General features: G+C 37.8%; 109 protein-coding genes and 2 tRNA genes (2 of these 111 running past the window's edge). 60 read left to right on the forward strand and 51 right to left on the reverse strand.

Annotated features, from left to right (window positions below):
- On the forward strand, positions 1–252 hold the 3' portion of the coding sequence (locus HHL20_RS12390) for a glutamine synthetase III family protein (RefSeq protein ID WP_169231500.1). It extends 1,944 nt beyond the left edge of the window; the window shows 252 of its 2,196 coding nt (coding positions 1,945–2,196); the start codon falls outside the window, past its left edge; it ends in the stop codon at positions 250–252.
- Positions 253–656: 404 nt separating this feature from the next.
- A complete protein-coding gene (locus tag HHL20_RS12395; protein WP_169231501.1) occupies positions 657–1,370 on the forward strand; it encodes a C40 family peptidase in 714 nt (237 codons plus the stop codon).
- Positions 1,371–1,541: 171 nt separating this feature from the next.
- Here HHL20_RS12395 and HHL20_RS12400 read toward each other — a convergent pair whose 3' ends face one another.
- The 6 genes from HHL20_RS12400 to HHL20_RS12425 all read right to left on the reverse strand — a co-directional run bounded on the left by HHL20_RS12400 (position 1,542) and on the right by HHL20_RS12425 (position 7,886).
- Positions 1,542–2,117 (reverse strand): pentapeptide repeat-containing protein, encoded by a 576-nt coding sequence (locus HHL20_RS12400; RefSeq protein WP_169231502.1) that lies wholly within the window; start codon positions 2,115–2,117, stop codon positions 1,542–1,544.
- Between the two features lie 99 nt (positions 2,118–2,216).
- Entirely contained in the window at positions 2,217–3,446 is a 1,230-nt protein-coding gene (gene rodA / locus HHL20_RS12405; RefSeq protein ID WP_169231503.1) for a rod shape-determining protein RodA, read from the reverse strand.
- Positions 3,443–5,482, reverse strand: coding sequence for a peptidoglycan D,D-transpeptidase FtsI family protein (locus HHL20_RS12410; RefSeq protein WP_169231504.1), 2,040 nt, complete (start codon positions 5,480–5,482; stop codon positions 3,443–3,445). The genes rodA and HHL20_RS12410 overlap by 4 nt, the downstream gene beginning before the upstream one ends.
- The gene (locus HHL20_RS12415) at positions 5,479–5,985 is read right to left on the reverse strand and encodes a rod shape-determining protein MreD (RefSeq protein WP_072883757.1); all 507 of its coding nucleotides are present in this window, start codon (positions 5,983–5,985) and stop codon (positions 5,479–5,481) included. Before HHL20_RS12415 ends, HHL20_RS12410 begins: the two co-directional genes overlap by 4 nt.
- A complete protein-coding gene (gene mreC / locus HHL20_RS12420; RefSeq protein WP_169231505.1) occupies positions 5,978–6,832 on the reverse strand; it encodes a rod shape-determining protein MreC in 855 nt (284 codons plus the stop codon). Before mreC ends, HHL20_RS12415 begins: the two co-directional genes overlap by 8 nt.
- Before the next feature lie 28 nt (positions 6,833–6,860).
- A complete protein-coding gene (locus HHL20_RS12425) occupies positions 6,861–7,886 on the reverse strand; it encodes a rod shape-determining protein (RefSeq protein WP_027381028.1) in 1,026 nt (341 codons plus the stop codon).
- 421 nt (positions 7,887–8,307) lie between these two features.
- Here HHL20_RS12425 and hemA point away from each other — a divergent pair, with 421 nt between their 5' ends.
- From hemA to hemE, 4 genes are read left to right on the forward strand one after another with little or no spacing between them, the layout of a single operon-like run.
- On the forward strand, positions 8,308–9,582 hold the full coding sequence (hemA, locus tag HHL20_RS12430; RefSeq protein WP_169231506.1) for a glutamyl-tRNA reductase: 1,275 nt from the start codon (positions 8,308–8,310) through the stop codon (positions 9,580–9,582).
- Positions 9,569–10,480 carry a hydroxymethylbilane synthase gene (hemC, locus tag HHL20_RS12435; protein ID WP_169231507.1) on the forward strand — a complete coding sequence of 304 codons (912 nt, stop codon included), beginning with the start codon at positions 9,569–9,571 and terminating at the stop codon, positions 10,478–10,480. Before hemA ends, hemC begins: the two co-directional genes overlap by 14 nt.
- 40 nt (positions 10,481–10,520) lie before the next feature.
- Positions 10,521–11,204 (forward strand): uroporphyrinogen-III synthase, encoded by a 684-nt coding sequence (locus HHL20_RS12440; RefSeq protein WP_169231508.1) that lies wholly within the window; start codon positions 10,521–10,523, stop codon positions 11,202–11,204.
- Between the two features lie 39 nt (positions 11,205–11,243).
- A complete protein-coding gene (gene hemE, locus HHL20_RS12445; protein ID WP_169231509.1) occupies positions 11,244–12,281 on the forward strand; it encodes a uroporphyrinogen decarboxylase in 1,038 nt (345 codons plus the stop codon).
- 123 nt (positions 12,282–12,404) lie between these two features.
- On the opposite strand, the gene HHL20_RS12450 is transcribed toward hemE, so the two are convergent.
- From HHL20_RS12450 to porD, 6 genes are all read right to left on the reverse strand, one after another.
- Complete coding sequence (locus HHL20_RS12450) at positions 12,405–13,037, reverse strand: NAD(P)H-dependent oxidoreductase (protein WP_169231510.1); 633 nt, start codon at positions 13,035–13,037, stop codon at positions 12,405–12,407.
- Between the two features lie 87 nt (positions 13,038–13,124).
- A complete protein-coding gene (locus HHL20_RS12455; RefSeq protein ID WP_169231511.1) occupies positions 13,125–13,859 on the reverse strand; it encodes an ABC transporter ATP-binding protein in 735 nt (244 codons plus the stop codon).
- Between the two features lies 1 nt (position 13,860).
- Positions 13,861–15,327 (reverse strand): DUF5687 family protein, encoded by a 1,467-nt coding sequence (locus tag HHL20_RS12460; RefSeq protein WP_169231512.1) that lies wholly within the window; start codon positions 15,325–15,327, stop codon positions 13,861–13,863.
- A gap of 103 nt (positions 15,328–15,430) precedes the next feature.
- The gene (locus tag HHL20_RS19565; RefSeq protein WP_228463188.1) at positions 15,431–15,583 is read right to left on the reverse strand and encodes a hypothetical protein; all 153 of its coding nucleotides are present in this window, start codon (positions 15,581–15,583) and stop codon (positions 15,431–15,433) included.
- A 184-nt stretch (positions 15,584–15,767) separates the two neighbouring features.
- Entirely contained in the window at positions 15,768–17,417 is a 1,650-nt protein-coding gene (locus HHL20_RS12465) for a DNA repair protein RecN (RefSeq protein WP_169231513.1), read from the reverse strand.
- A gap of 65 nt (positions 17,418–17,482) precedes the next feature.
- Positions 17,483–18,391 carry a type IX secretion system protein PorD gene (gene porD / locus HHL20_RS12470; protein ID WP_169231514.1) on the reverse strand — a complete coding sequence of 303 codons (909 nt, stop codon included), beginning with the start codon at positions 18,389–18,391 and terminating at the stop codon, positions 17,483–17,485.
- 226 nt (positions 18,392–18,617) lie between these two features.
- Here porD and HHL20_RS12475 point away from each other — a divergent pair, with 226 nt between their 5' ends.
- From HHL20_RS12475 to HHL20_RS12485, 3 genes are all read left to right on the forward strand, one after another.
- Positions 18,618–19,151 (forward strand): carboxymuconolactone decarboxylase family protein, encoded by a 534-nt coding sequence (locus HHL20_RS12475; RefSeq protein ID WP_169231515.1) that lies wholly within the window; start codon positions 18,618–18,620, stop codon positions 19,149–19,151.
- Positions 19,152–19,218: 67 nt separating this feature from the next.
- Positions 19,219–19,635, forward strand: coding sequence for a nuclear transport factor 2 family protein (locus tag HHL20_RS12480; protein WP_169231516.1), 417 nt, complete (start codon positions 19,219–19,221; stop codon positions 19,633–19,635).
- A 12-nt stretch (positions 19,636–19,647) separates the two neighbouring features.
- The gene (locus HHL20_RS12485; protein ID WP_169231517.1) at positions 19,648–20,532 is read left to right on the forward strand and encodes a helix-turn-helix domain-containing protein; all 885 of its coding nucleotides are present in this window, start codon (positions 19,648–19,650) and stop codon (positions 20,530–20,532) included.
- Between the two features lie 60 nt (positions 20,533–20,592).
- Here the strand turns inward: HHL20_RS12485 and coaBC are convergent, their stop codons facing one another.
- The 4 genes from coaBC to HHL20_RS12505 all read right to left on the reverse strand — a co-directional run bounded on the left by coaBC (position 20,593) and on the right by HHL20_RS12505 (position 24,011).
- Complete coding sequence (gene coaBC / locus HHL20_RS12490; RefSeq protein WP_169231518.1) at positions 20,593–21,798, reverse strand: bifunctional phosphopantothenoylcysteine decarboxylase/phosphopantothenate--cysteine ligase CoaBC; 1,206 nt, start codon at positions 21,796–21,798, stop codon at positions 20,593–20,595.
- A 119-nt stretch (positions 21,799–21,917) separates the two neighbouring features.
- Entirely contained in the window at positions 21,918–22,241 is a 324-nt protein-coding gene (locus tag HHL20_RS12495) for a DNA-directed RNA polymerase subunit omega (protein WP_027378789.1), read from the reverse strand.
- 41 nt (positions 22,242–22,282) lie between these two features.
- Positions 22,283–23,278, reverse strand: coding sequence for an outer membrane protein assembly factor BamD (locus HHL20_RS12500; protein WP_169231519.1), 996 nt, complete (start codon positions 23,276–23,278; stop codon positions 22,283–22,285).
- A 103-nt stretch (positions 23,279–23,381) separates the two neighbouring features.
- Positions 23,382–24,011, reverse strand: coding sequence for a TetR/AcrR family transcriptional regulator (locus tag HHL20_RS12505; protein ID WP_169231520.1), 630 nt, complete (start codon positions 24,009–24,011; stop codon positions 23,382–23,384).
- A 98-nt stretch (positions 24,012–24,109) separates the two neighbouring features.
- Here HHL20_RS12505 and HHL20_RS12510 point away from each other — a divergent pair, with 98 nt between their 5' ends.
- The 3 genes from HHL20_RS12510 to rnpA all read left to right on the forward strand — a co-directional run bounded on the left by HHL20_RS12510 (position 24,110) and on the right by rnpA (position 25,958).
- Complete coding sequence (locus tag HHL20_RS12510; protein ID WP_169231521.1) at positions 24,110–24,736, forward strand: TatD family hydrolase; 627 nt, start codon at positions 24,110–24,112, stop codon at positions 24,734–24,736.
- The gene (locus HHL20_RS12515; protein ID WP_169231522.1) at positions 24,729–25,454 is read left to right on the forward strand and encodes a tRNA threonylcarbamoyladenosine dehydratase; all 726 of its coding nucleotides are present in this window, start codon (positions 24,729–24,731) and stop codon (positions 25,452–25,454) included. The genes HHL20_RS12510 and HHL20_RS12515 overlap by 8 nt, the downstream gene beginning before the upstream one ends.
- A gap of 126 nt (positions 25,455–25,580) precedes the next feature.
- On the forward strand, positions 25,581–25,958 hold the full coding sequence (gene rnpA, locus HHL20_RS12520) for a ribonuclease P protein component (RefSeq protein ID WP_169231523.1): 378 nt from the start codon (positions 25,581–25,583) through the stop codon (positions 25,956–25,958).
- A gap of 65 nt (positions 25,959–26,023) precedes the next feature.
- Here the strand turns inward: rnpA and HHL20_RS12525 are convergent, their stop codons facing one another.
- The 15 genes from HHL20_RS12525 to HHL20_RS12595 form a co-directional block, all read right to left on the reverse strand.
- Positions 26,024–26,209: a hypothetical protein gene (locus HHL20_RS12525; RefSeq protein ID WP_169231524.1), complete on the reverse strand. Its 186-nt coding sequence runs from the start codon at positions 26,207–26,209 to the stop codon at positions 26,024–26,026.
- Between the two features lie 4 nt (positions 26,210–26,213).
- On the reverse strand, positions 26,214–28,358 hold the full coding sequence (locus HHL20_RS12530) for a hypothetical protein (protein WP_169231525.1): 2,145 nt from the start codon (positions 28,356–28,358) through the stop codon (positions 26,214–26,216).
- Between the two features lies 1 nt (position 28,359).
- Complete coding sequence (locus tag HHL20_RS12535; protein WP_169231526.1) at positions 28,360–28,908, reverse strand: LptE family protein; 549 nt, start codon at positions 28,906–28,908, stop codon at positions 28,360–28,362.
- Entirely contained in the window at positions 28,898–29,587 is a 690-nt protein-coding gene (locus HHL20_RS12540) for a hypothetical protein (RefSeq protein WP_169231527.1), read from the reverse strand. The genes HHL20_RS12535 and HHL20_RS12540 overlap by 11 nt, the downstream gene beginning before the upstream one ends.
- Before the next feature lie 2 nt (positions 29,588–29,589).
- A complete protein-coding gene (locus HHL20_RS12545; protein ID WP_169231528.1) occupies positions 29,590–30,882 on the reverse strand; it encodes a sigma-54 interaction domain-containing protein in 1,293 nt (430 codons plus the stop codon).
- A gap of 73 nt (positions 30,883–30,955) precedes the next feature.
- Positions 30,956–31,387 carry a hypothetical protein gene (locus HHL20_RS12550; protein WP_169231529.1) on the reverse strand — a complete coding sequence of 144 codons (432 nt, stop codon included), beginning with the start codon at positions 31,385–31,387 and terminating at the stop codon, positions 30,956–30,958.
- Positions 31,388–31,396: 9 nt separating this feature from the next.
- Entirely contained in the window at positions 31,397–31,648 is a 252-nt protein-coding gene (locus HHL20_RS12555) for a DUF1016 N-terminal domain-containing protein (RefSeq protein WP_169231530.1), read from the reverse strand.
- Between the two features lie 120 nt (positions 31,649–31,768).
- On the reverse strand, positions 31,769–33,205 hold the full coding sequence (gene miaB, locus HHL20_RS12560) for a tRNA (N6-isopentenyl adenosine(37)-C2)-methylthiotransferase MiaB (protein WP_169231531.1): 1,437 nt from the start codon (positions 33,203–33,205) through the stop codon (positions 31,769–31,771).
- A gap of 127 nt (positions 33,206–33,332) precedes the next feature.
- Positions 33,333–34,109: a hypothetical protein gene (locus HHL20_RS12565; RefSeq protein ID WP_228463189.1), complete on the reverse strand. Its 777-nt coding sequence runs from the start codon at positions 34,107–34,109 to the stop codon at positions 33,333–33,335.
- Complete coding sequence (locus tag HHL20_RS12570) at positions 34,102–34,518, reverse strand: energy transducer TonB (protein ID WP_169231533.1); 417 nt, start codon at positions 34,516–34,518, stop codon at positions 34,102–34,104. Before HHL20_RS12570 ends, HHL20_RS12565 begins: the two co-directional genes overlap by 8 nt.
- A gap of 14 nt (positions 34,519–34,532) precedes the next feature.
- Positions 34,533–35,030: an energy transducer TonB gene (locus tag HHL20_RS12575; protein ID WP_228463190.1), complete on the reverse strand. Its 498-nt coding sequence runs from the start codon at positions 35,028–35,030 to the stop codon at positions 34,533–34,535.
- A 72-nt stretch (positions 35,031–35,102) separates the two neighbouring features.
- On the reverse strand, positions 35,103–36,836 hold the full coding sequence (locus HHL20_RS12580; protein ID WP_169231534.1) for a thiamine pyrophosphate-dependent enzyme: 1,734 nt from the start codon (positions 36,834–36,836) through the stop codon (positions 35,103–35,105).
- 161 nt (positions 36,837–36,997) lie between these two features.
- The gene (gene lysA, locus HHL20_RS12585) at positions 36,998–38,197 is read right to left on the reverse strand and encodes a diaminopimelate decarboxylase (RefSeq protein WP_185194816.1); all 1,200 of its coding nucleotides are present in this window, start codon (positions 38,195–38,197) and stop codon (positions 36,998–37,000) included.
- 304 nt (positions 38,198–38,501) lie between these two features.
- A complete protein-coding gene (locus HHL20_RS12590; protein ID WP_169231535.1) occupies positions 38,502–39,725 on the reverse strand; it encodes a 3'-5' exonuclease in 1,224 nt (407 codons plus the stop codon).
- A gap of 186 nt (positions 39,726–39,911) precedes the next feature.
- The gene (locus HHL20_RS12595; protein WP_169231536.1) at positions 39,912–41,438 is read right to left on the reverse strand and encodes a helicase HerA-like domain-containing protein; all 1,527 of its coding nucleotides are present in this window, start codon (positions 41,436–41,438) and stop codon (positions 39,912–39,914) included.
- A 264-nt stretch (positions 41,439–41,702) separates the two neighbouring features.
- On the opposite strand from HHL20_RS12595, the gene HHL20_RS12600 reads away from it, so the two are divergent.
- The 3 genes from HHL20_RS12600 to HHL20_RS12610 are packed head-to-tail and all read left to right on the forward strand — an operon-like array spanning position 41,703 to position 43,822.
- Entirely contained in the window at positions 41,703–43,112 is a 1,410-nt protein-coding gene (locus HHL20_RS12600; protein ID WP_169231537.1) for an MBL fold metallo-hydrolase, read from the forward strand.
- 2 nt (positions 43,113–43,114) lie between these two features.
- Complete coding sequence (locus HHL20_RS12605) at positions 43,115–43,489, forward strand: rhodanese-like domain-containing protein (RefSeq protein WP_169231538.1); 375 nt, start codon at positions 43,115–43,117, stop codon at positions 43,487–43,489.
- 33 nt (positions 43,490–43,522) lie between these two features.
- On the forward strand, positions 43,523–43,822 hold the full coding sequence (locus HHL20_RS12610) for a thioredoxin family protein (protein ID WP_169231539.1): 300 nt from the start codon (positions 43,523–43,525) through the stop codon (positions 43,820–43,822).
- Between the two features lie 46 nt (positions 43,823–43,868).
- Here the strand turns inward: HHL20_RS12610 and HHL20_RS12615 are convergent, their stop codons facing one another.
- Positions 43,869–44,621 (reverse strand): nitrilase family protein, encoded by a 753-nt coding sequence (locus tag HHL20_RS12615; protein WP_169231540.1) that lies wholly within the window; start codon positions 44,619–44,621, stop codon positions 43,869–43,871.
- A 101-nt stretch (positions 44,622–44,722) separates the two neighbouring features.
- Between HHL20_RS12615 and HHL20_RS12620 the strand changes: the two genes are divergently transcribed.
- The 5 genes from HHL20_RS12620 to HHL20_RS12640 all read left to right on the forward strand — a co-directional run bounded on the left by HHL20_RS12620 (position 44,723) and on the right by HHL20_RS12640 (position 49,909).
- Positions 44,723–45,163 carry a DUF6646 family protein gene (locus tag HHL20_RS12620; RefSeq protein ID WP_169231541.1) on the forward strand — a complete coding sequence of 147 codons (441 nt, stop codon included), beginning with the start codon at positions 44,723–44,725 and terminating at the stop codon, positions 45,161–45,163.
- Positions 45,164–45,265: 102 nt separating this feature from the next.
- On the forward strand, positions 45,266–46,747 hold the full coding sequence (rseP, locus tag HHL20_RS12625; protein WP_169231542.1) for an RIP metalloprotease RseP: 1,482 nt from the start codon (positions 45,266–45,268) through the stop codon (positions 46,745–46,747).
- Between the two features lie 69 nt (positions 46,748–46,816).
- A tRNA-Asn gene (locus tag HHL20_RS12630) sits at positions 46,817–46,890 on the forward strand.
- A 206-nt stretch (positions 46,891–47,096) separates the two neighbouring features.
- Positions 47,097–47,170 (forward strand) — tRNA-Asn (locus tag HHL20_RS12635).
- 210 nt (positions 47,171–47,380) lie between these two features.
- The gene (locus HHL20_RS12640; RefSeq protein ID WP_169231543.1) at positions 47,381–49,909 is read left to right on the forward strand and encodes a DUF5686 family protein; all 2,529 of its coding nucleotides are present in this window, start codon (positions 47,381–47,383) and stop codon (positions 49,907–49,909) included.
- Between the two features lie 42 nt (positions 49,910–49,951).
- On the opposite strand, the gene HHL20_RS19475 is transcribed toward HHL20_RS12640, so the two are convergent.
- From HHL20_RS19475 to rplU, 3 genes are all read right to left on the reverse strand, one after another.
- On the reverse strand, positions 49,952–50,137 hold the full coding sequence (locus HHL20_RS19475) for a bacteriocin-like protein (protein ID WP_185194817.1): 186 nt from the start codon (positions 50,135–50,137) through the stop codon (positions 49,952–49,954).
- A gap of 125 nt (positions 50,138–50,262) precedes the next feature.
- A complete protein-coding gene (gene rpmA / locus HHL20_RS12650; protein ID WP_029298240.1) occupies positions 50,263–50,520 on the reverse strand; it encodes a 50S ribosomal protein L27 in 258 nt (85 codons plus the stop codon).
- A 28-nt stretch (positions 50,521–50,548) separates the two neighbouring features.
- On the reverse strand, positions 50,549–50,938 hold the full coding sequence (gene rplU, locus HHL20_RS12655) for a 50S ribosomal protein L21 (protein ID WP_169231544.1): 390 nt from the start codon (positions 50,936–50,938) through the stop codon (positions 50,549–50,551).
- Between the two features lie 178 nt (positions 50,939–51,116).
- Here rplU and HHL20_RS12660 point away from each other — a divergent pair, with 178 nt between their 5' ends.
- On the forward strand, positions 51,117–52,007 hold the full coding sequence (locus tag HHL20_RS12660) for a neutral zinc metallopeptidase (protein WP_169231545.1): 891 nt from the start codon (positions 51,117–51,119) through the stop codon (positions 52,005–52,007).
- Positions 52,008–52,114: 107 nt separating this feature from the next.
- The gene (locus HHL20_RS12665) at positions 52,115–53,206 is read left to right on the forward strand and encodes an acyltransferase family protein (RefSeq protein ID WP_169231546.1); all 1,092 of its coding nucleotides are present in this window, start codon (positions 52,115–52,117) and stop codon (positions 53,204–53,206) included.
- Positions 53,207–53,225: 19 nt separating this feature from the next.
- Here the strand turns inward: HHL20_RS12665 and HHL20_RS12670 are convergent, their stop codons facing one another.
- Positions 53,226–53,459 carry a hypothetical protein gene (locus tag HHL20_RS12670; protein WP_169231547.1) on the reverse strand — a complete coding sequence of 78 codons (234 nt, stop codon included), beginning with the start codon at positions 53,457–53,459 and terminating at the stop codon, positions 53,226–53,228.
- 157 nt (positions 53,460–53,616) lie between these two features.
- Here HHL20_RS12670 and miaE point away from each other — a divergent pair, with 157 nt between their 5' ends.
- From miaE to HHL20_RS12690, 4 genes are all read left to right on the forward strand, one after another.
- Complete coding sequence (gene miaE / locus HHL20_RS12675; RefSeq protein WP_169231548.1) at positions 53,617–54,198, forward strand: tRNA-(ms[2]io[6]A)-hydroxylase; 582 nt, start codon at positions 53,617–53,619, stop codon at positions 54,196–54,198.
- A 12-nt stretch (positions 54,199–54,210) separates the two neighbouring features.
- Positions 54,211–54,828, forward strand: a complete 618-nt coding sequence (locus tag HHL20_RS12680) for a DUF502 domain-containing protein (protein ID WP_169231549.1) — start codon at positions 54,211–54,213, stop codon at positions 54,826–54,828.
- An 83-nt stretch (positions 54,829–54,911) separates the two neighbouring features.
- Complete coding sequence (locus HHL20_RS12685; protein ID WP_169231550.1) at positions 54,912–56,288, forward strand: tryptophanase; 1,377 nt, start codon at positions 54,912–54,914, stop codon at positions 56,286–56,288.
- 209 nt (positions 56,289–56,497) lie between these two features.
- Positions 56,498–58,933 carry a TonB-dependent receptor plug domain-containing protein gene (locus tag HHL20_RS12690; protein ID WP_169231551.1) on the forward strand — a complete coding sequence of 812 codons (2,436 nt, stop codon included), beginning with the start codon at positions 56,498–56,500 and terminating at the stop codon, positions 58,931–58,933.
- A 55-nt stretch (positions 58,934–58,988) separates the two neighbouring features.
- Here HHL20_RS12690 and HHL20_RS12695 read toward each other — a convergent pair whose 3' ends face one another.
- Complete coding sequence (locus HHL20_RS12695; RefSeq protein WP_169231552.1) at positions 58,989–60,209, reverse strand: PQQ-dependent sugar dehydrogenase; 1,221 nt, start codon at positions 60,207–60,209, stop codon at positions 58,989–58,991.
- A 109-nt stretch (positions 60,210–60,318) separates the two neighbouring features.
- Between HHL20_RS12695 and HHL20_RS12700 the strand changes: the two genes are divergently transcribed.
- The 4 genes from HHL20_RS12700 to HHL20_RS12715 all read left to right on the forward strand — a co-directional run bounded on the left by HHL20_RS12700 (position 60,319) and on the right by HHL20_RS12715 (position 64,695).
- On the forward strand, positions 60,319–60,693 hold the full coding sequence (locus tag HHL20_RS12700) for a BlaI/MecI/CopY family transcriptional regulator (RefSeq protein WP_169231553.1): 375 nt from the start codon (positions 60,319–60,321) through the stop codon (positions 60,691–60,693).
- Positions 60,690–62,117 carry a M56 family metallopeptidase gene (locus HHL20_RS12705; protein ID WP_169231554.1) on the forward strand — a complete coding sequence of 476 codons (1,428 nt, stop codon included), beginning with the start codon at positions 60,690–60,692 and terminating at the stop codon, positions 62,115–62,117. Before HHL20_RS12700 ends, HHL20_RS12705 begins: the two co-directional genes overlap by 4 nt.
- Positions 62,118–62,262: 145 nt before the next feature.
- Complete coding sequence (gene uvrB, locus HHL20_RS12710; protein WP_169231555.1) at positions 62,263–64,254, forward strand: excinuclease ABC subunit UvrB; 1,992 nt, start codon at positions 62,263–62,265, stop codon at positions 64,252–64,254.
- A gap of 66 nt (positions 64,255–64,320) precedes the next feature.
- Positions 64,321–64,695, forward strand: coding sequence for a VOC family protein (locus HHL20_RS12715; protein ID WP_169231556.1), 375 nt, complete (start codon positions 64,321–64,323; stop codon positions 64,693–64,695).
- Between the two features lie 49 nt (positions 64,696–64,744).
- Here HHL20_RS12715 and HHL20_RS12720 read toward each other — a convergent pair whose 3' ends face one another.
- The 4 genes from HHL20_RS12720 to HHL20_RS12735 form a co-directional block, all read right to left on the reverse strand.
- Positions 64,745–64,999 carry a DUF3820 family protein gene (locus tag HHL20_RS12720; RefSeq protein WP_169231972.1) on the reverse strand — a complete coding sequence of 85 codons (255 nt, stop codon included), beginning with the start codon at positions 64,997–64,999 and terminating at the stop codon, positions 64,745–64,747.
- Positions 65,000–65,012: 13 nt separating this feature from the next.
- Positions 65,013–66,098: an AI-2E family transporter gene (locus HHL20_RS12725; protein WP_169231557.1), complete on the reverse strand. Its 1,086-nt coding sequence runs from the start codon at positions 66,096–66,098 to the stop codon at positions 65,013–65,015.
- Positions 66,098–66,847: a beta-carotene 15,15'-monooxygenase gene (locus HHL20_RS12730; RefSeq protein WP_169231558.1), complete on the reverse strand. Its 750-nt coding sequence runs from the start codon at positions 66,845–66,847 to the stop codon at positions 66,098–66,100. The genes HHL20_RS12725 and HHL20_RS12730 overlap by 1 nt, the downstream gene beginning before the upstream one ends.
- A gap of 74 nt (positions 66,848–66,921) precedes the next feature.
- Positions 66,922–67,644, reverse strand: a complete 723-nt coding sequence (locus HHL20_RS12735) for a hypothetical protein (protein WP_169231559.1) — start codon at positions 67,642–67,644, stop codon at positions 66,922–66,924.
- A gap of 47 nt (positions 67,645–67,691) precedes the next feature.
- On the opposite strand from HHL20_RS12735, the gene HHL20_RS12740 reads away from it, so the two are divergent.
- Positions 67,692–68,669, forward strand: a complete 978-nt coding sequence (locus tag HHL20_RS12740) for an aminodeoxychorismate synthase component I (RefSeq protein WP_169231560.1) — start codon at positions 67,692–67,694, stop codon at positions 68,667–68,669.
- Positions 68,653–69,279, forward strand: a complete 627-nt coding sequence (locus tag HHL20_RS12745) for an aminotransferase class IV (protein ID WP_169231561.1) — start codon at positions 68,653–68,655, stop codon at positions 69,277–69,279. The genes HHL20_RS12740 and HHL20_RS12745 overlap by 17 nt, the downstream gene beginning before the upstream one ends.
- Here the strand turns inward: HHL20_RS12745 and menD are convergent.
- On the reverse strand, positions 69,276–70,952 hold the full coding sequence (menD, locus tag HHL20_RS12750; RefSeq protein WP_169231562.1) for a 2-succinyl-5-enolpyruvyl-6-hydroxy-3-cyclohexene-1-carboxylic-acid synthase: 1,677 nt from the start codon (positions 70,950–70,952) through the stop codon (positions 69,276–69,278). The genes HHL20_RS12745 and menD overlap by 4 nt on opposite strands.
- 85 nt (positions 70,953–71,037) lie before the next feature.
- On the opposite strand from menD, the gene HHL20_RS12755 reads away from it, so the two are divergent.
- Complete coding sequence (locus HHL20_RS12755; protein ID WP_169231563.1) at positions 71,038–71,988, forward strand: isopenicillin N synthase family dioxygenase; 951 nt, start codon at positions 71,038–71,040, stop codon at positions 71,986–71,988.
- Positions 71,989–72,139: 151 nt separating this feature from the next.
- The gene (locus tag HHL20_RS12760; RefSeq protein WP_169231564.1) at positions 72,140–72,298 is read left to right on the forward strand and encodes a bacteriocin-like protein; all 159 of its coding nucleotides are present in this window, start codon (positions 72,140–72,142) and stop codon (positions 72,296–72,298) included.
- 59 nt (positions 72,299–72,357) lie between these two features.
- Here the strand turns inward: HHL20_RS12760 and HHL20_RS12765 are convergent, their stop codons facing one another.
- Both HHL20_RS12765 and HHL20_RS12770 read right to left on the reverse strand, forming a co-directional pair.
- Positions 72,358–73,404, reverse strand: a complete 1,047-nt coding sequence (locus HHL20_RS12765) for a PA0069 family radical SAM protein (RefSeq protein WP_169231565.1) — start codon at positions 73,402–73,404, stop codon at positions 72,358–72,360.
- Positions 73,405–73,525: 121 nt separating this feature from the next.
- Positions 73,526–73,720 (reverse strand): hypothetical protein, encoded by a 195-nt coding sequence (locus HHL20_RS12770; RefSeq protein WP_169231566.1) that lies wholly within the window; start codon positions 73,718–73,720, stop codon positions 73,526–73,528.
- A 150-nt stretch (positions 73,721–73,870) separates the two neighbouring features.
- On the opposite strand from HHL20_RS12770, the gene HHL20_RS12775 reads away from it, so the two are divergent.
- Positions 73,871–74,221, forward strand: coding sequence for a hypothetical protein (locus tag HHL20_RS12775; protein WP_169231567.1), 351 nt, complete (start codon positions 73,871–73,873; stop codon positions 74,219–74,221).
- Positions 74,222–74,238: 17 nt separating this feature from the next.
- Here the strand turns inward: HHL20_RS12775 and HHL20_RS12780 are convergent, their stop codons facing one another.
- Positions 74,239–76,920, reverse strand: coding sequence for a hypothetical protein (locus tag HHL20_RS12780; RefSeq protein ID WP_169231568.1), 2,682 nt, complete (start codon positions 76,918–76,920; stop codon positions 74,239–74,241).
- A gap of 26 nt (positions 76,921–76,946) precedes the next feature.
- Positions 76,947–77,744 carry a DUF2797 domain-containing protein gene (locus HHL20_RS12785; RefSeq protein WP_169231569.1) on the reverse strand — a complete coding sequence of 266 codons (798 nt, stop codon included), beginning with the start codon at positions 77,742–77,744 and terminating at the stop codon, positions 76,947–76,949.
- Between the two features lie 86 nt (positions 77,745–77,830).
- On the opposite strand from HHL20_RS12785, the gene HHL20_RS12790 reads away from it, so the two are divergent.
- From HHL20_RS12790 to msrA, 9 genes are all read left to right on the forward strand, one after another.
- Positions 77,831–78,853, forward strand: coding sequence for a GDP-mannose 4,6-dehydratase (locus tag HHL20_RS12790; RefSeq protein WP_169231570.1), 1,023 nt, complete (start codon positions 77,831–77,833; stop codon positions 78,851–78,853).
- A 140-nt stretch (positions 78,854–78,993) separates the two neighbouring features.
- The gene (locus HHL20_RS12795; protein ID WP_002662059.1) at positions 78,994–79,215 is read left to right on the forward strand and encodes a DUF2795 domain-containing protein; all 222 of its coding nucleotides are present in this window, start codon (positions 78,994–78,996) and stop codon (positions 79,213–79,215) included.
- Positions 79,216–79,343: 128 nt separating this feature from the next.
- A complete protein-coding gene (secA, locus tag HHL20_RS12800; RefSeq protein ID WP_169231571.1) occupies positions 79,344–82,415 on the forward strand; it encodes a preprotein translocase subunit SecA in 3,072 nt (1,023 codons plus the stop codon).
- A gap of 151 nt (positions 82,416–82,566) precedes the next feature.
- A complete protein-coding gene (locus tag HHL20_RS12805; RefSeq protein ID WP_169231572.1) occupies positions 82,567–84,717 on the forward strand; it encodes a TonB-dependent siderophore receptor in 2,151 nt (716 codons plus the stop codon).
- A gap of 48 nt (positions 84,718–84,765) precedes the next feature.
- Complete coding sequence (locus tag HHL20_RS12810) at positions 84,766–85,974, forward strand: PepSY-associated TM helix domain-containing protein (protein ID WP_169231573.1); 1,209 nt, start codon at positions 84,766–84,768, stop codon at positions 85,972–85,974.
- Entirely contained in the window at positions 85,971–88,088 is a 2,118-nt protein-coding gene (locus tag HHL20_RS12815) for a TonB-dependent receptor (RefSeq protein WP_169231574.1), read from the forward strand. Before HHL20_RS12810 ends, HHL20_RS12815 begins: the two co-directional genes overlap by 4 nt.
- 166 nt (positions 88,089–88,254) lie before the next feature.
- Positions 88,255–89,466 carry a PepSY-associated TM helix domain-containing protein gene (locus HHL20_RS12820; protein WP_169231575.1) on the forward strand — a complete coding sequence of 404 codons (1,212 nt, stop codon included), beginning with the start codon at positions 88,255–88,257 and terminating at the stop codon, positions 89,464–89,466.
- Positions 89,467–89,553: 87 nt separating this feature from the next.
- Complete coding sequence (locus HHL20_RS12825; RefSeq protein WP_169231576.1) at positions 89,554–90,522, forward strand: ROK family protein; 969 nt, start codon at positions 89,554–89,556, stop codon at positions 90,520–90,522.
- 472 nt (positions 90,523–90,994) lie between these two features.
- Positions 90,995–91,549, forward strand: coding sequence for a peptide-methionine (S)-S-oxide reductase MsrA (gene msrA, locus HHL20_RS12830; RefSeq protein ID WP_169231577.1), 555 nt, complete (start codon positions 90,995–90,997; stop codon positions 91,547–91,549).
- A gap of 101 nt (positions 91,550–91,650) precedes the next feature.
- Here msrA and HHL20_RS12835 read toward each other — a convergent pair whose 3' ends face one another.
- Positions 91,651–93,417: a RagB/SusD family nutrient uptake outer membrane protein gene (locus tag HHL20_RS12835; protein ID WP_169231578.1), complete on the reverse strand. Its 1,767-nt coding sequence runs from the start codon at positions 93,415–93,417 to the stop codon at positions 91,651–91,653.
- A 15-nt stretch (positions 93,418–93,432) separates the two neighbouring features.
- Complete coding sequence (locus HHL20_RS12840) at positions 93,433–96,477, reverse strand: SusC/RagA family TonB-linked outer membrane protein (RefSeq protein ID WP_169231579.1); 3,045 nt, start codon at positions 96,475–96,477, stop codon at positions 93,433–93,435.
- A 330-nt stretch (positions 96,478–96,807) separates the two neighbouring features.
- On the opposite strand from HHL20_RS12840, the gene HHL20_RS12845 reads away from it, so the two are divergent.
- Entirely contained in the window at positions 96,808–97,875 is a 1,068-nt protein-coding gene (locus HHL20_RS12845; protein ID WP_169231580.1) for a phosphatidylinositol-specific phospholipase C1-like protein, read from the forward strand.
- Positions 97,876–97,918: 43 nt separating this feature from the next.
- Here the strand turns inward: HHL20_RS12845 and HHL20_RS12850 are convergent, their stop codons facing one another.
- The 3 genes from HHL20_RS12850 to HHL20_RS12860 form a co-directional block, all read right to left on the reverse strand.
- The gene (locus tag HHL20_RS12850; RefSeq protein WP_169231581.1) at positions 97,919–98,389 is read right to left on the reverse strand and encodes a GNAT family N-acetyltransferase; all 471 of its coding nucleotides are present in this window, start codon (positions 98,387–98,389) and stop codon (positions 97,919–97,921) included.
- Entirely contained in the window at positions 98,382–99,005 is a 624-nt protein-coding gene (gene yihA, locus HHL20_RS12855; protein WP_169231582.1) for a ribosome biogenesis GTP-binding protein YihA/YsxC, read from the reverse strand. Before yihA ends, HHL20_RS12850 begins: the two co-directional genes overlap by 8 nt.
- Before the next feature lie 63 nt (positions 99,006–99,068).
- Positions 99,069–99,830 (reverse strand): alpha/beta fold hydrolase, encoded by a 762-nt coding sequence (locus HHL20_RS12860; RefSeq protein WP_169231583.1) that lies wholly within the window; start codon positions 99,828–99,830, stop codon positions 99,069–99,071.
- Between the two features lie 272 nt (positions 99,831–100,102).
- On the opposite strand from HHL20_RS12860, the gene mraZ reads away from it, so the two are divergent.
- From mraZ to ftsA, 15 genes are all read left to right on the forward strand, one after another.
- Positions 100,103–100,561, forward strand: a complete 459-nt coding sequence (mraZ, locus tag HHL20_RS12865; protein WP_169231584.1) for a division/cell wall cluster transcriptional repressor MraZ — start codon at positions 100,103–100,105, stop codon at positions 100,559–100,561.
- A 44-nt stretch (positions 100,562–100,605) separates the two neighbouring features.
- The gene (gene rsmH, locus HHL20_RS12870; protein ID WP_169231585.1) at positions 100,606–101,499 is read left to right on the forward strand and encodes a 16S rRNA (cytosine(1402)-N(4))-methyltransferase RsmH; all 894 of its coding nucleotides are present in this window, start codon (positions 100,606–100,608) and stop codon (positions 101,497–101,499) included.
- 147 nt (positions 101,500–101,646) lie between these two features.
- Positions 101,647–102,012, forward strand: a complete 366-nt coding sequence (locus tag HHL20_RS12875) for an FtsL-like putative cell division protein (protein ID WP_169231586.1) — start codon at positions 101,647–101,649, stop codon at positions 102,010–102,012.
- Positions 101,996–103,987 carry a penicillin-binding transpeptidase domain-containing protein gene (locus HHL20_RS12880; protein WP_169231587.1) on the forward strand — a complete coding sequence of 664 codons (1,992 nt, stop codon included), beginning with the start codon at positions 101,996–101,998 and terminating at the stop codon, positions 103,985–103,987. The genes HHL20_RS12875 and HHL20_RS12880 overlap by 17 nt, the downstream gene beginning before the upstream one ends.
- A 66-nt stretch (positions 103,988–104,053) precedes the next feature.
- Positions 104,054–105,514 (forward strand): UDP-N-acetylmuramoyl-L-alanyl-D-glutamate--2,6-diaminopimelate ligase, encoded by a 1,461-nt coding sequence (locus HHL20_RS12885; RefSeq protein WP_169231588.1) that lies wholly within the window; start codon positions 104,054–104,056, stop codon positions 105,512–105,514.
- Between the two features lie 27 nt (positions 105,515–105,541).
- Entirely contained in the window at positions 105,542–105,910 is a 369-nt protein-coding gene (locus HHL20_RS12890) for a four helix bundle protein (RefSeq protein ID WP_228463191.1), read from the forward strand.
- Positions 105,911–105,958: 48 nt separating this feature from the next.
- On the forward strand, positions 105,959–107,200 hold the full coding sequence (gene mraY, locus HHL20_RS12895; protein ID WP_169231589.1) for a phospho-N-acetylmuramoyl-pentapeptide-transferase: 1,242 nt from the start codon (positions 105,959–105,961) through the stop codon (positions 107,198–107,200).
- Positions 107,201–107,279: 79 nt separating this feature from the next.
- On the forward strand, positions 107,280–108,620 hold the full coding sequence (murD, locus tag HHL20_RS12900) for a UDP-N-acetylmuramoyl-L-alanine--D-glutamate ligase (protein WP_169231590.1): 1,341 nt from the start codon (positions 107,280–107,282) through the stop codon (positions 108,618–108,620).
- Positions 108,621–108,637: 17 nt separating this feature from the next.
- Positions 108,638–109,876 (forward strand): FtsW/RodA/SpoVE family cell cycle protein, encoded by a 1,239-nt coding sequence (locus tag HHL20_RS12905; protein ID WP_169231591.1) that lies wholly within the window; start codon positions 108,638–108,640, stop codon positions 109,874–109,876.
- Between the two features lie 78 nt (positions 109,877–109,954).
- The gene (gene murG, locus HHL20_RS12910; RefSeq protein WP_169231592.1) at positions 109,955–111,076 is read left to right on the forward strand and encodes an undecaprenyldiphospho-muramoylpentapeptide beta-N-acetylglucosaminyltransferase; all 1,122 of its coding nucleotides are present in this window, start codon (positions 109,955–109,957) and stop codon (positions 111,074–111,076) included.
- A gap of 148 nt (positions 111,077–111,224) precedes the next feature.
- The gene (locus tag HHL20_RS12915; protein ID WP_169231593.1) at positions 111,225–111,518 is read left to right on the forward strand and encodes a GIY-YIG nuclease family protein; all 294 of its coding nucleotides are present in this window, start codon (positions 111,225–111,227) and stop codon (positions 111,516–111,518) included.
- 139 nt (positions 111,519–111,657) lie between these two features.
- Positions 111,658–113,013 carry a UDP-N-acetylmuramate--L-alanine ligase gene (gene murC, locus HHL20_RS12920; RefSeq protein ID WP_169231594.1) on the forward strand — a complete coding sequence of 452 codons (1,356 nt, stop codon included), beginning with the start codon at positions 111,658–111,660 and terminating at the stop codon, positions 113,011–113,013.
- A 116-nt stretch (positions 113,014–113,129) separates the two neighbouring features.
- Complete coding sequence (locus HHL20_RS12925; protein WP_169231595.1) at positions 113,130–113,507, forward strand: GxxExxY protein; 378 nt, start codon at positions 113,130–113,132, stop codon at positions 113,505–113,507.
- A 149-nt stretch (positions 113,508–113,656) separates the two neighbouring features.
- Positions 113,657–114,613, forward strand: coding sequence for a cell division protein FtsQ/DivIB (locus HHL20_RS12930; RefSeq protein ID WP_169231596.1), 957 nt, complete (start codon positions 113,657–113,659; stop codon positions 114,611–114,613).
- A 23-nt stretch (positions 114,614–114,636) separates the two neighbouring features.
- A protein-coding gene (ftsA, locus tag HHL20_RS12935) for a cell division protein FtsA (RefSeq protein ID WP_169231597.1) crosses the window boundary here: on the forward strand, positions 114,637–115,343 show its 5' portion. Its footprint extends 682 nt past the window's final position; 707 of the gene's 1,389 nt are visible here — the first part of the coding sequence; its start codon is at positions 114,637–114,639; its stop codon lies beyond the right edge, outside the window.

Genomic DNA, 115,343 nt, shown 5'->3' on the forward strand with positions numbered 1-115,343 from the left:
AAGGAACAAATGAGTTTGATTACGAGCATTTCTGAAAATGTATCTGCGATCAAGCTTGGCGTTGAAGATCTTATCAAAGCAAGAGAAGAGGCAAAAGCCGTTTCCGAAAGCCAGAAGCAGGCGGAAGATTACTGCAATAAAGTAAAGCCGTTATTCGACATTATCAGAGAGGCATCAGATGCTCTTGAAATGATGGTGGATGATGAGCTTTGGCCAATGACAAAATATAGAGAAATGTTATTTACAAAGTAACATCTGTAAAGTTCCATATTAGTTAAACTCTCCGGTTTTCCGGAGAGTTTTTTATTATACAAGATCCGCGGTTCAACAGATTATAATATAATGACTTATAAGCCTAAATTGTTTAAATTTTAACTTCTTCATCGTTGGCTAAAATTAGAATTATTCTGTAAATACCACAGATTTTTAAGTACATACAGATATACTTTGTTAAAGAATCTTAATAAAAAAAACCGCGAACACACCTAAAACAGGCCGCTGCGGTTTATTTTTCTTTAACATACTTTAATAATATGTTAAAATGTGTTAAAAAGAGAACCTGATAATATTCATATCCAAGTCCTTTTGTAGGGAATACATATTTTTGTAATGCTTTTGAAAAATACTAATCCCTTTAACACGGTAATCAAATATATATGAAGAAAAGAGTTTTGTTTTATTTAGTTGCTTTAGTTTCTACAGTATCGTTACAATCGTGTGTTACCAACTACGTAGTTTCAAAACCAGCAACTTACGCTAAAGAATACAAAACAGATGCCAAACTAGCTTCTATCGATACTCAAAAGATGGAGCAGGATAAGCAGCAATTAATCAATTCATTTCTTGCAGAAAAGGCAGCTTCTTTAGCCAACACTAAAAATTCAATTAAAAATTCTGAGATTGCTAAGGCAATCATGCACAATAAGACCATTGACAACATTTTAACAGAGGCACAGACTTACCTTGGGACTCCTTACCGATACGGAGGGATGACCAGAAACGGAATAGACTGTTCAGCGTTTGTTCTTTCGGTTTTCGGGGCTGCAGCTGGTCTTAGCTTACCAAGAGTAGCCGCTTCTCAATCTCAGGAAGGAGAAAAAGTAGAAAAGGAAAACCTTCAGAAAGGAGACCTGATTTTCTTTTCTCACGGAAGAAGAATTTCTCACGTAGGTATTGTAGAAAGTGTATCTGAAGACGGTGAAGTGAAATTCATTCATGCCGCAACTTCTAAAGGAGTAATGGTCTCTTCGCTAAACGACTCTTACTGGGGTCCTAAGTACAGATTCGGAAAAAGAATCATCAATGAGAACGGAGAAGCTATCAACAATCTGGCAGCAACAACTCCCGCATCAAACGGAACAAGTTTTTAATTTTAAATAATTGATTTAAATAATGAAACCATCAAAATTTTGATGGTTTTTTTATTGCTGTTTGTTTAATTGATGGTAAATCTTTTTACTACCCGGGCTTTGCTTTTCAAAATCCATCCTTCAAAGAATGGAATTACTTTCCTAATACTAACCGGATGCAACTTATATGAACTATCCGTTTCTATCAATTTCTATATCGAATTGATGCAGGAGCCCATGAATTTCAGAAAGTGAAAATTTCGCTTTTTTAAGCCTGTTTTGGGAGGGATCTATTGAGTAATTGACGGATGTACTAAAGTCCGCCTTTTCAAGGTTTGTATTGTCAAATACAGCGCCGGACAGATCACAGTTATTAAATACTGCAAATGAGAGATCAGCATCAGAGAAATCGACTTCAATCAGTTTTGAATCTTTAAATAATGTCTTTTTAATGTTTGTTTTGTAGAAAACAGAATTATTCAGATAACATCCGTCAAACCTAAATGACCTTCCGAATTCGTTGCATTCATTAAAGTGGAGCCCGAACATTTTACATTCTTTAAAGATAACTTCCCAGAAAGCAGTGGAAAAAAGTTTTGTCATGCTCAGATTACAGCCTACAAATTCACAGTCATTAAAACTGAAACCGGAAAGATCAGCATATTCAAAATTACAATTCCGGAAGATGCAATTCTCATATTCGCCTTTTTGAATTTGGGAAAAATCTGCATTTTCAAAAGTCTGATCCAGAATATATACTTCCCTCATAAGATTAGTGATTTAAATTAAAATTATCTTCCAATGTTTTTGCCGATTAAACAGATTAATGCGTAAATAAAAAACTGATCGTAAACCTTTAATTCACGCTTAGACGAGACTATTCTTATCCGAATAATTTAATTTAAAGAAAATAAAAGTCATCATCGAGAAGGCAAGTAAAGAACTTCCTCCGTAACTGAAGTAAGGCAAAGGAATTCCTACAGTCGGAAACAGCCCCATAACCATCCCTAAATTGATGGTAAAGTGCATCAGCAGGATAGAAGCAAAGCAATATCCGAAAACGCGGTTAAAGCCCGATTTCTGCTGTTCTGCCAGATAATAGATTCTTCCGATGTAAACCATATAACAAAGAATCAGAATGACACTTCCTGCAAATCCCCATTCTTCACCAACGGTACAAAAAATATAATCGGTTTCCTGCTCCGGGACGAATTTCCCCTGCGTAACGGAACCTTCACGGTATCCTTTCCCCCAAAGACCTCCTGAACCTATCGCTGTTTTCGAATACAGCAAATTGTAACCGGATGTATCTCTGAATGCTTTTTCACCTTTATAAAGAACCTCAATCCTTTCTCTCTGGTGTTTTGGAAGCTTTTCTAAAATATAAGGTGAACCGAAAGCCAGTCCGCAAAGTAATACAACAGAGCCTACAATACCTGAAATGGAAATTACATTCCAGGACATTTTATAGTAATTCATAGCAATCCACCCTCCTATAATGGCAACTATGGTAATCGCAACCCAGATGGGATCCACAGCCAATGAGATCAGGAAAACTCCGGCAAACAAAAATCCGATCCCGAATAATAATCCACTCAGCCCTTCGCGATACAATGCGATGAAAAAAGCAATAAAAACCAACATGGAACCCACATCGGGGATAGCCAGTACAACTACTGCAGGAATTCCGATAATGGCTAATGTCGTCCAAAGCGACTTCTTATTATTCAGGTTAAATTCAGGTCCGGAAACATAATTAGCAAGCATCAGTGCTGTCCCGATTTTGGCAAACTCCACCGGCTGCATGGTAAAGCTTCCGAATTTATACCAGTTTTTTTGTCCGAGAATTTCTTTACCAAACGGGAAAAGACCTATTAACAGCAAAACCCCGCCGATGTAAATGATTCCTGACATATTTTCGAAGAATTTACTTCTTCCAACAAAAATCACCAGCCCCACAAAAAGAGAAATACAGAAGAAAACCAATTGCTTTTCTCCTAATTTCTGATCTACACTGTAAATGTTTGCAATGGCAAAAGCGCAAAGCAGAAAATACAGTCCGAGACCTAATTTATCTATTCCTTCTGCCCATTTCATTGCTTAGCCGGTTTTGTATTGTTAAGATTTTTGGTTTCTTCGTCTATTTTCTTCTGCAGTTTTGCCTTCTGTTCTTTAATGAATTTCAGACTGTCCTGTATCCTTTTTTGTTTTACAGAATCCAGAGCGGGATCTTTATAGAGACCTTTACGTTTCAGATCGGCAATCCACTGTCTTTTATATTCAGGCATAAAGCTGGAAGTGACCATTTTTTTATAAAGATGTTCTCTTTTCAGATCTCCCGTGATATATTTTTCTGCAATTACCGTAGCGGCAGGCCCTGCCCATGTTGCCCCGAACCCGGCATGCTCCATGACGGCAGCTACAACAATTTTAGGTTTATCTGCAGGCGCAATCAATACAAAAATGGAATTATCTTTTCCCTGCGGAACCTGAGCCGTACCTGTTTTTGCCAACTGCGTAAAATCGTTGGACTTCAATCCGTGAGCCGTACCTCTTAAAACTACAGCTTCCATCCCCCTCAGCACGGGATCGAAATGTCTTTTATCTACCAGCGTCTGATGCTTCTTTTTGAACCTCGGGTCTGGATTGGGTTTACCGTCAATTGCTTTTACGATATGTGGTGTATAATACCATCCTTTATTGGCAATCGCGGCTACATAATTTGCCAATTGAAGCGGTGTAACAAGTACATCTCCCTGACCCATTCCGTTAAAAATAGCTCCAGTAGCCAACGGATCCCAGTTTTTATAATCTTTTTTAGAACCGCTTGCTTTCAAAATGCTTTGCATTCTCTTTTCATAAAATTCGCCTGTAGGAATTCTTCCTTTTGCTCCTACAGCAAAGTCATTATTCAGAAATTCCCCCACTCCGAAGCTGCTCATGATCTTTTTCCATTCGTCTACCCCTTTTGAAGGATTTCCCGGATATTTATTAATAATCGCTAAATACGCATATGAAAAATAACAGTTGCTGGAAACCTGAATTGCAGGAACCAAAGGATCAGCTCCTCCGTGGCCTTTAATTCTTAAACCTCTATAGCTAAAGCCACCACCACACGGGAAGATGGTATTTTCATCCATTACTCCCATTTGCATGGCAGACAAAGCAGTCAGAAGCTTAAAGGTAGATCCCGGCGGATATGCTGCCTGCAAAGACCTATCGAACGTTGGTTTGTTTTCGTAAATGGTATCTTTAGATAAGGCGTATAAATTTCTGGATTTATCAGGTCCGGTAAAAAGATTAGGATCAATATCTGGTCCTGTAGCAGCCACAAGAACTTCACCGTTATTGGGATCAATAGCAACAATAGCTCCGTGTTTATTCACCAGCATTTCTTCCGCCATTCTCTGGAGATCATAATCTATGGTAAGGGTGATATCTTTTCCCGTCACAACATCTTTATCCAAAGATCCGTTTTTATAGGGTCCTACATTGCGCAGCTTTATATCTTTCTGAATGTATTTCATCCCTTTGATCCCGCGCAATTGTTTTTCATACGCCTTTTCGATTCCTGCTTTACCGATGAAATCTCCAGGCAGATAGTAAGCAGAATCTTTTTTGATTTCTCTTTCATTGACCTCACTGGTATAGCCTAAAAGATTTCCTGAAGTTGAAACTTCATACTGACGCTGCGGCCTTGAAACAATGCTGAATGCCGGATATTTGAATATAATTTCCTGAACCCTTGCAATATCTTCCCTGCTGAGGTTCTTCATAAAGGTCATGGGCGTCAGCTTGGAATAGTATTTTTCTTTTTTAATAGCGTCAATGGTTCTGATAAAATCATTTTTGGAAATTTTCATCAGGTTGCAGAAAGCAATCGTATCAAAATCCGGCCTCATCAACGCCTGGGTAAATGAAACTTCATAGGCAGGCTGGTTTCCCACCATAATCTTCCCGTTTCTGTCGAAAATAACTCCCCGCTGCGGAATAACATATTCTATTTTAATGGAAGTATTCGCTGCGTTGAGCGCATACCGGTCGGTAAAAAGCTGTAAATAAGCCAGTCTCGCTATAAAAATTACAGCGACCACTAGAAGAACGGAAAAGATTTTTAAATAACGTGTGTTCAAACTTTTTGTTTGATTTTAAATATTAATGCGTAAATAACTATAAATATAAACGAAATTACACTAGTTACCAATACATTAAATAATATTTCAAAAAATCTGCTCAGCTTAAAGAATTCTATATACTGTACTAAAAGCTGATGTAGAAAGATACTTGTGAATAAAAACAGCAAAAACTGCGCCCATTGAAGGGACTGAAATGAGAAGAAGTCGGTAGAAGTATCTGTAGATGTTCTGAAGATCAAGGTTCTGAAATAAGCAATTAGAGTTGTAGCAAAGGCATTGATTCCCCATGAATAGAGGAATGCATCAACTGACAAACCGATCAGAAAACTTAATGCCAAAAACTGAAATTTATTTCTAAAAAAAGGATAAAACATAACGAATACAGGATAAAGCACCGGCGTGTATTTCCCGAAAATGGTAATCCTGTTCAATACAAAAATTTGTAATGCAACCAGAAAAATCATGATTAATATGTCCGTAAATAAAGTCCTGCTAATCATCTTCCTTTTTTATTACAGATTGCATTGTATCCTGAATTTTTTGTACTTCGGCTTTTTTAAGGTTTTTAACGACATAGACTTTGCTTAGAGCACCCATCTTTTCGCTAAGCTCAACGGAAATATCCCAAAATCCTGTTTTATTATCAACCGAATATCCGGCAACAGTACCGATCATTACGCCTTTTGGAAAGATTGCCGATTTTCCGTCAGTTACCACCGTATCACCAATTTTTAGTGCTACATACTTCGGAATATCAGCGAGATGCATTACTCTGGAATTATCTCCATTCCAGGTAAGCGTCCCAAAATATCCTGAATTTTTCAGGGCAGCATTGAGCCTGATTTTATTTACACTCAACACCGACTGTACCAAAGCATAGCTGTCTGTAGAGTTGATCACAATTCCTGCGATGCCTTTAGGCGCCATAACGCCCATCTGTGGAAATACGCCGTCTCTTCTTCCGCGGTTGATGGTAAAATAATTGTTTCTTCTGTTGATACTGTTAAAAACGATTTCACCATCTACAAATGTATAGATCTGTCCGCCTCCCAGCGTATCATGAACTTTCCTGAACTGAGGATTTTTAGCGCCCTGTTTTCCGTAAAGCTCCATCATCAAAGCCTTATTTTGTGTTACAAGGTCTTCGTTGATCTGTTTGAGCTTCAGATAAGAAACTCCTTCATCAATATATCCGGAAACCCAGGAATTCAGTGCAGCAGACTGTCCTGCGATCCAGGATTTCTGCATGGCATTTTTAGAGAATATCAGAATAAGAGCAATAATTTGCAGAAATATAAAGAAAACAAAAAGTGCATTCTTCGAAAATAATCTCAGCAAAAATCCCATTCAGATATATGTCGTAAAAAAGTTAGAATTATTTTATTAAGAAATTGAATTTATCCATATTCTTAAGTGCGATACCTGTTCCGCGAACTACAGCTCTCAACGGATCTTCTGCTACAAATACAGGAAGACCTGTCTTTTTGTGCAATCTGTCTGCCAGTCCTCTTAATAAAGCACCTCCTCCGGCTAAATAAATACCGGTTTTATAAATATCTGCTGCCAGTTCCGGCGGCGTTAAAGAAAGAGTTTCCATTACGGCATCTTCGATTCTGATGATCGATTTATCCAATGCTCGGGCAATTTCTTTGTAACCCACCATAATTTCTTTAGGCTTTCCTGTGATAAGGTCTCTACCCTGTACCGGAATATCTTCGATATCCACATCAAGATCCTCAACGGCAGAACCTACTTCAATTTTAATTCTTTCCGCAGTTCTTTCTCCGATGTAAAGGTTATGGTGTGTTCTTAAATAATAAGCAATGTCATTGGTAAATACGTCACCTGCAATTTTTACGGATTTGTCGCAGACGATACCACCCAAAGCAACTACTGCAATTTCCGTAGTACCACCACCTATGTCGATGATCATATTCCCTTCCGGTTTCTGAACGTCAATTCCTACTCCTATTGCCGCAGCCATTGGTTCGTAAATCAGACGTACTTCTTTTGCGTTTACTTTTTGTGCTGAATCTCTTACCGCTCTTTTTTCAACCTCTGTAATTCCCGAGGGAATACAGATTACGATTCTTAGTGCAGGCTGAATAAATTTACCTTTAATTCCGGGAATTTTTTTGATAAATTCTTTGATCATATGTTCAGAAGCGTGAAAATCGGCAATTACCCCATCTTTCAAAGGACGGATTGTTTTGATATCCTCGTGAGTTTTACCCTGCATATGTTTCGCCTGTTCACCGACAGCAATCGGTCTTCCTGTTGAGCGCTCAATAGCAACAATCGAAGGCTGATCTATAACAATTTTATTATTATGGATGATAAGGGTGTTGGCGGTACCCAGGTCTATCGCAATCTCTTGCGTAAACATATCGAATAAACTCATACTTTTACTTCTGATTTTTTAAAGAGTTACAAAGATATAAATTTAAGACGTCTGGAGAAATTTAACGGGCAGATAATTTGGTTAAAATTTTATTAAAATTTATAATCACTTATTAACTTTTACTTTAAGCATTTACAGAGTGTAATTTAAACCAGATTTAAGATAAACACAGGCTGGATAAAGGATTATGTGAGACAGATTATTTATAATATTGCACATGCATGGGAAATCCGCCGGCTAAATGCTAATTTTCTTTAACATTAAAATAATGTTTATGTTTAATTTTTAATTTAGGAAGCACATTATTCTTCATCCATTTAAAAATATTATTTAGAATAATCCCAAAATAGTTTTTTACGATAATTATCATATACATTTTCAGAAAGTGATTTATCAAAATTTACGTAAATTTGCCCCGCTTATGTTACAGTATTCCAACATACATCAGACGTCTAATTTTGCCGTACTTTCCATTAGTTATGAAAAGGCTGATGTAGAAACGAGAGGCAAATTTGCGTTTTTTGATGAAAACATTAAAAATTTCGTCACCCGGATTCATAATGAAAATTTAGGGGATGCTTTTGTTGTTTCTACCTGTAACAGAACCGAAATCTACACTACCTCTCCTAATTATCTGTTAGTTGCCGAAGAATATTGTAAAACAATCGGGGTAAACCTGATGGATTTCCTGCAGTTCGCCAACATTCTTACAAAAGAGGAAGCACTGGCCCATCTTTTCAGGGTTGCAGCCGGTCTGGAAAGCCAGATTATCGGTGATTTTGAAATCATCGGCCAGATTAAAAAAGCCTACAGCAGGTTCCGTAAAGAAAGACAGAATTCTAACCCTTACCTGGAGAGAGCCATTAATGCTGCCATTCAGATTTCGAAAAGAATCAAAAATGAAACCGGAATTTCCAATGGTGCGGCCTCAGTATCCTACGCAGCGGTTCATTACATCCTCAACAATCAGAAGAGACTTACCGAAAAGAATATACTTCTTTTGGGCGTTGGAGAAATAGGACAGAATACGGTTGAGAACCTTGTAAAACATGTGTATCAGCCTAAAATAAAAATTGCCAACAGAACACAGGAAACCGCTGAAAAAATTTCCGAAAAATATCATATCCCTCATATTGATTATACTGAATTTGATCAGGAGCTAAAGCAAACAGACATTCTGATTGTAGCAACCGGGGCAAGACATCCTATTGTCAATAAATCTCATTTCCCTAACGGTAAGGAAACGCTGGTCATTGATCTTTCAATTCCGAACAATGTGGATAAAAATGTGACCGAGAACAAAAATGTCACATTGATTGATGTTGATGAGCTTTCAAAGCAGATTCAACAGACGATCCAGCAGAGAGAAAAAGAAATTCCGAAGGCCGAAAAAATCATTAAGGAACTGATGAAAGACTTCCTTGAGTGGGAAAAAAAGAGAAAACTCGCACCCAATATCCATCATTTCAAAGCTGTTCTCAAGAACATGGAACGCAATGAAATGCATAATTTTTACAAGAAAAATAAATACATAAACATCACGGATATGGAACTTTCTGACAAAATGATCCAGAAAATCACCAACCGTTTTGCAAAATATATCATCGACAATCCGTTAAAAGCCGAAGAAATTAGTAAATTAATGCACGAAATATTAGTTGAACAACCAAACAACGAATTCAATGAAAAGCATTAGAATCGGAACCAGAAATTCCGCATTGGCACTTTGGCAGGCAAGAGAAGTTGCGAGACATCTTCAGAACAACAATTATTTAACGGAAATCGTACCTATTGTATCTTCGGGGGATAAAAATCTCACGCAGCCACTTTATTCCCTGGGCATTACAGGTGTTTTTACCAGAGACCTGGATGTTGCATTATTGAACGATGAGATTGATATTGCCGTCCATTCTTTAAAGGACGTACCTACAAATCTTCCTCAAAACCTTGAGATTGTTTCTTATCTTGAAAGGGATTTCCCTCAGGATGTCCTGATCCGGAAAGAATCTGCAAAAAATAAAGAACTCCATGAACTTAAACTCGCAACAAGCAGTTTGAGAAGAAGAGCTTTTTGGTTAAAAAATTTCCCACAGGCTGAATTTTCTGATATCCGCGGAAATATACAAACCCGGCTTCAAAAACTCGAAGAAGGTGATTTCGACGCAACCATTTTATCTTTGGCCGGAATTAAGAGAATGAAAATGGACATTGATTATGAAATGATTCCATTTTTAATTCCTGCTCCTTCGCAAGGAGTTATTGCGGTTGCGGGACATTCAGACAAAGCAGAAATCAACGGAATTGTAAGACAATTTACCAATCATACCAATACTCAGATCTGTGTAGAAATGGAAAGGAATTTCCTCAACACCCTGGAAGGAGGCTGTACCGCACCTATCGGAGCCTTTGCTGAGATTTTTGATGATCAGATTCGTTTTAAAGCAGCACTCTGCTCTTTAGACGGTAAAAACTGTATTGCTACTGACGAAAACTTCATCTATAACGAAGAAGAAAATTTCGGGAAAAAGTTTGCCAAAGTTGTTCTTGAGAACGGAGGAAAAGAACTTATGGCAGAAATTAAAACTCAGATTTAAAATTTCATCCTCAGCTTCTTCCAACTTCAGGCCTCAAAACATGAAAATCTTATTTACCAAAAATATAGACCGCACGATTATATCCAGAGAACTGGGAGATGATATTGTGGCTGACTGTATCGAGGTAATAAGGACGGTTCCTCTGCAGGTAAAGCCTTTTGACCTGAAAGATTATTCTCTCATTTTCACCAGTGTAAACGGCGTGGATTCCTTTTTTAAAAACGGATTTAAACCAAATGAAGATTTTACGGCAAAAAATTACAATAAGATCTACTGTGTCGGAGAAAAAACAAAAAAAGAACTGAGAAAGCACGGATTCGGAACTTTTAAAGTCCTGAAAAATGCCAATACGCTATCAAAATTCATTACCGGAAAATGCCAGCACGAACGTTTTATTCATTTCTGTGGAAATCTGGCCATAAGTGTGCTGGACAACGAGCTTCCGCTGCAAAATATTAAATACAAAAAAGTTGTCGTTTACAATACCGAAGAAATTAATCCGGTGATAACTGAAAAATATCATGCTGCCGTTTTTTTTAGTCCGAGCGGAGTTCGTAGTTTTGCAGATCAGAATTCGCTGGAAGGCATGACCCTGATATCGATTGGAGAGACTACTTCCCGCGAGCTCAGAAAACATACTTCAGCCTCAGTATTAACGTCTGAAGGAAATACCCTTCTATCTGTTTTTAAGCTGATACGAAAAGAAATTTTAAACAAAGACTGATATACAATTGTTCATTGGTGACAATACTATTAATAGATTATGATTAAAAACGACCTATATTTAAAAGCGCTTCGCGGAGAGACCGTAGAAAGACCTCCCGTATGGATGATGAGGCAGGCAGGAAGATATTTGCCGGAATTCATTGCCCTCCGTGACAAGTATGATTTCTTTACAAGATGTCAGACTCCCGAGCTGGCTTCTGAAATCACCGTGCAGCCTATCCGAAGATTTCCGCTGGATGCAGCCATTTTGTTTTCGGATATTTTGGTGGTTCCGCAGGCAATGGGAATCGATTTCAAAATGAAAGAATCGGTAGGTCCGTGGCTTGATACCCCGATCAGAACTATGGAACAGGTTCAGAATGTTGCCGTTCCCGATGTCAATGATACGTTAGGTTACGTTTTTGATGCTATTGAATTGACTTTACAGAAATTAGAGAATGAAATTCCGTTGATCGGTTTCGCAGGCTCTCCCTGGACCATTCTCTGCTACTGCGTGGAAGGAAAAGGAAGCAAGGCTTTTGATATTGCCAAATCTTTCTGCTTTACACAACCCGAAGCGGCACATTTGCTACTGCAAAAAATTACCGATACTACGATTGCTTACCTGAAAAGAAAGGTTGAGAAAGGCGTTTCTGCGGTTCAGGTGTTTGATTCTTGGGGAGGAATGCTTTCTCCGGCAGATTATCAGGAATTTTCATGGAAATATATCAACCAGATCGTTGAAGCATTAAGTCCGCTGACGCATGTTGTCGTTTTCGGAAAAGGATGTTGGTTTGCATTGGAAGACATGGTTCAATCTCCGGTTTCCGCCTTGGGTGTTGACTGGACAATTAAGCCTGAGTTTGCCAGAACGTTAACCAATCATACGATGACGCTTCAGGGGAATTTTGATCCCGCAAGGCTGCATTCGACACCGGAAACGATCAAAAAAATGGTAACGGAGATGATCAACCGTTTCGGAAAAGACCGATACATAGCGAATTTAGGACACGGAATTTTACCAAATATTCCTGTTGAAAATGCAGAAGCGTTTATCAGAGCGGTGGTGGATTGGAAACCAAATGCTGAGTTTTAAACTCCCACAGATTCTCACCGATTAACACAGATTTTTACAGTGTTATTCCAGAGAAATTAAATAATAAATAAACACCCTTTCAGCAATTGAAAGGGTGTTTTTTATGAGTAAAATAATCAATACTTAGTTGATCTCTGTAATGAAATCTTCTTTCGGTTTTCTTATTTTGGTAAGGTTTACCAGCCAGTCGTTCGAAGGATCTCTATATCCCAAAGGCAGTAAAAGAACGCTTTTTAATCCTTTTTCCTGTAAGTTTAAAACTTTATCTACCTCTTCCGGAACAAAACCTTCCATTGGGGTAGAATCTACTTCTTCAAATGCTGCCGCGATAATTGCTGCACCAAACCCGATATAAGCCTGTTTTGCGGCATGCGTAAAGTTTTCTTCAGCAGGTCTTTGCGGATACATTCCCAACAGCATTTGTCTGTAATTTTCCCACCCTTCGTTTTCAAAACCTCTGATTTCATTCGTAAGATCAAACATCCTGTTGATTCTGTCTTCCGTATAATTATCCCAGGCTGCAAAAACCAACAGATGCGAGCAGTCCGTAATCTGCGGCTGATTCCAGGCATGAGGTTTTATCTGTTCCTTGATTTCCTGGTTGGTAATGACAATAATTTCGAAAGGCTGAAGACCGCTTGATGTAGGCGCTAATCTTGCGGCTTCCAATATTTTATCCACTTTTTCCTGTGGCACTTTCTGACCGTTCATTGCTTTGGTAGCATATCTCCAGTTCAGTTTTTCTATTAATTCCATAAAATTAAATTTTAACGGAACAAATTTAAATGATGTACCACAAATTTCGATAAACGTTTTTTAAATCTGATGTATTGCTAATATCTATTAAACCGGATTATTTACAATCTCAGCAGAGCTTGAAATCTGATCTGCAAAATAGCGTTCAAGATCTTTAAGGGTTTCAGGATTGGTCTGAATATCTTTTACCAGCTGTCCTTTATTGACCACAACAATTCGGTTACATACTTCCGTTGTGTGTGAAAGATCATGGCTGGAGATCAGGAACGTCACGCCCTCTTGTTTCGAGAGTTCTTTAATCAGGTTTTTAAGCTTGATCTGGGTAGAAGGATCTAGGTTGGCAAAAGGCTCATCGAGGATAATGATCTCCGGATTTCCGATAATGGCGCCCACGATGCCTACTTTTTTCTGGTTTCCCTTAGAAAGGTCGCGTACATATTTACCGGAATTTAAAATTTCTCCACTGAAAAGATCATGAAACTGTTTTAAAAATTCATCAACGGAAGCCTTGTTCTGTCCTCTTAATTCGCCGATAAAATAAAAATACTCTTCCGGGGTAAGATAACCGATAAGGAAAGAATCGTCTACAAAAGCGGAAACTTTATTTTTCCATGCTTCGGATTCATCTACCTTGATTCCGTCGATACTTACATAGCCTGTCGTAGCCTGGATAAGATCCAGCATTAGACTGAACAGTGTCGTTTTTCCCGCACCGTTGTTTCCTACCAAGCCGAAAGTTTCACCATTCGGGATTTCAAGATGTTCTATATTTAAAACGGTTGCTTTACCGTATGTTTTCGTTAAATTATTAATTGTGATCATATTAGTCTTTATTTTTGAATGCTTCTAATGTACTGTATTTTTCTACCTTGTAATGTTTTACGATAATATCGAATATTTTTTCTCTAAGTAAAAATCCGATCAGCCCCAAAAAAGCTACGCTTATGACTCCGGCCTCAATTCCCAGAGAATATTTTACAATTGCAAATACTGCCATCGGCAAAAGCATCTTAGGAATCAGCAGCAGCAAAGATTTCATGTTGAAACTGTTCTTCTGCCCGAATCTTTTCTCTTTTGCATTCAGGTCGATCTGCATTTTATTGAAAGCTCCCGACCAGAGGGTGAACTGAGAATTTACCCCGATATTATAAATTCCTGCTGCAAAAAAAGTGAGGTACATTTCCCAGCCAAAATAAGCATAGCAGATCGCAAGAATCATTGAGAAGCCTGTCACGATATTCATCAGCCACCATTTTGCTTTCAGATATTCTTTGTAAGGCACATTTAGGGTCATCATCAGAGGATAATAAGAACTGTCGAAAGCAGGAACCCGCTGACCGAACATAAACTGGAAGCCTCCCGTTACAAATAACCCCATAAACATCATCATAGCCGGTGTTTTATAAATAGGAGACGAGAACATCAGAAGCCCATAGAAAAGAAACAAAATACTGCCCCATAAGATGCCTTTGGTAACTTTGTTTCGCTTCAGCAATTTAATATCATTATTGATAAACGTCCCAATGGCGCCATATTTATTCAGGAACATGATATTCTCTGTTTTTCCGACCTCTTTTTTGGCCTCCAAGCCTTCATCCAGATAAAATATCTGTCGGATATGACTGAAGCAGATTTTCCATAAAGCAGAAAACAATACAACGGAAATTACTATAAAATAAGGTCTTTCGTAAAAATTAAAGAAAAACTTTTCAGAATAATCCAGAACAGGAACAATATTATAATAAGCTAATGCTGCCACTCCTGTAAAAATACAGCCGACAACAATGGCAACGATCTCTATATCATTGAAAAGAATGTTGATAAAGTTATTCAGATAGAATAGCAGGGAAATTCCTACGAGCCAAGCCACGACACCTGATGCATTATATCCATTGAACAATGCAATAATGGCAAAGGTGATCAGAAACAGGGAATTCAGCCAGCTGAAAGCAGACAGAAAAGTCTTTCCAACCATATAATTAACCAATGTTTTTTTGGAAATATTAAGGGTAAGAAAAGGCTTGATGTTTTGGGTAGGTAATTCCTGCCAGATGTATTTCACAATAAGATCTACCGCCCAGGCTGCAATCATAAATCTTGAAACAACTTGTACGGGATTTTGGTGCATCTCTTCCTGAATGTAGAAGAATGCGCCAAATGCTCCTCCCACCAGACATGCCATAAAGTAAAGAATCCCAATAAAGCGAAGAATTTTCATCGCCAGATTAACCCCTAAAGAACTGCCTCGAAAAAAACTTTTGAATTCTAATTTCAGGAATTTTACAAACATAGTTATCTTTTATTACATTAGTTTGTATAAAGATGCAATTGTTACAATTTTTAACTTTTAATCAGGATGTATTTTACAGTAATCAAAATAAACCTGCTTAGAATCACCCGACACCTACGGAAGTTCCAAACAGTCTGCGTAGGTCTTCAGCAGTTCTCCGTTTGTTTAAAACATTTTGCGGGGAACCAACGGAGGTCTCCGGAAGTCTCCCGCAAGTTGCAGGAAACCAAAGAACATCTCCGGAAGTCTCAAACATGCTGTTGGTAAGCTCAGGAGATTTTAGCTATATAAAAAGAGATACAGGTTATCATTCTTTAGGAGTTAAACGTATGATTAGAAATGTTAATACTATATTTAGATCCTTTCAGGATGACAAACTAAATTTAAAAAAAGACCTCTGAAAAATTCGGAAGTCTTTATATGTTTTAAATTAATTCAATTTAGCCTATTAATTCTTTAGCCTGCGCCAACGCTGCTTCTGTGATTTTACTTCCGGAAAGAAGCTGCGCTATTTCATTGAGCTTTTCCTCATCACTTAAAGGAACGATGGTGGATTGCGTTCTTCCGGCAACATCCTGCTTTACCACTTTATAATTGTTGTTTCCTTTTGCAGCAACCTGAGCGAGGTGAGAAATCACGATCAGCTGCATATCGGCAGACATTTCGCGCATCAGGTTTCCGATCTCTTCCGCTACTTTTCCGGAAACTCCGGTATCGATCTCATCTAAAATTAAGGTCGGAAGCTCATCACTCTCGGCAATAATTTTCTTTACAGCCAGCATCACCCTCGATCTTTCACCACCGGAAATGGCGGTCTGAATAGGTTTTAAAGGAAATCCGGAATTGGCCTGAAACAACAGCTGAATATTTTCTTTCCCAAATTGATTGAAATCTGCAGCATTCTGCAATTCAATATCCACTCTGGCTTTCTCAAGGCCTAATTTTTTAAGTAAAGCTTCTGCTTTCTTAATGAAGACAGGAATATGTTTTTTTCTGTTTTTTGATAATGTGCCGGATAATGCCTGAAGTGATTTTTCTTTTTTAGCAATATTGGCCTGAATTTCTTCAATCTGGAATTCCAGCTCAGAAGCTCCCTGCTGTTCTCCCGAAAGCTGATCTCTGATTTCTTTTAACCCCGAAACATCAGCAACATTATGCTTTACAAAAAGGTTGTTGATCCTGTTATTCAATTCGATTAACAGAAACAGATTTTCTGGATTGACTTCAATATTTTCCGCCTCATTTTCCAGTTCAGAAATGATGTCTTTCAGTTCCACAAAAGAAGCTTCCAGTCTTTCATCAAGCTCTGCAAAGCCCGCGGATACTTCTGCAATTCTGGAGAGTTTGTTCTTAGCTTCATTAAAAAATGAAAAAATCCCTACCTCTTCCTGATGAAACCTCGACAGTACCTGAGCCAGATTATCAGAGATCATTTCAGCATTTTCCTGGGTGGAAAGTTGGTTCTGAAGCTCTTCATAATCTATATCATCCAGATGGAGCTCTTCCAGCTCATTGAGAAGAAATGTTTTATAATCGCTTTCCTTATTGGCTTCCGAAAGCTGTGTCTGAAGTTTCTTAAGCTGTATTTTAAGACTTTGAAAATCTGAAAATTGATTCTGATAATCATGGATGATCTGCCTGTTTTCAGAAAGCCCGTCGATGATTTTAAACTGATATTCTGCCGTAAAAAGATTGGATGTTTCAAACTGCGAATGAATATCAATCAGTTGAGAAGACAGTTCTTTTAAAATATCAAGAGTAACCGGAACATCATTAATAAATGCCCGTGATTTTCCTGAAGGTAAGATTTCCCTTCGGATGATGGTCTGATGTTCATAATCCAGATCGTTTTCAATAAAGAATTTTTTAAACTGATTATTTAAAGAAAACTCGGTTTCAACGATGCTTTTTTCTTCTGCTTTTGAGATTGATTTTACATCTGCCCTTTCTCCAAGGATCAGTCGCAAAGCACCCAAAATAATAGATTTCCCGGCACCGGTTTCCCCGGTGATTACCTGCAGACCGTTATGTAATGACACTTCAAGGGTGTCAATAAGGGCAAAATTTTTAATGTATATTCTCGAAAGCATTGATAATAGCGATTATTTTAGCTATTGCAAATATAGAACATTAGATTTCAGGATTCAAGTGAAGATTACTGTTTCCACTTGTTCCAACGGGACTCTGTACTTTTAGGGGAAAGAATGATCAATTCATTTTTCAGATCTGCCAGAACGATCCCTCCGTTGTTCCCGGAATTGAAAATATTGAAAATTTCATCGGCCTTCGTATCCATAAAAAGATTAAAGAAATAGGCCTGCTGAAAAGAATTTTCATACTGTTTCAACTGCATTAGGGCATCAAAAATCACTTTCTTTGCAGCAGTCTGATCCTGGTTAAAAAGATTATCCAGTCCTGCTCTATGGTAAGAATAGATCGTTGCCCGCACCTGGCTCCAGTTCGGGCTCATGATTTCTTTGATCAAAACAGAACGGCTTCTCGGTTCGTTAATCTGCTTCCATCCGTCATACGTATTTTGAGATTCTCCGTTCTGGGCAATCTGCTGTGCTTTCTGAAACCATTGGGTTCCTGCCATCGACTGAAAGCTGTCTGCATCAACACCCAAAATTACGTAAACATAGAAACTGATGACATCAATAAGATTTTTCCCCGAAAACTGTCTTTCATTGAAAATAAGGTTTTCATTCTCTATATAATCAAAAGAAAAACGCTGATCCTGAAGGTTGAGAAGCGGTGATTCATACGTTGTATTATATACAGGGCGAACCGCCTGTACAACGATATTTCCTCTGAAACGGTTTCCGTCTCTTTCGCTAATGACGATTGCAAAATTTGATTTTATTTTCTCGAAATTCTGGAGTCTTTTCCCGGTCCAGCTTGTGTTATTGATAAAATCCCGGAGACTTTTCTCCAATGCTTTGTAAGCCGACTGGTTACTTCCTCCCAGCTGTTGGGCATTTACCTGTACGGTAGCCAGCAGCTCCTGAGAAAAACTAAGATTATACAAAAAGAGAAGTAAAAATATGCTTATAATTTTTTTCATTTTTATAGTAAAGATTGAGAACGGAAATTTATTAAAATTATTCTTATCAAACGATAAAAATATCCGGAATTGAGTGCCGGATATTGGCATTTTATACTAAAAACAGAAATCCTAAGGTCTAAAGAGAAAATTGTCCATCAACTTGCGTAAATAATCCATTTTAAAGTTCCCTCCGCTGTAGCAATTTTGTACTGTCAATAATGACACAACATAAAACATAAAAAAAATGACACATTTTCAAGTTCCGGCAAGAGATGAAGTATCTGCGGAAAATCAAGAGATTTTTGATAATCTTAAAAAAAATTTAGGCATGGTTCCTAACCTGTATGCGGTAATGGCATCATCTGAAACCGCACTAAAAAACTATCTTGCTTTTCAGAATGCCAAAACCTCCCTTTCAAACAAAGAAAAACAGGCTGTAAATTTAATAGTAAGCCAGGTAAATGATTGTCACTACTGTCAGTCGGCACATACGCTGTTAGGTACCCTGGCCGGATTCACAGAAGAGCAGACTATTGAAATCAGAAAAGGAAATGTTTCTTTTGATCATCAACTGAATACCCTGGTTACTCTTGCAAAAGAAATAACCCTTAAAAGAGGATTTGCCTCAGACGAGACTGTCGACGCTTTTATCAATGCCGGTTACACAAAAGCACATGTGGTGGAGCTTGTATTATTGATTGCAGAAAAAACAGCAATGAACTATCTGCATGCGGTCACAAAAGTAGAAATCGATTTTCCGCCGGCTAAAGTTATTTAAATTTCAACTCTAAAAATGATGCTGTCATTTTATCATATTGCAGCATCATTTTTATAACAAAAAAAGAATGGAAGAAAAAAAATTACCTCTGCCGCCGTTTACAATGGAAACTGCTTTACAAAAAGTTCAGATGACCGAAGATGCATGGAATACAAGAGATCCCGAAAAAGTCTGCCTGGCTTATACGGAAAATACCGAATGGAGAAACCGAACTGATTTCATTAACGGAAGAGAGGAAGTAAAGCAGTTTTTAAAAAAGAAATGGGAAAAAGAGCTGGAATATAAGCTCAAAAAGGAACTATGGGGTTTCAGAGAAAACCGAATGGCTGTACGGTTTGAATATGAATGGCGCGACAAGACCGGGCAATGGTTTCGCAGCTATGGAAATGAGCTTTGGGAATTTGATGAGAACGGATATATGCAAAAGAGATTTGCAAGCATCAATGATCTTCCGATTAAAGAAACAGAGCGTATATTAAAATAATATATTTGTGATATGGAAAATCAAATGGTGCATACTCTTATCAATCCCCAGAACGGAAATCTGGCGTTCAAAATTTTTTCATTTGAAGATGGTTGTTATTTTGATCATATTCAACGCAATAATTATTATTCTCTGATATGGTTTCATCAGGGAAATGGCATTGTAAGAGCTGATTTTTCCGAACATGAATTTGCTGCCGGAAGCCTTTTTGCCTTTTCGCCGTATCAACCTTTTATGATAAGTTCAGGGAAACAGATCAGTGGTATTGCATTACAGTTTCATCCGGATTTTTTCTGCATTCACAAACATCAGACAGAGGTTGCCTGCAACGGGATATTGTTCAATAACATTTACAATCCGCCATTTGTAACTATTGATGAAGGTACTTCTTTAAAACTCAGCATGCTTCTGGAGCAGATGAAATCCGAAATACAAAATCCGGCGTTAGCTCAATATGAGCTATTAATTTCTTACCTGAAAATATTTTTAATTGCTTTATGCCGGCTAAAGACAGAACAGGAACCGGGTGCTTTCCGGGCTACAGCAGATCTGAAAGAGCCATTTATTCTTCAAAGCCTTAAAGAGGCCATTGAAAGGGATTTTAAGACGAAACATTCGGCCAGTGATTATGCGGAATCTTTAAATATTTCTGTTAAAGCTTTAGCTAAAATTACAAAGGGGTATTTCAACAGAACACTTACGGAACTGATTTCAGAAAGAATAATTATTGAAGCCAAAAGAGAGCTTTATCTCAGCAACAAAGCAGTAAAAGAAATTGCATTTGAACTGGGTTATCAGGATGAATATTATTTCAGCAGATTCTTCAAAGCTAACGTGAGCATTTCTCCTCAGATGTACAGGGAAACCGTAGGTTTTGGCCGCAGCATGTTTAATTAACCAAATTGTTACTTTTCATGAACCGCAAAAACTTTAAATAAAATAAATAACTTAAACTGATTATTTATTTAAAAGCTGATCTTCGATACAGTTCAGAATATCCTTAGCGACCTCATCTTTAGATTTCAGATCAAATTCTTTCTTTTCGGTCCTTGTAAATATTTTTATCTTATTGGTATCATTCTTAAATCCTGCTCCTTCATCACGAAGAGAATTCAGGACGATCATATCAAGATTTTTCTTTTCAAATTTTGCTTTGGCATTTTCTTCTTCATTTTGAGTTTCCAATGCGAAACCGACCAAAAACTGATGCGTTTTTTTCTCACCCATCGTTTTAAGAATATCCGGATTTTTAATCAGTTCGATCGTTAAATTATCGTCATTCTTTTTAATTTTTTCCTTCGCTACCTCTTTGGGAGCATAGTCGGCAACAGCTGCGCTCGCAATTCCGACATCTGCGGAATCATAAAATTCAAAAACTTTTGCCAGCATTTCTTTTGCGGAAATTACTTTATGCAGCTCAATGTTTTTGTGAACTGCTTGCTCAGCACTTGGTCCCGAAATCAAAATAACTCTCGCACCTCTTTTGGAAGCTTCTTCTGCAAGAGAGAAACCCATTTTACCTGAAGAATGATTCCCGATGAATCTTACGGGATCAATCGCTTCGTAAGTAGGTCCCGCTGTAATTAAAACGGTTTTGCCTTCCAGCGTTTTCTTTATCTCCGAATTAAAAAAATCTTCAATGATCCTGCTAATGGTTGAAGGTTCCGACATTCTTCCCTGTCCGCTCAGTCCGCTTGCCAGTTCCCCGGTCTCAGCAGGAATAATAACATGTCCGAAGCTTTCCGCGAGCTCAAGGTTTCTTCTGGTTGAAGGATGTGCATACATATCGAGATCCATTGCAGGAGCGATAAAAACAGGACATTTTGCGGACATATAGGTTGCTATCACCAGATTATCACACATTCCGTGAACCATTTTGGAAAGGGTATTTGCCGTACATGGAGCCATAATCATCACATCCGCCCACAATGCCATCTCTACATGACTGTTCCACGTTCCGTTATCGCTGTAAAAATCTGAGTATACCGGTTTTTTGGAGAGTGTGGAAATACTGAGCTTTGTCACGAAATGTTCTGCGTCAGGTGTCATGATGACCTGTACTTCCGCACCTTTTTTAATAAAATCCCTGATCAGAAAGTGAATTTTGTATGCTGCAATTCCTCCAGAAACCGCAATGAGAATTTTTTTCCCGGAAAGACTCATTCCATTTAATTTTAAGAATACTAAATTACTTATTTTTTCTTAGAAAGCTGTTTCAACAACAAAGGTCATAAAGAAAAGATTTCCTTTATGACCCTTATTTATTAAAAATACATTGATTCTTATTTTCTTTCTTCAGTTTTTCTGAAGTAAATATCTTCGTTCAGCCACTCTTCGATAGCAATAGAAGTTGGTTTCGGAAGCTTTTCGTAATGCTTTGAGATTTCGATCTGCTCTCTGTTTTCGAAAACTTCTTCTAATGTAGAATTGTGAACAGCAAACTCATCAAGCTTATTGTGCAGCTCCGTACGGATTTCAGCATTGATCTGCTCTGCTCTTTTTCCCATGATAACAATCGCTTCGTAGATTGAGCCTACTTTGTCTTCAATCTTATCCTTATCGTAAGTAATGGTATTTACTTCTGCTTTTGTATCTTTTACACTCATTTTGAGAATATTATTTTTATTTAAGTTCGCAAATTTACGAATTATCTTTGAATTTTGAAAGTCGCTGCCGGCGGAGGGGTATTAATCGCTGCACTGTCCCTCTGGATCTGCATTGCTTTCTTCTCTGCCTCTACCTGATCTTTCATCTGCTGCTCAGTTTTTGTCTTTTCATCGTTCTGAGCCTGCAGTTTTTTCTGTCTTTCGGTTAATGCAGCAATTCTTGCTTCGGTCTGCTTTTTAACAACTACGAAATCTTTCTTTTCTTTTTCAAGCTTTTCCCGGATGTCCAATGCTGTTTTGGCAAGCTCCGTATTCGGCATTTCTTTTTCGATCTGTCTGGAGAAGGCCAATGCGCTTTCTATACGCTCGTCTTTCAGGTCATAAACCGATTTTGTAGCCAGTTCATATCGTGATTTTATGATGTAATCATAAATCTGCGGACGAAGTTTAGTGCTTGGGAAATCTTCAAGAACGTTCTCCAATGCTACGTTTGCTGCTTTGTATTCTCCCATTTTGAAGTACTGTCTTGCGTTTTCATACGCTTTGAATTCAAGCTTGTAAGACAATTCATCAATCAGGGTATTGATATTTTTAGATCGTTCCGAATTCGGATAGTTGTTAAGGAAATCCTGCAATTCTGTGATGGCAGACTGTGTGGTAGACTGATCCAGGTTGTAATCCATAGATCCCTCATAATAGCACAAAGCGGCCATATAAGCGGCTTCTTCTGCTCTCGGATCTTTCGGGAAATTCACCGCAAAGTTTTTAAACTGGTTTCCTGCTAATCTGAAATTCTTATCGTAGTAGTTGGCATAGGCCGTATTAAACGCCACATTCGGGAAATCATCCGTTCCTGCAACTAAGTTGGCAAGCCTGTCATAGAGAGCCAATGCATTTTTCCATTTCTTTTTAGCAAAATTGTCATTGGCGGTTTTCAGGATGAGGTTTTTATCCGCACTTTTCATTGCTCTTTCCTGCTTGCTTACGCACGATGAAAGTACAGCTACAGCAAAAAGACCTAAAATATATTTTTTCATATAAAAAATTCAACAGTTTTCGGATTATACAGCCGATTTACTAATTTGCAAAAATATAACTTTTTTGTCAATAGATTTTTTTTTATGATTATTTAACGTAATTTTAGTCTGCTGCGTATCCCAAAATGGCAAAAACACTCATTAAGAGATTCATTCTTACTTTTTTCTCAGCTTCTTTGAAATAGGTTTCTTCACTTTTGCTGGGAACATAGAGTTCATAAAAATTCCGGTTCCGGATAACAAATAAAGTAGACCCGATAATGGTTGTGAGAATATCTTCAGGTTTCGGAGTAAAGGTAAATACTCCTGAAGTCACTCCTTTTTTGATGACTTCATCCAGTTTTTTAACAAACAGCTGGTAAAAATCCATTAATTCGTCTTTGAGGTTTTCCGTATGCCGCAGTTCCTGAGTTACAAACCCGTGAAAGTAATTGTACTTAAATAATTGTGCAACAATATATTTAATGATTTCTTTCATCTGCATTTCAGGCTTACCTTCTTTAATGGTATCTGCAAATTCGGAAAAGTTTTCTCTGGTCTTCAGTACCCTGTACTGATAGAGATAAGACATCATTTTTTCTTTAGATCCGAAATAATAGGAAATCATAGCAACATTGATATTTGCTTTGGAACAGATGTCTCTTACCGATGTGCCTTCGTAGCCTTTTTTTGCAATGAGCTCTTCGGCGATGTCTAAAATGTGTATTTGTTTTTCTGTAAATTTTTTCTTCATGCAATGTACTTTGAGTAAAGTTAAGAAATTTTTAACAGATTTATAAACGTTCGTTTAAGGAATTTAGCACAACTTCTAAATTAATAGTATTTTTGAATATGGATTTTTTTGATTTTCATCACCATAAGAAGAATACTGCCTTTGGAATTTACAACCTGGATATGAATGATATTCCCCCGGGCGTCTCCTATTCCGTCGGAATTCATCCTAAAGCAATTGATATACACCTTATAGAAAAGCAGTTTCAGTGGCTCGAAGAGAGTATTACCGAAAGATGTATTGCCATCGGAGAATGCGGACTGGACTCTTTCGCTGATACGGATCAGAAAATTCAGGAAGATGTTTTTCTAAGACAGATCAGGATTTCCAATGAGGTTAAAAAGCCTTTGATCATTCATTGTGTACGAAAATTTTATGAAGTGATTTCTTTTAAAAAATATGTAGAACAGCCGATGATTATTCATGGTTTTAATAAAAAAGAACGCATCGCGGAAGACCTGCTGAAAAATAATTTTTACCTGAGTTTTGGAAAAGCAGTTTTGTATAATTTATCTTTGCAAAATACTTTGAAAATTGCTCCTTTAGACAAAATATTTTTAGAAACCGACAATGATAATTTTAAGATCGGGGATCTGTATCTTAAAGCTGCAGAAATAAAGGGTATTTCTCCGGAGAATTTACATGAACAAATTTTAGAAAATTTAGAGACAATAAAAAATGGATAAATACTGGTTGGAAAGAACAGAGCTTCTGATCAAGGAGGAAGGTCTGGAAAAGCTGACGAAGGCGAATGTGCTGGTAGTAGGTTTAGGCGGTGTCGGTTCTTTCGCCGCGGAATTTATAGCAAGAGCCGGCGTCGGCAACATGACGATTGTAGATGGTGATACGGTAGATATTACCAACATCAACAGGCAGCTTCCCGCTCTGCATTCAACCGTAGGAAAGCACAAGGTGGAAGTCGTTGCAGAAAGGCTTTTAGACATCAATCCTAGGCTGAATTTAACCAAAATCAACGAATTCCTCAACCCGGAAAGAATGGGCCAGATTCTCGACGAAGGAAAGTTTGACTATATCCTCGACTGCATCGACAGCGTAACGCCCAAACTGACCTTGCTAATTGCTGCGAGAAGAAGAAAAATAAAAGTGGTAAGTTCGATGGGAGCCGGCGGAAAAACCGATCCCAGTAAAGTTATGGTGCGGGATATCAGCAAAACCCACAACTGCTACCTTGCAAAACAGGTACGGAAAAGACTGAAAAAGGAGAAAATCAATAAAGGAATCCGCTGTGTTTTTTCAAATGAAATTCAGAATGAGGAAAGTTTAAAAATGACCGACGGAAGCAATTATAAGAGATCTTTTTACGGAACCATCAGCTATATCCCCGCGATTTTCGGGTTGTATGCAGCTGCAGAAGTAATTAATCATCTGATTAAAAAGGATTAATTTTTACATATCTAAAAAGCAAGACTGTTGCAGTACTGTACTAGTTATCAATAAACAATACAATGCCGGAAATGTCTGAGTTGATCACTCTAATAAAAAATTATCCCTTATATTTACAATCTGTACATGACGAACTTTACCTATCCCAGAGCTGAAAAACTCAAAAAAAACACCGAGATCTCTTTGCTTTTTGAAAAAGGAAAATGGAAGAGTAATGGGAATCTGAGGATTATTATTCTGAAAGACAAGCCTGCCGCTCCTGTTGAAAACACAAAGTTTGCAGTTTCAGTTTCCAAGAAATACTTCAAAAAAGCGGTGCACAGAAACCGTATCAAAAGGCTTCTCAGGGAATGCTACCGTCTGAATAAGAATCTTTTTAAAGAGAGTTTCGGGGAGAAAACAATGGCTATGCTTTTCTGGGTATCCCCTGAATTGCCGGAAAAGTTTCAGGATGTTGAGAAGCAGTTTATTGCACTCTGCCAGTCGATAAAAAAAAGTTCCTGAACGACAATCAAATATAAATTACCAGCATAAATAAAGCGGGGCAGAAATTTCCGCCCCGCTTTATTTTATTTTTTTGTGTAATCTCCCAGAATAATTCCCAAAGGTCCTATCACAGGAAAAAGAATGAGCGCCAGATAAGGCAAAAGTCCAGATTTGTTTTTAAAAAGTTTCGCTACAGCCGTAATATATAATGCTGCGATGATCATAAAAACAGCTATTATCTGAAAGCCGTTTATTGAAAGTAAATTCATAAGTTTATCCTTTGGTTCTGAAGTCTTTTATTTCCTGAATCCTGTTTTCGTAATATTCTTTCTTTTCAGGCGTCTTTTTAATTAAAATCTCAAATGCTTTAATTGCTTTTGTATAAAGCTTTTGTTCAAAGTAAAGAGTGGCCAGGGTTTCTGTCATTAAATGAGAGATATCGTCTCCCTTTTCTTTTACGATGAAACTGCTTTCTTCTTTCAGCTGACTGATCTTCGGATTATTTTCAATAAATGCCTCTATAACCTTTTTCTTAATTTCAGTTTTCTCTTTTGGCGCTTCTTCCGATCTGTCGATCTTCAGCCAGCTTTGCCAGGTGTTGATGAATCCCGGGATATTGCTGTCAAGGCTATCGGATTTTTTATTTTCAGCGGTATTTTCAACAGAAGGTGTCACCTCATTTTTTTGCTTGATATCTTCCTTTGGCTGTTCTGTATTGTTCTCCTGCTGTTTTTCGGGTTTGGGAATCGTCCATCCGGATCCGAAGAATGACACGTTCATTACCGGCACTTCTTTACTTTCCCCAACCTCCGGGACAGACTCTTCTTTCCGTACATTTTCGGATTGGTCTTCAATTGATTCTGTTATTTGTTCTTCTTCAGATTCAGAGATTGCCTCATCAGAAATATTTGGTTCAGGCTTTACTTCTACGGCTTCTTTGTATACGACTTCCGTCGCTGTTTCTGCCGGAATTTGGGGTATTGACGGGCTTGCTTCAGATGATTTACTCAATAGTGAATCAGGAAGATTGGATTCGAATGACATTGGTTTCCAGGCAGCATTCACTTCCGGTGAGTCTTCAGTGACAGTTTCTGAACTATTTTCTGAAATCTCTTCTACCGCTTTTTCTGATGCTTCAGGTTCAACATTCTTTTCAGCGATAGATTCACCAGTTACCTGCTCAGATTTTGGCTCTTCAGGCTTAATCTCAAAACTTTGTGTTGCTGAAAAGCTGATATCGTGTCCTTCATTTTCGGGCTCTTCTTCTTTTTTAGATGTTTCGGAAGCCGCTTTTTCTTTCATCTTTTTCTCAACCTCTTCTATCAGCCTGCGCATTTCATCTTCATGCTTACTGAAATTCGACTGGGAAATTTCCGTCACTTTTTCTTCTGTGTGATTAGGCTGTATTTTTACTTCAGGAAGGAAAGATTCCATGCCGTGAAAGCTTAATTCAGCATCATCATGAAGGGGCTTTTCTTCTTCCGATGATGAAATCCTGTCTTCATTAATAATAGTTTCCGGGGTGAAATCTGCAGTTTCTTCTGTTTTGTTTAAAGAAGAATTGTCATCTTCATCAGTTTCTTCATTTTTGATCTCATAAGTCTCTTCAGTCTCATTTGCAGACACTTCAATCTCAGGAAGGAAAGACTCAGTCTCCTGAAAGCTTAATGCGGAGATATCCAGTATTTCTTCTTTTTCAGATTCTGAAGTTATTTTTTCTTCTTCAATAATGGTTTCCGGCGTAAAATTATCAGTCTCAACAATTTCAGGGTCTTTTTTGTGACTATTGTCTGTATCTTCTTCCTGTACTTCTTCTTTTTTATCCAGCTTTTGGGTGATGATAGATCCTGATTCTAATGTAGCTTCCAAATCGATAACTTCCACATTTTCATCTTCAAGAAAATTTTCTTCCCCTTCGAATAAAATTCTGTTTCGCTCTCCTTTTACGAAAACTTCCTTTACTTCAGGTTTCGGCGCAGGAGGTATACCAAAACTGCTTTCAGCTTCGGGTAGTGTTTCTGCTTCTGCTTCAACACTTTCAGGTTTTTCTTCTACAGATGTTTCCTCTTCTCTTTTTAGAGGAAAAACGGAAGCTTTCGACCGTAATAGAAGCTGGAGCGGATTTTCTGTCGGAATGATTTTCTCTTTTACCATCTCCACAGGAACTTCAGCTTTGGGTTTCTGCTGGATTTTACCGTTAATCAGCTGATAAAGTATTTTTTTATCCGTCGTATATGCCGCTGTTGTAGACAGTACTTTCTGATAATTTTCTTTATCATACAGATGAACTCCATACAGGTATAATGCTCTGATATTTTGAATATAGGGAAAAGAATTAATTTCCTCTTTCAGAAGATGGAGATCTTCTGACTGAATGGTTTTCGGGGTCTTTAATAATTCTAAAACTCTATGATTCATCTTACCAGTTCGCTACAATGTCGTTAAATATTTTATTAATAATCCTGTCGGTTGCAATTTTCACCTGAGAGCTTTCAATATCAGACTGGGATAAATTGCTGTTGAAAACCGCTTCATCAGAATAGGTTCTGTCGAAGCTCAGCTCAGGGTGAATTTTGTTTTCATAATGTACCTTCACCGTAATAGTAAGCTTATTCTGGGATTCCTGAACAGTACCCCCCGTATTTGTAGGGACGGTATTCGAGCTGATGGTTGTGGGGGTAATGGAATAATCCGTAATTTCCCCTTCCACCAGAATATCCGGGTTTTCTTTGGTCCCTTTCAACGTTGTTCTCTGTAAAAACCGGTTTTGAATATCCGTAGAGAACTGTTGTGACAGCGTAGGATTTACCAATGGTGCGTTATTCGGGAATTCATTGATCTGAATGGTTTTCTCATCTTTAAGCGATGAACCCGAGAAAGTGTAACATGAGTTCAGCATTGATAAACACAACAGTAAAAGCCAGAATCTTGACTGCCCGAATTTTATATTTTTAATTTTAAAGTTCATTTTTAATTCCAATTTCCTGAATTTCGTCATTTGTAATCTGCTTCAATGCATCTTCATAGGCAAAATAATGAGATGCATATGCAAAAGGTATTGTAAAAATCAATCCGATAAAGCAGGCAATAATTCCCAACTGAGATAAAAATCCTACAGCCAGTGAATACAAAAAGATTGACAACAGATTTCCTTTAGTCATTACAGAAGATATTTTCCATGCTTCTTTAATGTCTATAATTCTTCCAAGAGAAATTAATGCCGGCATATAAAACCCTTTTAGACAAACAATCAAAATAGCTATATACACGAAAATCATATAAATTATAAAGATTACCGGAAGACCTGCAGAAGGATCTCTGTCTGCCATCATCGGCACCATGAAGAGCATTGGAATATAGATAGCCATTACTCCGGCGAATAAAACCAGCTGTATCAAAAAGTAAGGTGTAAAATCATCGAAATTGAAAATATCTCCTGCGCTTACATTTTTACCCGCTCTTAAATCACGGCAATATTTATAAAAATTCCCTACTGCCAAAAGTCCGCAAAAAGGAATGATCGACATGATCATAGCAAGCAGAAAAGCTCCCAGCAAACTTCCAAAATTTGCTTTATAAAACTCGTATCCGTTGCTGATGTAATCTCCTAATTTGAAATTGACAGGTTTTGCATTAATTCTAATCATGATTATTCTTCTAAATTATATTGTTTTATTTTTCTGTACAGGGTTCTCTGGGAAATTCCCAGTTCATCTGCCGCCTTATTTCTTCTGCCTTTGTGCTTTTCTAATGCTTTAATTATTAAGTCCTTTTCATTATTCTGAAGCGATAATGATTCCGGTTTATGTTCCTCAATTTCTATATCTTCCACATCTTCATAGCTGTCTTCCTGTCCCGATATGATTGTAGGATTCTGAATAACCGGCGTGTCATTATTTTTATTTTCAAAGAACAATAATGAATTCGGGGCAACATTCTGCTGGCTTTCAGGGGTATAAATCCTGTTGATCAGATTTTTTTCATGGCTGCTCAGATCCGAAGTCCCGCGGTTTTTTATCAGTTCCGAAGTTAAGGATTTTAAATCATTAATATCGTTTCTCATATCAAAGAGAATTTTATACATGATTTCCCTTTCACTGCTGAAATCGCTTTGCTTTTGAGTATTAGGCGTATTTACCACCATCGGAAGATGTGATTCCATCGGGATATACTCTGCCAGTTTCTCCGGGGTTACATGTCTGTTTCTTTCTACAACCGTCATTTGCTCAACAAGATTTCGAAGCTGACGCACATTTCCGGGAAACGTATAGTTTTCGATATAATGCACCGCACCAGGCTCCAGTTCCAGTTCCGGCATTCTGTATTTCTCGGCAAAATCGATGGCAAATTTCCTGAACAATAAATGAATGTCTCCTTTTCTTTCTCTCAAAGGCGGCATATCAATTTGCACTGTATTTAAGCGGTAATAGAGATCTTCCCGGAATCTTCCGTCCTGGATGGCCTTCATCATATTAACGTTGGTGGCCGCTACAATTCTCACATTGGTCTTCTGAACCTGTGAAGATCCCACCTTCATGAATTCCCCGCTTTCCAGCACCCGTAACAGGCGAACCTGCGTCTGCAAAGGTAATTCTCCTACTTCATCAAGAAAAATGGTTCCGCCGTCTGCCACCTCGAAATATCCTTTTCTGGTTGCTGTTGCGCCGGTAAATGCCCCTTTTTCGTGTCCGAATAATTCCGAATCAATGGTTCCCTCGGGAATTGCTCCGCAGTTTACGACAATATAAGGCTGGTGTTTTCTTTTGGATTCTGAATGGATGATTTTTGGGATAAATTCTTTCCCGACACCACTTTCTCCGATGACAAGGACCGAGATGTCTGTTGGTGCTACCTGAATGGCTTTTTCCAAAGCGCGGTTTAAAGCCGGAAAGTTCCCGATAATTCCGAAACGGTTTTTTATATTTTGAAGCTCGTTGCTCATATGTAAAGTTTTAGATTATTTTTTTACAGTTTTTGCTGTAAGGTTTAGTTAAATGTTCGATTCTGTCTGAATATTAACCAATTGCACTTAAATAATCTTTATTTCTGACTTTTGAAACTTTAGTTTTAAAATATAAAATTTTAGCAAAAAATACTTGTTTGCTGTTTTTCTCGAAATTTTTAAGGAGCAGTTGATGTTTTTGCTTTTCGGCAATATTTGCTCCGTATTTATTTTTAAAACATGATTTTTGATCCTGATCGGGAAATCTTTTTCCAATAAGGTCAACCGCGTTTTCCCGGTGTCCGATTACGAAATTTCGGATGGATTTTTTATGAGCACAGAATTTTTCTGAGGCTTCATGATCCTGTTCTAAAATATGACTGTATAGCTTATAGAATTGCTGACAGTCGGTATTTTCTACAGAACCATTGCTTACCTGCGCCGAAATATTGGTACAGATGATTACCAACAATACACTTAGGCAATACTTATGAAGCTTTTCCATTGTCTGAGTTTAAAATGTTAATAAAATCCTGTTTTCGATTTCATAGAATTTTTCTGTCAAATGTAATGACAAATCTTTCAGAACAGCTTTTCCATATTCTGCTCTATTTTCTCCATTTTGTTCATCCTCCACAATCATTCTTCCTATTTCGTAATAGGAAAGTACGATAGTTTGATTTACTGCTACAGCAACTTTTTTTCTTGCATTATCGAGTAATGAAGAAATATTTTGTAAAAGCTGTGTATTTTGTAAATCTTTCATTTTGAAAAAATATATCTAAATTTTATTTTATCACTGAATTTCACGCAGCCCGACTTTAGTGACTAGAAAAAGGAAGTCCTTCGACAAGCTCAGGATAGACTCCAAACCTGCCCAAATAATCTACTTCACGGTTTCCCCTAAAAGTGTGCCCTGTGTATTATCAAAAACAAAAACGTCCACAATGTCACCAATTTTCTGTCCTTCCAGTTTATCAAAAACGCAAACAGCATTCTGGGAATTTCTTCCTTTCCATTGGTTTTCATTCTTTTTGGAAGTTCCTTCGATTAAGATCTGATGGGTTCTTCCTACATAAGATTTCATTCTGTTTCTGGACAATTCTCCCTGTAAAGCAATAACTTCAGCCAAACGTCTCTGTTTAACATCAGCCGGAATATTGTCCTCCATTTTCTTGTGAGCAGGCGTTCCAGGCCTTTCTGAATAGGCAAACATATAACCGTAGTCATACTCTACTTCTCTCATTAAGCTTAATGTATCCTGGTGGTCTTCCTCTGTTTCATTGCAGAAACCAACGATCATATCCTGAGAAAAAGCGACTTCCGGAACGATTTCTTTGGCTTTTTTAATTAAATCTAAATATTCTTCGCGGGTATGCTGTCTGTTCATTGCCAAAAGCATATTATTGCTTCCGCTCTGAACTGGTAAATGCACATATTTACAGATATTGTCGTGCTTCGCCATCATTCTAAATACGTCCAGACTCATATCTTGAGGATTTGAGGTTGAAAAACGGATTCTCATCTGAGGAACTGCTTTTGCTACTAAATCCAGCAATTGCGCAAAATTAACAGCAGTTGCTTTCTGCATTTCAGATGCTTTGATAAAATCTTTTTTCGGGCCGCCCCCGTACCAAAGATAGGAGTCTACATTCTGCCCTAAAAGTGTTATTTCTTTATATCCGTTTTCCCACAGGCTTCGGCATTCTTCTAAAATTGAATGCGGATCGCGGCTTCTTTCGCGACCTCTGGTGAACGGAACAACACAAAATGTGCACATATTATCACAACCCCTGGTAATGGTAACATAAGCCGTAACACCGTTCCCTCCGAGACGGACAGGATTGATGTCTGCATACGTTTCTTCTTTGGAAAGAATTACATTAATGGCGTCTCTTCCATCTTCGGTTTCTTTCAAAAGATTCGGTAAATCACGGTATGCATCGGGACCCACTACAAGATCTACCAACTGCTCTTCTTCCAGGAATTTTGTTTTCAGCCTTTCCGCCATGCAGCCCAAAACCCCAACCGTCATATTGGGCTTCTCTTTTTTCAAATTTTTGAATTGGGACAGTCGCATTCTCACCGTTTGCTCTGCTTTTTCACGGATGGAACATGTATTGAGAAGGATAAGATCTGCTTCTTCTACTTTAAGTGTTGTATTATAACCCTGTTCGTTAAGAATGGATGCAACAATCTCGGAGTCGGAGAAATTCATCTGACATCCATAGCTTTCCAGAAACAATTTCTTAGAATTGCCGTCTTTTTCAGCAATCGCAAAAGCTTCTCCCTGTTTTGTTTCGTCTATATATTTTTCCTGCACGATAATCTTATTTAAGGTTTAAAATTTAAGGTTTATAGCTCTACACATACAGATTTGAACTCAAAACATTAAATACTGAACTTATTGAATTTGCAAAGATACAAAATTGTGACAGAATGTCAGGAGACTATCGATATCTGTTATTATAATAATTTTGATTCATCATTTTATTATTTTCGTCGATCTGCCTATTCCAATCGAATTGCTGAGTAACAGGCTGCCGCATTCTTGCTCTGTATGGAATATTGTTAAAAGTAGCAGGATTCCATTTACCTTTTATTCTGGACAGACTGCTGATGATATTCTTTTTATCATTCTCGGAAAAATCACCTTCAATTTTGAAATCTTCCATTTCTCCATTTTCTGTGACAACAAATGTAAGTGAGACTATTTTATCCTCATTTCTTTTTATATATCTTTCAAAAATTGATTTAACCTCGAACCCAAAAGCTTCAATACCCTTTTTAAAGGTCGGATTTTTCATTACATTGTCTTTTGGATCATCTTTGGAATGAAACAAATAAAAGGGCATAACATCAATTTTTGCAATTGCTGCGACGAACTTCCCATTTTCTTTTGCTGGCATCCATCTTTTTAAATATGGAAATAGCTGGCGGCTAAAATCAAACGCACATTTATTTTTTTTGATTTCCAACGTATCAAAGTCTTTAACATAACTGATTGTAGAATTGTCATACACGATAACTTTTACAGAATATTTCTCTCCTTTTTCACAAGGCAACAATTTTTGCGCCTTGACAATCTGAACCATTTCTTTGTTTAACTGGTTAATTCCTCCAACATAAAAATTCTGACCGTAAGGATAACTTTCTAAAACTTCTATTTGGCAATACAAATTTTTTATCAGGAAAAGCAAACTTAACAATAATAACTTCTTAATCATGATCATACACATTATTGGTGAAATTCACCTTCATTACAAATTTAGAATCCACGGGAATCCCGTTTTTTGTTGCCGGTGACCATTTGCCTTTTACTTTTTTAGCAGCATATTTCATATCATCGATAAACATTTCATTGTTTTTGAATTTTGGCAGTACATCAATGTTACTGATTTTGCCTTTCGTGTCAATATTAAATACAAAAGTAACCTGCCCCTGAATCGCATACAGGGCAATATCAATGTAAGCATATACCATATTCATGAATTCTTTCCGAAAGGCTTCATCACCTCCCGGAAATTCCGCTTTCTGATAATTTTCTGAAGTCTGATAAGCTTGAACTGCTGTCTGCTGAGAAAAGCCTTTATGACTTAAAAGCAATAAAGGCAGCATTAAAAAATAGTGTTTCATGGTTAAAAGTTAAGCTACACATCCGTTGCGATGGTAGACAGATTCATTTTGATTTTGATTTGTGATGTTACAGGTTTTCCGTTGCAGGTTGCGGGAATCCAGTTTTTCTTAATTCTCCTTACGATATATTTCATATCATCAAAAAAGACATGACTGTTGGCAACCTTAGGAGTTCCTTCAATATTGGTGACTTTCCCTTTTTGATCTACTGTAATGGTAAATGTAAAATCTCCGTTCAATACATAAAAGTCGGTATTGAGGTAATCATACATATATTTTCTCAGGATTTCTTTATAAGCAGGAATTCCACCTTCAAAAGAAGCCGCCTGGAAATCGGTACAGTTTTTTACGGCAACCTGCAACAAGGGTTCTTTAATGTCTATTTTTAAAATACTCTTGTTATTTTCCGTAATAAAATTATCATCCCTGTCTTCTACATCAAACTGAGCCCATGCAAAGTTCGAGATGAAAAGCGCTGATAAAAACACAATAGCTTTCATAGGATTATTCATAGATTTAATATAACAAAGATAGCATTATCCTGTTTAAAGAAAAAGCTCCATACAAAGTATGAAGCTGATAATTTACAATATATCTTTTATGTGTTTAAAATTGCTTTTCACGGTATCTAGCGCTTCTTCCATTTTTCCGCCGAGCATGAGCTGAGCCATGGATTTCGTCATTCCGAGCACCTGGTCGAATTCAATTTTCGGAGGTAAAGCCAGCGCATTGGGATTGGTGAAAACATTCAGGAGACAAGGCCCGTTGTAATCGAGACATTCTTTAATAGCAGTCTCAACTTCTTCAGGTTTGTGAACGTTTTTCCCGGGATATCCCATTGCATGGGCAATCATCGCAAAATCGGGATTCACCATATCGGTTTCATTATCCGGCATACCTCCTACTTCCATCTCCAGCTTTACCATTCCCAGAGACCTGTTGTTGAATACAATAATTTTAACGGGAAGTTTATATTGAAAGATGGTTGCCATATCTCCCAACAGCATTGAGAGCCCGCCATCACCACACATCGCAATTACCTGTCTTCCCGGATATGCCAGAGAAGCTCCGATTGCCATTGGCATCGCATTGGCCATTGAGCCATGGTTAAAAGAACCCAGCATTTTTCTTTCGCCCGTTCCGGTAATATATCTTGCTCCCCACACGCAGCACATTCCTGTATCTACCGTAAAAATGGTATCTTTTTTGGCTAATTGATCTAAAGTATAGGTAACAAATTCCGGCTGAATCTCGTTTTCGGTTCCGGGATCTTTTACGTAAGTTAATTGGTTCTCTTTAACTTTTTCATAAAACTCCAATTGCTGCTTAAGGAAATCCGTATCTGTTTTTTCCTGTAACAGCGGAAGCAGTGCTTTGATGGTTTCTTTTACATCTCCTGTAAGCCCTAGCTCCAGCTTTGCTCTTCTTCCCAGTCTTTCCGGGCTTTCATCTATCTGAACAATTTTATTTTTAACCGGCATAAATTTCTCATACGGGAAATCGGTACCCAACAGAAGTAAAAGATCGGCTTCGTGCATGGCATGATACGCAGAAGGAAGTCCGAGAAGCCCTGTAAGTCCTACTTCATTCGGATTATTCGGCTGGATGGCCATTTTTCCGCGGAAAGAATATCCTACCGGCGCTTTAAGATATTTTGACAACTCTACCACTTCCGGATTGGCATTTTCTGCACCAATACCGCAATAAATCGTTACTTTTTTACTTGCGTTAATAAGACCTGCTAATTCATTTAATTCTTCGTCGGACGGACGGATTACGGGATTTGTTTTAAAAATCCTGTTAGACGTTGTTGCTTCTTCCGCATCCAGTTCTGAAACATCTCCCGGAAGGCCGATTACAGCCACTCCTTTTTTGGAAATAGCATGCTGAATGGCCGTCTGAACAGTTCTCTGCACCTGCTCCGGCCTTGTAATCATTTGATTGTAATGGCTGCAGTCATCAAAAAGTTTTATGGTGTTGGTTTCCTGGAAATAATCCATTCCCATTTCATTGCTTGGAATTGTGGAGGCAATCACCAGCATCGGAACGTGCGAACGATGGGCTTCATAAACTCCATTGATAAGGTGAACGTGTCCCGGACCACAACTTCCCGCACATACCGCAAACCCGTCCAGTTCTGCTTCAGCGGCGGCAGCATACGCTCCGGCTTCTTCATGCCTTACATGAATCCATTCGATGCTGCTTTTTTTAACAGCAATATTTAAGTGGTTGAGGCTATCTCCTGTAACGGCATAAATTCTTTTAACATTGGCTTCTTCGAGCATTTCTACAATTTGCTCTGCGATGTTTTTGGCCATAATTAATATTTTTTGGTGTTATTATTTGAACGTGAAGTGGAATGGATCAAAAAGCTTAATCCTGTAAAGATTATGCCATTAACAAATGTAAGGATTATAAAATCTGAATAAGAAGTTACAAATAAAAAAAACTCTACATTTCTGTAGAGCTTTTATAAATATTAAATTATTTCAATCTGATTTCTTAAAAGATCTTCAAATTCATCCCTTTTTCTGATGAGATGTGCTTTTCCGTCTAAGAACAGCACCTCGGCAGGCTTTAGCCTTGAATTAAAATTAGAGCTCATTTCAAAACCGTAAGCTCCTGCATTATGGAATGCCAGAATATCACCTTCTCTTACTTCATTCAGTTTTCGGTCCCAGGCAAAAGTATCGGTTTCACAGATATTTCCTACGACAGTATAAATCCGTTCCGCACCTTTTGGATTGGATAAATTTTCGATCACGTGGTAAGAATCATAGAACATCGGGCGGATCAGGTGGTTAAAACCGGAATTTACCCCGACGAAAACCGTTGCTGTAGTCTGCTTAATAACATTGGCCTTCACCAAAAGATAACCGCTCTTTCCTACCAGAAATTTCCCCGGTTCAAACCAAAGCTCAAACTTTTTCCCCGTGGATTTTGAAAATTCGGCAATGACCTTTTCTACTTTTTTACCCAGCGTTTTTACATCCGTTTCTTCTTCGGTATCCTGATATGGAATTTTAAAACCGCTTCCCATATCCAGATATTTCAGGTTCGGGAAATGTTCTGAAAGCTCCAGCATAATATCTAAAGCCTGAAGAAACACATCCGGATCTTTGATCTCGCTTCCGGTGTGCATGTGCAGCCCTTCTACATTCAGGTTGGTAGATTTCATCACTCTTTCGATGTGACGGACCTGGTGAATGGAAATTCCAAATTTACTGTCGATATGTCCTGTTGAAATTTTATAGTTTCCTCCGGCAAAAATATGCGGATTGATTCTTACTAAAATAGGATAGGTATTTCCGTATTTGTTGCCAAACTGCTCAAGAATGGAAATATTATCAATATTAATGTGTACCCCGAAGGTCATTGCTTCTTCAATTTCTGCAAGATCAACACAATTCGGGGTGAATAATATTTTTTCTTTCGTGAAACCAGCCTTTAAACCAAGCTTTACTTCATTAATTGATACACAATCCAAAGAAGCACCCAGGTTCTTGACATACTTAAGGATATTGATATTGGTCAACGCCTTGGCAGCATAGAAGAACTTTGTGTGTTTAAGAAAAGATGATGTAAGTTTTTCGTATTGGTTTTTAATCGATTCAGCATCGTAAACGTACACCGGTGTACCAAATTCGTTGGCAATCTTCAGTAATTCTTTTGGATTCATAATTAATTAAGTAAAACTTATTTGTGTTATTAAGAAAGTACAAAGGTAATAAGAAATTGTTTACCATTTAAAATCAAATACATAGAACATTATTCTTTTGTTTTAATTTTAAAAGAATAAAAAACTTAAAAAACACAATAAAAAAGCATTTTTCACTTTGGTAAAATATACAAATCCTTAAACATATTGCTGAAAGATCAGATAGCAGTACAATGCACACATCTCCGAAACTCCCTCAGTTAACGGAAAGTGTGCATATTTTATCTTTTAAAATTTTGATAAATTACTGATACGTAAAAATCAATTACTTAGGTAACGGCAGTGTTTCAAAATCTCCCCGCAGAAGCGCAAGCTGCAGTTCATTTACCAAATCTCCTGACTGATATTGCAGATCGATTTTTAATTTTGAAATTTTGCTCAGCGTCTGGATTTGTGTAAAAAGCTCGTAAAACCCATAGGAAGTCACCTTTCCGTTTTCAACAATAAGAAAAAGTTTTTCCCCCAGTCTTCTGCCGGAGCCAAGCCAAAGCTCATTGCGTTTTTTAAATTCTATTTTCTTTTTAAAAACCTCAACATCCGCATATTCTTCGAGTTTACTGATAAGCTCAACAGCTTTTGCACCTTGGGTAAAAGACCTGAATTTCAGGATCGGTTTTTCGGCTTTGTTCAGTTTGTTTTTTTCCACAATATATTTTTGGTTGCGGAAGTAAAGTCCGAATGGCAGCATTTCTTTTTTCCTGATTCCCTTTGAGTTAAGGATCAGCTTTGCAATAATATCGGTTCCGGTAAGTTCATAATTGATCTGTTCAACAGCCTGCTGAATTTCTTCCCATCGTTTGGATTTGGAATTAAAAACTTTTTTCGAAAACTTATTAATATCCTGAACGTGATCGGAGAAGATTATTTTTCCTCCTTCATTCTGGAAATAAACAAATCCTTTTTCATTCGGAAGATCCTGGGTAAGCACCTTTATCTTATTGATGTAGGTTTTTGCGTTGGATTCTTCGTGCTGTTTCTGAATAATTTCGTTTTCCGTGTCTTTTGAAATCAAGAGTTTGAAAAGCTCAAGTGTTGCACGGGCATCTCCATCCGCTCGGTGATGGTTCGTAAGAGGAATTCCCAGAGATTTCACCAGCTTCCCAAGCGAGTAGCTTACCTCATCCGGAATAAGTTTTTTGGCTAACGGAATGGTATCTAACGTATTGATTTTAAAATCATAACCCAACCTTTGAAATGACTGGCGGAGCATCCTGTAATCAAAATCGATATTGTGTCCCACCAAAGTAGTATTGGCCGTAATTTCCACAATTCTGCGTGCAATTTCATGGAACTTGGGAGCCGTTTTTACCATTTTGGGGGTAATATTGGTGAGTTTCTGCACGAAAGGCGTGATATCACTTTCAGGATTTACAAGAGAGATGAACTGATCGATAATTTTCTGTCCATCGTACCTGTAAATAGCAATATCTATAATGCATTCTTTTCTGTAACCTGCACCATTGCTTTCTATATCAATAATTGAATACATTTATTTTTTATACAACTTTCTTTTAGATTAATTTAAAACGTACAGACTGTACTATAATCATAACACAACACATGCCATACCACTAGCAATCTTGCCTTAAGACAATCCTGCTAAAATAGGAAAAATTCTATCAATTTTACAAAATCATGGATGAATACTGCATAACAACATCCTGAAACAAAACAATCATCTTCTCCTGCCGCCGACACCTAACATTCCAAAAACCGCTTTCATCCCTTCCCGTACCAAGGTACTGGTAAAGGTACGCCCTGCTTTACTCTGCAGAATCTTTTCAAACATTCCAGGCTCTTCTTTAACCTGTTTTGTCTTTTGTGCTGAAGGAGCTCCTCCTACAGCCTGCTCCATTCTTCTTACCAGCATTTCGTACGCAGAATCGTTATCTACTACTTTTTCATATTTAGCTACCAAAGCAGACCGTCCCGTTAACTCCGAAATTTCAGCATCGTTCAGAACATCCATTCTGGATTCTGGAGAAATTAAATAGGTGTGCACCAATGGCGTAGGAATTCCTCTTTCATCCAGAGCTGTTACAAAAGCTTCTCCAATTCCGAGATTCTGAATTAAAGTGGCAGCATCATAAAATTCCGTCGTGGGATAATTTTCCACCGCTTTTGTTATTTCTTTTTTATCTTTTGCCGTAAAACCTCGCAGGGCATGCTGAATTTTCAGTCCCAGTTGGGAAAGCACAGCTTCGGGAATGTCTCCCGGTATCTGGGTAATAAAATAAATTCCGACCCCTTTAGAACGAATCAGTTTTACCATCGTTTCAATCTGGGAAACTAAGGCTTTTGAAGATTCATCAAAAATCAAATGTGCTTCATCTATAAACAGCACCAGTTTCGGCTTACCGCTGTCGCCCTCTTCAGGGAAGGTCATATAAATTTCTGCAAATAACGAAAGCATAAATGTGGAAAACAGCTGAGGCCTGCTCTGAATATCCGCTACTCTTAAAATATTAACCACCCCTTTTCCATCTCTGGTCTGCAGCAAATCATGTACATCAAAACTCAACTCCCCAAAAAATTGAGATGCACCCTGTTGCTCCAGTGCAACGATCGATCTTAAGATCGCTCCTAAGGAAGAGGAAGCAATAGATCCGTAATCTGCAGCAAGCTCTGCCTTGCCTTGCGGATTTTCAGTGACATATTGAAGAACTTTCTTAAGATCATTCAAATCGATTAAAGGCAAACCTTTATCATCACAATATTTAAAACCAATTGCCATGATACTTTGCTGTGTATCATTCAGCTGTAGGATTTTACTTAGCAGAACCGGCCCGAATTCTGTAACCGTAGCCCGTAATTTTACGCCTCTTTCTCCGGAAATGCTCATCAGTTCTACCGGGAAAGCCTGCGGATTGTACGGAAGCTGTGTTTTGGCATATCGTTCCTGAATGGCAGGATTTTCTTTTCCCGCTGCTGCAATTCCTGAGAAATCTCCTTTAATATCCAATACCAGCGAGGGAATCCCTGCATGCGAAAGCTGTTCTGCAAAGACCTGCAGGGTTTTTGTTTTTCCGGTTCCGGTAGCTCCCGCAATGAGTCCATGACGGTTTATGGTCTTTAATGGAACTGTGACATTTACTTCAGGAACAACCGCTCCGTCCAGCATTGCTTTTCCAAGAATAATACCCTGATCCTTAGAAACATACCTTGCATTTAACGATTCAATAAATTGTATTTTATCTGCCATTTGATTTTTTACATAAATATAATTTTTTTTGAGATATGAATACAATGAGTTTTTATCATGATTAATTTCAGCCCGCAGATATTAACAAATATAACTAACTTAGTACCACAGAATTTCTAAATGATGATAATTCCCGCACAATGAGAACATCCGGACTTTATAGATTTATTCTATCGGTATCGATTTTTTTATTTTGCTCTTTTTAAAAAAATAAACACGATTTTTGCAGATATTAAAAAAAACTTAAAACAGTTACACTACATAATGAAAGTCGAACAAATATATACCGGATGTCTGGCTCAGGGTGCCTATTATATCGTATCCGAAAACGAGGCAGCTATTATTGATCCTTTAAGAGAAGTAAAGCCTTATCTTGATCGTCTGGAAAAAGACAATGTAACGTTAAAATATATTTTTGAAACCCATTTCCATGCAGATTTTGTTTCGGGTCATTTGGATCTGAGTAAAAAAACAGGAGCCCCTATCGTGTACGGACCAACTGCGCAGCCTAAATTTAACGCCATTATTGCCGAAGACAATCAGGTTTTTGAGCTTGGAAAGGTAAAAATAAAAGTTCTTCATACACCGGGCCATACTATGGAAAGTACAACCTATCTTCTTATTGACGAAAACGGAGTGGAAACAGCCATTTTCACCGGTGATACTTTGTTTCTTGGAGATGTAGGCAGACCGGATCTTGCCCAGAAAGCAACTAATCTTACCCAGGAAGATCTTGCGGGAATTTTATACGATAGTCTGCAGACGAAGATTATGCCGCTGGACGACAGCATTACCGTATATCCGGCACATGGAGCGGGTTCTGCCTGTGGAAAAAATATGCAGAAAGAAACGGTGGACATTTTAGGAAATCAGAAAAAAACAAATTACGCGCTGAATCAGCCGGATAAAGAATCTTTTGTAAAAGAAGTTCTTGACGGCCTTACAGCTCCGCCCAAGTATTTCGGGATGAATGTAGCCATGAATAAAGGAGGTTATGAAAGTCTTGACGTAGTAATGGATAAAGGATTGACAGCAATTTCCGCTGAAGATTTCGAAGCTTATGCTGAAGAAACCGGTGCGTTGATTTTAGATACAAGAAGTCCGGCAGAATTCCATAAAGGATTTATTCCTAATTCCATTAACATTGGTTTGAAAGGAGACTTTGCGCCTTGGGTAGGTGCATTAATTGTTGATGTGAAACATCCTTTACTGCTGGTAGTAGATGAAGGCACAGAAGAAGAAGCCATCACCAGATTAAGCAGAGTAGGATTTGATCATGTGGTAGGCTATCTGAAAGGAGGATTCGACGCATGGAAAAGTAATGGAAAAGAAACCGATGAAATAAAAAGAATATCGCCCGAAGAATTTGCAGACCAGTTCAATAAAGCTTCGAAAGTAATTGATGTCCGTAAAATCTCGGAATATTCTGCCGAACATATCGACAATGCTTACAACAGGCCTTTGGACGAGATCAGCGAATGGGTGAATACCATCGATAATGCGGAACATTTTTTCCTGCATTGCGCGGGAGGATATCGAAGTATGATTGCTGCAAGCATCCTCAACTCGCATGGAATCAGAAATTTCACTGAAGTAGAAGGAGGTTTTAACGGAATTAAAAAGACAGGAAAGCTTCCGACTTCAGATTTTGTCTGCCAGTCTAAAACAATGTAATAATGAAGAAAGCCTTTTACGGATTTTTGATTGTTTCAGTATTTATATGTAATTCATGCAAAACAAATTCTTCTGCAGCATCTCCTGATAGCAATATCAAAGAAGTGGTGAACAGCCAGGATGTAGTTCTTGTAGATGTAAGAGTTCCTGAACAGTATGCAGAAGGCACCGCAAAAAATGCCATAAATATTCCTTTAGCTGAACTGTCGCAAAATGCAGAATCACTAAAAGGAAAAAAAGTAGTCGTTTTCTGCAATAAGGGAATTCAGGCAGATCAGGCAGCAGAACTATTAAAGAAACAAGGAGTCGAGGTATACGATGGAACGACGTGGGAGAATGTAAAAGCCATTCAGGACGAAAACATTTCCGGAAAATAATTATCAACATTAATAACCCAAACCAATATAGCTATGTCACAAAAATTCCAGGAAATCATCAATTCGGAAAGACCTGTATTGATTGATTTTTTTGCAACATGGTGCCAACCCTGCAAAGTACAGTCTTCGGTTCTTAATACCGTAAAGGAAAATGTAGGTGAAGGCGCAAGAATCATTAAAGTGGATGTAGACCAGTATCCTGCATTGGCAGCACAGTATGGAGTGCGCGGTGTCCCCACCCTGGCCGTATTTAAAAACGGAGAAATGCTTTGGAAAGAAAGCGGTGTACATGATGTGAATACACTGACGCAGCTTTTAAAACAATATGCTTAATAGTAAGATTAAGGCTAAGGTTGAGGTTAGGATCTTAGCCTCAATCTTATAACTTAATTTCAAAAGAATCCCGGTCATTCAAAAACTGAAAATGATTCCTGAAATCTTTTAAATCTTCCAAATTCAGTTCTGCTGAAATACGATTTCCTTCTTTTTTAGAAATCTCTTTTCCGTCTGCAAAAAAACAATGGGAGCTTTCCTGGTAAAAAAGATTATTCCCATCGGTCCCGATTCTGTTGAGCCCGAAAACAAAAGATAAATTTTCAATAGCCCTTGCTTTCAGCAGATGTTCCCAGGCGCCTACTCTTTTTTCCGGCCAGTTGGCAACATACAGCATCATATCGTAATCGTCATTATTTCTCGCAAAAACCGGAAAACGCAGATCATAGCATACCTGCAGTAAAATCCTGAAGCCTTTATAATTAACAATAACACGTTTCTTTCCGGGTGTATAGACTTTATCTTCACCTGAAAAGGAAAACAGATGGCGTTTATCATAAAAAACAACGCTTTCATCCGGATGAACAAAATACATTCTGTTATAAAACTTCCTACCCTCTTCTACAGGAGCGCTTCCGCAGAACGCCGCATTTTTCTCCTTTGCCATTTTCTTAAAAAAATCCAAAGATTCTTGATTTCTGTCAGCTACTTCCGAAGCGTCCATACAAAATCCTGTAGAAAACATTTCCGGTAAAAGGAAGAGATCGGCTTCCTGATTCTGCAGCTCTTCTTCGATCTGTTGAAAATTTTGTGCTTTATTTTTCCAGACAATATCTAAATTCAGTCCTGTGATTTTCATAAACTATGTTAAAAAACTTCATTAAAAATACGATTTTCAGATGATTTCGGTTCTATCTTTGTTGCAGATATTTTTTAAATAATAACATAAAAAGATACGATATGAAGAAATTGGTTTTTATGCTGATGTTAATTGTTGCAGGAACTACAGTAAACGCGCAGGCATGGACAGGAAAAGGAGATCAGAAAATCAATGCAGGATTGAGCGTTTGGGGATACGGAACCGGAATTACAGGAACATATGATTACGGTCTCAACGGACTGATTTCTGTGGGAGCAGGACTGAACGGTTATTTCAGCAATTACAAGGATAATGATAATGACAACAGCGTTTTTATTTTCGGAAGGCTGAACTTTCACTTAAAGGATGCCTTGCAGCTTCCTGAGAAACTAGATATTTATCCGGGGATTGATGTAGGTGTTGTGGGAAGTGATTTCGGACTGGGTGCGCATATCGGAGCCCGGTATTTCTTTACAGAAAGAATCGGGGTTTTTGCAGAAGTCGGAAACAATGGCAGTCTCGGCGTTTCCATTAATTTGTAATAATCACCTTATTATATGACAAAGCTTCTCGTTTCGGGAGGCTTTTTATTTGGCATAGTTTTGAGAATTGTTACCTTTGCAAATTAACATACAAAAGCATTAATGGAAATAGCAATCAAACTGTTTCAATTTATATTGAGCATTTCTATCTTAGTAGTCCTTCATGAGCTTGGACACTTTTTACCGGCAAAGTGGTTCAAAACCAGAGCAGAGAAATTCTTCCTGTTTTTTGACCCTTGGTTTTCAATTTTTTCAATGAAAAAAATCAATGGAAAATGGCAGTATAAATTTCTTTCCAAAAATCTTCCGGATACTGAAGTTATCGAGGTAAACGGTGAAAAGAAAGAAGTTCCTATCGATATATCAAAACTTCCCGATAACGACTGGAGAAAACATCCCGAAAAAACAAAGTACGGTATCGGCTGGCTTCCTTTCGGAGGTTATGTAAAAATTGCCGGAATGGTAGATGAAAGCATGGACACCGAACAGCTGAAGCAGCCGGCGCAGCCCTGGGAATTCAGGTCTAAGCCGGCATGGCAAAGACTGATCATCATGCTGGGCGGGGTTACCGTGAATTTTTTCCTTGCATGGGTGATTTTTTCTGCCTTAATGGGTAATGGCGGGGAAGATATTTTTGATGCCAATAAAATCACTACCCCTCTTCATTATACGGAAGCGGCCAAAAAAATGGGATTCCAGGATGGTGACAAGATCATTAGCGTAGACGGAAAAACCCAAAAAGATTTTAAAAAATTAGCACTGGATGTTTTATTAAGCGATGAAATTACTGTTCTGAGAAATGGAAAGGAGGTAACCTTCCCAACGAATGACGACGGAAAGGCTCTTGCTTTCAACGATCCCGAACCGAGATCTTTCCTTACTCCGAGAATGGCTCCCATAGTAGACACTATTGTTACAAAATCAACAATGGACGCCGGTTTAAAGGTTGGGGACAAGATTCTTGCCGTAAACGGAAAACCGATTGCTTATTATGATGAAGTAAAGCCTCTGGTGACTCCCAACGCAGGAAAAGTAACGGATTTCCAGGTATTAAGAAACAACCAGGTAACTGATCTTAAAATACCTGTTTCAAAAGAGGGAACGATCGGCATTCTGGCATTTAAAGAGACAAAAAAATATTATGTTCACAATGATTATGACTTCATTGGGTCCATTAAGAGAGGTTTCACACTGACAATTGAGAGCCTGACATACCAGATCAAGCAGTTCAAACTGGTTTTCAACAAGAAAGTGAAGGGATATAAGAAAGTAGGGGGACCTCTTGCAATTATCAAAAATATGCCTGTAGATCAAAGTAAAGACGGAAGCGTATCTATTGACTGGAGGGCTTTCTGGGGTTTTACGGCAATGTTCTCGGTTTGGTTAGCCTTCCTGAATTTAATTCCGATTCCGGGATTGGATGGCGGCCACGTTTTATTCACTTTATATGAAATGATTGTAGGAAAACCTGTTCCCCAAAAAGTATTGGAAAACGCTCAAATGGTGGGAGTTATCTTCTTATTGGGATTAATGGTTCTGATATTCGGAAGCGATATATTCAAGGCATTAACCGGAAGCTTATAAATTTTTAAAAAAATATTTGCAGGGTATAAATATTCGTCCTATATTTGCACCACTTAAAACAAAGGACATTCCTCCTTAGCTCAGTTGGTTAGAGCATCTGACTGTTAATCAGAGGGTCGCTGGTTCGAGCCCAGCAGGAGGAGCAGAAAGACTTACAGAAATGTAAGTCTTTTTTTATTTTAACTGTTCTGAAATAATATTTTACGGTAAGATAAATTTAATCTCCTGAAAAATAATTATATAGCTTGCATCGCCCGCTGTTACAGGAAAATTCTCATTATTTTTAAACCAAAAATTTGTTTGATATTAATATTCCTTTTATATTTGCACCACTAAAACAATAGGAAATTCCTCCTTAGCTCAGTTGGTTAGAGCATCTGACTGTTAATCAGAGGGTCGCTGGTTCGAGCCCAGCAGGAGGAGCTAAAAGACTTACAGAAATGTAGGTCTTTTTTATTTTTACTCAACACCAGTTACTTTAATAAAAATAATAATCACACTACTACATCACAACCGTGTTATTTCCTTACATTTGCAGTTTTGTATTTAAATACATAAAATTTTAAATATTATTGAACCATTACAATAAATCTGCATACTTTTTGTTTATGCAATAGCTTGAAGAAACAACAAATGTTAATTATTAAACCGCGATATTACCCCCTTTTTATTTTTATCCTTCTTACCCATTTTGTACATGCCCAAAATGCAGCCAGCGGAAAAATCACAGACGCTAAAACCAATAAAGAAATTAGCGGCGTAGACGTTTTCATTAACGAAAGCAATAAGCCGATATTGACAACAACTACCGGTAATTTTATGGTGCAGTCGGACAGTATTATTTATAAGCTTAAATTTTTAAGAAAAAATTACGCTTTAGAAAGCGTAGATGTTACGCCCGATAATGCCAACAATATCTTTGTAAAACTTTCCCAGGAAAAAGAAAGCAATATTCAGGAAGTAGTAATCCATAACGAAAGACCGAAGTATAAAAACAAAAAGGAAAACCCGGCGTATGCCATCATGCAGAAAGTCTGGGCCAGAAAAAGAAACAACGGACTGGATAAATTCGACACATACACCTATAAAGAATACGAGAAGATTCAGTTTGATGCCAATAACCTCGACAGTGCCTTCATGAAAAAGAAGATCTTCAATAAGCTTGAATTTATCTTCGATTATAAAGACTCTACCGCGAGCGGAAAAATAGGACTTCCCGTATTTCTGAACGAGGCAGTTTACGAAAATTATGGTGAGAACAGGCCTTCCAAAAGAACAAAAAAACTTTTGGTAGCACAGAAAACATCCGGGTTTCAGGATAACCAGATCGTGACGCTTACGGCCAAAAACCTTTACAGGGATATCAATATCTACGACAATACCTTAAATTATTTTGATATTGGCTTTCCGAGTCCTGTGGGAGAAACAGGCTTCAGCACGTACGATTACAATCTTGTTGACACCATTTCCATCCGCGGAGAAAATGCTTTCAAAATCAGGTACCTTCCGAAAAGAGAAGATGTACTGGCTTTTCAGGGATATCTGTATATCGACACCGACAGTTATGCCGTGTTGGGAGCTACGTTAAAATCTACCCAGAAGATCAATGTTAATTTCATCAACGGAATTTCTACCGAACTGGAGTATGATAATCCTGATGAAAATACCTTCTTACCCAGAAAATTTGTTACGGAAATTGAAATGACCCCGTTTTCCAAAAAGAAAACCGCAAAAAGTATTGTCGCCAAACGATCCGTTGATTATTCCGAATATGAATTTAATAAGCCTCTGGAAGATCAGATTTTTAAACGAAAAGAAGAAGAATATTCCGACAGTTTCACCGACAAGGATGATGCGTACTGGCTTAAAGCCAGACCTGATTCTTTATCGAAATCTGAACAGGGTATTTACGACATGCTTGACAAACTTCAGCAGACTCCGAAATTCAACAGGATCGTAAAACTTTACGAAACGCTGGGCTCCGGTTATTATAATGTGAAAAAATTAGGTATTGATATTGGTCCGATTTTCTCCGTTTACGGTAAAAACGAAGTGGAAGGAGACAGGATAAGACTGGGTGCAAGAACCTATTTTACGAGAAACGATCCGTGGAGGGTACAGTTTTATACGGCTTACGGCTTCAAAGACCAACAGGTAAAATACGGTGCGGAAGCGAGATTTATGTTTAACAGGGTCAACCGCTTTACAATAGGAGCAGGAACCCGGAGAGACATTCTCCAGCTGGGAGTACAGCTTACCAACGACGACGGAATCATGGCCAGGACATTTGCTTCCTCAACCATTTTTGCCAGAGGAGAAAATGCTTCTTTAAGCTCCCTGAACCAAACAAATGTTTTTACCTCAATTGAACCCTGGAAGAACTTTCAGATCCGTCTTGACGGAACGATGCAGAGCATTAAATCTGCCAATCCTGATGGCTTTAGCCTGATGTACTATAAAGATGGTGCTTTAAGGAAAACAACCAACGATTCGCACTTTACGCTTAGCCTGATCGCAAGACCGGGAGCGAAATTTTCCCAGACTGGGATCGACCGTTATGAGCATGGAACTCTGGCTCCGACAATTGTATTAAAATACACGAAAGGGGTAGAAGGATTATTCGGATCTGATTTTAATTATAATAAACTCCAGTTCCTTTTCTACAAGCCATTTTTAATCGGGAGCTGGGGAAAACTGCAGGTAAATTTTGAAGCCGGAAAAAATTTCAACACTGTTCCTTTGGCGTTACAGAATGTCATTCCGGGAAACCAGTCGTACAGTCTTGCGCAGAACACTTTTGCCCAGCTTAATTATTATGAATTTGTAGCAGACACCTATACAACCCTTCATCTTGAGCATCATTTTAACGGTAAGATTCTTTCTTTTATTCCATTAATTAAGAAATTGAAATTAAGAGAGGTTGCTTTTATCAGAGGAGCTTACGGAACATTGAGTGATGCTTCTAAAGCCATCAATGTAGAAGGATTTAAATACTCTGCTCCAAGCGAGCATATTTACTATGAATATGGTTTCGGAATTGAAAATATAGGTTTTGGAAACCTGAGAATTTTCAGAGTAGACTTTAACTGGCGCGGGAATTACCTTGACCGGCCTGATATTTCAACCTTTGGTATAAAAGCCGGATTCCAGGTAAACTTCTAGAAAAAATAAAATCTCCTTTTATGAAGGAGATTTTTTTGTGGGTTAAGACTCTGAAGGATAATTCTTACAGCCGTTGCAATGCGCTACAATATAGACAATATTGCATGGCGGTCTTTCTCCTTCAGGAATGCTGCAATAGATATCGCATGGCAAACATTCTTTTACGGGAGCGATACCTCCTGTTACTTCTTTAAGATCCTGTCTTGTAATTTTCTTTAAATTTTTCATATCAGTTAAATTTTGTTTGATTTGGTGTTAAATATAAGAAATATATTCATTTTCAATTATGATTTAATAAAATAAAAAAGCCTCAGCGGTTGCTGAGGCTTTTTTATGTATAAAAACGCGTATTATTATGCGTTTGTTTCTACAGATACGTAAGATCTGTTATTTGCTTTCTTTCTGAAAACTACTTTACCATCTACTAAAGCGAACAAAGTGTGGTCTTTACCGATTCCCACGTTTGCACCTGGGTGGTGTTGCGTACCTCTTTGTCTAACAATAATATTACCGGCAATAGCCTCCTGACCACCAAAAATCTTTACTCCTAATCTTTTGGAGTGAGATTCTCTACCGTTTTTGGAACTACCAACTCCTTTCTTATGTGCCATTTTATTTTAAGGTTTTTTGGTTTAACAATTATTCTGCACTTTCAGCAGCTTCAGCGTCTGCCTTTTTTGTTGTTTTCTTAGCAGGTTTTTCTGCTTTTTTAGCTCCTTCAAATCCTGTAATACCAGTAATCTGAATTTGAGTTAATGATTGTCTGTGACCGTTTTTCACTTTGTAACCTTTTCTTCTTTTCTTTTTGAAAACGATTACTTTATCAGCTTTTACGTGGTCAAGGATCTCTGCCTCTACAGTGATTCCGCTTACAGCTGGGGCGCCTACAGTGATTGCTCCGTTTACAGTAAGAAGTACTTTATCGAAAGATACTTTACCTCCTTTGTCTCCTGCTAAACGGTTTACAAACAACTTCTGGTCTTGCTCAACTTTGTATTGAAGCCCTGCTATTTCTACAATTGCAAACATTGTTTATAAAATTTTTAGTTATTTCGAGGTGCAAATATAAGGATTATTTTCTAATCTCCTCAAATTCAACCCAATCTTTTTTAATTAAAATTTTAACTATGTTTTGAATAATTTATCACAATAAAGTGATAATATTTTCCGTTAAATAATATAACTTCGCTAAACCAAAATATTTTATATGAAAAGAAACTTTAATTTCCGCATTATTGCGGGAGCAATTGCTGCACTATCTCTGTCAGCATGTAACGACGACTCACTGGAAACTCCTGTACAGCCAGAACAACAACAGGCCGAAAGCCAGAAAATCGACCAGCCCAACGCTCTTGAAAAAGTATGTTATTATGTAGATCAAAACTGGAGCTCCTCTTCCGTATTGCTTACCAGCTTACAAAATTCTACAGATACCAACTTTATGAATGGTCAAATGACAAAAATTGCGAGCCTTTGGGGAAGAAGCAACCCCACACTCCGTTTTGTGAACGATCCTTCCAATTACAACTCTACGTATAATGCCATATCCTACTCTACCGGAAAAATATATTATGGTTATGCGATATATTATGACGCCAAATCGAAAGGCGGAGATATTGTGAATGCCATGATTTTAGCCCATGAATACGGTCATCAGCTGCAATACATCTTTGGACTTCCATCTGTAAATGAATCTACAGCAAGGCCTAATGAACTTGAAGCAGACGGATTTGCTGGATATTATTTAAGAAGACCGAACGGTTACAACCAGACCAGTTTTACACAAATCGCAGCGGCATATGAATTTGCACAAAGCATCGGAGATTACCAGACAAACAGTCCCGGACACCACGGAACACCGCCGCAGAGAAGATCTGCCGTGCGTTTAGGGTTCCTTTTAGGACAATATGATCTCTCAGCTGCTGATTTCGATTATAATTTCTTTTATTATTATCAGGGAGTTTTGAACGGAACATACAAAACCGCTAAAAACTCCCGTTTTCCTGAACTCGATGCTTTTATGAGCCAATATCTTGATGAACTGAAGAAAATTCAGACGGGAGAAATCTCTGCTGATCAATTCAGAAATTTAAAATAACATTCATTTTCGATATATCTTTTTTAGAGGCGGGCCAATATTCCCGCCTCTTTTCTTTTTGAAAATATTCATAAAGTTTATTTACTTTTGAGCATTATATATACCTTATGAAAAGAGATCTCTACATTGATTTTGCAAAAGGACTGGCAACATTATCCATTATTTTCATTCATACGGCTTTCTGGTCCGGGCAGTTCTATATTCCGGCAGAAGTAAGAGTATTTTCTCTGGTGTTTGATGTAGCCTTATTTTATGCGCTAAGCGGGATCACTTCAGGTTCAAATATTGAAAAAACTTTTTACCGTTTGCTGAAACTTCAGATCACCTATATGATCTTTGTAACTTTCCTGTTTTTCCTTGATTATTTCTTCAAAATTTTCGGACTGAATTTTTTCTCCCTGGAATGGCTTCAGAATTTCTATTCCACCTTCGGATCAAAATATACAATTAACAGTATTTCAACCGCTCCACAATGGGAAAATCTGGGCAACTGGTACCTGCATCAATACACCAATGCTGACACATTTCCGGTCGTAATGGGAAGTTTCTGGTACTTAAAAGTTTATTTTATTCTCACCGTTTTCGGAGTGCTTATCTTACGGTTTTTCCCTAAACATATCAATTGGTTTATCGCATTATGCATTGCTTTAACGCTATTATTTAATATTTTCCCGGAAATATATCCTGAAGGGCAGGTGGGATATGTCGCCTTTTACCTGGCCGTTTTTCTGATCGGCAACAGAATGAAGGGCAAAAATATACCTGACAAAATGATTCCTGTACTGTATGCCTGTGTTGCTGCAGCTTTAATCTGGATGTTTTGGCATTACGGCAATGAAATTTTTTACAAAATCAACAGAAATAAATTTCCGCCGAAAATTCCATATATCATCTGGGCATTATTTTCTCTCGTAACGCTTTTTGTTTTTTATAACCGTTTAAAAATTTCTAAAGAAAGTTTCGTCACCTATATCGGAAAGAATGCCATATTTTTCTATTTTGCCCAGGGTATAAGCTCTTCTCTTGTGTATTTTTTGGTAGTTCCTTTAAAAGAAGATATGCCCTGGTGGATTTTAATGATTCTTATTTATATCATTAACATAATCCTGGCGTTTGGAATTTCAGCCATACTAAAGAAAGTAGACAATTTCGGATGGAATATCCTTGAAATAGTAAGAAAAAAAACTGCTATTGAATAGCAGTTTTTTATTGTTTTTTTTAATCTCTTCTTCCGCTTCGCGCAATTAATGCGATGATAATGATAAGAAGAATTGCACCCCCGATAATGTACATTGGGTTGGCATACCATTCTGTAGTGGTAGTGGTATTATTTTCTGTAGTAACGACTCCTCCGGCATTATCCTGTGCAAATGAATAAAAAGACATAAATACTGAAAATGCAAATGCAAGCAAAGCACTCATCTTACTTTTAATAGCTGTAATTGTTTCCATAATGTTTATATTTTTAATTGGTTTTAAAACAATAACAAAAAAAGTACCATCAGGTTTAGATATTTTATAAAAAAGATGAATTTGAATGAAAATCTTCAACAAAAATAAACTTCTGTCATATCACAAAATATTTTAATTTTACACAAAATTTTAAACTATGTTTAAGTTGAAACTTCCCACTGATCCAAGGTGGGCAAATATAGCAGAGGGAAACATTGAAGAAATTTTGACGGATCATGCATGGTGTGAGCAAAAAGCTGCTACAAATGCGATCGGGCTTATTACAATGCTTCCTGAATACCCCGAGATTGTTACAGAACTTCTTGCTATTGCACAGGAAGAACTGGAGCATTTTAACCAGGTTCATGAAATCATTAAAAAAAGAGGCTACACTTTCGGACGTACCAGAAAAGATGATTATGTAAACGAGCTCGTACAATTTATCCAGAAAGGAGGCAACAGAGATGATCTTATTGTTGATAAAATGCTTTTTGCAGCCATGATCGAAGCCAGAAGCTGCGAACGCTTTAAGGTACTTACCGAGAACATCAAAGATGAAGAGCTTAAAACTTTTTACCGCGACCTGATGGTTTCGGAAGCCAATCATTATACAACATTCATAGGATTTGCAAGACAGCTGGGAGATCCTGAAAAAGTAAATAAACGCTGGGAAGAATGGCTTGAATATGAAGCCAAAATAATTCAGTCGTACGGAAAAGGTGAAACCATTCACGGATAATAATATTTTAAGGTGAAAAAGCTGACGTTTGAAAATATTGCCAATTGGTTCCTGAAAAATTTCTTTCAGGGGTTGGTTATTATTGGCCCTATCGGACTGACCATGTTTGTCATCTGGTATGTCGTGACCTCCATTGACAATATTATTCCTTCGGTCGCTAAAGAGATTCCCGGGTTGGTTTTTATCTCAACTATTTTATTTACGGCAATGTTAGGATATCTGGGCAATAAATTTGTTGTCGGCAGATTCTTTTTCGACGCTATGGACCGCCTGCTTGAAAAAACGCCGGGCGTAAAACATATTTATACCCCAACCAAAGACGTTATGTCTTCCTTTGTCGGAGATAAGAAAAAGTTCAACGATCCGGTCTGGGTAAAAACCAACGAAAATCCCGAAATATGGAGAATCGGTTTTCTCACCCAGAAAGAAATGGCAGACGTTGAAAAACACAATTATGTTGCGGTATACCTGCCACATTCTTACGCTATTTCAGGATGGGTAATTGTTACGGAAGAAAAAAACATCAAACCGGTAGTGGGCATGACGGCAGCTTCTGCAATGAAATTTGCGGTAAGTGGCGGTGTAGCAGGCTTTCACTCAGATGATAATATTTTTAAAGCTCCGGAGTAATACGGCTTAAAAAACATATCCTTTGATGAATTTGAAATTATTCAAATAAAAATTCTTTACAAAACAATCTAATAAATACTATAATGAACTTACCGTACGCGGAACCATTCCGCATTAAAATGATTGAGGAAATCCGTCAGTCAACCAGACAAGAAAGAGAACAATGGCTTAAAGAAGCAAACTATAATTTATTCAACCTAAAATCTTCACAGGTTTTCATCGATCTTCTTACCGACTCCGGAACCGGAGCAATGTCCGACAGACAATGGGGTGCTTTGATGATGGGTGATGAAAGCTATGCCGGTTCGCGTTCTTTTGAGCAGCTTCACCAGACCGTTCAGAGCATTACAGGTTTCAAATATCTTTTACCAACCCACCAGGGAAGAGCTGCAGAAAATGTACTTTTCTCCGTTTTGGTAAAAGAAGGAGATGTAGTGCCTGGAAATTCTCACTTTGACACCACAAAAGGGCATATTGAATTCAGAAAGGCACACGCTATTGACTGTACTATAGATGAGGCTTTTGACATCAATGACCTTCATCCTTTCAAAGGAAATATCAATATTGAAAAACTTGAAGAAGTTTATAAAACACATCCGAAGGAAAACATTCCTTTCTGCTTAATTACAATTACCTGCAACTCATCCGGAGGACAGCCTGTATCTCTGGAAAATATGAAAGCCGTAAAAGAACTTTCCGACAAATATGGCGTTCCTGTATATTTTGACTCGGCGAGATTCGCAGAAAATGTATATTTTATCAAAAAAAGAGAAGCCGGGCAGGAAAACAGAAGCATCAAAGAAATCTGCAAAGAGATTTTCTCTTACGGTGACGGGATGACCATGAGTTCTAAAAAAGACGGACTGGTAAACATCGGAGGTTTTATCGCTTTAAATAATGAAGAAGTTTTCAGAAAAGCTTCCAATTTCACCATTATTTATGAAGGTTTCATTACTTATGGAGGAATGGCGGGAAGAGATATGGCCGCTTTAGCGGTTGGTCTTGATGAAGCTACAGAATTTGCTTATCTGGAAAGCAGAATTTCCCAGGTGGAATATCTTGGAAATAAATTAATAGAATATGGAATTCCGGTTCAGAAACCTATCGGTGGACATGCTGTATTCATTGATTCCCTTAATTTCCTTCCAAAAGTTGACCGTTCAGAATATCCTGCACAAACGTTAGGACTTGAAATTTATAAAGAAGCCGGTATCCGAACCGTAGAAATCGGGACATTATTGGCTGACAGAGATCCTGAAACAAGACAAAACCGTTATCCGAAGCTGGAATTAGTGCGTCTTGCCATACCAAGAAGAACGTATACCAACAACCATATGGATTATATTGCCGCTGCTATCAGAAACGTTTATGAAAGACGTGATGAGATTGCCAAAGGCTATAAAATAACCTGGGAACCTGATCTGTTGAGACATTTTACGGTTCAGCTTGAAGAAGCTTAAATAAAAAAAGGATTCAAATTAGTTTGAATCCTTTTTATTTTTAATACGTTTAATTAATGTTTTACGCATAATGCATTTATTATATTCAAATTTTAAACTTTTAGTAAAAATTACATTTAATTACAATTCAATACATAACAAATATTGATTTTAATTATTACTTTGAAAAAAAATTAATATTTTTGATTTGAATCTAAAAAGCTGATGACATGAAAATTAAATATCTGAGTGCCGTATTTTTAGGCACTGCTTCTGTAATGTATTCACAGCAGGCAAATGATACTGTTTCGAAGTACACCAAGATCGAGGAAGTTGCTATTACAGGCAGCCGGAATAAGAAAAGAACGGTTGTTGATACCCCAGTCCCGATCGATGTTATAGACATAAAGCAGGTGAGTCAGTCTACGGGTCAGGTAGAAGTAAACCAGCTTTTGCAGTTTGCCGCTCCTTCATTTAATTCCAACAAACAATCGGGCTCGGATGGTGCAGACGCAGTAGATCCCGCAACATTACGCGGACTGGGACCCGATCAAACTTTGCTTTTACTCAATGGAAAAAGATACCACCAGTCTTCCCTCATCAATCTCTTCGGAACGAAAGGACGAGGAAATACCGGATCTGATATGAATACAATTCCCATTGGAGCAATAAAAAGAGTGGAAGTTCTTCGGGACGGAGCTTCAGCACAATACGGTTCTGACGCTATTGCAGGAGTCATCAATGTGATTTTAAATGACCGCGATCACGGTTTTGAGGGAAATGCTTTCTATGGTGTCAATCTTTTCAAAAGCCCGGGAGATCACGATGTTGTTTCTGACCGGAAAATTGACGGAAATACGTTTGATTTTTACGGAAATTACGGTACGAAAATAGGATCAAAAGGAGGTTTCGGTAATTTTACCGCAGAGTTTGTCAATAAAGAATTTGCTATCCGCAACGCTAATCCGGAAAAATATGATGCTCCGAGACAACGATTTGGGGATGCCAAATCTCAAAATTTTTATTTTTTCGGAAATATTGAGATCCCTTTGACGGACAACCTGAAATTTTATTCAAGACAGGGGTTTTCCCAAAGAAATACAGATGCTTATGCCTGGACGCGAAGTGCTGATGCAGACGGAAATATTCCGGAAGTTTATCCTAACGGCTTCAATCCTGTTCAAGACACCAATATTACGGATTTTACCTTTGACAATGGTTTGAAGTTTAAAGTCGCAGACTGGGATGTAGACTTTTATAACGCTTTCGGGAGCAATAGATTTACTTATCAGATAGACAACACCATTAATGCCACATTGGGTGTAAAATCTCCGAGAAGTTTTGACGCGGGAGGTCATTCCTTATTACAAAATACTACTGGGTTTAATGCTGCGAAACAATTCGATTTGCTGGAAGGCCTCAATATTGCTTTCGGATCAGAATTCAGGTATGAAAAATTTAACATTATTAAAGGAGAAGAAGCATCGTACGCAATGTATGATCTTAATGGAAATATTGTAACAGCAGGAACGAATCCTGGTTTACTCGTAACTAATCCTTTAAGCGGTAATGTAAGACCGGGAGGCTCACAGGGATTTCCGGGATATTCGCAGGAAATCGGTAAAAACAGAAATAATTTTGCAGCCTACATCGATACCGAACTGGACATCACAAAAAACTGGATGATCAGCGTAGCGGGAAGATTTGAAAATTATAACGACTTTGGAAGTACCCTTAACGGAAAGTTTGCCACCCGATACAAAATAACACCTCAGCTCGCTTTCCGTGGTTCTTTTTCTACAGGCTTCAGAGCGCCTTCTTTAGCACAGAAATACTACAGTCTGCAGTTTACTAATTTTCAGGGAGGCAATCTTGTAACGATTCAGCTGGCTTCCAATGACAGTGATCTGGCAAACAGGGTGGGTATTTCGCAGCTGAAACAGGAGACTTCGGTAAACGGAAGTGCCGGATTTACCTTTAATACAGGAAAATTCACTGCAACTGTAGACGGTTATTATATTAAGGTAAAAGACAGGATTGTGCTTACAGGAAATTTCGACAGAAGTGATCTTCCGGCAGATGTACAGGCTGACTATCCATACATTGACCAGGCACAATTCTTTTCTAACGCGATTGATACCAAAACAAAAGGAGTGGATGTCATTATAAGTTATCTTCAGAATATCGGAAAGGGAAAGCTTACAGCAACTCTTGCAGGAAATTATAATAAAATGGAAATTACCAAAGTCAACACTTCAGACCGGCTTGCAGGAAAAGAAGAAATTTATCTGAGTCCAAGGGAAAGAGCATTTATTCTGGCATCTGCCCCGGAAACCAAAATCAATTTAAGTCTGAATTATAAGATCCAAAAATTTAATGCCAATCTGCAGTTGGTACGGTTCGATAAAGTGAGCCTGATCGGGTATAATGGTGCAGATGATTACCAGATCTACAATCCAAAAGTAACGGCAGATCTTTCATTTGCTTATGATTTCTCGAAAAGCATTACCCTTACGATAGGAAGTAAAAATGTATTTAACAGATATCCTACACTTCAAAAAACATCCGTTTCAGAAGGCAATACAGAATCCGGAGGTATTTTTGATCCCGTACAGATGGGCTTCTCAGGAAGACAGATTTTTGCCCGTTTTAATTTCAGGTTTTAACCTTTGAATAAATCAGCGGCTCAATCTTCGATTGAGCCGCTGATTTATTATTAAATTATTTCTTAGAAATCTTATAGAGTTTTCCGCTGTCCGTAATTGCATACAAATTACCGTCACTTCCGTTCAGCACATCCCGGAAGCGCTCTTTTTCATCTGACAACAGCCTTTCTTCGCCGACTACTTTATTATCTTTCATCACAATCCTGTTGATATGTTCTCCGCTGAGACATCCGATCATCAGGTTTCCTTTCCACTCATCAATATTTCCTGTGTAAAAAGTAACGCCGCTTGGTGAGATTACCGGATCCCAATAATAGACAGGCTGCTCGGTTCCTGCTTTTTGGGTCGTTCCGTTATTTATTTTTTCTCCGGAATATTCAATTCCGTAGGTAACATCGCCCCATCCGTAATTTTTCCCGGCTTTAATTAAATTAATTTCATCTCCGCCTCTCGGTCCCATTTCAACATCCCAGAGATTCCCATTGGGATCAATGGCCATTCCCTGAGGATTTCGGATTCCATATGCATAAATTTCGGGTTTAAATCCTGCTTTACCGATAAATGGATTTCCGGGAGCAGGCTTTCCTTCTTTTGTGATTTTTAATATTTTACCTAAATAATTATTTGTTCGCTGTGCGTACACTCTTGTCTGCTTATCCGACCGTTCTCCCGTGCTCACAAATAAATTTCCGTCTTTATCGAAAGCCAGTCTGCTTCCGTAATGCTTATCTCCATCATATGTAGGAGTTGCCCGAAATATCACCTGAACATCAGAAATATTTTTGAGATCAGCAGAAAGCTTTCCTTTGCCAACGGCAGTATGATTTCCTTTGTCATAAGGTTCTGAAAAGCTGAAGTAAATGATATTATTGTTGGAAAAATCAGGATCTAGCGCAACATCAAGCATACCGCCCTGCCCTTTCGAATCAACTTTCGGGAATCCATCAATTTTTGAGATTTGTTTTCCGTCAGTGGAAACGAGATTCATATATCCTCTTTTGTCCGTAATCAGAAGTCTTCCGTCCGGAAGGTTAATAATTCCCCAGGGCTTCCCTAAATCTTTACTCAAAACTTCAATCTTGTAAGGTGTCGAAGTTTTTACTGCTTTAATTCTCGTCTGTCCGGTAAAGGCAGGTTTATATTCCGGAGAATTTGGTGCTTTTGTTTCAACACTTCCATCGCTTCCCGTCTGCTGAGCATTAACCTTGCCTTCTTTACATGATGCCAGAATAAGAAACAGACTGACCGCTGAAATATAAAATTTATTGGTTTTCATATGATTAAGATAGATTATTTTGCTGAAGAATGGAAAAATAATGCCACAAAAATTTGTCAGTTTAGATTTTTATTCTACATTTGTAGAAACAATTCCAAATTTGTAGAATATGAAAGAAATAAAACTGACCGATTCTGAAAAAGATCTTATGGAAATACTTTGGGAAAAAGAAAAGGTTTTCATGAAAGATATTTTAGAATCTTATCCGGACCCTAAACCTGCCACAACAACAATCGCGACTCTCCTGAAAAGAATGCAGAATAAAGATTTTGTGGGGTATACATTGTATGGAAATTCTCGCGAATATTATCCGAAAGTCGCAAAGGGAGAATATTTTAAGGAAGAAATGTCTTCCATGATTGACCGTTTTTTTAATAATTCCGTGACGCAATTTGCCTCTTTTTTCACATCTAATGCTAAACTTTCACAAGAACAATTGAAAGAACTCAGAGAAATTATTGACAAGCAAATTGATGAAAAATGATAATTATTTTAAAAATAATTTTAGGGTCTTGTATGCTTCTGGCCGTATATTATCTGTTGTTACAGAAGGAAAAAATGTATCGGTTCAACAGATTTTACCTAATGTTTTCTATTCTGTTTTCTTATACTGTTCCATTTATTTCTATCCAATCGGAAAACTTAAAACCGAGTAACCGAATTCAAACGACCTTTGAGACAACACAACAGGCTTTAGACATTACTCCGGGCCAGGAAAATTTTAACTTAATTAACTGGATCTGGATTATTTACGGAACTGTTACGCTGATTTTTTTAATAAGGATGATCAAGTCATTTATAGCAATTAAAAAGATGAAGGGCAGGAGGGTAAAATATCAGAACCAAAACATATTGATTACTAAAGAATGTACTTCACCTTTTAGCTTTTGGAATACTATTTATTTAGGACAAAATTATCTTAGGGATAATAAAATAGATCCCCGGATTTTTTTGCATGAAAAAAGTCACCTCGAACAGAAGCACAGCGTTGATGTTATAATTATCGAAATCCTGAAAGCCTTTACCTGGTTCAATCCTTCGATATTTTTTTACCGGAAAGCCATTATTACCAATCATGAATTTCTGGCAGATGAAGCCGTATTGAAGAAAAATTTTAACGTTAAAGATTATCAGCACCTTATTCTCGACGAAATTATTTCAACTGAAAACCATAACCTTATCCATACATTCAATTTTACTAACACCAAAAAACGATTTATTATGATGAACACCAAAAAGTCTAAATTGACGAATCTTAAAAAAGTAATCTGCATCCCTGCTTTAATGATTACTTTCGGATTATTTGTACAAAAAACATACGCCAATCCCATTGAAAAAATGGTTAAAGAAACACAAAAAAGGATTTCTGAACCTGTAAAAAATGTAATTTCTGAAAGCGAATCTACTCTGAACAATACTGAAAATGAGTTTTCGGATCATCAAAGTGAAACACAGGAAGGACTTATCACAAGCAGAAATGAAGACAGGGTCATTCAGGATACCATCCGGCCTAAAGAAAGTGAAAATACTGTAAACAAAAATAAAACAGACCAGAACGCAATAAATCAAACAGATACGCCATTGACTCAAAATGAAGCGACATCACTTCCACAATATCCGGGAGGAATTAACGAAATGCGGAACAAAATGTTAAAGGTATTCGACGCAGCTAAACTTGATCCCGCCAAAAACAACGAAGTATACAAAACGGAATTAAGCTATATCATTGCAGAAGACGGAAGTATAACGGATATAAAAGCTATGGGAAATAACGAAGCTTTCAATATGGAAACAATTGTTTCATTTAAAAAAGCCAACGAAAATATTACCTGGAAACCAGCCAAAAAAGATGGGAAACCATCACCTTACAAGATGAGAATTCCGTTGACGATGTCCTTTGAAAATTAATATAAGCTTCCACAAGTTAATCAGCACTCAACTGAGTGCTGTTTTTGTTTGAAGGATATAACAAGGAGCAATTAAATGTGGCAGCAAATACATTCAATGTCAAATATATCTTTCGTATTTTTGTTAGATAAGATCACAATTTTCTATGCAATTCAAACTTCAATCAGAATATAAACCTACCGGCGACCAGCCACAAGCTATTGAAAAGCTTACCGAGGGCGTTAAAATCGGTGAGAAATACCAAACGCTTCTGGGAGTTACCGGATCTGGGAAAACTTTTACGGTAGCGAACGTCGTTCAGAATGTTCAGAAACCAACACTGGTTCTGGCGCATAATAAAACACTCGCGGCACAGCTTTTTATGGAATTCAAGGAATTTTTTCCTGAAAACGCCGTTGAATATTTCGTCAGTTATTACGATTATTATCAGCCGGAAGCTTACATTGCTACCACCGGAACCTATATCGAAAAAGACCTCAGCATCAATGAGGAAGTTGAAAAATTAAGGCTTTCTGCTACAGCAAGTTTATTATCCGGAAGAAGAGATGTTTTAATTGTCGCTTCAGTATCCTGTATTTACGGTATCGGAAATCCTACAGAATTTCACAAGTCACTTATTTCCATTGCGATTGGAGAAAAGGTAACGCGAACCGCACTGCTTCATTCTTTAGTTAATGCTTTATATTCCAGAACATTAAATGAGTTCCAAAGGGGTACGTTCCGGGTGAAAGGAGATGTTATTGATGTCTTTCCTGCGTATGCTGATAATGCTGTGAGAATTCAGTTTTTCGGAGATGAAATTGAAAAAATCCAGAGTTTTGACCCCGTTTCGGGTAATGTAACTTCCAGTTTTGAACAGATTCAAATCTATCCGGCCAATCTTTTCGTAACTTCAAAAGAAACGCTGAACGGCGCCATCCGCAATATTCAGGATGATCTGGTAAAGCAGGTTGACTTTTTCAATATGATAGAAAAACCACTGGAAGCTAAAAGATTACAGGAAAGAACAGAGCTCGATCTTGAAATGATTAAGGAGCTTGGTTATTGTTCGGGAATTGAGAACTATTCCCGATATCTTGATGGAAGATTACCCGGTACAAGACCTTTCTGTCTTCTTGATTATTTCCCGAAAGATTATTTAATGGTAATTGATGAGAGCCACGTTACGGTTCCTCAGGTTCATGCCATGTACGGAGGTGACCGCAGCAGAAAGGAAGCTTTGGTGGATTACGGTTTCAGACTTCCTGCCGCAATGGATAACAGACCTTTAAAGTTTGAAGAATTTGAAGCCATTCAGAATCAGGTTATCTATGTTTCCGCTACACCTGCAGATTATGAGTTGGAAAAAACCGGAGGTGCTTATATTGAGCAGATCATTCGTCCGACCGGTCTTTTGGATCCCATCATTGAAATACGGCCTACGATCAATCAGATTGATGATTTAATGGAGGAAATTCAGAAAAGGGCCGATGTGGACGAAAGAGTTTTGGTAACGACTCTGACTAAAAAAATGGCGGAAGAATTAACCAAATATTTTACAAAATTCGGAATCAGAACAAGATATATTCACTCTGATGTTGAAACCCTTGAGCGTATTCAGATCATGCAGGACCTGAGAGTTGGGCTCTTTGATGTTCTTATTGGAGTTAATCTATTAAGAGAAGGGCTTGATTTACCGGAAGTTTCTTTAGTAGCCATTCTGGATGCCGATAAGGAAGGGATGTTGAGAAGCCGCCGGTCGATGATCCAGACGGTAGGACGTGCCGCAAGGAACCTTAATGGCAGAGCCATTATGTATGCCGATAAGATTACAAAATCTATGCAGGCTACGCTTGATGAAACAGAGTATCGTAGAGCCAAGCAAATGGAATACAATAAAGCACACGGAAAAGTTCCTGTTGCCCTAAATAAGAAAATATCTGAAAGTTTAGTCGGAAGAACCAAAGATTTTCCGGACGAAAAATACACCCAGAAAGAAATTCTTCAGAAAGTTGCAGAGGCAAAAGCAAACTATACCAACGAAGATATCGAAAAGGTGATCGCACAAAAGCAGAAAGAAATGGAATCTGCTGCGAAAAACCTTGATTTCATTAAGGCTGCAAAATTAAGGGATGAGATTGCCGCGTTGAAAGGATAAATTTTTCGGCGGCAGCTTCGCTGCCGCCGAAAATTCAAAAAGACAAACCTAAATAACTATAATCAAATGAAAAAAGTAACAGGAATCGGCGGGATATTCTTCAAATGCAAAGATCCGAAGGCTTTGAAGGAATGGTATAAAACCCATCTGGGAATTGATGTAAACGAATATGGTGCTACATTCGACTGGAAAGGCATGACAGATTTGAACTCGAAAGGCTCACTGACATGGAGCCCTACGCCTGAAACAACAAATTATTTTGAACCTTCAGTAAAAGAGTTTATGATCAACTACACGGTTGATCATCTGGAAGCTTTGGTTGAAGAACTCAAAAAAGAAAATGTTGAAATTTTAGATGAAATAGCAGTGTACGATTTTGGAAAGTTCATACATATTCTTGATCCTGAAGAAAATAAGATTGAACTTTGGGAGCCAATGTAATTAGAATTAAAAATTTTCGGCGGCACCTTTGGTGCCGCCGAATCTTATTTTAAAACTTATAGGTTTTATTCTTATATTTTTCGTAGTTTCCTGTTGCCCCTCGAATTGGGGAAAGCAAATCCATTAAACCATTCAGTTTTATTTCATAAATGGTAGACAGCTGCATTCCTAATTTTCCTTTTGGCATTCCTGTCCGCTGAAACCATTCAAGATAACTTACCGGCAAATCTGCCAATATTGTTCCCTGATACTTTCCGAAAGGCATTTTCACCTCACAAATTTCTTTTAATATCTCAGGGTTTATTCCGTTTTCCATGCTATACAATTAAATTAATTTTTTCTTCCAGCTCATCATCTTTATCCGGAAGCTTAAGGTCCGGCGTATCATCATCCGAAAATTCATTTCTATATACCTGAATCAGGAGCAATGTTAACGATATGAGAATAGGCCCGAAAACAAGTCCCATAAAACCGAAAAGATTCATACCCATGATGATTCCGAAAACGGTATTCAAAGGATGGATATCTTCTAATTTTTTGAGAAGGGTAAAACGTAAAACATTATCCGTTAATCCAACAACAATCATACAATACGCAGCCAGTCCCAGTCCTGCTCCTGTATCTCCTTCTGCGATCATGTAGATACAGATCGGCACATAGATAATCGCTGCTCCCACTACAGGAATCATAGAGGCCGCAGCCGTTAACGCAAACAGCAGCACGGGACTTGGCGCTCCGAAGATAAAATATCCTACAAGAGCAACAATTCCCTGACCAAGAGCAACCACAGGAATTCCGATCGCATTTGCCATTATAAGCTTCCTCATTTTCTCGCCTATTAAAGATACATTCGATCTTTTCAGCGGTGCGGAAGATGATAATATCCTTTCGAAGAATCTTGGTTTTTCAAGCATAAAATAAAGAATAAAATACATTGACATCACAACCGTTAATGTATTAAATGTTCCGCTTAGTGCTTTTGTCGAGAATTGTCCGACATTATTCTTAAGCTTATCCATATTTTCTTTGCTTAAAATATCAAAGCCTACTTTTGAATAGATATAGGTGTGAATTTTTTCAAGGAAAATATTAAACTTATCCATATAAGCCTGAGCATTGCCAAGCTTTTCAATTAAAAGGTCCCCGATAAAATAGACCGGCAGGATGAGAACAATAAGACTTGCAAACATTAACGTGAGTGAGGAAGCCCAGGGTTTCCATTTTTTTTCTTCCTGAAGGTAAAAGTTGTATTTCCTGCAGACCACATAAATGGTGATTGCCCCTAAAACCGCCGGGATGAAAAGTGCGAGATTAAAGCAGATCAGCCCCGCCAGAACGATGATTATGGCAAGCAGTGAGACCTGTTTTATTTTTACGCTGCTTATTTGTTCTTCTTTATTCATTATTTATTCAGCATTATTTGTCTTGGTTTTCCCAGGTAAGCGCAGTATGCAGAATACATTACTGCCAGGATAAATGGAGCCGTCACAATAATTCCTATACAGCACAATACCAATCCGGCAGCACTGATGAGAAGCCCCAAAAGTGATGTACCTAAAAATGTACCATAATTATTTTTCGCAATACTATATGTCTTATTAAGCGCATCCATAGCCGTAGCATTTTCAAATAAAAGGATAGGATAACCCAATAAGAAAAGAGGAAAAACAAAAAAGAAAGGAAGCCCGCATAATGCTATGGAAATTCCTAAAATAATATTTGTAATTAAACTGTAAAGAAGAATATTCCCAAGGTTTTGTCTATAGCCGATGAAAAGATCCGAGAAATCAATATGAATCTTCGTGTTATACTTATTAGCAATATAGATGAGTCCTACATAAAGTGGAGACAGCAAAATATTCGTAATACCAGAAAACGAATAGTAGAAAGGAGCTCCCGGCCGGTTCCAGTATTCGTATTTAGAAAAATCACCGTCATCAAATTCATTGAAACTGCTAAAATCTCTGAAGCCGCCCCAGGAATTATATCCTGTTACCGACTGTACAATTACATCGGCAATTATACAGATAATCATCGCTACAATTGCATAAAGAAAAATTCCTTTGTACATCTCAAAAGCATGAGAAATAATTGAGCCCGTATTTCTTTCCGGAACAGAGCCCTGCTGTTCAAATTCACTGAATTCTGACATGGTGTTATATTTTAATGTTGTTTCTACCAAATTTAATTTTTTTTGGCAGAAAATGCATTAAAAACTATTTTAAATTAATTTTTCTCCGAAAAAATAACTTTATAAAGCGAGTAGATCATCGCATTCCAGAAAGGAAATGTAAATAAACCGCCAATGAAAAATGCCATAAAACCGACATATTTAAAAATAAAAGCCACTACCATGCAGACTAATATTTCTATGAAAAATACTTTCATCGCCTTAAAATGCAGAGCAATAGATTCAAAAATACTTTTATTCATAAAAAACATCATCGGAGCCACAAACAAAGTGATGCCCACCCAGACAAACCCAAGAATGATCGTCTGAAAGCTATACGCAAAAATAAAATACCAGAAAATATAGTACCCGATATATTTAAAAAAATTAGTCCCATTGTAACCCACGAAAAGATCACCCAGATTAGCCTGCTCACCAAGGTCCATTTTCCTGTAAATCTGGAAAAAACCTAGGTTTAACGGATATAGAAATATATGTGTTCCTACCATCCATAAAGAAAAACTCTGAAAATTCTCCGTCGACAAAAGCTTCTGCAACTGTTCTGTATATACCTGAACACCATCCTTCGCATACTTTGCAGTTTCCATATAACCATTTAAGATATCATACTTTGCATCGCAGAAAAAGAACACCGTCATCAGAATTCCGAAATACATGATTGAAAACATCAGCTGGAAAACCAATGTTTTATTCCAATAAAAAAACGCCTGCTTCAGTATAAAATCAAGACCCGGTTTCTGAGGATATTTATTTTCCATTTAAAAAATTTTGTGCAAAAGTAAACATCAATAATTACTTTTGCGGAATGTTTTCAGTGAATCATCAAAAATTTATGGAAATGGACGAACTTTCACTCAACAAAGTTCCCTATTTTTTTATTGTCGATTTCCTTGCACAGAATGTTGAAACATTCAAACAAGATGAAATTGAAAAATCAGGCTTATTAATTGATTTTCAAAACTTTTCAAACGTTAAAGAGCAACAAGCTTTGTCTAAAAATACAGAATGGAAATCATTTCCCGAAACCTTAGAGAGTTTTAAAATCGGTTTTGATAAAGTTCAGAAAAATATTCGCTTCGGAAACTCTTATCTGGTAAATTATACCCGAAAAACCAAAATTGAAACCAATTTGACTGTTGAAGAAATTTTTCATCATTCTTCTGCCAAATACAAAGTTTTTTATAAAGATTTTTTCGTATTTTTTTCTCCTGAAACTTTCATAAAGATAATCAATGGAAAAATATTCACTTATCCTATGAAAGGCACCATTGACGCTTCGGTTGAAAATGCCGCTGAGGTGCTGAGAAATGATATTAAAGAAAAAGCGGAACATTACACCGTGGTTGATCTTCTCCGAAATGATCTGAGTATGGTTGCAGATGATGTGAAGGTAGACAAGTTTCAGTATATTGATTTCATTAAAACCCAGCAAAAAGATTTGTACGCCATGAGCTCGGAAATTTCAGGAATCCTGAAACCGGAATTTGACGGAAAGCTTGGCAGCATTATGAAGAAGTTGCTTCCTGCAGGTTCTATTTTAGGAGCTCCCAAACCAAAAACACTGGAGATCATCCTTGATGCCGAAGGCTATGACAGAGGTTATTATACAGGAGTCTGCGGTTGGTTCGACGGTAAAAACCTCGACAGCTGCGTGATGATCCGTTTTATTGAAAAAGAGGGTGATGCGCTGTATTTCAAAAGTGGTGGTGGAATTACCCACATGAGCCGGCTGGAAGACGAGTATCAGGAAATGAAAAATAAAATTTATGTACCAATTCATTGAAAGTATAAAGATTGAAGATCAGGAAATCTTCTTATTGGAGTTACATCAGAAACGTGTAGATGCCACTTTTGCCCACTTCGGAAAAGAGGGCACTGTTGATCTTGCCAAAATCTATAAGCATCTTGAACATGACGAGGATGGCCTGTTTAAGCTCAGGATCGTTTATGATCTTGATAAAAAAATCAGGACCCAAATGATTCCTTATGCAATTCCGGAAATTGAAAGCTTTCAGCTGGTGGAAAATAACAGCTTTGACTATTCTTTCAAATTTGAAGATCGAAAGGAACTTGAAAAAATGAAGATGAAGGCTAAAGCTGAAGAAATCATCATCGTTAAAAACAATCATATTACCGATACATCTTACTCCAATCTTCTTTTCCTAAAGGGAAAAACCTGGTTTACACCTACTTCTTATCTTTTGAACGGAGTGCAAAGACAGAACCTCCTAAGAAAAAAGGAGATAAAAGAAATGGAAATTACGCTTCAGAATATCAAAGAATTTTCTCATTTCCAGATCATTAATGCTCTGAATGATTTTGATGAAAATTTCATCTATCCTATCGACAGGATTATTAATTTACCCGGAAATGAAGAATATGCAGATCTTTAATTCTCTTTAAGAGCATTAAAATAGGCCTTCTGGATATCTGCATTGTTTTTGCCATATGTATTAACTTCCAGTATTTTAGGCTGACTGTCAGGTTTGAAGAAATTTTCAAGAACGCGGTCTAATGTAATATCGTCATCCACCCTGGTATAGGAAAATCCAAAATGTTTTGCCAGAAACTCTGCATTTTTGTGATGTTTGGTCGCAATAAACTCATCAAGTGTGTTCGGATTGGCATTTCCCGGACCCGGAATAATTTTAAAAATATTTCCTTCTCCATTATTAAAAATCATAATTCTTACAAATGGCGGAATATACTGATTCCAAAGGCCGTTGGTATCATAAAAGAAACTCAGGTCTCCTGTAATAAGCAAAGTAGGATTTGAATTTTTTATGGCAAAGCCCATCGCTGTGGAGGTCGATCCGTCGATTCCGCTTGTACCTCTGTTGCAGTAGATTTTCCTTTTACCGTAATCAAACAGCTGTGCATATCTTATTGCCGAACTGTTACTGAAGTGTACATTGTAATTTTCCGGAATCGTCTGCGATGTTTTATAGAAAAAATAAAAATCGGAAAAATCTACCGTACTCAGAAACTTTTCATGCTTTGCATCTTTTTTGTCCCTGAGAACATCCCAAAGGTTAAAATATGGACTCGGCTCCAGGTTGATAAACTTCAGCAATTTGGAGAAAAAAACCTCCGGTTTTACCTGTACTTTTTCCGTCAAAGCAAAATAAGTGTCAGGCTGCCATACTTCATCCAGGTGCCAGTGCTGCTTCGGATGTGCCTTCCTCAGAAACTGTTTTACCTTTTTAGAAACAACATTCTGCCCTACTGTAATCAGTAAATCAGGTGCATAGGTTTTAAAATCTTCTTCGGTAAAATTAAAAACATACCGGTCGATATGCCTGAAGAATTTTTCATGATGAAGATTAGTATTTGCCTCGCTAAGCACAACCACAGAATGGTTTTTCACCAGCTGCGTCAGTTGATTTTCCAGCTCAGGACTGTAATCTCTTGTTCCTACCAGAATCATGATTCTTTGGGAAGTGTTCCATTCCGCCACTAATGTAGAAGGAATTTCATATTCTTTCTGTCTGATTGTTTTCTCAACCGTAGGAAAGGTCGGAAGCTCTGAAACCAGCTCATACAGAGGCTCTTCCAGAGGAATATTGATATGAACCGGCCCCTGCTTTTCAATGCACAATTCAATAGCTTTCTTTATCGTGTCAAAATTGAGGTCTTCTGCATTTTCCTTCCCGTCTTCCAACAGCTGGAAATCTCCGTAAGAATGCTGATGAAAAAGATTATTCTGCCGTATCGTCTGTCCGTCAAAAATATCAACATAATCCATTGGCCTGTCAGCTGTTAATACCAAAATCGGAATATTGGAATAAAAAGCTTCCGTAATAGCCGGATAGTAATTGGCCGCCGCAGAACCGCTGGTACAGGTAATTGCAACCGGCCTTTTTTCACTCATCGCCATGCCAAGACCTACAAAAGCGGCACTTCTTTCGTCAACAATGCTGTAACAGTTAAAACTGTCTGTTTCCGAAAAGTGAATGGCCAAAGGGGCGTTTCTGGATCCCGGGGAAATAATGATATCTGAAATTCCGTACTGCTGAAGAAGATGCGCCAATATCTGAATACTTCTTTTGGAAGAATATTTTTTCATAGGACAAATTTAATTTATAAATAATTAACTATAAAATGATTTTCATTTAAAATCTGTAATTTAGCCATTCGTTAAATTTCTAAAAATGGACAAAATACCTAGTGTAGACCTGCGTGATTTCCTTTCGGGTGACCCGGAACGCAAACAGAAATTTGTAAATGAAATCGGAAAAGCTTATGAAGAAATTGGTTTTGTTGCCTTAAAAGGCCATTTTCTTGATGACAAACTAGTAGATGAATTGTATGAAGAGGTAAAAAACTTTTTTGAATTGCCAACGGAAACGAAACAAAAGTATGAGATTCCGGGAATTGGCGGACAAAGAGGCTATGTAGGATTCGGTAAAGAAACTGCAAAAGGCTTCAAAAAAGGCGATCTGAAAGAGTTTTGGCATTTCGGACAATATGTTTCCGAAGATTCCAAATACAAAGCAGAGTATCCTGATAATGTAATCGTAGAAGAGCTTCCAAAGTTCAACGAAGTCGGTAAGGAAGCATACCAAATGCTGGAAAAAACAGGAAAGTATGTGCTCCGAGCTTTAGCCTTGTATCTCGGATTGGACGAATTTTATTTTGATGATAAAATTGCAGAAGGAAATTCTATCCTAAGACCCATCCATTATCCTCCGATTACACAAGAGCCGGATGATGCAGTGAGAGCTGCCGCACACGGAGACATTAACCTCATTACATTATTGATGGGATCTCAGGGAAAAGGGCTTCAGGTTCAGAATCACAAAGGTGAATGGATTGATGCTATTGCAGAGCCGGATGAACTGATGATTAATGTAGGAGACATGCTTTCCAGACATACCAATAATAAACTGAAGTCTACCATACACCGAGTGGTGAACCCGCCGAGAGAATTGTGGGGAACTTCAAGATATTCAATCCCTTTCTTTATGCATCCGGTAAGTTCCATGGCACTGAATGCACTGGAAAACTGCATTGATGAAAATCATCCGAAACTGTATGAAGATACAACAGCAGGAGAATTTCTTCATGAACGATTGATAGAATTGGGACTAATCAAAAAATAATTAACAACCGGGCAATTTGTCCGGTTTTTTTATTCTAAAATTTTAAAATAAAACAAATTTATATTAACATAAAAATAATATACCACAAATGTTTGACATATTCATTTTTTAATTATCTTTACAGAAGTATCAAATTTTTAACTAAAACAATATGAAAAATTTAAAAAAACTAAGCAAAGGCCAATTAAAAAGTATTACAGGAGCTGGAATTAAACTTCCTGAGCCGGAATTTTGTATGTATGCATGTGGTAATGTTATTATCTGTGCAACATGCAGTAAAGATTTCAAATGTCCTGATGATACGATGTAATTCAATCAGAAACATTTTTTCATAAAAGAAGCCGTTCCTTTTGGGAGCGGTTTTTTTATTTAATCAAATAGTTTTAATTGCTGATCTTTCGAGCCGGTAAAATTTTTTGTAGTAAGTTTCGGAAATTCCTTTCCCTCAAAAAATTTCTTTCTTCCGATCTTGAATGTATTGTGAATCATTTCCGCAATGTTGCCTTCCCCTTTCTGGCGGTCAAAAAACTTTTTCTCGCCCAACTTTCCTCCGCGCATAGAACGGATTAAGTTCAAAACCTTTTGTGCACGGTCCGGAAAAGCACCTTCTATCCAGTTTACAAAAACAGGTTCTACTGTATCATTCAGCCGTACCAAAGTGTACCCGAAACTTTGTGCACCGGCATCTGAAATTGCTTTTAAAATACTCAAAGGCTCATCGCTGTTCAGGCCTGGAATAATGGGTGCTACCATTATATTAACCGGAATCTTATTTTCCGAAAGGATTTCTATTGCTTTTAATTTGTTTTTTGCAGAGCTTGTCCGCGGCTCCATTTTTCTTCTCAGTTCCTCATTAATGGTTGGAATACTTAAGGAAACACTGACAATATTCTGTTCAGCCATTGGTCTTAAAATATCCAGGTCTCTGAGGACCAAGGCATTTTTTGTAAGAATATTTACCGGATGTCTGTAATCAAGGCAAACCTGAAGAAGTTTTCTTGTAATCTCAAACTGCCGTTCTGCTGGCTGATAACAATCGGTATTTCCGGAAAGCAGAATCGGTTCAGGCTGATATCCTCTTTTCTGAAAAAAATTTTCCAACAGTTCCGGAGCATTTTTCTTTACCATAATTTTCCTCTCAAAATCAATTCCGGCGCTATATCCCCAATATTCATGGGTAGGTCTTGCAAAGCAATAAGAGCAGCCATGTTCACAACCCTGGTAAGGATTCATAGAGTACTCCATTGGCAGGTCTTCACTTTTCACCTGATTTACAATGGTTTTCGGAAACACTTCGGTAAAAGATGTTTTTACCGTTTCATAATCTTCATCTTCCGGCTCATAGGTGTATCTGTCGAAACGATTGGTTACATTTCGCTGAGCCCCCTGTCCTTTTATGATATTTTCATTCTGCATGATATGGTAAAATTAGAATAGAAGTTTAATAAAATAATAAGTTTTAACATTAAAGTTTTCCACAAAAATATCCGGCACCTTAATGGAGCCGGATTGCAATAATTGGATATATCTTGTTTTATTATTTTAATGCATAAAATTCAATACCATGATAATCTTCCTCAAGGTATCTTTTATCAAAATGCCGATGATAATCTGAGTAGGAATCACTGTATTTTTTATCTTTTCTATGTAATATTTTTTTAATTCCGATGATACTTAATACTGCCAGAAGACCGACTCCTCCTGCCAGTAAAACGCCAACTTCCTTTTTCATATTTCGTCTGATTTATTATTGTCTTTATTGCAAAAAGCATACCCAATACTAAAATTTAAATATAATTTTTTGTTAACAAAAGAGCTGATATATAAATATCGTTTTTAAACAATTGGTTTAATTATTGCATTTTAGAAAGAAAATATTATTATGGAAGGTACAGGAAATATTGACAAAATGACCACACTGAGTCAGGTGATGACAAGACTCACGCAAAGAGGTATCCACAGAGAATTCAGAATGAATGAAGACTGTGAAATGAAACTGGAAAATTCTGAGAAAATATATCAGCCTAACGAGCTTACTATTATAAAAACTTATCGCTTCGAAGGCCCAAGTAGTCCTGATGACAATGCCGTTTTGTATTTGGTAAAAGATACTGAAGGAAATATCGGAATGATCATCGATTCTTATGGTGCCGGCAGCAATTATCCTAAGGAATTTGATAATTTCCTCCGCGAAGTTCCTATTCTTGAGAGTGACGAATTTGATTTTGATTAATATAAAAAGGCCCGAAACTAATTAGCTTCGGGCTTTTCTTTTTTCTTGAATACTCCTTTTAGAAAACCTTTCTTTTCCGGTTCTTTTTCTTTCTGTTCCTGTTTTTGCGGATCTTTTTTTACAGCCTGCCCAATTTCTTTGGCAGATGTTTCCATTTCCTTTATATCTGACTTTACATTTTTCACTGTAGAAACAGCTTTTTCTGTCGTTTTTTTGGCTTTATCAATATTGATTCCGATCAGAGTTTTCTTTAAACCCTGCTCAATCCCTTTCCAGAAAAGGTTGAAAAACGATTTGGTAGGATCTCTTTCCACATCTTCCACATCTACGTCTTCCGGAAGCTTCCCGGAATCCGATTTCACCAGCAGGTTGGCAACAGCCGTAAGAAAGCCTTTTTTCTCGTTGTTTTCTTTATCAAGGATCGTTACTTTCAGATCTTTATGTTTAAGATTGAATTTTCCGCTTAATCCTTTAGGATTTCCTCTGAAATTAAAAAGCATCTCCTGAATGGTTCCGGTAGCCGTTACGTGAAGATAAGGTCGGATAAACGGATTAATTCCCGTAGCCGGAAGATTAGTCGTTCTCCCCGAAATAGCAAAATGGTCACCCTGGTCTGCCACATCAAAATTCCATTTTACCGAAAGCGGCGCCAGATTCATAAAAGAACAGTTGATTTTAATATCAACCCTTGTTGGATTTCCCTTGATTTTGGCAGAGTTTAAATTTTTAACATTCATATTAAAATTACCGAATGTAAGCTTTCCCGGGCCTGCGCTTTCCGGAGTATCTTCTTCATAGACCAATTTTGAATCTTTAAGGTTAAGATTATTGACAACCATTGGAATTTTAATCGACCTCAGCATTCTTGAATACAAAGGTTTTTCTTTCGGATCATCTTCAGGAATTTTACTCCTGAAAATATTGGCATCCGCATTACGGATTGTAAGGTTGGAGGCACGTATTAATTTCTGATCAGAAAACAAATCCCAGGTTCCATTTGCTGTAATCTGGTTTGCCGTGATATCATACAAATCACTTTCCACAGGAATCATTCTGATAAACTGCGCTCTCGAAACAAGAGGTTTCATTGCAAATGCCGTTACGTTTATCGTATTTTGGTCCAGCTTTAAAAACCCCGCCGTCATATTGTAGAATTTCGTCTTATAACCGAATTTTTTAGTTGAGACAACATATTTACTTATTTTGGCTTCAATTCCCGAATTATCCTTTTTATTAATGAACTGAATATCATTTACAGTTGCATTAAGATCCTGAAAACTGAGCGGCTGGTTATTTTTAGAGTAAATAATATCAGAATTCTGCAGTACTACTTTTCTGATTATTATGGGAAACTGGATCCCGTTAAAATCCTGCTTTTTGCGATTAACTGTTTTATCAGTCCCTGCAATAATTTTTCCTTTGACGCTACTTACAAGAATATCGTTGATGTCAAGATTCATTTTTTTATCTGCAAAATCCCATTTATTAATATTAAAGCGGATATAATCTGATGCAAGATTCATTGACGTTTTATCCGGAGCATTTCCATTAGGAACGACAGAAATATTCCTTAATTCTCCTTTTTTAGGATTCAGGCTGATGCTTCCGATTGTAAAGTCCTGGTGATTGGAAAATAAGACATCTCTGCCCGAAACCTGAAAGTTCTTATACCCCACAGGAATAAGCTCTTCTCTGGTTTCTTTGTCAAATTTAAGTTGGCTGACATCAATATTAAAGTTTTTTGCATATAAGAGCTTATGCCCATTTGGCTTCATTACCTGAATGGTTGCATTGCTCATTTTTATATTTTCGAGATTCAGCTCGAAATCAGAAGGCTTTTTTACTTTTACAGGAACAGCATCTGTAGTGTACACCAAAAAATCAGGCTGATAAAAGCGGGCATTGGCCAATGAAACTTTATTCTTTCTCAGCAGCAGATCTTTGAATTCCATTTTTTTAATGGCAAACTGAAACAGCTTATTTTTTTTAGGATAATATTTTTTAAACTGTTCAAAATTCAATACAGGAACAAGCTGAAAATTATTAACCGTCATTTGCCCGTCAGAGGTCTTAATAGAGTCAATCTTCAGAGCATACACATCATCGGGACGAACAAAAAAGTTCTTTCCTTTAATATCGTAGGTATCAAAAACAACAGGAAGCCGGTCTTCCACCGATTTTTCCGTAAGCTGGAGATTTTCCACATAAAGATCAAGATCCTCAACCGAAAGAAACTTCTGCTTCGTATATTTGAAAATACTGATATTCCCTTTTCTGATCCTGATATTTTCAAAGTTGACAGGATTTCTTTTTTTTCCGGTTTTATCATCAACCGGTTTTGCCAGAATAATATTCAGATTAGGTTTTGCCAACAAAAGATCAGATGAACTGATCTGCTTATTGAAAAGGGCATCATAAATTCCGAAACGACTTATTTTAAGCGTATCAATAGTTCCCTGAAGACCTATCACATTAACGTTTTGAGGATTTTTGCTGTTAACTGAAATATTTGAGGCCAGAATATTTCCTGACATCAGATCAACTTCCAGACTCTTGTAAGATACCTTGTAGTCGGTATTATTTTTAATGTAATTGGGAAGTTGGGTCTTAAGCCATATATTGAGTCCGAAGTTCGCCAATAAAATGATCACCAACAAAACTCCCAGGCCAACCAATAGCTTTTTTACCCACTTTTTCATGATTACATATTTTGCTTTATTAAAGATCAGCTCCTGACAGTGAGCTCAATAAAATACCCTTCATGCCCTCTTATATTGATAAACTCGCCTCCATCAAAGCCCAGGTACTGTCCTTTTATACCCGTAAGCTTCCCGGTAAACTCCGGCCTTTTATCAAGGGTAAAGGATGTTACTTTTTCAGGCTTTTCAAAAGGATAGTCAAACTTCCAAAGCGTTTCGCCTTCACTGTAAAATTTCTGGAAATCATCAGGAAAATATTCTTTTATCTTCTGCTGGAAATCTGCCAGATCAATATCATCTTCCAGGTCATCCTGGAGCATTTTTTTCCAGCTGGTTTTATCAGGAACATGCTGTTTGAGAGCAACTTCAATCATCCCTGCTTCATACCGGTTTTCGGTTCTCGCGATAGGCAGTGCAAAAGTCGCGCCCTGATCGATCCATCTTGTAGGAATCTGCGTATTTCTGGTAACGCCCACTTTTACTTCTCCTGTGTAAGCCAGGTAAACCGTATGAGGCTGAAGCTGAATTCCCTTTTCTACCTCCAAATCCCGTTCCGCAATTCCCAGATGTGCCGTAGAAAGCTCTGGACGAATGATGGTATCACTTGCAAAAGGGCTTTCAAAAAAACAGTTTTTGCAGAATCCCATTCTATAGACAGGTTTATCCTGCTGACAGTTCACACATTGGAAACCCGTATGTTTTATCGTAAGTTCTTTCCCGAAAAGCTCATTCATGTGAATAAGATCACCCGAAAGATTTAGATAATATTGAATGGGTTCGTCATTGAAGCTCGTCATTTTTAAAATTTGTCCCTGAAACTGCATATTGTGTATATTACTTTTTAAAGTAAAAGTAATGATTATATTTTCAAAAAATAAATTTATATTTTTGCTCTAATAAAAAGTCACAAATGGTCTATCTCATAACGGGCGGAAGCGGATTCATTGGTTCTCATCTGGTAGAACAATTATTAAAAAAGGGACATTCTGTCATAAATATTGACAATTTTGATGATTTCTACAATTATCAGATAAAAATTAAAAATACTTTAGACTCTGTACAGAATTTTTCGGATTTTGAATTTTTAGAAAAACAGGAAGATATTGCGAAGCTGATCTCCATGACAAAGTCAGACCGATATTCTTTGTATTATCAGGATATCCGTGATAAAACAGGTCTTGAAAAAATCTTCCGGGAACATTCCATAGATATGGTAATTCATCTTGCAGCTCTTGCGGGGGTACGTCCCTCCATCGAAAGACCTTTGGAATATGAAGAAGTGAATATCCGCGGAACAATGAACCTTTGGGAATTGTGCAAAGAATTTAACATTAAGAAGGTTATTGCCGCTTCTTCATCAAGCGTTTATGGAAATAATGAAAAGATCCCTTTCTCCGAAACCGATAATGTAGACAAACCTATTTCTCCGTACGCAGCGACTAAAAAATGTGGCGAAATTTTAGGCCATGTGTATCATGATCTCTATAAAATCGACATGATCCAACTGCGTTTTTTTACGGTGTACGGCCCCAGACAAAGACCCGATCTTGCCATCCATAAATTCACAAAATTAATTTTAGAAGATCAGGAAATCCCTTTCTACGGCGACGGTACCACCGCAAGAGATTATACTTTTATTGATGATATCATCGATGGAATATTAAAATCAATTGATTATCTGGAAACACATTCCGGCATTTATGAGATCCTCAATCTTGGAGAGAGTGAAGTGATAACGCTTAATGAAATGCTGTCAACTATAGAAGTTACTTTAGGAAAATCTGCCATCCGGAAAAATCTGCCAATGCAGCCTGGAGATGTCCTAAAAACCAACGCAGATATTACAAAAGCCATGACATTAATCGGCTATAAACCTGACACAAACTTCCAAAATGGCATAAAAATATTTGTGGAATGGTTTTTGAGAAAATGACAGCAAACAGGCTGACATCACACCTAAACGCAGGTCTATGATGCACCATGAACAAAAATTAATAAAAAGAATTGAAAATCAGGTGTAAAAAAGCATATAATATAAGCTATTTTTATACTTTTGCAAAAAATTAGAAAATTATGTACTGGACATTAGAATTAGCTTCATATTTAAGTGACGCACCTTGGCCAATGACAAAAGCAGAGCTTATTGATTATGCAATCAGAACTGGTGCACCTATGGAAGTAGTGGAAAACCTTCAGGCAATCGAAGATGAAGGAGAGATTTACGAATCTATTGAAGAAGTTTGGAGTGATTATCCTACGGATGAAGACTTCCTTTGGAACGAAGACGAATATTAATTAAAAGCAATCAGGCTTTAGGCATCGCTTAGAGCTTTTTTGCCCTTTTTTATATATCATTTTTTACACGAAAAGCGTGTTATTAAAAACGCTTAAAGCATACGCTTTAGGCATAAAGCAAAAAATTTATGAGTTTTTTAAACAAAGTTCTTAAAGGGTTTTTGGGAGACAAAAAAGCGCAGGACCTAAAAGAAGTAAAAAAAGTTGTAACAAAAATCAAAGCTGTTGAGCCTAATATTCAACAGTTGTCTGACGATGGCCTGAGAGAGAAAACTGCTGAGTTTAAAGAGAGCATTACATCTGCAACCGGCAAAATCACCGCTCAGATAGAACAGATACAAGAGCAGATAAAAAATTCGAAAAACGTTGATGAAAAAGAGGCGCTTTTTTCAAAAATTGAGGCTCTAAAAAAGGAATCATACGACATTGAAGAGAAAGTTCTCGGCCAGATTCTTCCGGAAGCTTTTGCCTTGGTAAAAGAAACTGCAAGAAGATGGGCACAAAACGGAGAAATTCGTGTAACAGCAACCGACTGGGACAGACAGCTGGCTGCAGCAGGTAAAGACTTCCTTGAAATCCAGGGAGATCAAGCCGTTTGGAAAAACTCATGGAATGCTGCAGGGACACCCGTAAACTGGGATATGGTACATTACGATGTACAATTCATCGGTGGGGTTATTCTTCACAGCGGTAAAATTGCCGAAATGGCAACCGGAGAGGGTAAAACATTGGTAGGAACACTTCCTATTTTCTTAAATGCACTTCCGGGAAGAGGCGTTCATGTAGTAACAGTAAACGACTATCTTGCCAAAAGAGACTCGGCGTGGATGGGACCATTGTACCAATTCCACGGAATGTCGATCGACTGTATCGACAATCACCAGCCGAACTCAGACGGAAGAAGAAAAGCATACAATTCAGATATTACCTACGGAACCAATAACGAATTCGGGTTCGATTACCTGAGAGACAACATGGTAACTTCCCCTTCTGAACTGGTACAAAGAGAACTGAATTTTGCGATCGTAGATGAGGTAGACTCCGTATTGGTAGATGATGCAAGAACACCGTTAATTATTTCCGGTCCGGTTCCACAGGGAGACAGACAGGAATTTGATGTGCTGAAACCATCAATCGACAGAATTGTTGAAGTTCAGAAAAAAACCGTTTCTGCTATTTTTAATGAAGCTAAAAAATTAATCGCGGCAGGAAACACCAAAGAAGGAGGTTTCAAATTGCTTCAGGCATACAGAGGTCTTCCTAAAAACCGCCAGTTAATTAAATTTTTATCGGAAAGCGGAAACCGTGCATTGCTTCAGAAAGTGGAAGCTCAGTATATGCAGGACAACAACCGCGATATGCCGATCGTAGATAAAGATCTTTATTTCGTTATTGAAGAAAAGAACAATCAGGTTGATCTTACCGACAAAGGTGTTGAATACATGTCACAGGGTAACTCAGATCCTAATTTCTTCGTTCTTCCTGATATCGGAACTGAAATTGCAGAACTGGAAGCTAAAAATCTTTCGAAAGAAGAAGAATTTGAGGCTAAAGAAAAACTTTTCTCCGAATTTGCTGAAAAGTCTGAAAGAGTTCACACCATGAGCCAGTTGCTTAAAGCTTATACCTTATTTGAAAAAGATGATGAGTATGTGGTGATTGACGGTGAAGTAAAAATTGTTGATGAGCAAACAGGCCGTATCATGGAAGGAAGACGTTATTCAGACGGTCTTCATCAGGCAATTGAAGCGAAAGAAAGTGTAAAAATCGAAGCAGCTACCCAAACTTTTGCGACCATTACGCTTCAGAATTACTTCCGTATGTACAATAAACTTGCGGGGATGACAGGTACAGCAGAAACGGAAGCTGGTGAGCTTTGGGAAATCTATAAATTAGACGTTGTAGTAATTCCTACCAACCGTCCGATTTTAAGAAATGACAAACAGGATTTGGTATATAAAACCAACCGAGAAAAATACAATGCCGTAATTGAAGAAATTGAAAAACTGACTGCCGCAGGAAGACCTGTGTTGGTGGGTACAACTTCGGTTGAGATTTCTCAGTTATTATCTAAGGCACTTCAGTTGAGAAAAATTCCGCATCAGGTTCTTAATGCGAAACTTCACAAAAAAGAAGCGGAAATCGTTGCCGGAGCAGGACAGCCGGGCGTGGTAACTATTGCAACCAACATGGCGGGTCGTGGTACCGATATTAAGCTTACTAAAGAAGTAAAAGAAGCCGGAGGTTTGGCAATCATCGGTACGGAAAGACACGATTCCAGACGTGTAGACAGACAGCTGAGAGGTAGAGCGGGGCGTCAGGGAGATCCGGGAAGTTCACAGTTCTATGTATCTCTTGAAGATAACCTAATGCGTCTTTTCGGTTCTGAAAGAATTGCTAAAATGATGGATAGAATGGGTCATAAGGAGGGTGAAGTGATTCAGCATTCCATGATCTCAAAATCTATTGAAAGAGCTCAGAAAAAGGTAGAGGAAAACAACTTCGGAACAAGAAAAAGGCTTCTTGAATATGATGACGTAATGAATAAGCAACGTGACGTGATCTATAAAAGAAGAAAGAATGCTTTGTTCGGAGACCATTTGAAATATGACATCACAAATATGATTTTTGATGTCGCCAATTCAATCGTAGCCAAAGGAAAAGCAGGAAGCTATAAAGATTTCGAATACGAAATCATTAAAACATTCACGATGGAATCTCCTGTTTCTGAAAATGATTTCAAGAGCAAAACCATTCAGGATCTTACAAATATTCTGTTCAAGGCTGCTCAGGAAGATTATCAGATGAAGCTGAATTTATTGAAAGAAAAATCTTTCCCGATTATTGAGAATGTATATCAGAATCAGGGATCGATGTTTAAAATGATCCAGGTTCCTTTCACAGACGGTCATAAAACAATGACGATCGTTACCGATCTGAAAGAAGCTTATGAGACGCAGTGTGATAGCTTAATCAACGATTTTGAAAAGAATATTACTCTATCAATCATCGATGAAAACTGGAAACTTCATCTTCGCGAAATGGACGATTTAAGAAGATCTTCGCAAGGTGCTGTTTATGAGCAGAAAGATCCGCTGGTTATCTACAAACAGGAATCTTTCCACTTATTCAGTGAAATGATTGACAAATTGAACAAAGAAATTATTTCATTCTTATACAAAGGAGAAATTCCGGCATAAGAATAGTAATTTTAAAATATATAAAAGCCGCTTCAGAACTGTCTGGGGCGGCTTTTTATTATTTGCTATATATTAATATTATGATAAATATCAATCCGATTATTTATTTAGAATAATTAAAAACAATATATTTGCAGAAAATTTGTGTTTCATGAAAAATGTACTGATCTGCGCTTCGCTGCTAGGTTCTATGCTGACTTTTGCTCAGGAAAACGATTCTATTAAATCGAAAAATATAGAGCAAGTTATCATTAATAAAATGGTGAAAAAACTTGATACCGAATCCTCTAACAAAATGTCGGTGAAATTCATAGAAAATCCACAGGTTTATTCTTCTATCGATAAAGGTATTTTGGAAAATGAAAACATTTTCACTGTTGATGATGCTTACAGAAATGTAACCGGTTTACAAAAAATGTGGAATCCCACAGGAAGAGCAGGAGACGGTGGTTCATTTTTCGTTTTGAGAGGTTTTCCTTCTCAAGCGTCTACACGAAATGGTGTGGTAGCACCCGTAACCTCTACAATCGATGCAATAAACGTAGAAACACTGGAATTTTTGAAAGGTCCTGTTGGAACACTTTATGGAAGTACCGTAGCTTCTTACGGTGGTCTAATTAACAGAGTCACCAAAAAACCTCAGCAAAATTTCTTTGGTGCAGTTTCAGCTTCTGCCGGAACTTACAACACTTACAGAGCAACTGCAGATATTAATGCTCCGATTACAAAAGACTTGCTTTTCCGCATAAATACGGCTTATACAAACGAAGGAAACTTCACAAAAACCGACGCTAAAAATCAATATACAACATTTGCTCCGAGCTTGACCTGGAATGTTTCCGACAAATTACAGTTAAATGTAGATTATGAATTATTTCACAACCGAGTAACAGCAAACCCCTATTTCTTCTATCTTTCACCAAAGACTCTGAACGGAATTGATAATATGAAAGATTTAGAAAAAGTAGCAGGTTTGGATTATAAAGAATCTTTCACGGGAAAAGATCTATACATGACTGCAAGAAATTCCAATGTTTTCGGAAATGCGAAATGGAAGATCAACGATAATATCACTTCAAATACTTATATCAATAATTCCGATTCTTATTCAGACGGTTACAATCCCTATTTTTCGGTTGCATACGATGCCGTATCTTCCTCTTATTTAGTTGCAAGGGCAGATCAATCTACAAATGGCAGTAAAAAATCTTGGTTTCAGATTCAACAAAACTTCAACTTTAATTATGATTTTTCAAACGGAATGAAAAACAAAACAGTTGTCGGTTTTGATTATATGAGAACAACGGAAAGATTGCGTTACAAATATTTGAACGGTAATTTTGATACTGTAGTAGCTTCAGGCGCAGATTATTCCGGAATGAATAGTGATGCTTTGTCTGCACTTTATGCTAATTCTGCTAATTTTTCAACATGGGACTATTTAAGAGATTTGAATACTTATTCTGGATATATTTCCAACTTATTTACTCCGATCGCCAACTTGCACATAATGGCGGGGCTTCGCTATGAAAACAATGATTACCTGGGCGGGACTTCCGGACCAAATCCGGAGAAAGCATTCAACCAATCTGCATTTTCACCAAAAGCAGGAATTGTTTATGAAATTGTGAAAGATAAATTTTCGGTTTTTGGAAATTATCAAAACTCATTCAAGTCCAACGGATATTACACTTCTGATGTAGCGGGAAATACAATTTTATCAGACCCGGAAAGAGGAAATCAGTTTGAAGGAGGTTTCAAAGCGAGTTTATTTAATAATAGATTTAATGCAACGGTTTCTTACTACAACATCAAAGTGAAAAACCAATTGTTATACACCGGAGAGTATGCTCCAAATTTTGTTTCAGTGCAAAAGCAGGCCGCTTCTACACTCAGCAAAGGTTTCGAGTTGGAAGTTAACGCATATCTTGTAAAAGGGTTCTCTTTAGTCGGAGGTCTGGCGTATAACGATACGGTGGATGAATCCACAGATTTGAGGCCAACAACAGCGGGTTCTTTCTGGAATGCTAATTTCAATCTGGCATACCAGTTTGTTGATGGAAGAGCAAAAGGTCTCGGGTTCGGATTTGGTGGAAATTATGCCAGTGATAATAATGTAACAGGGGATTTCATACTCCCAAAATATTTCGTTTTGAATGTCAATGCTTTTTACGATGCCAAGAAATTCAGAATCGGAGTTAAAGTTGATAACTTCACGAATGAACATTATTGGACAGGATATTCTACAGCAAATCCGCAAAAATTGGCAAATTTTTTAGGAACAGTTGCGTATAAATTTTAATATCAGCCATACTCACTATTCCTGGAAATTCAGGAATAGTATATTTTAATGAGGAAGAAACGTCATCATAAAAGAAAACCTTCATTTATAAAAAAATGGTCTGCCAAACTGCACTTGTGGTTTGGCTTATCCGTTGGGATTATTGTTTTTATTGTTTCGCTGTCTGGAACCCTATATGTTTTCAAAGATGAAATTCAAGGAATTTTACGAAAAGACGCTGTTTATATAAAAGACGAAACCATTGCGCAGCAACCATTACCAATACTGGCATTAAAGGAAAAAGTTGCCCAAACACTCAGTGAAAAATTTCCGGTTACTTCCGTAGAAATTCCTTTAGATAAAAACAAGTGTTACGAATTTTTATACTACGAAAAAGATAAAAATGCCTGGAATTATTTTGATGAGGTAAAGATCAATAAGCTGGTGTATGTAAATCCATATAACGGAGAAATTTTGGGTGTTTACAACGAAAAGTATGACCTTTTCCCTATTCTGAAAGCCATACATTGGAGCTTATTACTAAAAGCAGACTGGGGAAAATATGTGGTTGGAATTCCTACAGTCTTATTTATTATTATGCTCATTACAGGAATCATCCTTTGGTGGCCCAAAAACAAAAACGCACGAAAAGGACGTCTCCGATTCAATTGGAAAGAAGTAAAAACATGGAAGCGCAAGAACTATGATCTTCATAATATTTTAGGATTTTATGCTTCATTTATTGCTTTAATAGTGAGCTTATCCGGAATTTACTTTTCATTTCCCTGGGTAAAAAATGCTTTTAACCTTGCATTATCCGGCTCACCGGAACTTCCTAAAGAAAAAGAAATAAAATCTCCGGACTCTGCCTCATCTGTAAGTAAATCTGTTTTTGACCTCACCGCAAAGGAAACGAAAAAACTATATGGCGCTTCGTCAGGCTTCAGAATTCCCCTGAACGGAAAAAACAAAAAAGGAAAAGACCTGAAAAATATTCCGGTTACCGTTTATGGCGAAGACGGAAGATTTGCCGTCAGAAGCCAGGTTGTTTTCGACAAATACTCAGGAGAACTATTAATGAATAAACCTCATCAACAATTAACCAATGCTGAAAAATACGCCAATGCCAACTACGATATCCATACCGGCTCCTATTTCGGGATTTTTGGGAAAATACTTTGGTTTGTCACCGGTTTGGTGTGCACTGCACTGCCCATTACGGGATTTTTGATATGGCTTGGAAAAAAAAAGAAAAAGGGAATTAGAAAATTATCATGAAAAAGACCATTTTAGCAGCTGCTGCATTAGCTTCAGTCAACGTATTTGCACAACAGAGGGATACACTGCAGGTAAAAGATGTAGATGAGGTTGTAATGACCGCCTCAAGGAAAAAGGAAAGCAGTAAAGAAATTCCGGGGTCGGTGACAATTGTCAATCAAAAGCAGATCCAGTCACAACTAACTGTAAATTCAGATATTACAAGCATTCTGCAATATACTGTTCCGAGTTTGGCAACGAGTTCAGGGCAGACCTCCAATACCGGACAAACCTTAAGAGGACGTCAGGTCTTGGTACTGATTGACGGGGTCCCACAATCTACTCCTTTAAGAAACGGCGCCAGAGATATCAGATCTATAGACCCTTCCGTTATTGAACGAATCGAAGTCATCAAAGGAGCTTCATCGATTTATGGAAACGGCGCAGACGGTGGTATTATCAATTACATCACCAGAAAAAATAACGATGACAAAAAAATTTCAGGAATTTCACAAATAGGAATCACAGGGCAACCTTACGGTGGAACGCTGGGATTCAGGGCAAGCCAGTTTTTATCAGGAAAGATTACTAAAAGCTTTGATTACGCAGCTTCTTTTGCTTATGAAAGAACCGGTTATATGAAGGACGCGGACGGAATAAACCTAAGCCCAACCTACAGCACCGCAAAAATGAATAATTACAACGGAATGCTGAAGCTTGGTTACGATTTTAATGATAACAACAGGATTGAAGCTTCTTATATCGGGTATGCTTCAAAATCAGATCTTAATTTAGGCCTTAAAACCGGAAAATACGGATCAATCCCAACCATCGGTGAAGGATTAGGAAAAGGTTTGGAAACCACTCCGCAGGGAACACCCAGAAATCACAACCTCAAACTGAGCTACGACAGTAAAAGACTTTGGCAGGGCACCTCACTAAATGTCAATCTCTATATGCAGGATTTCAGAACGGTATATGGCTACAGCGATACATTTTTTAACGGAGGGCAGTCGAATGTTATTTCTAAAAAGTATGGCGCAAGAGCTAATTTTGACACTCAGTTATGGAATGCAAAGAATTCCCAGGCAGAAGTTATCTACGGAATTGATGTTCTGAATGATCAGACCGTTCAGAAGCTTGAAGACGGCCGTTACTGGACTCCAGATATGAATATGACGAATATTGCTCCTTTTATGTTGGTTAAAATTGATATCATGAAAAAATTAACGATCAAGGGAGGACTTCGCTATGAAAATATGAAAGTAAAAGTGGGTGATTTCAATACATTGTCAACCATTAAAAATGACGGTACCTTTACCCAAAGTATTTTTGTAAAAGGCGGAGACCTCGAATATAACGCTTTGGTGGGAAACATAGGAGTCCGTTACAACATCAATTCGGCTATCAATATTTTCGGAAGCTTCTCCCAGGCCTATTCCATTAATGAGCTGGGAAGAATCTTAAGAACGTCGACTTCAGAAACGATCAGTAATCTTGAAACAAAACCAATTATCGTCAACAATTATGAGCTGGGAACGACAGGACAAATTACCAAATGGCTTAATTATGAAATCACTTCTTACGTAAGTACTTCAAAATTGGGGGCAACTTTCGTGCAAAGTCCCGACCGTGCTTTGACCATTCAGAGAGCTCCGGAAGTGGTGTATGGAGTGGAAGGATTCCTGCATTTTTCTCCGGCCAGATGGATCCGTTTTGGAGGAAGCTATAGCTGGATCGAAGGCATCACCTCTCCGAAAGATGATGGAGACTACTCTACCAAGATCAATAACAGCAGAATTTCAGCTCCAAAAGTTTTAGCCTATATTCAGACAAGACCTGTTGATAAATTATCTGTAGGACTGGATATGCTTCACGCATTCGAGCAGGACAGATTTCAGCCAAATGCCAAAACCGGACTTTTTGCTTATGGTGAAGGCAGAGTTCCGGCCTATACTGTTTTCAATTTTAAATCAAGTTATGATATTAATAAAAACTGGAAACTATCAGTAGGAATCGAAAACCTTTTTAATACAATGTATCAGCCGGCTATTGCATGGTGGACCGCCAGGGACAGCGATTTCAACAACGCTTTGGGAATGAGAGGAACATTTATAGTTGAATATAAATTTTAAAATTTATTCTGTTTAGATTAACATAAAAGCGTTTCGATTTAAATAAAATTGAAACGCTTTTTTCTTTGCATTAAGTTCCAAAGATCAATAAAACCTGATCAAAATCCTTAATTATAAATATTCTAAATAAAAATTAAATATTATCTTTGCGGCAATTAGGATGAATATGAGGAAAAAGCATCACCATAAAAAAAAACCAAGCACTTTCAAAAAATGGACCGGTAAGCTGCATTTGTGGTTTGGTTTGGGTATCGGGTTTCTGATTTTTATTATCTCGATTACGGGCGCATTGTATGTCTTTAAAGATGAGATTGAAAATTTCACCCGTAAAGATGTTATTTATCATAATGAACAAAATATTGAAAAGAAACAGGCTCTTCCGATCCGTGTACTAGAGAAAGCCGTTGTAGAACAGGTAAAAGAAAAATATCCTGTTCACTGGGTGAATATCCCGATTGATAAAAAGATGTCTTATCTTTTCTATTGGTATGAGCATGATCCTAAAGGCTGGAACTATTTCGACGAATTTCCAATCTATAAAGTGGCATACGTCAATCCTTACAACGGAAAAGTCCTGAGAACCTATGACGAGAAAAACGGATTCTTCCAAATTGTAAAAATGATTCACTGGAGCTATCTCTTAAAACAGTCCTGGGGAACTTATCTTGTAGGAATACCTGTAATTATATTCATTATCATGCTTATTTCAGGCATCATCCTTTGGTGGCCGAAGAATAAAGCTGCCCGCAAACAGCGCTTTTCTTTCAAATGGCAAAACGTAAAAGGTTGGAAAAGGAAAAACTACGACCTTCATAATATTCTTGGGTTTTATGCTTCCATTTTTGCGTTGATTTTTTCCATAACAGGATTATTTTATGCTTTCTTTGTCGTTCAGGCTGCGATTTATTTTATTTTCTCCGGAGGGAAGACTGCGTACCCGGACTTTTCATCAATCAGGACAAAAGCTCCTGTCGAATTGAGGACCGAAGGAACATTAGATAAAATCAGCAATACTGTTAAAGCAAAATATCCGGATTCCTATGGCTTTTCCATTGATCTTGGCCATGAGCATATGGATGATCATGAACATCCGAACTTTGAAGTATATGTAAAACATTTATCTTATTCTTATCATAAAAGCAGCAGCTTGATTTTCGATGAAAATTCGGGTGAACTGCTTCACACGCACGACATGAAAGACAAAAATTTCGGCGAAAAAGCAGTCGGCGCCAACTATGATATTCACGTGGGATCGATTCTGGGACTGCCTACAAAGATCATTGCTTTTGTTGTAAGCCTTATATGTGCCTCATTACCAGTAACCGGCTTTATGATCTGGTGGGGAAGAAGAAAAAAGAAGAAGGTAATATCAGCGTAATATTTTTTTTAAATAAAATGCTGCTTAATCGTCTAATAATAATATCTTTTTTATAATTTTAGCCTTTTAGAATTATTAAGAAGAGAAATGTCATTAGTAGATTTGTCAAAACAGGTTGCGTTGGGAATTGATATCGGCGGAACGAACACAAAATTTGGAGTGGTAAACCACAGAGGCGAAGTGCTGGAAAAAGGAAATATCCGGACCGATGCCTATCCTACCGTAGAAGAATATATTGACGCTTTATACGAGGCCGTTCATCCCCTGATCGAAAGCCACGGAAAAAATAAAAATTTTGATGGGATAGGAGTAGGAGCTCCCAATGCCAACTACTATACAGGAACCATTGAGCAGGCACCCAATTTACCATGGAAAGGAGTTATTCCTTTTGCGGAACTGATCAAGGCCAAATTCGGGCTGCCTTGTACCATAACCAATGATGCCAATGCTGCAGCCATCGGAGAAATGCTTTTCGGAGCAGCAAGGGGAATGAAGGATTTCATTATGATAACCTTGGGAACCGGTGTCGGAAGCGGTATTGTTGCCGGCGGTAAATTGATCTACGGACATGACGGATTCGCAGGAGAACTGGGACATACTATTGTAAAGCCTGGCGGAAGAAAACACTGGAGCACTGGCTCTGAGGGCTGCCTTGAGGCGTATGCTTCTGCTACAGGAATTGCCATCACCGCAAAAAAAATGCGTGCAGAGTTTCCGGAGTCTATGCTGAATCAATATCCTGAAGAAGCCATCAATTCTAAAACCGTACACGAATGTGCCTTGAAAGGTGATCCTATTTCTATTGAAGTTTTCAGGTATACCGGACAAAAATTGGGTGAAGCGCTGGCTAATTTTGTGATGTTTTCTTCCCCTGAAGCGATTCTTCTTTTCGGAGGCGTTATCAAAGCCGGTGATTTTATTTTAAAACCTACAAAGCTTCACATGGAAAGAAATTTACTTCCTATTTTCAGAAACAAAGTAAAGCTGGTTTTCAGTGAACTCGATGAGGCAGATGCTGCGATTCTGGGAGCAAGTGCTTTGGTTTGGGAAAAATAAATTGAACGTATACATAAACATGAGCATCCTTTTTAAGGGTGCTTTTTTATTGATAAATATTTTCACGCAAAGATAAATTGATGTCTCGCTGATTTTAGAAGACAAAGGCAATAAATTGCTGCGCGAAGCGAACGTCAGCTTCATCAATCAGCTTGCTGATACTTCTTTATCTTCTCGAAATAATATGCTGTGAAAATAAATTCTTTGCGTCAAATAAAATCACGCTGATTTAGCAGACTTTTGTTTTAGAAATTCATAGTTTTACTGTTTTATATGCTTAAAGAACGTTTTAATCTCAAAGTCAATTATTCTTACTTGCTGCAAAAAATAATTTGTCTGATCTATCATCATCATTTGGATTTGACTCGGATGATGGCGCAAAAATTGAAAAACTTTTCCTTATTTTTGATTAGTTTTTTCTCCATTATTCCTTAAACGAGAAAAAATATTCAAATACAATAATCAACTTACAATGGATAACAATAATTTAGAACAGATTACTTTCGGAGGCGGATGTTTCTGGTGTGTGGAAAGCTGTTTCAATATGCTGAAAGGTGTACAGTCTGCTATTTCGGGATATTCGGGAGGGCATAAAGACAATCCCACGTATGAAGAAGTATGTACAGGAGAAACCGGTCATGCAGAAGTAGTACAGATCACTTATGATCCTGCCGTTATTTCTTACGAACAGTTAATGGATGTCTTTTTCTTTCTCCATGATCCTACCCAGCTGAACCGACAGGGCAATGACATCGGCACCCAATACCGTTCGGTAATTTATTATAAAGACGATGCTGAAAAAACAAAAGCTGAAGAAGCTATTGAAAAATCTAAACAGTCGGGAAGATGGCAGGGAACTTATGTTACGGAATTGACGAAATTCGAGAAATTCTGGCCGGCAGAACAATACCATCAGGGATATTACAATGAAAATCCTACACAGCCTTACTGCAGCGCCGTGGTAGGTCCTAAAATCCAGAAATTCAAAAAGCATTTCAGTGAATTGGGAATGCTGAACGCGGGATAATAAATAAATTCAAACTTTAAGGTTTAGAAGATTAAAAAAATAAAGCGAAGAGAATGGTCTCTTCGCTTTTGCAATAATTAATAGTAAGTCTATGAAGATATTTAATATCCTGGATTCTGTGTAAAATCTTTCGAGGCATCAATGGTTGCCTGAGGAATCGGGAAAATTCTTCTGTAAGGTTGGGATGCCGGTTTTGCCGTTCCCGGAAGATCAAACTTCCCGAATCTGATCATGGCTTTTCTTCGATACATTTCCCAGTAAAGCTCAAATCCTGATTCTCTGAATAATGTATTGGCGTCCAAAGAAGTAAGCGCAACACCCGGAGCATTGTTCTTCAATGCATCATTGGTTCTGCTGGTTCTCAGTTTATTAACATCAGCCAGTGCCGCCGTTACATTTCCGCTTCTGAAATATGCTTCCGCCCTCATCATATAGATGGTTCCCAAACGGTACAAAGGAACATCCATCCCGCTGGTTCCGTTATTTCCGTATCCCGGATCAAATTCAAACTTGAAGTTTCTCACTCCCCTGTTGATCTGCGCCTGGGTAAATACGGCTTCTGAAGGATTATCAAAATTCAGTTCCGGGGTGAAGTCGGCGGCAAGTGTTGTATTTTTTTCGGTGAATAATTTGTACACTTTAATTCTTCCGTCTGCTGTCATGTCAAAATTACCGTTCGAAAGTATTTTAGGGCCATACTGTTGCCCAACCTGAAGACCTCTGTTGAAGTGGAACCACGGCTTTCCGGTTCCTTCCACTTTGCTTGTTGAAGGCACACTTACATCAGTTCCGTCATTTCTGAACCAGGTTCCGTCTTCATACTGATATGTTCTCTGAAATCTCGGATCGTCATGATTTCCATTCCACGAATAATAAAATTCAGGTGTTATACATGATGCGTTCGTTCCTCTGTTATCCGGAGAAGGTTTCTGAATTCTTTCCATCGACATATAAGCAAGGTCATTATCAGAACCTTTATCAGAACCCGCAAATTTCTTCTGGACAACCGAGAAAATCATTTCCTTGCTGTTATCATTATTGATATCGAAATTGTGGAAATAATTTGACTCCAAACTGAACAGCGGATTATTAATCAACAAATCAGAATACTGAATCACTTTATCCATATCCGTCCCTCCCCCATTCAAAGCCTGTTCCGTAAAATTGAAAGTACCTGCGGTCTTATTTTTTAGAACAGCCCTATTCAGATACATATCTGCCAATAAAGCGTAAGCCGCCTGTTTGGTAAATCTTCCTGCATGAGTATTCTGGGTTTTGATATCCGCTAAATTCGGAATCAACCCTTCTACTTCTTTAATCAGCTCATCAATGGTTGTGTCTGCCTTTCTGATCTGGATCGGCGCATTGATGTTATCCGGATCTCTGTAAGGCGCCTGCCCGAATAAATCGATGGTTGTATATGTGTAAAATGCTAATAATCCTTTTGCTTCAGCTAAAAACAATGCTTTGTTGGTTCCTGTACTTTTATTGGCACTTGAGATGGCCGTTAAAGATTTTGTAATTCCGAAATTCAGCTGGTTCCAGGTCGTTTTTACCACGTCACTGTTGGCATCCCAGGTAAATTCATGCATGGCTCTCCATTTTCCGCCGTCTCCCCAGTCGCTTCCTCTCGTTGGTAAGAGCGCTTCATCAGTAGAATATTCCTGCAGAGCAAAAACACTTCCATGATCTACAAAAGTACCTTCTCCAAGCTGGCTGTAAGCCGCAGCCAAAGCCGCTTCAGGGTCTGCCACTTCTGCACCCAGTACTTCATCGATTACTTTTTCATCCAGGTTGGTACAGGCTGTTAAAGCCAATACAGCAACGGATAATATGATTTTATTGATCGTTAAAAATTTAGATTTCATAATTTTTTAGCTTAATTAAAATTTAACAGTTGCTCCCAGAATGAATGTCTTTGCAGACGGGTAGGTCGTATAATCAATTCCTAGAGACTGGTTTCCTCCCACCTGCTTATTGGTGTCAACAAGCGGATCGTATCCTGAATAATTGGTAATCGTGAATAGATTCTGAGCACTGATATACAAATTGATGCTTTTCAGGAACTTCAATTGGTTCATATCAAAAGTATAGCCTAATCTTACATTATTCAGACGAATAAAATCTGATTTTTCAAGATATAATGAAGACAGCTGCGGCTGATTGGTAAAGCTTGCCCCGGATTCGTAAAAACTTTTCAGCACATTTCTGTCTGATGCTAAATTATTGATATTCAAATCCAATGCGGTATTATTTACCAGGTAACCTCCGGTCTGTCCGATGAAAGAGAAGGCGAAATCAAACTTTTTATATTTCATGTAAGAGTTGACCCCGAAAGTAAAATTAGGAATAGCCCCTTCAAATATTTTTCTGTCATTCTGATCAATCCTTCCATCTGAATTCAGGTCTTCATAAATATATTTTCCGTTGGCATCGATTCCCAGGTAATTGTACATGTAAAAAGATCCTGCTTCATAACCGTTTCTGTAAATATTGGCAGTAACTCCGGAAAGTCCTGGCCCAGAAACTTCTCCTGAATAAATAGCTGAAACCGGAAGATCTTTTACGACATTATTCACCGTAGCTCCGTTTACATCCACATTCCAGGTAAAGTTTTCGTTTCGGATAACTTCTGAACCTAATGAAAATTCAAAACCTTTATTAACGATTTTCGCATCCACATTTCTCCAAACGGTACTTGTAGGACTTAGAGGACTTGAAGGAATATTTAAGATCGGATCTTTCGTTGTTTTATGATAATACTCCAGTGATCCGTACAATTTGTTTCTCCATAAGCTGAAATCTGCACCGATATTACTTTGCTCTACTACTTCCCATTTAAGATCAGGATTTACCGTTCTGTTAATGGCAACCCCGTTGATCAGGTTTAAATTATCATATAAATAATATCCTGCAGTCTGTGTTAATGAAGAACTCGCCTGTGTAATTTTGTTCGGAACTTCCTGGTTTCCGGTTTGTCCCCAGCTTCCTCTTAATTTTAGTTCATTAATAATTTGGGAATCCTTTAGGAAATTCTCGTTTGAAACCGTCCAGCCTACGGCAACAGAAGGGAAATATCCGTATTTATTATTTTTCCCGAAACGTGTAGAACCATCTGCTCTTAAAGAAGCTGTTAATAAATATTTCTTATCAAAATTGTAATTAACCCTTCCGAAATACGATTGTAATTCATTTTCCTGGGCATAACCGGCGCCCGGAACAAAAGCCGTTCCTGAATATCCCGGGTTAATTTCAGGTGCAATTCCCGCTCCCTGAGCGGCGATATCTTTTACTCCAAAATACGTCCCTGTATTTTTAAATTTCTGATAAGAGAATCCTCCAAGCACATTGAAATTATGTCTGTTCAGATTAAAATCATAGGTCAGGTAATGCTCCAGAAGAACATTATAAGAATCAAGATTAGCCTGAACGTAAAGTCCTTTAGGTGTTCTGTCAGTAACGTTCGGATACATGGTTGTGTTTCTTTCCGACATGGTTTTATCAACGCCTAAATTGAATTTATAATTAAGTCCCGGTAAAATTCTTAACGTAGCTTCCGTATTCCCTAATATCCTGAAGGTATTGGTCTTATCATTATAAACACTCAATAAATACAAAGGATTATAGTGAGCGTTCATATTGAAATTGGTAAAATTTCCGATTTCATCGTATACAGAACGGGTAGGATTCGCCATCAACGCATGAATAATCAGCTGACCGTCGGAGCCGGCATTTCCACCATTCGGAATTCCTGTCTCTTTAATGTCACTGGCTGTAAGGTTGAGTTTTACCTTTAATCTTTTATTATCGAAGAAAGATTCTTCTGCATTCAGACGGGCTGTTGTTCTCTTAAAACTGCTGTTTAAAACGATACCATCCTGATCCATGTGGGAAAGGGATGCAAAATAACTTCCTGTGTCCGTCGCTTTTGAGAAAGATACCGAATGATTGGATGAAACGGCATTTCTGTAAATTTCGTCCTGCCAGTCTGTATTTCCTCCGTGGTCGTACAATTTGTTGATTCCTGCTGCTCTGTATTCATCTGCTGTTAAAAGATCAAGCTTTTTAATCACTGAAGAAAAACCCAAATAGGTATCATACGTAAAGATTGGCTCTCCCTTTTTTCCTCTTTTGGTGGTTACCAGAACAACCCCGTTTGATCCTCTTGCTCCATAAATTGCGGCGGCAGAGGCATCTTTTAATACCGTGATAGATTCTATATCAGAAGTATTTAAAAAGTTTAACGGATTTTTAGCCTGTACATTTCCCAATCCTACATTCGGACTTTGTGCACTTACCGGATCATTGTTCAACGGGATACCGTCTACAACGAATAAAGGAGTACTTCCGCTTCTGATGGATCCGATTCCTCTAATGGAAACATTGACACCGGCTCCTGGCTCACCGCTGGTCTGTACAATACGTACCCCTGCGATTTTCCCCTGCATCAGGTTATCTACAGAGATATTCATTCCTTCTTTGAAATTCTCTGCTTTCAGTTGGCTGATTGCCCCTGTTAAATCAGATTTTTTCTGAGATCCGTATCCTACAAGCGTTACTTCTTCAATAGAAGTTGCTCCTTTCTTTGATTTCAGCTGAACTAAAACCGCAGGTCCTGAAATTTTTGTTGTCTGGATTTCATATCCTTCATAGGAAATGGATAATGTCTGACCGATATTCGCAGCAATTGTAAAATTCCCTGAATCGTCAGTAGCAGCCTTAGCGCCGGTTTCAATAACGGTAACTGTTGCTCCTGCAATGGCAGCGCCGTCCTGATCCGTTACGTTTCCGGTAATGGTTTCATTAACCTGGAAAACAGCAATGTGATTTGCCGAAAGATTCTCTGCATGAGCTTGATTTGCCAACAGGAAAATCATCGCAACCGGGATTAGTTTTTTAAAACTAAAAGAGTTAATTTTGTGATACATATCATTAAGTAAGGTAATTGCATGACGTTACATTGCTTAATAAAAAGCCGCTGTTGTTGCCGCAACAGTGGTTTTCATTTCCGCCCGTCGTTAGTTTTTATTTCGGGATACAAAGTAAAAACGTTTAAGCGGAAAACATTTTAACATAATATTATCTTAAAATCAATAAAATATCAACTCATATGATTTTGATATAAGATTTATATTAATTTTCAAGGGTTTACGAATGAATTGTTATTTAATCATTTACACAATCTTAAAAAACACTTAACATAATATAAAGGCCGACTTTGATCAGACTTCATAATTTCGCCAAAGAAAATTGAAGCAATGAAAAAGATATTTTTCTTAGGACTGTATGTGTCGTTAATACCGCTCTTTCAGTCGCAGATGCAGGATCTTAATGATTTAAAAATAAATCAGATACAGGTAATCGGTTCGCACAACTCTTATAAAAAAGCCATTTTACCGGAGGTTTACCGCTATTTGTCGCAAAAAGATTCGTTACACTTCCTTCCGAGAATTCAGTATGAACATATTCCGATCCCTCAACAGCTGGATCTTGGCTTACGAAACCTTGAAATCGATGTCTATGCAGACAGCAAAGGCGGAAAATATGCCCACCCCAAAATTCTGGATCTGGTAAAAACATCGCAGCCGTTTGATCCGGAAGGTAAAATGAAAAAGCCGGGCTATAAAATGATTCATATTACGGATATTGATTATCAGACCCAGTATTATACTTTGGAAGACTGCCTGAAAGATTTAAAAAAATGGTCTGAGGCACATCCCGATCATGATCCCGTTTTTATCACTTTGGAGCCGAAGGACGGAACAGCCAATCAGTTCGGAACGGAGCCGGAACATTATACTTCAAAGCTTTTTGATGATCTTGATAATGAACTCAGAAAATATTTAGGAAAAAATAAAATCATTACTCCTGACGATATCCGCGGTTCTTATAAAACGTTGAATGAGGCTGTTTTAAACAAAAACTGGCCAAAGGTAAAAGATGCCAAAGGCAAGTTCCTGTTTGTTCTCGACAACAACAGTGAAAACAGGGATCTCTATATAAAAGATCACCCTTCGCTGAAAGGCCGGATGATTTTTACCAATTCTGAGCCGGGAACTCCTGAATCGGCAGTGCTATTCAGAAACGATCCGAATCCCGAAATTACCGCACTTGTACAACAGGGGTATATCATCAGAACCAGAGCAGATGCAGATACCATGGAAGCCCGTAAAGAAGATTATTCAAGATTTGAAAAGGCTAAAGCAAGCGGAGCCCAGGTCATTACGACAGATTATTATCTGCCAAGCAAACTTTTTAAATCCAGCTACAAAATAAGCTTTGAGAATAATTCTTACGAAAGAAAGAATCCCGTAAACGGAAAATAGAACATTTTTACAATTAGATTTATAATTGAAAAGGCTTCCAGATCTATGAAAGCCTTTTCTGCTTTTTTCGGTAAAGCATTTCCGTATGGGGAATATCGTCTTCAAGGTATTTTTTACCGGTGTCTTCAAAACCAAACTCACCATAAAACTTCAGCAGGTAATCCTGTGCGGAAATTCTTATTTCATCTGTACGGAAACGCGCTTCTATCGTGTCAATCGCATAAGCTATGAGTTGTTTCCCAAGATTTTTACCTCTCGCCTTTTCAGTGGTCAGCACTCTGCCGATCGAGGTCTCCGGATATTTTATGCCTTTATCAAAAATCCTGCAGTTGGCGAGAACTTCACCGTTCTGCTCTGCCCAGATATGAACTGCTTTCTGATCATAATCGTCCAGATCCGGATAAGGACAGTTCTGCTCTACTACAAAGACATCAATTCTCGCTTTCAGAACATTATACAGTTCCGGAACGGTAAATTCATCAAAAGTTTTGATTTTCCAGATAATGTTACTCATCGAAACTTACATTATTATTAGCCAAAAATTCATTGGTTTTTTGAATAAAATCAAGGATTTCATCACAACCTTCTTTTTTCTCTGCTGAGGTTACATAGATTTCAGGAAGATCTTCCCAGGTCTTATGAAGCTCGGTTTTGTAATCTTCGACATTTTTTATCGCTGCGTTTGGTTTCAGCTTATCCACTTTGGTAAAAACAATGGAAAAAGGCACTCCGCTTTCGCCGCACCACTGGATAAATTCCAGATCAATAGCCTGGGGCTTGTGACGGGAATCTACCAGCACAAAAAGATTAACGAGATTTCTTCTGTTAAGAATATAGTTGGTAATCAGCTTTTCAAAGTCTTTTCTGATTGATTTTGAAACTTTTGCATATCCGTAGCCCGGCAAATCCGTAAGATACCAGTTTTCATTAACCATAAAATGATTGATAAGCTGTGTCTTTCCCGGGGTCTGAGAAGTTTTAGCCAGATCCTTATGGTTCATCATTGCATTGATCAATGAAGATTTGCCCACGTTTGACCTTCCGATAAAAGCATATTCCGGAAGATTGGGTTCCGGGCAGTCCTGCCATTTGCCGCTGCTCTTTACGAATGTTGCTGTTTTAATAACCATCTTGAATATTTTTAGAAAAATAAACCATTAAGAGAGTTCTTAATGGCTTATGTATATTTAATTTTAAACTTTATCCTTTAACCAGCTGTAGAGAATTTCATTGAATTCATCCGGCTTCTCCATCATCGCTGCATGGCCGCACTCATCAATCCAGAAGAGATCCGAATTGGGAATAAATTTATGCATGTCTTCTGCTACTTCAGGAGGCGTTACATTGTCCTGTTTTCCCCAGATCAGGCAGGTTGGCGTAAGAATCTTCGGAAGATCGTGAAGCATATTGTGCTTGATGGCACTTCTTGCCAGCATTACGGTTTTAATTCCTTTCATCCTGTCATTTACTACCGAAAAAACTTCATCTACAAGATCTTCCGTGGCAATTTCAGGATTATAAAATACCTCTTCGGTTTTCTTTCTTATATACGAGCGGTCATTCTTTCGTGGAAAACTATCACCAAAAGTTCTTTCATACAGCCCCGAACTTCCTGTAAGAACCAGATTTTTAATCAGATCCGGTCTTGCCAGCGTTAAGATCAAGCCGATATGGCCTCCCATTGAATTTCCTACAATTGTTGCAGGGGCTTCTACATGGGCTTCTATAAACTTGGCAATATATTTTGCAATAGTGGTAAGGTTGGTATTGAGTACCGGCAAATCGTAGATCGGCAGCTGAGGAACGTATACTTTAAATCCCCTGTCTGAAAAAAAATCCACCATCTTATCGAAATTACTCAACCCACCCATTAAACCGTGCAACAGCACCAATGGATGTCCTTCTCCCGCCTCAACGAAGGTATATTTCTTTTCTTTTCTTGTACTAAATATCATAAATTGCCTTAATAAAGCCTTGCAAAAATACAAATTAAACCTCAAAAATATTTTGATAAGCCTAATTTAAAATAAAAATAATATACCAAACTCTTTTTTAAAGCATTTTTTCTTAAACACTTTACTATGGCTTAAATAATAACTTAGCCAATCATCTACATACCAGTTTCTTATATAGAGGAAATTCAATCTTTAATAAAACTTATCAACATTAAGGCAAAAAGTGGGAAAAAGTGGGAACTTTTGGAAATTATTATATAAATTTGTCCCAAATGAAAAATTTCATTGGAACATATGAGTGTAAAATCGATGATAAAGGGCGTCTAAAGCTACCTTCTTCTTTGATTAAACAAATGGCAAACTTCGACGACAAAACGTTTGTAGTTAAAAGATCTGTGTTCCAACCCTGCCTGGAAGTTTATCCCATGAATGCCTGGGATAAGGTGATGGGCAAAATTAATAAACTAAACAGATTCATTAAAAAGAATGCTGATTTCATTAGAATGTTTACGGCAGGTGTAAAAACAGTAGAGCTGGACAACGCAGGAAGACTACAGATCTCAAAAGATTTGATGACTTTTGCCAACCTTCAGAAAGATATTGTGATTACAAGCGCAGGAGAACTCTTTGAAATTTGGGATAAAGATGCTTATGAAAAAGTAATTTCCATAAACGAAGAAGATTTTGCAGGCCTTGCCGAAGATGTGATGGGCGCTTTCGATGAAGAATAACGAAGCTGATTATTAACTAAAAAGCTAAAAACACAATTTTAAACATGTATCACAACCCCGTTTTGTTGAAGCAAAGTGTTGATGATTTGGTAACGAATCCAGACGGAACATACGTGGACTGTACTTTTGGCGGCGGCGGTCATTCAAGAGAAATATTGAGCCGGCTCTCCGACAAAGGAAAGCTTTTCAGCTTTGATCAGGATCTCGATGCGCTTAAAAACACGATTGATGATCCGAGATTCACATTAATCAATCAGAATTTCAGATTCCTGGAAAATTCCCTGCTGATGTACGGTATTTCCCAGGTAGACGGCATTCTTGCTGATCTTGGAGTTTCTTCTCACCAGTTTGATGAAGCAGAAAGAGGCTTCTCCACAAGAAGCAATGCTCCATTGGACATGAGAATGAATGTCATGCAGAGCCTTGACGCCAAACGAGTAATTAATGATTACGATGAAGAGCAGCTTGCCGATATATTTTATTATTACGGAGAACTGAGAGAGGCAAGAAAACTTGCAAGAGATATTGTACATCACCGGAAAACCAAAAGCATAGAAACAACGGAAGACCTGAAGAAACTTTTCAGCTACCTTCCGCCAAACAAAGTAAACAAATTTTATGCACAGCTTTTCCAGGCGATCAGAATTGAAGTAAATCAGGAGCTTGAAGTATTAAAAGAAATGCTGGTTCAGGCATACAATGTTTTAAAGCCTGAAGGCAGACTGGTCGTTATTTCTTACCATTCTCTGGAAGACAGGCTGGTAAAAAGATTTTTGAAAAACGGAATGTTTGAGGGAGAGCCCGAAAGAGACATTTACGGAAATTATAAAAAAGCATTCGAACTGGTAAAGAGTAAAGCCATCATTCCCGACGACAAGGAAATTGAAGAAAACTCCAGAGCCAGAAGTGCTAAAATGAGAACAGGAATAAAAGTTTAAAAGTGAATAGTCAATAGCGAATTTATATTGACCATAAACAGATAAATAATTCCAAAAATTCCCCTCCTTCGGAGGGGTGGCGAAAATTCAAAGAATTTTTGACGGGGTGGTTAACAAAATAATATAAAAATAAATCAGACAAAGTCTGTGGCAAAAAGAACAACATATCGTCCCCAGAAGAGACTTACTTTTATAGACATTATAAAAGGAAACTTCCTGAACAGGGATGAGATCAAAATACATTACCGGTATTTTCTCCTGCTCTTTGTGCTGATGATGGCGATGATTTACAGTAACCATCTGGTCAATAAAAAGATAGAAATTGTTAATGCCTTAAAGGAAGAAACAGAAGAATATAAATCACGAAACGCTTATGCACAAAGTAAGCTGATCAAAGTAAAAATGGAATCTGAATTGGGGAAAGAAGTCGCCCGGGATTCTTTGATGACCCTGGAAAGCCACCCTCACAAATTGCTCATAAAACTGGACAGTACAGATGCAAAAACAAAATGAATACGATAACAAGCGTAAAAAAACATTACGTTGGGGCTACCTCTTTGCAGTGGTAGCTTTGTGCGTGTTTGTCATGTTTTTAACGAGGATTGTAATCCTTCAGAATACTAATGTTCAGGAAATTAAAGACGATTACATTAATAAAAATTACCGTGAAGCCACACTGAAGGCTGCCCGCGGAAACCTTTTCGCTTCAGACGGCTCTATTCTTGCCACCACCGTTATGCGGTACGATATTTATCTTGATTTTAAAACAATGAAAGATACTGTATACAGCAACAATATCGGAGCATTGACAGATTCCTTAAGCAAAATGTTTGGGAAACCAAGAGGTGAATTCAGAAAAAAGTTTGACGAGCAGAGAAAAAAGAAAAACCAATATTACACTTTGGTAAAAGGCCTCGACTTTGACCAGTACGACAGATTGAGAAAGTTCCCAATCTTTAAAAAAGGAAAAAATAAAGGAGGTTTTATTGTTGACAGAAATTATAAAAGAGAGCTCGCCACATCCGAAATCGGTGCCGGAACAATCGGGATGGATAACGGAGAATTTAGTTCCGGACTGGAAGGCGCTTTTTCAAAATATTTAAGAGGAACCGACGGAAAAAGACTGGAACAGAGAATCAACTCCTCCCAATGGAAACCGATTGATTTCTGGAAAGTTCAGGAACCGGTTGACGGAGAAGATGTTTACACTACGCTAGACCTTAGAATTCAGGACATTGCACACTCGGCTTTACAAAAACAGCTTGTTAATTTCGAAGCAAAGCACGGAACCGTGATCGTGATGGAAGTAGAGACAGGAAAAGTGCGGGCAATGGTGAACTTAAGAAGAAATGACGACGGAGAGTATGTAGATTCCTACAATTATGCTTTAAAGGACAATATCGAGCCGGGATCAACTTTTAAAACCATTTCCCTTCTTGCTGCAATGGATGACGGTTTTATTGACGAAAATACAACCGTAGATGTAGGAAACGGGATCTGGGTATATGCCAAACAAAGAATTTCCGATGGCCACGGCGGCGGAACATACGACATCAGTGATGTTTTGGCCAAATCCAGCAACGTAGGTTCTGCAAAGCTAATTACAAAATACTACGCAGAAAAACCACAGATTTTCCTTGATCACTTAAGACGCTGGAAATTGTTTGACAAAATGGACATCGAGCTTCCGGGAATTACAAAACCAAAAATTCTGACTCCGGAAAGCAAAAGATGGAATGCCGCCACATTAGCATCCATTGCCTACGGATATTCCACCAACATCAACCTGCTACAGTTAACAACCTTCTACAACGGTGTTGCCAACAAAGGCAAAATGCTGAAGCCTCTGTTCATCGATAAAATCATGAAAGACGGTAAGGTAATGTACAATGCCAAACCTGAAGTAATGGTCAGCAGAATGGCTTCCGATAAAGCCGTTAATATGATGACACATGCTTTAACAAAAGCTGTAGAAAAAGGAACGGCCAAAAGTATTTTCACCCCAAACCTAAAAATGGCAGGGAAAACCGGAACGGCAAGATTTGAATACTGGCTTCCAGGACCTATGAAATACCGCTCTTCCTTTGCAGGATTTTATCCCGCTGATAATCCGAAATATACGTGTTATGTAATGATCAGTGAGCCCAATACTTCAAAAGGGTTTTACGGAGCAACAGTTGCAGCCCCCGTATTTAAGGAAATTGCTGGAAAAACATTCCTGAAAACACCGCAAAATATTGAAAGAGAAATGCTGGTCGACAAAAAGGTAAACCTCAATAAAATGGTTGAGCCTAATGTAAAAGTAGCCGTCAACAATAAACAAATGCCCAATGTTGTGGGACTGATCGGGAAAAATGTCATTCCGCAACTGGAGAATTTAGGATACCGCGTCGATTTTAAAGGTGTGGGAAGAATCAAAGAACAATTCCCATTGGAAGGCACTACCATCAGCAAAAACCAGAGAATTTATTTGTCTCTGCAAAATTAAAAGAAAAGAGTCCTGAAAGGACGATTTAAAATAGAATAGGATGTAAATCCTATAAAAAATGAAAACATGCAATTAGTTGAATTATTAAAAAGAATACCGGTTCTGGAAATTCATGGTAACGACAGCCTTGAAATTTCACAATTGGTTTTCGACAGCAGAAAGGTTACGGATAACTCTTTGTATATCGCAATGAGGGGAACCGTTGTAGATGGACATTCATTTATTGCATCATCTGTTGAAAAAGGCGCAAAAGCTATTGTTTGTGAAGAATTCCCTGAAAATCCTGATGAAAATGTAACCTATGTTAAAGTAAAAGATTCTTCTAAGGCATTAGGACATCTGGCTTCTAATTTCTATGGGAATCCTTCAGAAAAATTAAAATTAATTGGTGTTACAGGAACCAACGGAAAAACATCTGTTTCGACCCTTCTTTTTGATATTTTCAAAAATTTAGGCTATGATTCAGCATTGCTTTCCACAGTGGAAATAAGAATTGCGGATCAGATCATTCCTGCAACTCATACAACACCGGATATTATCACTATTAATAAAATTTTAGCTCAGGCAGTTGAAGAAGGCTGTGAATTTGCTTTCATGGAAGTAAGCTCTCACGGTATTGCCCAAAACAGGATTGAAGGTCTCCATTTTAAAATCGCCGGATTTACCAATCTTACCCACGATCATCTTGATTATCATAAAACCTTTGATGAGTACCTAAAAACAAAAAAGAGATTTTTTGATGAGCTGGATGCAACCGCCGTTGCCATCACCAATATTGATGATAAAAACGGGAACGTCATGCTTCAAAACACAAAGGCAGCAAAAAAGTCTTATGCTTTGAAAACCATGGCAGACTATCACGGAAGATTACTGGAAGTCGATTTTAACGGAATGTTGCTGAATTTTAATGGAAAAGAATTCTGGACAACGCTGACGGGAAAATTTAATGTCTACAATTTACTGCTGGTGTTTGGGATAGCTTCAGAGCTTGGTTTTGAGCAGGAAGAAATTCTGCAGGCCATCAGTCAGCTAAAAAGGGTTTCCGGAAGGTTTGAAACTTTCAAATCAGACGGCGGAATCATTTTTATCGTAGACTATGCTCACACTCCGGATGCCCTGGAAAACATTTTGGAAAGCATCAACGACATCAGAACAAAAAACGAAAGACTAATCACCGTTTTCGGATGCGGAGGCGATAGAGATCACGCTAAAAGACCCGAGATGGGAAATATTGCCACTAAAAAATCCACATTGGCGATTATCACCTCAGACAACCCGCGAACAGAAGATCCGGCAGCCATTATAAAAGAAATTGAAGCAGGCGTTGAACCTCAGAATTTCAGCAAATACACTTCAATTCCGGACAGAAAAGAAGCCATCAAAATGGCCATAAAATTTGCAGAACCGAAAGATATTGTGCTGGTAGCCGGAAAAGGCCATGAAACCTACCAGGAGATTAATGGTGTAAAACATCATTTTGACGACAAAGAAACGATCAATGAGCTTTGGAAATTAATGAGCAAGTAAATATAAATGATTATTGATAATTGATTAATGATGGAAAATAATTACAACCAGATTTTTGCTAAAAGAACAAAAACTTTAGCAATAAATATAATTAATAGTTTATCGGATTCGGCATATTCTGATAAAGTATCAGTAATCAGAAAACAAATATTCCGTTCGGCAGGTTCTGTTGCAGCTAATTATAGAGCAATGTGCAGAGCCAGATCAGACAAAGAAAAATATGCTAAAATCTGCATAGTTGTAGAGGAAGCAGACGAAACAGTATTTTGGTTGGAAGTAATTCAGGAAGTTAATATAGCTTCAAAAGTAATGATAGATGAACTTATGAATGAGTCTTTAGAGATTTTGAAAGTGACATCAACTTATAAGAACAAATTAAAGAGTAAGATTATTTAATATCCGTCAGATATCAATCATCAATTATCAAACATCAATAATTAAAAAATGCTATATTATCTATACGAATATTTAACCAACCACGGAATCCATGTCCCCGGACTTGGATTGTTGAAATACATCTCCTTTCGCGCAGGAATGGCGGTGCTCTTTTCCTTAACGATCGCTCTTATTTTTGGAAAAAGAATCATTAACTATCTGAGAGCAAAACAGATGGGCGAACTGGTTCGTGATCTTGGTTTGGACGGCCAAAAACAGAAAGAAGGAACTCCCACCATGGGAGGGCTTATTATCATTCTGGCTACGCTGATCCCTGTATTGCTGTTTACAAAAATTACCAATATTTATATTGTTCTTCTCATCGTTTCAGTACTTTGGATGGGCGCCATCGGTTTCCTTGATGATTACCTGAAAAAAATAAAAAAGAACAAAGACGGCCTCAGTGGCAAATTTAAAATTGTAGGCCAAGTGGGATTGGGTCTGATTGTAGGTGTTACGATGTACTTTCACCCCGATATTACCGTAAAAAGAAAATATCTGGACGCTAAGGTGGTAAACCGGAACAATGTAGAGCAAAACTTCATGCCTACCGAAAAGATTGCCGTTTCCACCGTTCCTTTTGCAAAAAATAATGAATTCGACTACAGTGGGATTTTGTTTTGGATGAATGATAAAGATGCCCACGAATGGGCATGGGTTGTTTTCATCCCTATTGTAATTTTCATCGTAACAGCCGTTTCAAACGGTGCTAATATTACTGATGGAATAGACGGTCTGGCTGCAGGAACCAGCACCGTTATTTTACTTACACTAGGCTTATTCGCTTATCTTTCAGGAAACATCATATTCGCTGATTATCTGAATATTATGTTCCTGCCTAACATGGGCGAAACCACCATTTTTGTAGTCGCCATGGTGGGAGCCGTCATCGGTTTTTTCTGGTACAATACCTATCCTGCCCAGGTTTTCATGGGAGATACAGGAAGTTTAATGTTGGGAGGCGTTATTGCGGTCTTAGCCATTATCCTAAGAAAAGAACTCATGATTCCCGTACTGTGCGGAATCTTTTTAATTGAAAACCTTTCCGTTATGCTTCAGGTAATTGTTTTCAAATACAGAAAAAGAAAATACGGGCTGGAATATGCCCAAAACAATAGATTATTTAGGATGTCACCTCTTCACCATCATTATCAGAAAGGCGGTTTTCATGAAAGCAAAATCGTTAACAGAATGATAATCATTGGTGTTATGCTGGCAATTGTATGTCTCATTACATTGAAGATGAGATAAGAAGTTAATTTAAAATTGAATGATTTAAGAATTTTAAAATTAGAATTGTACGAATCATCAATCATTAAATCAAAAAAATATGAAAATAGTTGTTTTAGGAGGAGGAGAAAGCGGTTGCGGTGCTGCTTATTTGGCTAAAAAACAAGGCCTGGAAGTTTTTCTTTCAGACCAGGGAACTATTAAAGAGCACTATAAGCAGTTTCTTACGGATAATGAAATTGAATTTGAAGAAGAAAATCATAGCGAAGAAAGGATCCTGAACGCGGATTGGATTGTAAAAAGCCCGGGAATTCCCAAAAAGGCAGATATCATCCATAAAATCCATGAAAAAGGAATCAGGCTTTCATCGGAAATTGAATTTGCCTCGGAATTTACCGATGCCAAAATCATCGCTATTACCGGAAGCAACGGGAAAACAACCACCACATCTTTAATCTATTATATCCTGAAAAACGACGGACTCAATGTTGGCCTTGGCGGAAACATCGGGTATAGTTTTGCCAAGCAGGTTGCCGATGAAAACTATGAATATTATGTATTGGAAGTAAGCTCGTTCCAGCTGGATGATATTCAGAATTTCAGGCCGTATATTTCTTTATTGCTGAATTTGTCACAGGATCACCTGGACCAGTACAATTACAACTATGAAGAATATGCACTGGCCAAATTCAGGATTACGGAAAATCAGGAAAATGATAATTTCTTCATCTACAATAAAGATGATGAAATGAGCAAAAACATCCTTGAAAAACTGGAGGTTAAAGCCAAAATGATTCCTTTTTCAACGAAAGAAAAACTGTCTGAAGGAGGTTTCATTAATGATGATCATATTGAGGTAGATCTAAACGATACTTTCACAATGAAAATTGATGAGCTATCACTTTTAGGAAACCATAACGTTGCCAACAGCCTTGCCGCATCAATTGCGGGTAAGATATTGGAAATCAACAATGAAAGTATTAGAAATTCACTAATGACATTTCAGGCCGTTGAACACCGACTGGAATTTGTTTCAGAAATTGAAGGAGTAAAATACATCAACGACAGTAAGGCAACCAACGTCAACGCTACTTATTACGCTTTGGAAAGCATGAAGAACCCAACCGTATGGATTGTTGGAGGCGTAGACAAAGGAAATGACTATACCGAAATTGAAGATTTAGTCAAAAGAAAAGTAAAAGCAATTGTATGCTTAGGAATTGATAATGAGAAAATTATAAACTTCTTTAAAGACAAAAAAGAGTTTATTTATGACACCTCCAGTATGGAAGAAGCCGTAAAGATCTCAAAATCATTAGCCCAAAAAGGAGATACCGTTCTACTTTCGCCCTGCTGTGCAAGCTTTGACTTATTTAAAAGCTATGAAGACAGGGGAAGACAATTTAAGGAACAGGTAGTAAAGCAAATGGCAAATAACTAAAAGCCAACAGCAAAGATATGAACGAACAAGACACAGAAAACAGATTTGAATTCCTGAAGGGCGATAAAGTACTTTGGATGGTCATTCTTGTGATCTCCATCTTCTCTATTTTCCCTGTATATTCTGCAAGCTCAAATCTGGAATATATTGTAAACAACGGGACTACAACAGGTCACGTGATCAAGCATATGTTCTTCGTAGTCTTAGGCCTTGCCATCATGAGAGTGGTAGGAATGGTAAAATATGAATACATCGGAAAGCTCAGCAGCATTTTGCTTGGCCTAATGATTATTCTTCTGATTGTCACTATGTTTACGGGGCAAACCATTGATGGAGCAAGTGCCTCAAGATGGTTGAAAATTCCGGGCACGCCGATATCATTCCAGCCTTCTTCTTTTGCATTCCTTATGCTGATCATTTATCTCTGCAGGTATCTGACCAAAAAAATCACAAGAGAAAGGCTTCCCATTGAGAATATCATGTACATCTTCGGACCTATTCTGCTTGTCTTCGTTCTTGTTGCAAAAGATAACGGATCTACGGCATTAATGATCTTAATGGTTTCGGTTATTGTCTTAATTATAGGGCAGCTTCACTGGAAATATATTGCAGGATTCATCTCCGCATCATTTATTGCAATTGTATTGTTTCTGATTATTGCCTTAAATACAAATCTTATCGGTGGGAACCGGGTACACACCTGGATGAGCCGTATTGAAACATTTACTTCAAGCAAAGCCAAATCGGCCGATGTAGACGACGAAAGTGTAAAAGCTAAAAACTATCAGGTGATGCAGGCTAAAGCAGCCATTGTTCACGGTGGGATAACAGGAATGGGACCCGGAAAAAGTGCATTAAAACAAATGCTTCCGCAGTCTGCCTCCGACTTTATTTTTGCGGTAATTGTTGAAGAATATGGGGTAATCGGTGCAGCCTTTCTGATCAGTATGTATTTAATTATGATGATCAGGATCGTGATGATCGCCAGTAAAATGCCGGCATTTTTCGGATCGTTGCTCGTGCTCAGCCTCGGGGTAATGATCTTTGTACAGCTTTCCGTAAACATCGCGGTAGCAGTTAATCTGATCCCGGTAACCGGCCAGCCATTGCCTTTGATCAGTTATGGGGGAACATCCATGCTGGTAACCTATTTACAGTTGGGAATAATTTTAAATATAAGCTCACGAATCCAGATTTATGATGAAGAAGGACTGGGCAAAAAACAAAGCATTGCAGAAATAAACGATATCGCTTAAATAAAAAGAGTCCCGAAGGGACGACATAAATCAGGATAGGATGCAAATCCTGTCAAATTTAAAATAGATAAAATAAAAATGGACAATCAATCATTCAATAGCCAGAAGCCAAAAGCCATCCGCGTTTTATTATCAGGAGGCGGAACAGGAGGACATATCTTCCCGGCCATTGCTATTGCAGACGAAATCAAAAAAAGATTTCCGGATGCAGAATTTTTGTTCATTGGGGCTAACGGCAAAATGGAAATGGAAAAAGTTCCTCAGGCTGGCTACAAAATAGAAGGAATTGATATTGCCGGAATCAACCGGGGAAATATGCTTTCCAACTTAGGATTGCCTTTTAAGATTTTAAAAAGTTTATCTAAATCTAAAAAGATCATTAAAAGTTTCGCTCCTGATTTCGCAATAGGGACGGGAGGTTTTGCCAGCGGGCCGGCATTGTATGAAGCCAGTAAACTGGGGATTCCGATTTTTATTCAGGAACAGAACGCCCATGCAGGCGTTACCAATAAAATATTGAGCAAGAAAGCCAGAGCCGTTTTTACAGCGTATCCTAAAGTAGATGGCTTTCCGGCAGATAAAATACACTTTCTGGGTAATCCTATCCGCGAAAATATTGTTTCGGGAATGCAGCAAACAGCCCAGGCAAAAGAAAAAATGGGTCTTGATAAAGACAAGTTAACGATTCTTTCAGTCGGTGGTTCTCTCGGTTCAAGAACATTAAATAACGGATGGAAAGAAAATCTTGAAAACCTGAAACAAAAAGGGTATCAATTGATCTGGCAGACCGGAAAACTGGATTACGCAGAACTTTCTTCAAGCCTGCAGCCTCCCGCTTCCATTCAGATCAAAGAATTTATTAAAGATATGGAAACAGCATATTCTGCGGCAGATGTTATTGTTTCCAGAGCGGGTGCCATTGCCATTTCAGAGCTGGCAGTAGCAAAGAAACCTGTTTTGCTGGTTCCTTTTCCTTTTGCAGCAGAGGATCATCAAACCAAAAATGCGATGAATCTGGTGGAAAAGAATGCCGCAAGAATGGTAAAAGACTCTGAAATGCAGGAAAAATTCTGGAATACCCTTTCGGAAATCTGCGCAAATGAAAATATTAGAAAAGAAATGTCTCAGAATCTGCAATATTTTGCCAAGCCAAATGCAGCTAAAGAGATTGTGGACGAGATTTTAAAAATAATTGAATAAAGGCTTGTCTTAAAGATGCTATTTAAAATTCAAGAATAATACTTAAAGTTAACAAGGCTTTGCAATGTTAAAATTGAAAGGTAAAGCAGTTAGTATTAGAGATGTCACCCTGAGCTTGTCGAAGGGCCAATTAAAACAACACAAATGAATGAAAATATATTTTGTATATATTGTGAAATGTTCTGATAACTCTTATTATACAGGTTTTACCAATGACCTGGAGAGAAGGATTAATGAACATAATGGAGAAGTAAATCCGGCAAGTTATACACATAATAGAAGACCTGTAAAACTGGTTTTCTATTATGAATTTAACGATGTGAATCAAGCCATACAGTTTGAAAAACAAATTAAAGGATGGAGCAGAAAAAAGAAAGAGGCTATAATAAATGATAACTGGGATTCGTTACCGGAGTTATCAAAAAATAGGATGAAAGAGTAAAGGCTTCGACAAGCTCAGCCTGACACCGTTAAAATTGATTATGCATTATTAATGGTCATTGAAGCTTATAGCTTTTTAAATAAGATAGTGTTAGTGATGCTTTAACCCAGTTACAGCTATTAAAGATTAAAATATAAAAATGAATAGTTTACAAACATATCAGAATTTTTACTTCGTGGGCATCGGAGGTATTGGGATGAGCGCTCTGGCACGGTATTTCCATGCTTCGGGCAAAAAAGTGTCTGGTTATGATAAAACCAACACCAAGCTTACCCAAGCTCTTATGAATGAAGGAATCGATATTGTTTTTGATGATATTATTGACGAGAGAATTAGCTCACTGCAGAAAGATGATACTTTGGTAATTTATACACCTGCCATCAAAGTTTTGGGCATTCTGGATTATTTCAATGATAATAAGTTTGAAGTTCTGAAACGTGCAAAAGTATTGGGATTAATTACAGAAAATACAGACTGTATCGCTGTTGCCGGCACACACGGAAAAACAACAACCTCTACTTTGGTTTCACATTTGTGCAAAGAAGCAGATCTGCCGTTTTCATGCTTTTTGGGCGGAATTTCCGAGAACTTCAGATCAAACTTTCTGTATAATGGGACTCAATATTCTGTGGTAGAAGCAGACGAATATGACCGAAGCTTTCTGAATCTCTCTCCGGATTGGGCAGTTATCACCTCTACCGATGCAGACCATCTGGATATTTATGGAGATAAAAACACTATTGAAGAAGGATTCAGGCAGTTTGCGGCATTGGTTCCGAACGATAAACAGCTTTTTGTAAGAAAAGGGATTGACATCGGAAGACCACACCTCACGTATGCTGTAAATGAAACAGCAGATTATTATTCGGATAACCTGCGTATGGAGAATGATACAATTTATTTTGATTTTCATACTCCGGAAGAAACAGTAAAAGATTTTGCCTGGGAAATTCCGGGAATTCATAATGTGGAAAATGCGACCGTGGCGTTGGCAATCCTTCATAATCTGGGAATTGATTTTGAAACTTTGAAAAAAGCAATTGCCAATTTTAAAGGTATTAAAAGAAGATATACCAAACACAGATATGAGAACGGTAAAATTTACATCGACGATTACGCTCACCACCCGACTGAAATCAATGCGGTAATGAGCTCGATCAGGACTTTTTACCCGGAAAAGAAACTGCTGGTAGTTTTCCAGCCACACCTGTTCAGCAGAACAAGAGATTTTGCTGATGGTTTTGCAGAAAGCCTTAGTAAGGCCGATGAATTAATCCTGCTTGATATTTATCCGGCAAGAGAACTTCAGGAAAATTTTGAAGGAATTACTTCAGACTGGCTCCTGGAAAAAGTGACTTTAGATAAAAAGGAAGTTTCAACATTAAGTGATGCTTTCAGTAAAATAAAAGAAAAAGAATTTGACATCCTTCTCACCGTGGGCGCAGGAAATATTGATACACTGTATGATCCTATCTGTGAGTGGATGAATAAATAATTTAATAAACGCAATGAGCGCAACGGAAAGTTATATAATCCGTATAAAGTCGTTCTCAAAGGCGTTTCACTCAGCAAATGATAGCTGAAAATATCATTTTAGAATAAAACACAAAGATGACAGAAAATGAAATTTCAAACATAGTTTTTGATGCAGGGATGAAAGTGCATCGTAAACTTGGAATAGGACTCTATGAAAATGTGTATGAGCAATGCTTAATTTACGAATTGAAAAATAGTGGGCTTAGCATTGAGAGTCAAAAAGATATCAGTATCAATTATGAAGGTTTGATCATTGAGAAAGCATTCAGAACGGATTTGCTGATTGATAATAAAGTAATTATAGAAATAAAAGCAGCTCCGGAAATAAATACATATCATTTTTTTCAGCTTCTTAATTATTTAAGAATTACAGAAATGAAATTGGGAATGATTTTAAATTTTCATTCTGCCTTATTTAAAGATGGAGTAAAAAGAATAGTAAATAAATTATAAAAACTTGGTTTAAATACCATAAATAAAAGTATAAAATATAGTATAATGTTTCGGCTATCATTCGCTGAGTGAAACGCCCTTGCGAGCAAAAAAGTAACAAATAACAATAAAAACAAACCCTTGCGAGCTTAGCGTTAAAAAATTTAGAAATGAAAAATAAATACAGAATATTAAAAATTGCCATTACAGTAATCATTCTAGGATTTCTGCTGAGTTTCTCATTGAAGAAATTTAGTGGCCAAAAGATTACGGACAATAGGATTTCTGTAAAGATGAGCGAGAAAACGCCTGTTTATTTTATTGATGAAAAAGACATTCGGGAAATTGTAAAAAAAGAAAATCCTTCCGGAAAGGTGGGAGATCTTAATATTCCTGCTCTCGAAAAGAAGATCAATGCCCTTCCTGCTGTAGACAGCGCCAATGTATATCTTAATCTGAACGGGAAACTCAATCTGGATATCAAACAAAGAGTTCCTGTTTTCAGACTGAATAAGGACGGACGCGATTTCTACGTTGATCAAAAAGGCATAGAATTTCCGATATCTAAAACATATTCTCATCCGTGCATGCTGGTAACGGGAGATGTGCAGAAAGATGAATATCAGAAGCTTGCAGAACTTGTGGAGAAAATTGATAAAGATGAATTCAGCAAAAAATACTTTATCGGCATCTCCAAAGATAAAGGAGACTACAACCTTCTCACCAGCGAAGGAAACTATAAAGTTGAAATCGGCGATCTGGACAATATTGAATTTAAGGTAAAAGGCTTTAAAACATTTGTGGAAAAGTATCTTGTTTATCAGGATCCTGAAAAATACAAAATGGTGTCGGTGAAATATCAGAACCAGATAGTCACCACTTTAAATCCTTATTTTAAAGAAAATGACAGCATTCTGAATGTAAGAAATAAAGAACTGGCAAAAGCTTCATTAGTTCCCGTAGATAAAACCAATGATAAGCCAAAGCCAAATGAGATAAAAAAGACTAACAAACCAACCTCCTCTTCATTAAAACCAAAAACAGTAAAGCCAAAGGAAACAAAAAAAACAGAGAAGAAATCTACGGCAGTAAAGCCGAAAACAAAGGCGAAAATTAAAATAGAATAAAAAAATCAAATCGATATAAACAAATGGAAAATCAAGAGTATTCAGTAGGTCTGGACATCGGGACGACAAAAATTGTCGCGATTGTCGGAAGGAGGAATGCACACGGGAAAATAGAAGTTCTCGGTGTAGGGAAGGCTAAGAGTCTTGGTGTTCACAAAGGTATTGTGAATAATATTTCACAGACCATTAATTCAATCAAAGCTGCTGTGTCTGAAGCACAGTCCAGCGCAGGAGTTCCTATCCGTAAGGTAACGGTAGGAATTGCAGGAAAACACATCCGTTCTCTGCAGCACTCCGATTATATTATGCGTGAACATCCGGACAAATTCATTACAGATGATGACATTGAAGCATTGAAAGATCAGGTCAAGAAGCTGGTCATGCTTCCCGGTGAAGAAATTATCCACGTACTTCCACAGGAATATAAAGTAGACTCCGAAGGAGAAATCCAGGAGCCTGTAGGCATGCATGGAAAGCGTCTGGAAGCCAATTTCCACGTTGTGGTAGGTCAGATGGGAAGCATCCGTAACATTGCAAGATGTGTACGCGAGGCGGGACTCGAGATGGAAGCCCTTACCCTGGAACCATTGGCATCTTCAGAAGCCGTATTAACCAAAGAAGAAAAAGAAGCAGGAGTAGCCATCGTAGACATCGGGGGCGGAACTACCGACATCGCTATTTTTAAAGACAATATTATTCGTCACACCTGCGTAATTCCTTACGGTGGCGG

The organism is Chryseobacterium cheonjiense, from assembly GCF_012927265.1.
Lineage (GTDB): Bacteria > Bacteroidota > Bacteroidia > Flavobacteriales > Weeksellaceae > Chryseobacterium > Chryseobacterium cheonjiense.

Excerpts from the sequence above, each read along its gene's own strand:
- HHL20_RS12485 (WP_169231517.1), top strand. The coding sequence starts at position 19,648 with ATGGAAAATCAAATGGTGCATACTCTTATCAATCCCCAGAACGGAAAT.
- HHL20_RS12705 (WP_169231554.1), top strand. The coding sequence starts at position 60,690 with ATGATAATTATTTTAAAAATAATTTTAGGGTCTTGTATGCTTCTGGCC.
- HHL20_RS12530 (WP_169231525.1), bottom strand. The coding sequence starts at position 28,358 with ATGAATCATAGAGTTTTAGAATTATTAAAGACCCCGAAAACCATTCAG.
- HHL20_RS19475 (WP_185194817.1), bottom strand. The coding sequence starts at position 50,137 with ATGAAAAATTTAAAGAAAATTACAAGACAGGATCTTAAAGAAGTAACA.
- msrA (WP_169231577.1), top strand. The coding sequence starts at position 90,995 with ATGGATAACAATAATTTAGAACAGATTACTTTCGGAGGCGGATGTTTC.
- HHL20_RS12925 (WP_169231595.1), top strand. The coding sequence starts at position 113,130 with ATGACAGAAAATGAAATTTCAAACATAGTTTTTGATGCAGGGATGAAA.
- HHL20_RS12745 (WP_169231561.1), top strand. The coding sequence starts at position 68,653 with ATGTACCAATTCATTGAAAGTATAAAGATTGAAGATCAGGAAATCTTC.
- hemC (WP_169231507.1), top strand. The coding sequence starts at position 9,569 with ATGAAAAGCATTAGAATCGGAACCAGAAATTCCGCATTGGCACTTTGG.
- porD (WP_169231514.1), bottom strand. The coding sequence starts at position 18,391 with ATGAAAAAAATTATAAGCATATTTTTACTTCTCTTTTTGTATAATCTT.
- HHL20_RS12515 (WP_169231522.1), top strand. The coding sequence starts at position 24,729 with ATGGATAAATACTGGTTGGAAAGAACAGAGCTTCTGATCAAGGAGGAA.
- HHL20_RS12795 (WP_002662059.1), top strand. The coding sequence starts at position 78,994 with ATGTACTGGACATTAGAATTAGCTTCATATTTAAGTGACGCACCTTGG.
- HHL20_RS12425 (WP_027381028.1), bottom strand. The coding sequence starts at position 7,886 with ATGAGTTTATTCGATATGTTTACGCAAGAGATTGCGATAGACCTGGGT.
- HHL20_RS12535 (WP_169231526.1), bottom strand. The coding sequence starts at position 28,908 with ATGAACTTTAAAATTAAAAATATAAAATTCGGGCAGTCAAGATTCTGG.
- mreC (WP_169231505.1), bottom strand. The coding sequence starts at position 6,832 with ATGGGATTTTTGCTGAGATTATTTTCGAAGAATGCACTTTTTGTTTTC.
- HHL20_RS12845 (WP_169231580.1), top strand. The coding sequence starts at position 96,808 with ATGAAAAAGATATTTTTCTTAGGACTGTATGTGTCGTTAATACCGCTC.
- HHL20_RS12815 (WP_169231574.1), top strand. The coding sequence starts at position 85,971 with ATGAAAAAGACCATTTTAGCAGCTGCTGCATTAGCTTCAGTCAACGTA.
- miaE (WP_169231548.1), top strand. The coding sequence starts at position 53,617 with ATGTTTAAGTTGAAACTTCCCACTGATCCAAGGTGGGCAAATATAGCA.
- secA (WP_169231571.1), top strand. The coding sequence starts at position 79,344 with ATGAGTTTTTTAAACAAAGTTCTTAAAGGGTTTTTGGGAGACAAAAAA.
- hemA (WP_169231506.1), top strand. The coding sequence starts at position 8,308 with ATGTTACAGTATTCCAACATACATCAGACGTCTAATTTTGCCGTACTT.
- HHL20_RS12395 (WP_169231501.1), top strand. The coding sequence starts at position 657 with ATGAAGAAAAGAGTTTTGTTTTATTTAGTTGCTTTAGTTTCTACAGTA.
- HHL20_RS12905 (WP_169231591.1), top strand. The coding sequence starts at position 108,638 with ATGAACGAACAAGACACAGAAAACAGATTTGAATTCCTGAAGGGCGAT.
- HHL20_RS12545 (WP_169231528.1), bottom strand. The coding sequence starts at position 30,882 with ATGAGCAACGAGCTTCAAAATATAAAAAACCGTTTCGGAATTATCGGG.
- mraY (WP_169231589.1), top strand. The coding sequence starts at position 105,959 with ATGCTATATTATCTATACGAATATTTAACCAACCACGGAATCCATGTC.
- HHL20_RS12595 (WP_169231536.1), bottom strand. The coding sequence starts at position 41,438 with ATGGCAGATAAAATACAATTTATTGAATCGTTAAATGCAAGGTATGTT.
- HHL20_RS12580 (WP_169231534.1), bottom strand. The coding sequence starts at position 36,836 with ATGGCCAAAAACATCGCAGAGCAAATTGTAGAAATGCTCGAAGAAGCC.
- rpmA (WP_029298240.1), bottom strand. The coding sequence starts at position 50,520 with ATGGCACATAAGAAAGGAGTTGGTAGTTCCAAAAACGGTAGAGAATCT.
- HHL20_RS12590 (WP_169231535.1), bottom strand. The coding sequence starts at position 39,725 with ATGTATTCAATTATTGATATAGAAAGCAATGGTGCAGGTTACAGAAAA.
- HHL20_RS12700 (WP_169231553.1), top strand. The coding sequence starts at position 60,319 with ATGAAAGAAATAAAACTGACCGATTCTGAAAAAGATCTTATGGAAATA.
- HHL20_RS12475 (WP_169231515.1), top strand. The coding sequence starts at position 18,618 with ATGACACATTTTCAAGTTCCGGCAAGAGATGAAGTATCTGCGGAAAAT.
- HHL20_RS12670 (WP_169231547.1), bottom strand. The coding sequence starts at position 53,459 with ATGGAAACAATTACAGCTATTAAAAGTAAGATGAGTGCTTTGCTTGCA.
- HHL20_RS12885 (WP_169231588.1), top strand. The coding sequence starts at position 104,054 with ATGCAATTAGTTGAATTATTAAAAAGAATACCGGTTCTGGAAATTCAT.
- HHL20_RS12505 (WP_169231520.1), bottom strand. The coding sequence starts at position 24,011 with ATGAAGAAAAAATTTACAGAAAAACAAATACACATTTTAGACATCGCC.
- HHL20_RS12450 (WP_169231510.1), bottom strand. The coding sequence starts at position 13,037 with ATGGAATTAATAGAAAAACTGAACTGGAGATATGCTACCAAAGCAATG.
- HHL20_RS12785 (WP_169231569.1), bottom strand. The coding sequence starts at position 77,744 with ATGCAGTTTCAGGGACAAATTTTAAAAATGACGAGCTTCAATGACGAA.
- hemE (WP_169231509.1), top strand. The coding sequence starts at position 11,244 with ATGATTAAAAACGACCTATATTTAAAAGCGCTTCGCGGAGAGACCGTA.
- HHL20_RS12465 (WP_169231513.1), bottom strand. The coding sequence starts at position 17,417 with ATGCTTTCGAGAATATACATTAAAAATTTTGCCCTTATTGACACCCTT.
- lysA (WP_185194816.1), bottom strand. The coding sequence starts at position 38,197 with ATGAATCCAAAAGAATTACTGAAGATTGCCAACGAATTTGGTACACCG.
- HHL20_RS12640 (WP_169231543.1), top strand. The coding sequence starts at position 47,381 with ATGTTAATTATTAAACCGCGATATTACCCCCTTTTTATTTTTATCCTT.
- HHL20_RS12770 (WP_169231566.1), bottom strand. The coding sequence starts at position 73,720 with ATGAAAAAGGAAGTTGGCGTTTTACTGGCAGGAGGAGTCGGTCTTCTG.
- HHL20_RS12610 (WP_169231539.1), top strand. The coding sequence starts at position 43,523 with ATGTCACAAAAATTCCAGGAAATCATCAATTCGGAAAGACCTGTATTG.
- HHL20_RS12735 (WP_169231559.1), bottom strand. The coding sequence starts at position 67,644 with ATGGAAAATAAATATCCTCAGAAACCGGGTCTTGATTTTATACTGAAG.
- HHL20_RS12620 (WP_169231541.1), top strand. The coding sequence starts at position 44,723 with ATGAAGAAATTGGTTTTTATGCTGATGTTAATTGTTGCAGGAACTACA.
- HHL20_RS12760 (WP_169231564.1), top strand. The coding sequence starts at position 72,140 with ATGAAAAATTTAAAAAAACTAAGCAAAGGCCAATTAAAAAGTATTACA.
- HHL20_RS12555 (WP_169231530.1), bottom strand. The coding sequence starts at position 31,648 with ATGAAAGATTTACAAAATACACAGCTTTTACAAAATATTTCTTCATTA.
- HHL20_RS12880 (WP_169231587.1), top strand. The coding sequence starts at position 101,996 with ATGCAAAAACAAAATGAATACGATAACAAGCGTAAAAAAACATTACGT.
- HHL20_RS12605 (WP_169231538.1), top strand. The coding sequence starts at position 43,115 with ATGAAGAAAGCCTTTTACGGATTTTTGATTGTTTCAGTATTTATATGT.
- HHL20_RS12835 (WP_169231578.1), bottom strand. The coding sequence starts at position 93,417 with ATGAAATCTAAATTTTTAACGATCAATAAAATCATATTATCCGTTGCT.
- HHL20_RS12565 (WP_228463189.1), bottom strand. The coding sequence starts at position 34,109 with ATGATTAAGAAGTTATTATTGTTAAGTTTGCTTTTCCTGATAAAAAAT.
- HHL20_RS19565 (WP_228463188.1), bottom strand. The coding sequence starts at position 15,583 with ATGTTTGAGACTTCCGGAGATGTTCTTTGGTTTCCTGCAACTTGCGGG.
- HHL20_RS12685 (WP_169231550.1), top strand. The coding sequence starts at position 54,912 with ATGAACTTACCGTACGCGGAACCATTCCGCATTAAAATGATTGAGGAA.
- HHL20_RS12695 (WP_169231552.1), bottom strand. The coding sequence starts at position 60,209 with ATGAAAACCAATAAATTTTATATTTCAGCGGTCAGTCTGTTTCTTATT.
- HHL20_RS12930 (WP_169231596.1), top strand. The coding sequence starts at position 113,657 with ATGAAAAATAAATACAGAATATTAAAAATTGCCATTACAGTAATCATT.
- HHL20_RS12460 (WP_169231512.1), bottom strand. The coding sequence starts at position 15,327 with ATGTTTGTAAAATTCCTGAAATTAGAATTCAAAAGTTTTTTTCGAGGC.
- rodA (WP_169231503.1), bottom strand. The coding sequence starts at position 3,446 with ATGAAATGGGCAGAAGGAATAGATAAATTAGGTCTCGGACTGTATTTT.
- HHL20_RS12510 (WP_169231521.1), top strand. The coding sequence starts at position 24,110 with ATGGATTTTTTTGATTTTCATCACCATAAGAAGAATACTGCCTTTGGA.
- HHL20_RS12725 (WP_169231557.1), bottom strand. The coding sequence starts at position 66,098 with ATGAATAAAGAAGAACAAATAAGCAGCGTAAAAATAAAACAGGTCTCA.
- HHL20_RS12740 (WP_169231560.1), top strand. The coding sequence starts at position 67,692 with ATGTTTTCAGTGAATCATCAAAAATTTATGGAAATGGACGAACTTTCA.
- HHL20_RS12890 (WP_228463191.1), top strand. The coding sequence starts at position 105,542 with ATGATGGAAAATAATTACAACCAGATTTTTGCTAAAAGAACAAAAACT.
- HHL20_RS12525 (WP_169231524.1), bottom strand. The coding sequence starts at position 26,209 with ATGAATTTACTTTCAATAAACGGCTTTCAGATAATAGCTGTTTTTATG.
- HHL20_RS12600 (WP_169231537.1), top strand. The coding sequence starts at position 41,703 with ATGAAAGTCGAACAAATATATACCGGATGTCTGGCTCAGGGTGCCTAT.
- HHL20_RS12860 (WP_169231583.1), bottom strand. The coding sequence starts at position 99,830 with ATGATATTTAGTACAAGAAAAGAAAAGAAATATACCTTCGTTGAGGCG.
- HHL20_RS12570 (WP_169231533.1), bottom strand. The coding sequence starts at position 34,518 with ATGAAACACTATTTTTTAATGCTGCCTTTATTGCTTTTAAGTCATAAA.
- HHL20_RS12495 (WP_027378789.1), bottom strand. The coding sequence starts at position 22,241 with ATGAGTGTAAAAGATACAAAAGCAGAAGTAAATACCATTACTTACGAT.
- murG (WP_169231592.1), top strand. The coding sequence starts at position 109,955 with ATGGACAATCAATCATTCAATAGCCAGAAGCCAAAAGCCATCCGCGTT.
- HHL20_RS12540 (WP_169231527.1), bottom strand. The coding sequence starts at position 29,587 with ATGATTAGAATTAATGCAAAACCTGTCAATTTCAAATTAGGAGATTAC.
- rnpA (WP_169231523.1), top strand. The coding sequence starts at position 25,581 with ATGACGAACTTTACCTATCCCAGAGCTGAAAAACTCAAAAAAAACACC.
- uvrB (WP_169231555.1), top strand. The coding sequence starts at position 62,263 with ATGCAATTCAAACTTCAATCAGAATATAAACCTACCGGCGACCAGCCA.
- HHL20_RS12780 (WP_169231568.1), bottom strand. The coding sequence starts at position 76,920 with ATGAAAAAGTGGGTAAAAAAGCTATTGGTTGGCCTGGGAGTTTTGTTG.
- HHL20_RS12850 (WP_169231581.1), bottom strand. The coding sequence starts at position 98,389 with ATGAGTAACATTATCTGGAAAATCAAAACTTTTGATGAATTTACCGTT.
- HHL20_RS12615 (WP_169231540.1), bottom strand. The coding sequence starts at position 44,621 with ATGAAAATCACAGGACTGAATTTAGATATTGTCTGGAAAAATAAAGCA.
- HHL20_RS12660 (WP_169231545.1), top strand. The coding sequence starts at position 51,117 with ATGAAAAGAAACTTTAATTTCCGCATTATTGCGGGAGCAATTGCTGCA.
- rsmH (WP_169231585.1), top strand. The coding sequence starts at position 100,606 with ATGTATCACAACCCCGTTTTGTTGAAGCAAAGTGTTGATGATTTGGTA.
- mraZ (WP_169231584.1), top strand. The coding sequence starts at position 100,103 with ATGAAAAATTTCATTGGAACATATGAGTGTAAAATCGATGATAAAGGG.
- HHL20_RS12415 (WP_072883757.1), bottom strand. The coding sequence starts at position 5,985 with ATGATTAGCAGGACTTTATTTACGGACATATTAATCATGATTTTTCTG.
- rseP (WP_169231542.1), top strand. The coding sequence starts at position 45,266 with ATGGAAATAGCAATCAAACTGTTTCAATTTATATTGAGCATTTCTATC.
- HHL20_RS12915 (WP_169231593.1), top strand. The coding sequence starts at position 111,225 with ATGAAAATATATTTTGTATATATTGTGAAATGTTCTGATAACTCTTAT.
- HHL20_RS12730 (WP_169231558.1), bottom strand. The coding sequence starts at position 66,847 with ATGTCAGAATTCAGTGAATTTGAACAGCAGGGCTCTGTTCCGGAAAGA.
- HHL20_RS12825 (WP_169231576.1), top strand. The coding sequence starts at position 89,554 with ATGTCATTAGTAGATTTGTCAAAACAGGTTGCGTTGGGAATTGATATC.
- HHL20_RS12755 (WP_169231563.1), top strand. The coding sequence starts at position 71,038 with ATGGACAAAATACCTAGTGTAGACCTGCGTGATTTCCTTTCGGGTGAC.
- murC (WP_169231594.1), top strand. The coding sequence starts at position 111,658 with ATGAATAGTTTACAAACATATCAGAATTTTTACTTCGTGGGCATCGGA.
- HHL20_RS12480 (WP_169231516.1), top strand. The coding sequence starts at position 19,219 with ATGGAAGAAAAAAAATTACCTCTGCCGCCGTTTACAATGGAAACTGCT.
- yihA (WP_169231582.1), bottom strand. The coding sequence starts at position 99,005 with ATGGTTATTAAAACAGCAACATTCGTAAAGAGCAGCGGCAAATGGCAG.
- HHL20_RS12665 (WP_169231546.1), top strand. The coding sequence starts at position 52,115 with ATGAAAAGAGATCTCTACATTGATTTTGCAAAAGGACTGGCAACATTA.
- HHL20_RS12550 (WP_169231529.1), bottom strand. The coding sequence starts at position 31,387 with ATGGAAAAGCTTCATAAGTATTGCCTAAGTGTATTGTTGGTAATCATC.
- HHL20_RS12690 (WP_169231551.1), top strand. The coding sequence starts at position 56,498 with ATGAAAATTAAATATCTGAGTGCCGTATTTTTAGGCACTGCTTCTGTA.
- HHL20_RS12440 (WP_169231508.1), top strand. The coding sequence starts at position 10,521 with ATGAAAATCTTATTTACCAAAAATATAGACCGCACGATTATATCCAGA.
- murD (WP_169231590.1), top strand. The coding sequence starts at position 107,280 with ATGAAAATAGTTGTTTTAGGAGGAGGAGAAAGCGGTTGCGGTGCTGCT.
- menD (WP_169231562.1), bottom strand. The coding sequence starts at position 70,952 with ATGAAAAAATATTCTTCCAAAAGAAGTATTCAGATATTGGCGCATCTT.
- coaBC (WP_169231518.1), bottom strand. The coding sequence starts at position 21,798 with ATGAGTCTTTCCGGGAAAAAAATTCTCATTGCGGTTTCTGGAGGAATT.
- HHL20_RS12455 (WP_169231511.1), bottom strand. The coding sequence starts at position 13,859 with ATGATCACAATTAATAATTTAACGAAAACATACGGTAAAGCAACCGTT.
- HHL20_RS12790 (WP_169231570.1), top strand. The coding sequence starts at position 77,831 with ATGGTCTATCTCATAACGGGCGGAAGCGGATTCATTGGTTCTCATCTG.
- HHL20_RS12805 (WP_169231572.1), top strand. The coding sequence starts at position 82,567 with ATGAAAAATGTACTGATCTGCGCTTCGCTGCTAGGTTCTATGCTGACT.
- rplU (WP_169231544.1), bottom strand. The coding sequence starts at position 50,938 with ATGTTTGCAATTGTAGAAATAGCAGGGCTTCAATACAAAGTTGAGCAA.
- HHL20_RS12500 (WP_169231519.1), bottom strand. The coding sequence starts at position 23,278 with ATGAAAAAATATATTTTAGGTCTTTTTGCTGTAGCTGTACTTTCATCG.
- HHL20_RS12840 (WP_169231579.1), bottom strand. The coding sequence starts at position 96,477 with ATGTATCACAAAATTAACTCTTTTAGTTTTAAAAAACTAATCCCGGTT.
- HHL20_RS12400 (WP_169231502.1), bottom strand. The coding sequence starts at position 2,117 with ATGAGGGAAGTATATATTCTGGATCAGACTTTTGAAAATGCAGATTTT.
- HHL20_RS12820 (WP_169231575.1), top strand. The coding sequence starts at position 88,255 with ATGAGGAAAAAGCATCACCATAAAAAAAAACCAAGCACTTTCAAAAAA.
- HHL20_RS12715 (WP_169231556.1), top strand. The coding sequence starts at position 64,321 with ATGAAAAAAGTAACAGGAATCGGCGGGATATTCTTCAAATGCAAAGAT.
- HHL20_RS12810 (WP_169231573.1), top strand. The coding sequence starts at position 84,766 with ATGAGGAAGAAACGTCATCATAAAAGAAAACCTTCATTTATAAAAAAA.
- HHL20_RS12765 (WP_169231565.1), bottom strand. The coding sequence starts at position 73,404 with ATGCAGAATGAAAATATCATAAAAGGACAGGGGGCTCAGCGAAATGTA.
- HHL20_RS12575 (WP_228463190.1), bottom strand. The coding sequence starts at position 35,030 with ATGAATAATCCTATGAAAGCTATTGTGTTTTTATCAGCGCTTTTCATC.
- HHL20_RS12775 (WP_169231567.1), top strand. The coding sequence starts at position 73,871 with ATGGAAGGTACAGGAAATATTGACAAAATGACCACACTGAGTCAGGTG.